The organism is Vibrio sp. MMG023, assembly GCF_021654215.1.
GTDB classification, from domain to species: domain Bacteria; phylum Pseudomonadota; class Gammaproteobacteria; order Enterobacterales; family Vibrionaceae; genus Vibrio; species Vibrio jasicida.
Window position 1 is genome coordinate 346,030 of the sequence record NZ_JAKFZP010000004.1, and the last position, 115,343, is coordinate 461,372.

99 protein-coding genes and 1 pseudogene (2 of these 100 only partly in view) are annotated in these 115,343 nt (G+C 46.1%); 63 read left to right on the forward strand and 37 right to left on the reverse strand.

Going from position 1 to position 115,343, the window contains the following annotated elements; translation table 11 throughout:
• From L1076_RS15040 to L1076_RS15050, 3 genes are all read right to left on the reverse strand, one after another.
• A protein-coding gene (locus tag L1076_RS15040; protein WP_104035242.1) for a hypothetical protein crosses the window boundary here: on the reverse strand, positions 1-526 show its 5' portion. The gene continues 260 nt to the left of window position 1, outside the view; the window shows 526 of its 786 coding nt (coding positions 1-526); it begins with the start codon at positions 524-526; its stop codon lies beyond the left edge, outside the window.
• Between the two features lie 150 nt (positions 527-676).
• Positions 677-1,069 carry a ribosome recycling factor family protein gene (locus tag L1076_RS15045; RefSeq protein WP_237303914.1) on the reverse strand — a complete coding sequence of 131 codons (393 nt, stop codon included), beginning with the start codon at positions 1,067-1,069 and terminating at the stop codon, positions 677-679.
• 4 nt (positions 1,070-1,073) lie between these two features.
• Entirely contained in the window at positions 1,074-1,943 is an 870-nt protein-coding gene (locus L1076_RS15050) for a LysR family transcriptional regulator (protein WP_042602119.1), read from the reverse strand.
• Positions 1,944-2,050: 107 nt separating this feature from the next.
• On the opposite strand from L1076_RS15050, the gene L1076_RS15055 reads away from it, so the two are divergent.
• Positions 2,051-3,307, forward strand: a complete 1,257-nt coding sequence (locus L1076_RS15055; protein WP_005439252.1) for an adenylosuccinate synthase — start codon at positions 2,051-2,053, stop codon at positions 3,305-3,307.
• A 162-nt stretch (positions 3,308-3,469) separates the two neighbouring features.
• Here the strand turns inward: L1076_RS15055 and L1076_RS15060 are convergent, their stop codons facing one another.
• Positions 3,470-3,685, reverse strand: a complete 216-nt coding sequence (locus tag L1076_RS15060) for a hypothetical protein (RefSeq protein WP_080774341.1) — start codon at positions 3,683-3,685, stop codon at positions 3,470-3,472.
• 464 nt (positions 3,686-4,149) lie between these two features.
• Here L1076_RS15060 and L1076_RS15065 point away from each other — a divergent pair, with 464 nt between their 5' ends.
• Both L1076_RS15065 and ansB read left to right on the forward strand, forming a co-directional pair.
• Positions 4,150-5,637 (forward strand): EAL domain-containing protein, encoded by a 1,488-nt coding sequence (locus tag L1076_RS15065; RefSeq protein ID WP_237304063.1) that lies wholly within the window; start codon positions 4,150-4,152, stop codon positions 5,635-5,637.
• Positions 5,638-5,963: 326 nt separating this feature from the next.
• Positions 5,964-7,028 carry an L-asparaginase 2 gene (ansB, locus tag L1076_RS15070; protein WP_038865054.1) on the forward strand — a complete coding sequence of 355 codons (1,065 nt, stop codon included), beginning with the start codon at positions 5,964-5,966 and terminating at the stop codon, positions 7,026-7,028.
• 116 nt (positions 7,029-7,144) lie between these two features.
• Here ansB and L1076_RS15075 read toward each other — a convergent pair whose 3' ends face one another.
• Positions 7,145-7,924 carry a helix-turn-helix transcriptional regulator gene (locus L1076_RS15075; RefSeq protein WP_038865052.1) on the reverse strand — a complete coding sequence of 260 codons (780 nt, stop codon included), beginning with the start codon at positions 7,922-7,924 and terminating at the stop codon, positions 7,145-7,147.
• A 93-nt stretch (positions 7,925-8,017) separates the two neighbouring features.
• Between L1076_RS15075 and L1076_RS15080 the strand changes: the two genes are divergently transcribed.
• Positions 8,018-9,229 carry an MFS transporter gene (locus tag L1076_RS15080; protein ID WP_237303915.1) on the forward strand — a complete coding sequence of 404 codons (1,212 nt, stop codon included), beginning with the start codon at positions 8,018-8,020 and terminating at the stop codon, positions 9,227-9,229.
• A 141-nt stretch (positions 9,230-9,370) separates the two neighbouring features.
• Here L1076_RS15080 and L1076_RS15085 read toward each other — a convergent pair whose 3' ends face one another.
• Positions 9,371-10,204: a pyruvate, water dikinase regulatory protein gene (locus tag L1076_RS15085; RefSeq protein ID WP_237303916.1), complete on the reverse strand. Its 834-nt coding sequence runs from the start codon at positions 10,202-10,204 to the stop codon at positions 9,371-9,373.
• A gap of 180 nt (positions 10,205-10,384) precedes the next feature.
• On the opposite strand from L1076_RS15085, the gene ppsA reads away from it, so the two are divergent.
• The 5 genes from ppsA (at position 10,385) to L1076_RS15110 (ending at position 16,468) form a co-directional block, all read left to right on the forward strand.
• Positions 10,385-12,754, forward strand: coding sequence for a phosphoenolpyruvate synthase (gene ppsA / locus L1076_RS15090; RefSeq protein ID WP_237303917.1), 2,370 nt, complete (start codon positions 10,385-10,387; stop codon positions 12,752-12,754).
• 186 nt (positions 12,755-12,940) lie between these two features.
• Positions 12,941-13,720, forward strand: a complete 780-nt coding sequence (locus L1076_RS15095; RefSeq protein WP_045400341.1) for a lipoprotein — start codon at positions 12,941-12,943, stop codon at positions 13,718-13,720.
• 117 nt (positions 13,721-13,837) lie between these two features.
• Positions 13,838-14,659, forward strand: a complete 822-nt coding sequence (locus L1076_RS15100) for a LuxR family transcriptional regulator (protein WP_237303918.1) — start codon at positions 13,838-13,840, stop codon at positions 14,657-14,659.
• 81 nt (positions 14,660-14,740) lie between these two features.
• Positions 14,741-15,997 (forward strand): tyrosine--tRNA ligase, encoded by a 1,257-nt coding sequence (gene tyrS, locus L1076_RS15105; RefSeq protein WP_237303919.1) that lies wholly within the window; start codon positions 14,741-14,743, stop codon positions 15,995-15,997.
• Positions 15,998-16,171: 174 nt separating this feature from the next.
• A complete protein-coding gene (locus L1076_RS15110; RefSeq protein WP_039975513.1) occupies positions 16,172-16,468 on the forward strand; it encodes a Dabb family protein in 297 nt (98 codons plus the stop codon).
• 69 nt (positions 16,469-16,537) lie between these two features.
• Here L1076_RS15110 and L1076_RS15115 read toward each other — a convergent pair whose 3' ends face one another.
• A complete protein-coding gene (locus tag L1076_RS15115) occupies positions 16,538-18,013 on the reverse strand; it encodes a DUF1214 domain-containing protein (protein WP_237303920.1) in 1,476 nt (491 codons plus the stop codon).
• 132 nt (positions 18,014-18,145) lie between these two features.
• Between L1076_RS15115 and L1076_RS15120 the strand changes: the two genes are divergently transcribed.
• Both L1076_RS15120 and L1076_RS15125 read left to right on the forward strand, forming a co-directional pair.
• Positions 18,146-19,171, forward strand: coding sequence for an AraC family transcriptional regulator ligand-binding domain-containing protein (locus L1076_RS15120; protein WP_237303921.1), 1,026 nt, complete (start codon positions 18,146-18,148; stop codon positions 19,169-19,171).
• A 125-nt stretch (positions 19,172-19,296) separates the two neighbouring features.
• Positions 19,297-20,301 (forward strand): DUF1214 domain-containing protein, encoded by a 1,005-nt coding sequence (locus L1076_RS15125; protein ID WP_009706333.1) that lies wholly within the window; start codon positions 19,297-19,299, stop codon positions 20,299-20,301.
• 76 nt (positions 20,302-20,377) lie between these two features.
• On the opposite strand, the gene L1076_RS15130 is transcribed toward L1076_RS15125, so the two are convergent.
• Together L1076_RS15130 and L1076_RS15135 are read right to left on the reverse strand one after the other, a co-directional pair.
• A complete protein-coding gene (locus L1076_RS15130; RefSeq protein WP_237303922.1) occupies positions 20,378-21,292 on the reverse strand; it encodes a LysR family transcriptional regulator in 915 nt (304 codons plus the stop codon).
• Positions 21,293-21,320: 28 nt separating this feature from the next.
• Positions 21,321-21,680, reverse strand: a complete 360-nt coding sequence (locus L1076_RS15135) for a DUF6559 family protein (protein WP_237303923.1) — start codon at positions 21,678-21,680, stop codon at positions 21,321-21,323.
• 129 nt (positions 21,681-21,809) lie between these two features.
• On the opposite strand from L1076_RS15135, the gene L1076_RS15140 reads away from it, so the two are divergent.
• From L1076_RS15140 to L1076_RS15190, 11 genes are all read left to right on the forward strand, one after another.
• On the forward strand, positions 21,810-22,691 hold the full coding sequence (locus L1076_RS15140) for a LysR family transcriptional regulator (RefSeq protein ID WP_005441424.1): 882 nt from the start codon (positions 21,810-21,812) through the stop codon (positions 22,689-22,691).
• 103 nt (positions 22,692-22,794) lie between these two features.
• Positions 22,795-23,877, forward strand: a complete 1,083-nt coding sequence (locus L1076_RS15145; RefSeq protein ID WP_237303924.1) for an efflux RND transporter periplasmic adaptor subunit — start codon at positions 22,795-22,797, stop codon at positions 23,875-23,877.
• A gap of 9 nt (positions 23,878-23,886) precedes the next feature.
• The gene (locus L1076_RS15150) at positions 23,887-26,943 is read left to right on the forward strand and encodes an efflux RND transporter permease subunit (RefSeq protein WP_237303925.1); all 3,057 of its coding nucleotides are present in this window, start codon (positions 23,887-23,889) and stop codon (positions 26,941-26,943) included.
• 2 nt (positions 26,944-26,945) lie between these two features.
• Positions 26,946-28,430: an efflux transporter outer membrane subunit gene (locus tag L1076_RS15155; protein WP_237303926.1), complete on the forward strand. Its 1,485-nt coding sequence runs from the start codon at positions 26,946-26,948 to the stop codon at positions 28,428-28,430.
• 159 nt (positions 28,431-28,589) lie between these two features.
• Positions 28,590-28,745 carry a DUF5993 family protein gene (locus tag L1076_RS15160; protein ID WP_005429588.1) on the forward strand — a complete coding sequence of 52 codons (156 nt, stop codon included), beginning with the start codon at positions 28,590-28,592 and terminating at the stop codon, positions 28,743-28,745.
• Positions 28,746-28,757: 12 nt separating this feature from the next.
• Complete coding sequence (locus L1076_RS15165) at positions 28,758-29,297, forward strand: disulfide bond formation protein B (RefSeq protein ID WP_054755516.1); 540 nt, start codon at positions 28,758-28,760, stop codon at positions 29,295-29,297.
• Positions 29,298-29,515: 218 nt separating this feature from the next.
• Complete coding sequence (gene gltS / locus L1076_RS15170; RefSeq protein WP_038876636.1) at positions 29,516-30,742, forward strand: sodium/glutamate symporter; 1,227 nt, start codon at positions 29,516-29,518, stop codon at positions 30,740-30,742.
• Between the two features lie 148 nt (positions 30,743-30,890).
• Positions 30,891-31,145 carry a hypothetical protein gene (locus tag L1076_RS15175; RefSeq protein ID WP_038865015.1) on the forward strand — a complete coding sequence of 85 codons (255 nt, stop codon included), beginning with the start codon at positions 30,891-30,893 and terminating at the stop codon, positions 31,143-31,145.
• Between the two features lie 373 nt (positions 31,146-31,518).
• The gene (locus L1076_RS15180) at positions 31,519-32,535 is read left to right on the forward strand and encodes a GGDEF domain-containing protein (RefSeq protein ID WP_038865014.1); all 1,017 of its coding nucleotides are present in this window, start codon (positions 31,519-31,521) and stop codon (positions 32,533-32,535) included.
• A gap of 65 nt (positions 32,536-32,600) precedes the next feature.
• Entirely contained in the window at positions 32,601-33,416 is an 816-nt protein-coding gene (locus L1076_RS15185; RefSeq protein WP_038865011.1) for a helix-turn-helix transcriptional regulator, read from the forward strand.
• Entirely contained in the window at positions 33,416-34,069 is a 654-nt protein-coding gene (locus L1076_RS15190; RefSeq protein ID WP_038865010.1) for a LuxR C-terminal-related transcriptional regulator, read from the forward strand. The genes L1076_RS15185 and L1076_RS15190 overlap by 1 nt, the downstream gene beginning before the upstream one ends.
• A gap of 78 nt (positions 34,070-34,147) precedes the next feature.
• Here L1076_RS15190 and L1076_RS15195 read toward each other — a convergent pair whose 3' ends face one another.
• Positions 34,148-36,556, reverse strand: a complete 2,409-nt coding sequence (locus tag L1076_RS15195) for a glycoside hydrolase family 2 protein (RefSeq protein WP_054755515.1) — start codon at positions 36,554-36,556, stop codon at positions 34,148-34,150.
• Between the two features lie 292 nt (positions 36,557-36,848).
• On the opposite strand from L1076_RS15195, the gene L1076_RS15200 reads away from it, so the two are divergent.
• Positions 36,849-38,432 carry a BCCT family transporter gene (locus L1076_RS15200; RefSeq protein ID WP_038865353.1) on the forward strand — a complete coding sequence of 528 codons (1,584 nt, stop codon included), beginning with the start codon at positions 36,849-36,851 and terminating at the stop codon, positions 38,430-38,432.
• Positions 38,433-38,534: 102 nt separating this feature from the next.
• Here L1076_RS15200 and L1076_RS15205 read toward each other — a convergent pair whose 3' ends face one another.
• Entirely contained in the window at positions 38,535-40,136 is a 1,602-nt protein-coding gene (locus tag L1076_RS15205) for a long-chain fatty acid--CoA ligase (protein WP_237303927.1), read from the reverse strand.
• Positions 40,137-40,479: 343 nt separating this feature from the next.
• Between L1076_RS15205 and L1076_RS15210 the strand changes: the two genes are divergently transcribed.
• The 4 genes from L1076_RS15210 to L1076_RS15225 all read left to right on the forward strand — a co-directional run bounded on the left by L1076_RS15210 (position 40,480) and on the right by L1076_RS15225 (position 46,401).
• Positions 40,480-41,139: an HAD family hydrolase gene (locus tag L1076_RS15210; protein ID WP_045408064.1), complete on the forward strand. Its 660-nt coding sequence runs from the start codon at positions 40,480-40,482 to the stop codon at positions 41,137-41,139.
• A 192-nt stretch (positions 41,140-41,331) separates the two neighbouring features.
• Positions 41,332-41,988, forward strand: a complete 657-nt coding sequence (locus L1076_RS15215) for a TetR/AcrR family transcriptional regulator (RefSeq protein ID WP_039975531.1) — start codon at positions 41,332-41,334, stop codon at positions 41,986-41,988.
• Positions 41,975-43,303: an HlyD family secretion protein gene (locus tag L1076_RS15220; protein ID WP_237303928.1), complete on the forward strand. Its 1,329-nt coding sequence runs from the start codon at positions 41,975-41,977 to the stop codon at positions 43,301-43,303. Before L1076_RS15215 ends, L1076_RS15220 begins: the two co-directional genes overlap by 14 nt.
• Positions 43,300-46,401, forward strand: a complete 3,102-nt coding sequence (locus L1076_RS15225) for an efflux RND transporter permease subunit (protein ID WP_039975534.1) — start codon at positions 43,300-43,302, stop codon at positions 46,399-46,401. Before L1076_RS15220 ends, L1076_RS15225 begins: the two co-directional genes overlap by 4 nt.
• A gap of 687 nt (positions 46,402-47,088) precedes the next feature.
• Here L1076_RS15225 and L1076_RS15230 read toward each other — a convergent pair.
• The 3 genes from L1076_RS15230 to L1076_RS15240 form a co-directional block, all read right to left on the reverse strand.
• On the reverse strand, positions 47,089-47,355 hold the full coding sequence (locus L1076_RS15230) for a hypothetical protein (protein WP_005429553.1): 267 nt from the start codon (positions 47,353-47,355) through the stop codon (positions 47,089-47,091).
• Positions 47,356-47,636: 281 nt separating this feature from the next.
• Positions 47,637-50,795 (reverse strand): efflux RND transporter permease subunit, encoded by a 3,159-nt coding sequence (locus L1076_RS15235; RefSeq protein ID WP_237303929.1) that lies wholly within the window; start codon positions 50,793-50,795, stop codon positions 47,637-47,639.
• Between the two features lie 13 nt (positions 50,796-50,808).
• Positions 50,809-51,966 carry an efflux RND transporter periplasmic adaptor subunit gene (locus tag L1076_RS15240; RefSeq protein WP_039840444.1) on the reverse strand — a complete coding sequence of 386 codons (1,158 nt, stop codon included), beginning with the start codon at positions 51,964-51,966 and terminating at the stop codon, positions 50,809-50,811.
• 589 nt (positions 51,967-52,555) lie between these two features.
• On the opposite strand from L1076_RS15240, the gene L1076_RS15245 reads away from it, so the two are divergent.
• From L1076_RS15245 to L1076_RS15255, 3 genes are all read left to right on the forward strand, one after another.
• The gene (locus L1076_RS15245; RefSeq protein WP_237303930.1) at positions 52,556-54,073 is read left to right on the forward strand and encodes a phospholipase D family protein; all 1,518 of its coding nucleotides are present in this window, start codon (positions 52,556-52,558) and stop codon (positions 54,071-54,073) included.
• A gap of 87 nt (positions 54,074-54,160) precedes the next feature.
• Positions 54,161-54,748 (forward strand): class I SAM-dependent methyltransferase, encoded by a 588-nt coding sequence (locus L1076_RS15250; RefSeq protein ID WP_237303931.1) that lies wholly within the window; start codon positions 54,161-54,163, stop codon positions 54,746-54,748.
• Positions 54,749-54,781: 33 nt separating this feature from the next.
• Positions 54,782-55,345 carry a GNAT family protein gene (locus tag L1076_RS15255; protein WP_237303932.1) on the forward strand — a complete coding sequence of 188 codons (564 nt, stop codon included), beginning with the start codon at positions 54,782-54,784 and terminating at the stop codon, positions 55,343-55,345.
• A gap of 53 nt (positions 55,346-55,398) precedes the next feature.
• Here the strand turns inward: L1076_RS15255 and L1076_RS15260 are convergent, their stop codons facing one another.
• A complete protein-coding gene (locus tag L1076_RS15260) occupies positions 55,399-55,872 on the reverse strand; it encodes an ASCH domain-containing protein (protein WP_237303933.1) in 474 nt (157 codons plus the stop codon).
• A 195-nt stretch (positions 55,873-56,067) separates the two neighbouring features.
• Between L1076_RS15260 and L1076_RS15265 the strand changes: the two genes are divergently transcribed.
• A complete protein-coding gene (locus tag L1076_RS15265; RefSeq protein ID WP_038864988.1) occupies positions 56,068-56,916 on the forward strand; it encodes a hypothetical protein in 849 nt (282 codons plus the stop codon).
• Between the two features lie 40 nt (positions 56,917-56,956).
• Here the strand turns inward: L1076_RS15265 and soxR are convergent, their stop codons facing one another.
• On the reverse strand, positions 56,957-57,394 hold the full coding sequence (soxR, locus tag L1076_RS15270; protein ID WP_038864987.1) for a redox-sensitive transcriptional activator SoxR: 438 nt from the start codon (positions 57,392-57,394) through the stop codon (positions 56,957-56,959).
• 234 nt (positions 57,395-57,628) lie between these two features.
• Here soxR and L1076_RS15275 point away from each other — a divergent pair, with 234 nt between their 5' ends.
• From L1076_RS15275 to fusA, 4 genes are all read left to right on the forward strand, one after another.
• A complete protein-coding gene (locus L1076_RS15275) occupies positions 57,629-58,513 on the forward strand; it encodes a LysR family transcriptional regulator (RefSeq protein ID WP_045408081.1) in 885 nt (294 codons plus the stop codon).
• Between the two features lie 136 nt (positions 58,514-58,649).
• Entirely contained in the window at positions 58,650-59,654 is a 1,005-nt protein-coding gene (gene dgcN, locus L1076_RS15280; protein ID WP_039975545.1) for an N-acetyltransferase DgcN, read from the forward strand.
• Positions 59,655-59,680: 26 nt separating this feature from the next.
• Positions 59,681-60,667, forward strand: coding sequence for an N-acetyl-D-Glu racemase DgcA (dgcA, locus tag L1076_RS15285; protein WP_237303934.1), 987 nt, complete (start codon positions 59,681-59,683; stop codon positions 60,665-60,667).
• Between the two features lie 309 nt (positions 60,668-60,976).
• Positions 60,977-62,995, forward strand: coding sequence for an elongation factor G (gene fusA / locus L1076_RS15290; protein ID WP_105068061.1), 2,019 nt, complete (start codon positions 60,977-60,979; stop codon positions 62,993-62,995).
• A 72-nt stretch (positions 62,996-63,067) separates the two neighbouring features.
• Here the strand turns inward: fusA and L1076_RS15295 are convergent, their stop codons facing one another.
• The 4 genes from L1076_RS15295 to L1076_RS15310 form a co-directional block, all read right to left on the reverse strand.
• Positions 63,068-63,262 carry a hypothetical protein gene (locus L1076_RS15295; protein ID WP_038876598.1) on the reverse strand — a complete coding sequence of 65 codons (195 nt, stop codon included), beginning with the start codon at positions 63,260-63,262 and terminating at the stop codon, positions 63,068-63,070.
• A gap of 226 nt (positions 63,263-63,488) precedes the next feature.
• The gene (gene nqrM / locus L1076_RS15300) at positions 63,489-63,692 is read right to left on the reverse strand and encodes a (Na+)-NQR maturation NqrM (protein WP_038876596.1); all 204 of its coding nucleotides are present in this window, start codon (positions 63,690-63,692) and stop codon (positions 63,489-63,491) included.
• Entirely contained in the window at positions 63,692-64,195 is a 504-nt protein-coding gene (locus L1076_RS15305; protein ID WP_237303935.1) for a NifB/NifX family molybdenum-iron cluster-binding protein, read from the reverse strand. Before L1076_RS15305 ends, nqrM begins: the two co-directional genes overlap by 1 nt.
• Positions 64,192-64,482 (reverse strand): DUF134 domain-containing protein, encoded by a 291-nt coding sequence (locus L1076_RS15310; RefSeq protein ID WP_038876592.1) that lies wholly within the window; start codon positions 64,480-64,482, stop codon positions 64,192-64,194. The genes L1076_RS15305 and L1076_RS15310 overlap by 4 nt, the downstream gene beginning before the upstream one ends.
• 341 nt (positions 64,483-64,823) lie before the next feature.
• On the opposite strand from L1076_RS15310, the gene L1076_RS15315 reads away from it, so the two are divergent.
• The 3 genes from L1076_RS15315 to L1076_RS15325 all read left to right on the forward strand — a co-directional run bounded on the left by L1076_RS15315 (position 64,824) and on the right by L1076_RS15325 (position 68,038).
• On the forward strand, positions 64,824-65,816 hold the full coding sequence (locus tag L1076_RS15315; protein WP_104037737.1) for an ABC transporter substrate-binding protein: 993 nt from the start codon (positions 64,824-64,826) through the stop codon (positions 65,814-65,816).
• A gap of 88 nt (positions 65,817-65,904) precedes the next feature.
• On the forward strand, positions 65,905-66,804 hold the full coding sequence (locus L1076_RS15320; RefSeq protein WP_237303936.1) for a proline/glycine betaine ABC transporter permease: 900 nt from the start codon (positions 65,905-65,907) through the stop codon (positions 66,802-66,804).
• Positions 66,797-68,038: a glycine betaine/L-proline ABC transporter ATP-binding protein gene (locus L1076_RS15325; protein WP_039975555.1), complete on the forward strand. Its 1,242-nt coding sequence runs from the start codon at positions 66,797-66,799 to the stop codon at positions 68,036-68,038. Before L1076_RS15320 ends, L1076_RS15325 begins: the two co-directional genes overlap by 8 nt.
• 76 nt (positions 68,039-68,114) lie before the next feature.
• Here the strand turns inward: L1076_RS15325 and L1076_RS15330 are convergent, their stop codons facing one another.
• On the reverse strand, positions 68,115-68,351 hold the full coding sequence (locus L1076_RS15330; protein ID WP_039975557.1) for a hypothetical protein: 237 nt from the start codon (positions 68,349-68,351) through the stop codon (positions 68,115-68,117).
• Positions 68,352-68,549: 198 nt separating this feature from the next.
• On the opposite strand from L1076_RS15330, the gene L1076_RS15335 reads away from it, so the two are divergent.
• Together L1076_RS15335 and L1076_RS15340 are read left to right on the forward strand one after the other, a co-directional pair.
• Positions 68,550-69,059, forward strand: a complete 510-nt coding sequence (locus tag L1076_RS15335) for a copper resistance protein NlpE N-terminal domain-containing protein (protein WP_042604679.1) — start codon at positions 68,550-68,552, stop codon at positions 69,057-69,059.
• 193 nt (positions 69,060-69,252) lie between these two features.
• The gene (locus tag L1076_RS15340; protein WP_038876582.1) at positions 69,253-70,065 is read left to right on the forward strand and encodes a 5'-methylthioadenosine/S-adenosylhomocysteine nucleosidase; all 813 of its coding nucleotides are present in this window, start codon (positions 69,253-69,255) and stop codon (positions 70,063-70,065) included.
• 47 nt (positions 70,066-70,112) lie between these two features.
• Here L1076_RS15340 and L1076_RS15345 read toward each other — a convergent pair whose 3' ends face one another.
• The gene (locus L1076_RS15345) at positions 70,113-70,997 is read right to left on the reverse strand and encodes a LysR family transcriptional regulator (RefSeq protein WP_038876580.1); all 885 of its coding nucleotides are present in this window, start codon (positions 70,995-70,997) and stop codon (positions 70,113-70,115) included.
• Between the two features lie 94 nt (positions 70,998-71,091).
• Here L1076_RS15345 and L1076_RS15350 point away from each other — a divergent pair, with 94 nt between their 5' ends.
• Positions 71,092-72,000, forward strand: coding sequence for a DMT family transporter (locus L1076_RS15350; protein ID WP_039975560.1), 909 nt, complete (start codon positions 71,092-71,094; stop codon positions 71,998-72,000).
• 85 nt (positions 72,001-72,085) lie between these two features.
• Here the strand turns inward: L1076_RS15350 and L1076_RS15355 are convergent, their stop codons facing one another.
• Positions 72,086-73,768, reverse strand: a complete 1,683-nt coding sequence (locus L1076_RS15355; RefSeq protein ID WP_237303937.1) for a hypothetical protein — start codon at positions 73,766-73,768, stop codon at positions 72,086-72,088.
• 327 nt (positions 73,769-74,095) lie between these two features.
• Between L1076_RS15355 and L1076_RS15360 the strand changes: the two genes are divergently transcribed.
• Positions 74,096-75,187, forward strand: a complete 1,092-nt coding sequence (locus L1076_RS15360; protein ID WP_042604683.1) for a transporter substrate-binding domain-containing protein — start codon at positions 74,096-74,098, stop codon at positions 75,185-75,187.
• Positions 75,188-75,274: 87 nt separating this feature from the next.
• On the opposite strand, the gene L1076_RS15365 is transcribed toward L1076_RS15360, so the two are convergent.
• The 3 genes from L1076_RS15365 to L1076_RS15375 form a co-directional block, all read right to left on the reverse strand.
• Positions 75,275-75,793: a glycine zipper 2TM domain-containing protein gene (locus L1076_RS15365; protein ID WP_038869168.1), complete on the reverse strand. Its 519-nt coding sequence runs from the start codon at positions 75,791-75,793 to the stop codon at positions 75,275-75,277.
• Positions 75,794-76,013: 220 nt separating this feature from the next.
• Positions 76,014-76,361, reverse strand: a complete 348-nt coding sequence (locus tag L1076_RS15370) for a GlpM family protein (RefSeq protein ID WP_038869166.1) — start codon at positions 76,359-76,361, stop codon at positions 76,014-76,016.
• A 19-nt stretch (positions 76,362-76,380) separates the two neighbouring features.
• The gene (locus tag L1076_RS15375) at positions 76,381-76,740 is read right to left on the reverse strand and encodes a hypothetical protein (RefSeq protein WP_038869165.1); all 360 of its coding nucleotides are present in this window, start codon (positions 76,738-76,740) and stop codon (positions 76,381-76,383) included.
• A 231-nt stretch (positions 76,741-76,971) separates the two neighbouring features.
• On the opposite strand from L1076_RS15375, the gene L1076_RS27065 reads away from it, so the two are divergent.
• Positions 76,972-77,154, forward strand: coding sequence for a hypothetical protein (locus L1076_RS27065; protein WP_038869163.1), 183 nt, complete (start codon positions 76,972-76,974; stop codon positions 77,152-77,154).
• A 31-nt stretch (positions 77,155-77,185) separates the two neighbouring features.
• Here the strand turns inward: L1076_RS27065 and pncB are convergent, their stop codons facing one another.
• Entirely contained in the window at positions 77,186-78,496 is a 1,311-nt protein-coding gene (pncB, locus tag L1076_RS15380; protein WP_102386825.1) for a nicotinate phosphoribosyltransferase, read from the reverse strand.
• A 390-nt stretch (positions 78,497-78,886) separates the two neighbouring features.
• On the opposite strand from pncB, the gene L1076_RS15385 reads away from it, so the two are divergent.
• Together L1076_RS15385 and L1076_RS15390 are read left to right on the forward strand one after the other, a co-directional pair.
• On the forward strand, positions 78,887-79,612 hold the full coding sequence (locus tag L1076_RS15385) for an NUDIX domain-containing protein (RefSeq protein ID WP_005436370.1): 726 nt from the start codon (positions 78,887-78,889) through the stop codon (positions 79,610-79,612).
• Positions 79,613-79,644: 32 nt separating this feature from the next.
• Complete coding sequence (locus tag L1076_RS15390) at positions 79,645-80,298, forward strand: nicotinamidase (protein ID WP_042604686.1); 654 nt, start codon at positions 79,645-79,647, stop codon at positions 80,296-80,298.
• 99 nt (positions 80,299-80,397) lie between these two features.
• On the opposite strand, the gene sodC is transcribed toward L1076_RS15390, so the two are convergent.
• From sodC to L1076_RS15405, 3 genes are all read right to left on the reverse strand, one after another.
• A complete protein-coding gene (gene sodC, locus L1076_RS15395) occupies positions 80,398-80,910 on the reverse strand; it encodes a superoxide dismutase [Cu-Zn] SodC (protein ID WP_237303938.1) in 513 nt (170 codons plus the stop codon).
• A gap of 27 nt (positions 80,911-80,937) precedes the next feature.
• Positions 80,938-81,402: an ankyrin repeat domain-containing protein gene (locus L1076_RS15400; protein WP_005436364.1), complete on the reverse strand. Its 465-nt coding sequence runs from the start codon at positions 81,400-81,402 to the stop codon at positions 80,938-80,940.
• Positions 81,403-81,502: 100 nt separating this feature from the next.
• Positions 81,503-83,017 (reverse strand): catalase, encoded by a 1,515-nt coding sequence (locus L1076_RS15405; protein WP_237303939.1) that lies wholly within the window; start codon positions 83,015-83,017, stop codon positions 81,503-81,505.
• 259 nt (positions 83,018-83,276) lie between these two features.
• On the opposite strand from L1076_RS15405, the gene L1076_RS15410 reads away from it, so the two are divergent.
• From L1076_RS15410 to L1076_RS15420, 3 genes are all read left to right on the forward strand, one after another.
• Entirely contained in the window at positions 83,277-83,633 is a 357-nt protein-coding gene (locus L1076_RS15410; RefSeq protein ID WP_237303940.1) for a VOC family protein, read from the forward strand.
• Between the two features lie 187 nt (positions 83,634-83,820).
• Positions 83,821-84,624 (forward strand): alpha/beta hydrolase-fold protein, encoded by an 804-nt coding sequence (locus L1076_RS15415; RefSeq protein WP_237303941.1) that lies wholly within the window; start codon positions 83,821-83,823, stop codon positions 84,622-84,624.
• Positions 84,625-84,758: 134 nt separating this feature from the next.
• Positions 84,759-85,652 (forward strand): DMT family transporter, encoded by an 894-nt coding sequence (locus L1076_RS15420; protein ID WP_237303942.1) that lies wholly within the window; start codon positions 84,759-84,761, stop codon positions 85,650-85,652.
• A gap of 71 nt (positions 85,653-85,723) precedes the next feature.
• On the opposite strand, the gene manA is transcribed toward L1076_RS15420, so the two are convergent.
• The 3 genes from manA to malX all read right to left on the reverse strand — a co-directional run bounded on the left by manA (position 85,724) and on the right by malX (position 89,774).
• Positions 85,724-86,911, reverse strand: a complete 1,188-nt coding sequence (manA, locus tag L1076_RS15425) for a mannose-6-phosphate isomerase, class I (protein ID WP_237303943.1) — start codon at positions 86,909-86,911, stop codon at positions 85,724-85,726.
• Between the two features lie 21 nt (positions 86,912-86,932).
• A complete protein-coding gene (locus L1076_RS15430; RefSeq protein ID WP_237303944.1) occupies positions 86,933-88,111 on the reverse strand; it encodes a MalY/PatB family protein in 1,179 nt (392 codons plus the stop codon).
• Positions 88,112-88,202: 91 nt separating this feature from the next.
• Positions 88,203-89,774, reverse strand: a complete 1,572-nt coding sequence (gene malX, locus L1076_RS15435) for a maltose/glucose-specific PTS transporter subunit IIBC (RefSeq protein WP_237303945.1) — start codon at positions 89,772-89,774, stop codon at positions 88,203-88,205.
• A 237-nt stretch (positions 89,775-90,011) separates the two neighbouring features.
• Here malX and malI point away from each other — a divergent pair, with 237 nt between their 5' ends.
• Positions 90,012-91,034 (forward strand): Mal regulon transcriptional regulator MalI, encoded by a 1,023-nt coding sequence (malI, locus tag L1076_RS15440; RefSeq protein ID WP_005453001.1) that lies wholly within the window; start codon positions 90,012-90,014, stop codon positions 91,032-91,034.
• Here the strand turns inward: malI and L1076_RS15445 are convergent.
• Both L1076_RS15445 and L1076_RS15450 read right to left on the reverse strand, forming a co-directional pair.
• Positions 91,031-91,771, reverse strand: a complete 741-nt coding sequence (locus tag L1076_RS15445) for a DNA-binding transcriptional regulator YciT (protein ID WP_005436345.1) — start codon at positions 91,769-91,771, stop codon at positions 91,031-91,033. The two genes, malI and L1076_RS15445, sit on opposite strands and share 4 nt — an antisense overlap.
• A gap of 91 nt (positions 91,772-91,862) precedes the next feature.
• On the reverse strand, positions 91,863-92,252 hold the full coding sequence (locus tag L1076_RS15450) for a VOC family protein (RefSeq protein ID WP_237303946.1): 390 nt from the start codon (positions 92,250-92,252) through the stop codon (positions 91,863-91,865).
• A gap of 157 nt (positions 92,253-92,409) precedes the next feature.
• Between L1076_RS15450 and L1076_RS15455 the strand changes: the two genes are divergently transcribed.
• From L1076_RS15455 to L1076_RS15510, 12 genes are all read left to right on the forward strand, one after another.
• Positions 92,410-92,889 (forward strand): peptide-methionine (S)-S-oxide reductase, encoded by a 480-nt coding sequence (locus L1076_RS15455; RefSeq protein ID WP_237304064.1) that lies wholly within the window; start codon positions 92,410-92,412, stop codon positions 92,887-92,889.
• A gap of 716 nt (positions 92,890-93,605) precedes the next feature.
• Positions 93,606-94,046 (forward strand): PTS sugar transporter subunit IIA, encoded by a 441-nt coding sequence (locus tag L1076_RS15460; RefSeq protein WP_005436338.1) that lies wholly within the window; start codon positions 93,606-93,608, stop codon positions 94,044-94,046.
• Between the two features lie 11 nt (positions 94,047-94,057).
• Positions 94,058-95,458: a fructose-specific PTS transporter subunit EIIC gene (locus tag L1076_RS15465; protein ID WP_104037748.1), complete on the forward strand. Its 1,401-nt coding sequence runs from the start codon at positions 94,058-94,060 to the stop codon at positions 95,456-95,458.
• A gap of 121 nt (positions 95,459-95,579) precedes the next feature.
• Positions 95,580-98,411 carry a GH92 family glycosyl hydrolase gene (locus L1076_RS15470; protein WP_237303947.1) on the forward strand — a complete coding sequence of 944 codons (2,832 nt, stop codon included), beginning with the start codon at positions 95,580-95,582 and terminating at the stop codon, positions 98,409-98,411.
• Between the two features lie 133 nt (positions 98,412-98,544).
• Positions 98,545-100,965 (forward strand): GH92 family glycosyl hydrolase, encoded by a 2,421-nt coding sequence (locus L1076_RS15475; protein WP_104037750.1) that lies wholly within the window; start codon positions 98,545-98,547, stop codon positions 100,963-100,965.
• A gap of 47 nt (positions 100,966-101,012) precedes the next feature.
• Positions 101,013-103,718, forward strand: a complete 2,706-nt coding sequence (locus L1076_RS15480; RefSeq protein ID WP_237303948.1) for a GH92 family glycosyl hydrolase — start codon at positions 101,013-101,015, stop codon at positions 103,716-103,718.
• 72 nt (positions 103,719-103,790) lie between these two features.
• On the forward strand, positions 103,791-106,247 hold the full coding sequence (locus L1076_RS15485; protein ID WP_237303949.1) for a GH92 family glycosyl hydrolase: 2,457 nt from the start codon (positions 103,791-103,793) through the stop codon (positions 106,245-106,247).
• A gap of 89 nt (positions 106,248-106,336) precedes the next feature.
• The gene (locus tag L1076_RS15490) at positions 106,337-108,817 is read left to right on the forward strand and encodes a GH92 family glycosyl hydrolase (RefSeq protein WP_237303950.1); all 2,481 of its coding nucleotides are present in this window, start codon (positions 106,337-106,339) and stop codon (positions 108,815-108,817) included.
• A gap of 216 nt (positions 108,818-109,033) precedes the next feature.
• On the forward strand, positions 109,034-110,596 hold the full coding sequence (locus L1076_RS15495) for a bifunctional UDP-sugar hydrolase/5'-nucleotidase (protein ID WP_237303951.1): 1,563 nt from the start codon (positions 109,034-109,036) through the stop codon (positions 110,594-110,596).
• Positions 110,597-110,630: 34 nt separating this feature from the next.
• Positions 110,631-112,049: a hypothetical protein gene (locus tag L1076_RS15500; RefSeq protein ID WP_237303952.1), complete on the forward strand. Its 1,419-nt coding sequence runs from the start codon at positions 110,631-110,633 to the stop codon at positions 112,047-112,049.
• 138 nt (positions 112,050-112,187) lie between these two features.
• A complete protein-coding gene (locus L1076_RS15505) occupies positions 112,188-112,367 on the forward strand; it encodes a hypothetical protein (protein ID WP_038869131.1) in 180 nt (59 codons plus the stop codon).
• A gap of 107 nt (positions 112,368-112,474) precedes the next feature.
• Positions 112,475-112,978 carry an ankyrin repeat domain-containing protein gene (locus tag L1076_RS15510; RefSeq protein ID WP_050567178.1) on the forward strand — a complete coding sequence of 168 codons (504 nt, stop codon included), beginning with the start codon at positions 112,475-112,477 and terminating at the stop codon, positions 112,976-112,978.
• Positions 112,979-113,031: 53 nt separating this feature from the next.
• Here L1076_RS15510 and L1076_RS15515 read toward each other — a convergent pair whose 3' ends face one another.
• Complete coding sequence (locus tag L1076_RS15515) at positions 113,032-113,397, reverse strand: VOC family protein (RefSeq protein ID WP_054755499.1); 366 nt, start codon at positions 113,395-113,397, stop codon at positions 113,032-113,034.
• Between the two features lie 81 nt (positions 113,398-113,478).
• On the reverse strand, positions 113,479-114,345 hold the full coding sequence (locus tag L1076_RS15520) for a LysR family transcriptional regulator (RefSeq protein ID WP_237303953.1): 867 nt from the start codon (positions 114,343-114,345) through the stop codon (positions 113,479-113,481).
• Positions 114,346-114,448: 103 nt separating this feature from the next.
• On the opposite strand from L1076_RS15520, the gene L1076_RS15525 reads away from it, so the two are divergent.
• Positions 114,449-115,060 (forward strand): LysE family transporter, encoded by a 612-nt coding sequence (locus tag L1076_RS15525; protein WP_212582796.1) that lies wholly within the window; start codon positions 114,449-114,451, stop codon positions 115,058-115,060.
• 108 nt (positions 115,061-115,168) lie between these two features.
• Positions 115,169-115,343 (forward strand): annotated as a pseudogene (locus L1076_RS15530) (rhodanese-like domain-containing protein); it runs 175 nt beyond the window's last position.

Below are 115,343 nucleotides of genomic sequence, written 5' to 3' on the forward strand. Positions count from 1 at the left end.
TTCCGTCAGGCAGATACACTTGGTACAACACACTGTCCTCCCCCATCAAAGTGGTTGAGGTGTCAACCATCATTCCATAAGCTTCGTAGGAACCCGCCAAGCCCCCATTACAGTCCGATGCACTTTGATCGGCACTAAAGATTTTTTCATTACCATTCGTTCCACAAATACCGGGGCCAATCACGTCGGTATCGCTGGAACAATCTTGTGCCAGTTTGGGAGGGTAGAGGAATACATTACGCTGCTTGATACTGTTACCCACCACTTCGAGGTGGATAAAGCCTTTGTAGTGGTCGTATCGATAAGGCCATCTCGAAGACACGTTTGGATTACCATCACTTCCTAAAAATGTATATTCACCAACCCACCAGCCCTCTTCTCTCTGCCAAGCTTCGAAATCGAGTAAATTAACCGCTTCTAAATCACATGAAGACTCAAGAGCGAAAGTTGTATCTTCTGTCGTATCGCTGTTACACGCTGCAATTAAAGTACACGTAAAAATGGAAACAATTATACGTGGGTGCATAAAACCTCCTTGTCTTGGCTTTCATTTATTAACCAAGACAGTCAATGCAGATTCTATGCCCTTAAACACATAAGATCATAACTTGTGTCTTTAGTAAAACGACTCATCCTTCAGTTGTGAAGTTCAGTATAGTTAATTAAATCAATTACTTTACAGCATTTCAGCTTCGAAACGCGCTGTCCTTGCCTGTATCAAAGTGCAATTTGTTTCCGACATTAGCTCTGCCAAAGTAATGTTTGGGCTCTCCATTACCAATCGAATAAGTTTGGCTTCCAAAGGTTCAAGCTTATCGCTGTGTTTGGTAAGACCAATTTCCAATTTTTTAATCACAAAATGCAAATTTTCGGCGTCTTGGGAACGGATAACGTCGAGAAATGCTTTTAAATTCAAACCCTCCCCAGCAATTTGCCAATTGCGAGAGCGTCGAATGCGCTTCAGTTCGCACTTGTTCTCTGCAGCGATAGCTTTGGCTCGCTTAGCATGGTCACCACCAATTCGGTGAATCAAAGATGGTAGAGGGATGGTGATCGTTGTGTCTTGCATACCGTTAAACCTCTACCACAGATACATTCTCACCCACCCACTTCAATAACTGTTTTGCGGCTTTAGACAGCACTTGGTTTTGGCGAACAATGTAGCCAAAATCGGTGTTGGGGAAGCTGGGTAACGGCGTCACTTTTCTTGATAGTTTCAATCTTGGATCGAGGGAGAAATCAGGCACAATTGCCGTTCCGAAACCGGCTTCAGCCCAGTCAATTTGTGCTTCTACGCTGCCGACTTCCATAACACGATGTTTGGGCAGGTTTAGCTCTGGCAGAGACGCGTCAATCAGTTCGCGCGTTCGGGTATCGTGACCGAGCAAAATCAGCGTTTGGTTTTCTTCGCTATTGTCTCGCCAATCAAAAATATTGTCACCGAAGGCACACCAATGAATTTGGGTCAGCGACGTAAAGTGAAGTGGTTGGCTTTCTTTCTGAGCAATAACAAAACCTATGTCAGCACGGGCACTTTTTACCAAATCCACTGCTTGTGATGAGGTGGTATTGAACAACGCTAAGTCGATACCAGGATATTCGTTTTTGAATTGTTGAAATGGCTTGATAAGTAACAGACGCGAGACAATATCGCTCGCCGCAATCGAGAGTGTCCCTTGTGTTAAGTCGTTAATGGCATTGAGATCAGATTGGCAGATTTGCAGCTCATTCAACATGTGCTCGGCAGTGTCTAATAATCGCTTACCGGCCTGAGTCAGCTGTACTGGGTTGCGTTCTATCAACTTGGTACGAGTGGCTTGTTCTAGTTGCTTGATGTGAAGACTGACATTTGGCTGCGTCATGTGCAGTTCAATCGCTGTTTTTCCGAAATGTTTTACTTCTGCCAAGGTGACAAACGTACGTAACCAGTTCAAATCCAACATAGAAAATTACCCGATATGACTTTCTTATCAAGTTAATGAGTATAATTAATTTCTCTTATTCATGCGAGCATCCTAAGATTTTCCGGTCTGTTTTTGGAGAATGAATTATGTCGTCTATCGTTGTTGTGGGTGCAAACTGGGGTGATGAAGGCAAAGGCCGCATCGTTGACTTTTTGGCAGAGCAAGCTTCTGCAAGCATTCGTTTCCAAGGTGGTAACAACGCGGGTCACACCGTAGTTAACGACCTAGGCACGTTCAAGCTGCACCAGCTACCAAGTGGCGTTTTCAACCCTGACTGTTTGGCAGTTTTAGGTCCGGGTATGGTTATCAGCCCTGCGTCGCTGTCTGAGGAGATTGCGGAAGTCGCGGAAGCGGGCGTTAAAGTGAACATGTGCATCTCTGATCGCGCAACACTGTGCCTACCTCTACACGCACTAGAAGATACGCTAGAAGAACAACGCTTAGGCGACAAAGCATACGGTTCAACTCGTCAAGGTATTGCACCTGCATACGGCGACCGTGTGATGAAGAAAGGCATCCTAGTTGGTTGGTTGAAACAACCAGAAGTTCTAGTAGAACGCATCAAGTTCTGGATGGACTGGAAACTTCCACAACTACGTGCACTTTACCCAACGTTCGAATTCGAGCAAACCGCAGAAGAGATGGCGAACTGGTTGCTAGAAGTATCAGCTCCTTGGCGTGATGCTATCTGCAACGTAACGCTGCCGCTAAAAGAGCTGCAAGCAAAAGACCAAACTCTACTGTTCGAAGCACAGCTAGGTGCGGGCCGTGACCTTGTTTACGGTGAGTACCCATGGACAACATCTTCAAACGTTGTGTCTATGTACGCTGGTATCGGTAGTGGTCTTCCTGCTCTGCGTCCAGAGCGCGTTATTGCAGTAGCAAAAGCGTTCAGCTCATCAGTAGGTACTGGTACGCTAATCACTGCAATGGAAGAGCAAGACGCATTCCGTGAACTAGCAGGTGAATTCGGCGCAACAACAGGTCGTCCACGTGACATGGGTTACTTTGATGCAGTTGCGACTAAGAACGGCGTTGAGCTTCAGGCAGCGACTGAAATCGCTCTGACCAAAGTAGACTGTCTAACGGGTCTTAAAGATCTAAAAATCTGTGTTGGTTACGAAGGTGAGCACAGCGAAAACCCAATTTGGCCTCAAACGGCTGCTCTAGCACCAATCTACGAGAAGATGGAAAGCTGGAGCGAAGACATTACTGGTTGTCGTAAATTCGAAGAGCTACCAGTTGCGGCACAAAAATACGTTCTACGTATTGAAGAACTAATGGGCGTGCCAGTGAAAATGGTTTCTGTTGGTCCTGGTCGCGAGCAAATGATTATGCGTTAAGACGTGGATTAACACGTCTATATCCAAGTCACATTAAGTACTTGGTTATATTAGCAAGCGGCTTTTTATCTTTTCCGGGGTAAAGCCGCTTTTTTTTAACTTATTTATCGTTAGATACATCGAACCAGTGTTGCAGAAAAGAATGCTTGTAGGTTTCTCGTATCAAATACCTAAATCACTCATCGGCCTGACAATCGAACCGTGTTGTTGAGCCAAAAAAGAAAATTCAACTTCCTGCCCACAGCCGCAGTGGAAGTCATATCCCTCCCCAACTAAGAACGGTGTAGTTCGGTCAATAAACCAATCTTTCGATTGTTGAGTATGCAGCTCACCACAGCACGGACAAGTCACTTTAACAGAGTAAATTTTCGCGATCATTTCTCTAACCTCTTGATAGTGGAATATCACACAACGAAAACGTTTGCTGAGACTAAATTAATCGAAGTTATTTGTGTTTTCGTTAGGACATTGTCAGAGCACTCGTGAAAAAATGTGCGTTTCCATCGCATTTTGTGTAAGTCATTTTTTGATGATTATCTACTGAATGAAATGGTAAAAACCGCTCTAAAGCGTTCATGCGTGCACATGCATTAAGCTTTAAAAAAAGGTGAATGAAATCGACATTTTTTATTTTAAAATAGTAACTTAGCTATATTTTATAAGATAGCGATCACAGTTTACGCTGACCAAATCCTAAAACTGAGACGGTTAAGATAGTTTTATGTCATTACCTGCTTGCACGATTTAATTCTGTGACCAATCAATTCTTTAAAACAATGTCTAAGAAGTGGAATAATAATTTTCAGTTGGTCGGTGTTGGCCTACTATCATTTACGATTTCAATGTTGGCTTTTATCCCCCTCGCAAATCAACATCATAAAAAGCTCACAGAACAAGCAGTTTCGGCGATCGAAACTGAGTTGCGCGATAATGTGCAGCAATTGCTCCCTTTGTTAGATGACAAGTACTTCCTTAAATCATGCGATGAACTGATTCATGACTTACGAACAAGCATCTTTAGCTTAGGAATGGCGAAAGATATCTCTACGTTCGATCAGAATGGCAATGCTCTATGTACCAGTAGTGAACGACATCCTTCTTTTCGTATCTATTCCAGCATATTGAATCGCTTGGGAGATAGCGACATACATGCTACGTTATCATTTACTCAAAGGGCACTTACCAACAATCGGGCCTTGATCCTTTTCTTCACTGAACAAAAAGATCGAGGTATCAGCGTCGTCTTTCCAAAACAAGTCTTGCAAATATTGGTTGCCGATATCTTCCGCTTTGGTGACATGCATTATCGTATCGACATCATTGATAGAACGGCGATAAACACCATCACTCAAAATGAACTTAGGCAAGAGCAAGTCACATCCAAACTATTACCATTTACCGTCTACTCAACAATAGGCTTTCCATTTTATTGGCAATACTTGGCAAGCAAACTCTGGATCGGACTATTAGGCATGGCTTGTGCTCTGGTCATACACCTATTTTTCTCATCAAAGAAGTTTGCCAAAAACAGTTTAGAATTTTCGCTAACACAAGCTATAAAAGGCCGTAATTTGAGCGTGCACTACCAACCAATTGTCGATCAGCGAGATAGAACTGTAATTGGTGGAGAATCATTAGTCCGTTGGAACGATCCAGTACAAGGGTTTATCTCTCCGGGTATTTTTATTCCTTTGGCAGAGAAAGTCGGTTTGATAGACCAAATCACTTACTTGGTTTTAGATAATGCAATCACCATGATCAGCGAAAACAAAATCATGTTCAGTGAGCGCTATATCAGTGTAAACGTGAGTCGCTCTTTGATACTTCGAGGAGATTTTATTAATGAAGTCGAGTCTCGATTGAAGTATCACTATCTAGCCAGTGAACGTTTGGTGTTTGAAATTACCGAAGAGGCTATATTCAATGATGACGAATTTTTGACCTTGCGTGCACACTTGGACCGCCTATCAAGGCTCGGTATCCGTATTGCTGTTGATGATTTTGGTACAGGTTACTCAGGCTTAGATTTCATCACTCAGTACCCATTTGATATCATAAAAATCGATCGTGTCTTTGTGAACAACTTGAGTAACGGACATACCATCCAGCCTTTGCTCGAAGCCATTCATACTCTTTCGCAAACCTTAAATATGTCGGTCATAGTCGAAGGTGTGGAAGATCCTTCTCAACTGAGAGTGTTACATGAGCTTGGGTTCTATAACATTCAGGGGTTCTACTTTTCAAAACCTATACCAAAACAAGACTTCCTTGAGTACGTACAATCAAGCCAGTCATCCCAGTTGCAAAAACTTCAACCTGTATTTAACTGAAGCACTGACCATTAGAACTACACGGAACTTTGGTTAGGCGGAACTGCCCTACCACTTCCTGTTCCCGACCAGTGGTACAACGGCGCTTCTTTATTTACTAATAAATCAATTACGATTAATCAATTGTTGACCAGATTACTGGAAAGGCTCACTTGTTAATCAAGCACGTCGATTACGTTAACCATCTGATTTGATATTCTTTAAGTGCTTGGTTGATCACTATTTTTATCTGTAAATTGGTGAGGTTGTGCTCAAAAAATCTACCGTACTGTTTTTAGGATAGATAACGCTTCCCCCAATATCTAACCCAAAAACAGGTGATCCCTATGAAGAAAAATCTTTTCCGCCTCAGTGCGATAACACTTGGTTTGTGCTTCAGCTCTTTATCATTTGCTCAGTCGGATCTTCCGAATATAAAGATTCTTGCGACTGGTGGTACGATTGCTGGCGCTGGACAATCAGCCACTGAATCCAGCTACACAGCTGGTAAGGTCGGAGTAGATTCTCTGATCAACGCGGTGCCTAGCATGACAAAGATTGCAGATATCTCTGGTGAGCAGGTTGTCAGTATCGGTTCTCAAGATATGAATGACGAGGTATGGTTGAAATTAGCGAAGCGCGTCAATGAATTGCTCGCGCAAGATGATGTCGACGGTATCGTCATTACTCATGGTACGGATACATTAGAAGAGACAGCCTACTTTCTTGACCTCACCGTAAAAAGCGACAAACCCGTCGTCATCGTTGGCGCGATGCGACCTTCTACCGCGATGAGCGCAGACGGCCCAGTGAACCTCTACAATGCCGTTGTGACCGCAACAGATGAAGACTCACAAGGCCGCGGAGTTTTAGTCGCAATGAACGACACCATATTTGATGCCCGTGATGTCACTAAGACCAACACCACTTCGGTCAGCACGTTCCAATCACCGAACTTTGGTCCACTTGGCTACATTCATAACAGCGACGCGAAATATCAAAGAAGTCCAGAGCGCAAACACACTACTGAAACCACTTTTGACGTATCTAAACTTGATAAACTGCCTCAAGTGGGCATTGTTTATAACTACGCCAACGCGTCTAATTTGCCAGTCAAAGCGTTAGTTGATGCGAAGTTTGATGGTATTGTCAGTGCTGGTGTGGGCAATGGGAACTTATACCATAGCGTGTTTGATGAGTTAGAAAAGGCGAGTAAAGATGGCATCATGGTTGTTCGCAGCTCTCGCACGCCAACCGGCTCTACTACCCTAGATGCTGAAATTGACGACGATAAATATGGCTTCGTTGCATCTGGTACATTGAACCCTCAGAAAGCTCGTATTTTATTGATGTTGTCTCTGACACAAACTAAAGATTATCAAGCCGTGCAAAAGATGTTTGAGTTTTACTGATCACCTAAGTAAAAGGTCAATAGAAGCATGACATAATCTGCAACCAATGAGGGGGCGAATACTATGCCTCCTCAAGGCTTACTCACTATCTCGTTGATATGAATTGCTCTCTGACATCAACGGAAATCTTTCATATATTGAGCAGGAGGTTTACCTAATAATTTTTTGAAAAAAGTGATGAACGCACTAACCGACTCATAGCCTAAATCTTCGGAAATTCGCTGAACACTTTCTCCTTTCGACAGTTTTTGTATCGCGACAATCGCATGTAATTGCGCTCGCCATTGGCCAAACGTCATACTCAATTCTTGTTGAACCAACCTTGCTAAAGTGCGCTCGCTCATCGCCAATGATTTCGCCCATTGACCAATGTGTATTTGATTGTTCGGATCATCAATCATCCAATACGCTAATTTATTGAGTCTCGGCTCTCTCGGAATTGGAAAATCAAACCGCTCTGTCGGCATGCTAATAAGTTCATCGATTAAAACTTGAGCTAAACGCCCAACTCGTCCTGCTTCATCATAATCTTTCTCTTCGCTGGCAAGCTTTATGACTAACTCTCGCAATAAAGGAGAAACCGATAAGGTGCACGTTTTATTGGGTAAACCTTGAATAACCGGATCGACAAACAGCATGCAAATATCAGTATTTGCCGCAATATCATTATTGTGGGGAATGTGGCTCGGAATCCACACCGCGCAATGATTTGGCACCATCCAAATCGCATCTTCTATCTGACTCTTTACAAATCCGGTCAAAGGCATGATCAATTGCCCCTTGCGATGCTGATGGTAAGGCACTTCATCTTGCTCGATTTCATGCATCCGTAGCGCAACCACTTTTTGGTGATAGTCATCGGAGTCAAAGTAAGAGCTAGGAAGGGGGTTCGCCATATTTGTCTGTTTTTAGCAATAATATGTCAATATCAATAAATTCAGATTCTAATCGAAGACGTACTATGACGCCACTATCTAGGAGGCGACATTATGTCACATAAAAATAAAGTAAAGCTCAATCATCCTCTGCTCCTGATTCTTGGCATTATGCTTATCGCGAGCACGCTAAGAGCACCAATCACCGGGGTTGGTCCCATTCTTGATTTCATCTCTAAAGACTTAGGACTTTCCCCCACTTTCGCTGGCTTTATTACAACCTTGCCTTTGATCGCCTTTGCAGTATTTTCTCCAGTGTCGTCAGGCGTTGCGCGTAAAGTAGGGCTAGAACCAGCATTGATGTTTGCGCTCGTGGTTATCTCTCTCGGGATTATCCTACGCTCACTTGGGGCAGTTACTATGCTTTACCTTGGCACTCTGTTGATTGGCATTGGCATTGCTTTTGGGAATGTACTTTTACCCAGCCTACTGAAAAGAGATTTTCCTCATAAGGTCACGACACTCACCTCTATGTATGTCTTGATGATGGGCGTCGCATCAACATTCAGTGCAAGCGCAGCGTATCCGATCATGGATTGGGCAACCAAATGGCATATTGACCAAATCCCACACTGGGGATTGTCATTGGCTAGCGTCTTGATTTTCCCAGTTCTTGCGATTGTGCTGTGGCTACCGCAAGTACACCAACATACTCGACCAACGGCAGATACCATCACATTGGAAGGCCATCATTACCTTTGGCGCACACTCGCAGCATGGCAGGTCACGGCTTACCTCGCGCTTAATTCTTTTATGATGTACATCTTCGTAAGCTGGTTACCAAGCATATTGCTTGAAAAAGGTTATTCAGAAAATGAAGCCGGCGTCTTGCATGGAGTGCTTCAACTTGCCACTGCTGTTCCTGCTTTGGTTCTTATCCCTCTTATGGCCAGAATGAAAGACAAACGCGGTTTAAGCAGCATGATTTCAGCTTGCGCTGCATTGGGGCTTATCGGGTTAATGCTATTGCCTCAGCTTGCTGTGGTGTGGGTCATTGCGATCGGGTTTAGTCTTGGTGGCGGGTTTATTCTTAGCCTGTCTTTTGTTGGCTTACGCACGCACGACGCACACCAGGCGGCTGCGCTGTCCGGTATGGCGCAATGCGTCGGGTATTTATTTGCCGCCACCGGCCCGATGATTTTCGGCTTTTTGCATGAATCCTTTCATTCTTGGCAAGAGCCTTTGATTTTCCTATTTGCGATTTCCTTGGTATGGACTGGCATCGCTTTCATTGCAGGCAAACCACAAATGATCAAAACCCGTTAAGGCTCCCAGCTTACTTAGTATCAACGCTATGAATTGAGGCAAGATCTCCATAAAAAGACACACCCGTAAGAAAACAAGGTGCCGATATTGGCTATCGGCACCTTGTTAAGTTCTGTACTCAAGTAATATCCGGAAATGTCCTTAAAATAGGCGACGTTTCATTCCTGCTCTTTCTAATATACGCGTGGTGATTTCTTCCACCGACAGCGATGACGTGTTGATGTAAGGGATAGCTTCTCTTCTGAACAGCGCTTCTACCGTATCAAGCTCCAACTTACATTGCTCAGTGCTGGCGTATTCGCTGCCTGACAAGCGGTTCTCGCGGATTTCATTCAACCGTTCAGGGTTGATGGTTAAACCAAACAGTTTATGGCGATGGATTTCAAACTCAGGCAATAAACGCATCATCTTGACGTCTTCGGCGATAAACGGGTAATTCACTACGCGCATACCAAATTGCATCGCCATGTATAGACTGGTGGGCGTTTTACCACTTCTCGACACACCCAGCAAAATAATATCGGCCTCTTCTAAGCCTTTTAAAGTGATGCCATCATCATGAGCAAGCGTGTATTCAATCGCAGCGATTCGGTCGAAATAAGTATCAGAATCTTTACCAACACTGCGTGAACGTTGCAGCTTTGGTTGTGGCTTCATTTGAATGTCGTCTTGCACCTTCTGCACAATGCTCTCTAACACGTCATAACTATTTGCGGGGGCTTTGCGAAGCAATTCACGAAGTTCTGGTACCACAATTGAGAAGAATACCAATGGCTTAACGCCTTCTCGCTGGTAGGAAATTTCAATTTCTTTAATAACATCGGCAACTTTGTCTGGCGTTTCGACAAAAGGAAAGGTTTTTTCATTAGCAATGAAAGGAAACTGACCCAGAACAACATGCCCTAATGTCTCACATGTTATGGCCGTTCCGTCAGAAACATAGAATACATCACGACTTTGGCTATTTATTTGCATTTTTGTTTATTTTTTCAAATTCATTTGAGTAGGATGGTTTACATAATATTAATAAATCAATTTGGCTTGCAATTACGTTCCCCACAGCTTTGAAAATTCCTTGAGAATTTTTTTTAGCCAATACGTAATCGTTTGCCTTTAAGTCCCCCTACAATTGCTGCAATGTTTCTGGAGAAAGACATGCAAAAGAACACCCTCTGGTTCAATGGCCTATCCATGGATGATGTCGACAAAGTCGGCGGTAAGAATGCTTCACTTGGCGAAATGGTTTCTAACCTAGCCAATGTTGGCGTATCAGTACCAAACGGTTTTGCGACCACCTCTTATGCGTTTAATCAATTCCTAGACCACGAAGGTTTGGATGAACGTATTCACCAACTACTTGATGAACTAGACGTTGAGGATGTAGAAGCACTGCGTGAGACAGGTGCAAAAATCCGTCAATGGGTATTAGAAGCGCCATTCCCTGCGGATCTTGAACAAGATATCCGTGATAACTACAAAGAACTGACAGACAATCATCCTGAGATTTCTGTTGCCGTTCGCTCTTCTGCAACTGCAGAGGATCTACCGGACGCGTCATTTGCTGGTCAGCAAGAGACGTTCCTAAACGTAAAAGGCATTGATGCAGTATTAGAAGCGACCAAGCACGTTTACGCTTCTTTGTTCAATGACCGTGCAATTTCATACCGTGTACACCAAGGCTTTAACCACCGTGGCATTTCGCTATCGGCAGGTATTCAACGCATGGTGCGCTCGGACAAAGCCTCTTCTGGCGTTATGTTCACCCTAGATACAGAATCTGGCTTCGACCAAGTCGTATTCATCACCTCTTCTTGGGGCTTGGGTGAAATGGTGGTTCAGGGTGCGGTTAACCCTGATGAATTCTACGTTCACAAGCCAATGCTAGAAGCGGGTCAACACCCTATCGTTAAGAAGACCTTTGGCTCTAAGCAGATCAAAATGATCTACTCAGACCGTCAAGAGATCGGCAAGCAAGTTGAGATCATCGATACTTCAGTAGAAGAGCGCAACGCCTTCTCTCTGAATGATGAAGAGATCAAAGAGCTAGCCAAACAAGCGATGATCATCGAAAAGCACTACAAACGTCCTATGGATATTGAGTGGGCAAAAGATGGCATCGACGGCAAGCTATACATCGTACAGGCACGCCCAGAGACAGTATGTTCTCAAAGCGAGCAAAACGTGATTGAGCGTTACGAGCTAAGCAACAAAGCAGACGTGTTAGTTGACGGTCGTGCAATTGGTCAGCGCATCGGTAAAGGCCCAGTGCGCTTAGTCAACTCTCTAGACCAAATGTCATTGGTGCAAGATGGTGATGTGCTGGTGACAGACATGACTGACCCAGATTGGGAACCAGTGATGAAGAAGGCGTCTGCGATTGTCACTAACCGTGGCGGCCGTACTTGCCACGCAGCGATCATCGCACGTGAGCTTGGTATTCCGGCTATCGTTGGTTGTGGTGATGCCACCAGCAAACTGACGGACGGCGAGACCGTAACAGTGTCTTGTGCTGAAGGTGAAACGGGCTACGTTTACCAAGGCGAGCTGGATTTCGAAATCAAACGCTCTGCGGTCGATGAGCTTCCGCTGCTTCCAACCAAAGTCATGATGAACGTGGGTAACCCAGACCGTGCATTCGACTTCGCTCAGATTCCAAACGAAGGTGTGGGTCTTGCGCGTCTTGAATTCATCATCAACAAGATGATTGGTATTCACCCGAAAGCCTTGCTGAACTTCGATGCGCAAAGCGATGAGCTAAAAGCGGAAATCACTGAGCGTATTCGTGGCTACAAAGATCCAATCGATTTCTACGTTAGCAAGCTAACCGAAGGCATTGCGACTATCGCATCTGCATTCTGGCCAAAACGCGTGATCGTTCGCATGTCTGATTTCAAATCGAACGAGTACAGCAACTTGGTGGGCGGTAAAGGTTACGAACCGCATGAAGAGAACCCTATGCTGGGCTTCCGTGGTGCGTCTCGCTACATTTCTCCAGTGTTTGAAGACTGTTTCGAGCTAGAAACTCAAGCAATCAAACGCGTTCGTAACGAGATGGGTCTGAAGAACGTTGAAATCATGATCCCATTCGTACGTACACCAAGCGAAGCGGCATCGGTTATCGACCTACTAGCTAAGTTCGACCTACGCCGCGGCGACCAAGGTTTGAAAGTCATCATGATGTGTGAGCTACCGTCAAACGCAGTGCTTGCTGAAGAGTTCTTAAAGTACTTTGATGGCTTCTCTATCGGTTCAAACGACATGACTCAGCTTACGCTTGGTCTAGACCGTGACTCTGGCGACGTTGCTCACCTATTCGATGAGCGCAACCCAGCAGTGAAAGCCATGCTGCAAATGGCAATCGATGCGGCAACCAAAGCAGGCAAATACGTCGGTATCTGTGGCCAAGGCCCATCAGACCACGATGACCTAGCGGAATGGTTGATGGAGCAAGGCATCAGCTCTGTGTCATTAAACCCAGATACGGTTATCGATACTTGGTTGAAGCTAGGTAAAGTGAGCAAGTAAAACGAGCCTTCCTAAGTTGTAATACGAAGCCCTCAAGCTCCTGAGTTTGAGGGCTTTTTCTTTACCTAGCATGTCAAAGCGATGTAAGTTCGTGACCGCAATCCCAAGCTATGTCTTCCTTTCATTTTCCCTCCTCCCTTTTTCACCTAAAATTAAAACACACCTATTTCATAGAAGAATGGATATATGAAAAAGCCTCTTGCCCTTATCACTGCCTTAACCTTGCTCGCTTCTCCGGCTTATGCCGACTGGGACGACATTTCTAACAGCCTTTCAGACTTAGGGGATGCAGTTTCTGATACGGCTAAAGAGACATGGGACAGCACCAAAGAATTCTCAAAACAAGCATGGGAAGATTTCACTAATTGGTCAGAAGATGCGATCAACACCGCTGGCGAATGGACGGATGCAAGTATTGAAACCAGTAAAGAGTGGATCGACGAAGCCGACAAGAAAATTGATGAGCTGATGGAAGGTGATACGCCAGAAGAAGCTCGCCAAGCGATTGATTTAATGGCGGATAGCACCCTGCTCAAACTGTTTAATGAGAAGCCCGAAGCTAAAATGCTCTACGACAAGGCTTACGGCTATGCAGTGTTTGATTCACGCAAACTGTCGCTGATGTTCCACACTAACTCAGGCTCTGGTGTTGCGGTCAACAAATCGACCGACAAGCGCACTTACATGAACATGTTTGGTGCTGGCGTCGCCCTTGGTGTTGGCGGTAAGTTCTACCAACAAGTCGTGCTGTTTGAGAAAGAAAAAGACTTCAACACCTTTGTTGAAGAAGGCTGGGAAGCATCGAGCGAAGCCTCTTTAGTTGCTGGTGAGGATGGCGAAGAGATGACAGCGCAATTCAACAGCGGCGTGGCGGTATATCAGCTAAACACCACAGGCTTGTTGGTTGATGCGAACGTTTCTGGCTCAAAATACTGGGTGAATAAAGAGCTGACCGATTCGCAGTAATCTCAAGAACGCATCGATTTATTTAAGGGGAGCACAGGGCTCCCTTTTTTTATCACTTTGGGATCACGGTCTGTTGCGTTATGCTTATCTCAACCTTTATCGCACGCTCGAATTCCCATGCCTAACGACGCATTCAACACTCAACTTGCAGAAACAATATCTGCTCTTAATTCACCAAGCTTTACGCCTAAACTGATGCGCGTTATTGCTTCGTTATTGAGTTTTGATTGTGCGGTAATCTTCGGCTACCGCGAAGGTAAACACCCTATCTATCTGTATGATTCAATTGAAAATGAACGCGAGCTTTTGTTCCAGCGTTATCTCACTACCTCTTTTCAAAACGACCCGTTTTACCAGAAGCTTAACGCCAACAAAGAGCAAGGCATCTTTACGCTCAAAGATGTGGTAAGCAAAGACGTCGCGCGTAACGATCTCGATTACCAAGCCTACTGTCAGCAGTTTTACCATCAAACGGGCTGGAAGGACGAGCTCAGCATGCTGATCGAAATCGAGCCGGCACGTTGGGTGATGCTCTACTTCGGTTTTATGCAAGACGACAAACGCTTCACCAAACCTCAAGTCACCAAGCTCAAATCTTACTTCGCGATTATTCAGTCTTTATGCCAACAACACTGGAAACAAACCGAGTTTACACTCGCCGAACCAGTCTTCAGTTCTAACGCTTATTCAGGACAAATGCGTGCCGCGATTGAATCCGCATTGGCATCGTTTGGCCAAACCGTCCTCACTAATCGAGAACAAGAAATCGCGGCATTGATCGCGCAAGGCTATGACAGCAAAGAGATAGCAACGCAGCTAGATGTGGCAGAAGGCACAGTTAAGAATCACCGTAAACGCATCTACGCACAACTGAATGTGGCGTCTTTAAGCGAGTTCTTTCAGTTGTTTCTCAACCACCTGATCACTCAATCAAGATAACAAACTGTCCCTTTAGGGATATATCTCGATTCCGCATCGCCTTTTAATCTGAATACAACCAAACCAGATAAAGATAAGACGATGACACTGATTGAAGATTTACAAGCTCGCGGTTTAATTGCCCAAGCGAGCGATTTAGACCAAGTTCAACAACTGCTTTCTACGCCACAAACCTTGTACTGCGGTTTCGATCCAACCGCAGGTAGCCTGCACATTGGCCACCTTGTGCCACTGATTATGCTCAAGCGCTTTCAAGATGCAGGGCATCAAGCCATCGCCCTGATCGGTGGAGCTACGGGTATGATCGGCGACCCAAGCTTCAAAGCCACAGAGCGAAGCTTAAACTCAGAAGAGACCGTAACGGGCTGGGTACAAGATCTGTCGAATCAAATTCAACAGTTGATGAATAACCAAGTCAACAAGCCAATGATCATGGTAAACAATTCGGATTGGGTGAAGCAGATTAACGTGATCGACTTCTTCCGTGATGTAGGTAAGCATTTCTCCGTGAATACCATGATCAGCCGAGAGTCGGTGAAGCAACGCTTACAACGTCCAGATCAAGGTATCTCGTTCACCGAGTTTAGTTACGCGCTACTGCAATCTTACGACTTCGCAGAATTAAACCGTCAGTACGGCTGTCGCCTACAAATTGGTGGTAATGACCAATGGGGCAACATTGTTAGCGGTATTGATCTTACTCGCCGCCAAAATGGAGAGCAAGTATTTGGCTTAACCCTACCTTTGATCACCAAATCTGACGGCACTAAGTTTGGTAAAACCGAAGGTGGCGCTGTCTGGTTAGATCCAAGTAAAACTTCACCTTACGCTTTCTACCAATTCTGGTTATCTGCGGAAGATGCCGATGTTTACCACTTCCTGCGCTACTACACCTTCTTGAGTTGCGATGAGATTGCCGCGATTGAAGCACAAGACCAAGAGAGCAAAGGCAAACCGCAAGCACAGCGTATCCTAGCAGAGCAAATGACGCGTTTTGTCCACGGTGAAGAAGGCTTAGCAAGTGCAGAGCGAATCACTCAAGCGCTATTTAGCGGCAATGTGCAGCAGCTAAGTTTGAGCGAGCTAAAACAGTTGGAACTCGATGGCTTACCGAGCATGCAAAGTGCAGAGCAAGATTTGGTAGAACTACTGGTTGAATCGGGATTAGCCAACTCAAAACGCATTGCTCGTGAGCTGATTGGCAACAACGCCATCAGTGTGAACGGCGAGAAAATTGATGCAGAAAACCCAAGCTTGAACTTCCCGCTGTTCGATCAATACTGGTTGCTTCAGCGCGGTAAAAAGCATTTCTACTTGGTGAAACGCATCGAAGGTTAACGATTCCCATCTAACGACCTACGACCTCCGACCTAGCTAGACCAACAAAAACGCGAGCCAAAGTGCTCGCGTTTTTGATTCCCTATTTTGTGAAGCCAAAAGCTAACTTTAGAGTGGATGCCCGTTATAGTGTTGTTCTTCAAACACAACAAAATATAACAACAGCACAAAATCATGATCAGACACATTCTACTCATCAAATTTAAAGCATCTGCCACCAGCGACAAAATCCAACAACTGCGAGAGCTATTCGAAGCCATGCCAACGAAAGTGGAAGGCGTCACCGACGTTGAATGGGGCTTAAACAACAGCCCAGAAGGAAAGAACAAAGACTACACACACGCCGTGATGATGACGTTTGCCGATGAAGCAGGTCGTCAGAACTACCTACCTCATACAGAACACGATGCATTGAAAGAGGTATTTAGACCACTACTTGAAGACATCATCGTGTTTGATTACGAAATCTGAACCTCTCAGATGAATATTCGGACAATTAAAAAGCCACCACGACAATTCTCATCATGGTGGCTTTTAGGGTTACTTCACGTGTTTAAAGTTTGGCAGAATCGTTTCTGGTTTCTGCTCAACAAACGCCTTGCTTGGTGAGTAAGCACGGAAGTACACAAACCAGTTTTCATCTGGTCGAGTTTGTACCCAGTTTGCTTCATTCACACCTTCTGGCTTAGTTGGTGAGAAATGGAACGTGTAGTTCCCGTCTGCATCTTTCACTGTGCCCGGAACGTTAGAGCCGACATCCGCACGTTGAATGTCATTATCGATGATGGCGCGGTTTTCCACGTTGTACACCGTAATGGTCCAGAACAGATCGGCGTAGTTCACATCGCCATCTAATGTCAGCGTGTAGTGATTGCTACCATTTAGACCATAGCCTTCGCCGTCACGATAGTTATCAAGGTATATCTGACCCCAGCCACCGTTTTCAAAACCATGCATCGCAATATCGTTCGTCACCGCTTCATAAAACCATGCCGCGCGACCATCTAGATCCATGCCATAAGCGCGATCTTGATTTGGTGTTGATGCTGTTGCAACCTCCCAACGGTTCCCCTCAGGCCCGTATTCTGATTGATGTAAGCGACCCGTTTTGTTGAAGTCGATATTCTTAGTCATTGCCTCACCAAGCACTACCGCTTCTTTCATGATCTTCACTTGCTCGGCATTTGGTTCGAAAGGTTTACCCTTCTCAATACCCAATGGACGCAACATGTCATGCATCATGCGATCGCGTTCTGCAACAGGTTCTGTTTGAATGGCTTCGTTGAGTACTTGCCAAAACTCCATACCACGTGGGTGTTTCGCATCGAGACCTTTTTTCGGGAAGTTAACACCTCGATCGCTAAGGGGTTTGCCATCCAGATGCGTAATTGACATCGACTCCAAGTCCGTCATGCGTTGTTTCTCGGTTTTCGCCATTAAACGCACACCAAAGAAGACATAGTTGGTATCCGATTCAAGTACCACCGCATCTTTTGGTAGGTTCTTTGGTGTTTCGCTGCCCTTAGCTTTTATGACGTATGTGCCTGGTTTAGTCATCTGTGCAATACCAATCTGCCACATGGTATGCACCGCACCGCGCAGTTCATCGGTCGGGATATTCACCACAACGGGCTCTTTCTCTACGTTAAACCATGTAATCGCATAAGGCGTTGAGGTGTTGTAAGTTAGGCCGCCCAATTTAGACTGATGCGATGCCACATAAGTAATTTGGCCATCTTCTGAGCCCATTTTTTCATACGCCGCCTTCCACGCGTAGTTAGACGTCAGCGGAATAGACCAAATGTAAGCTTGTGTCGCGCGCTGAAAATCCATCAGATTAAACAGTTTCTTTGAGCTTTCCTCTGTTGGAATGCCATTGAGCACGCTGGTTTCAAAAGCAAAATCACCAGAGCGGGTGTGCATGTTATCAATCTTGATGTTGTTGTCTGCGTATGCGCTGCTGGTTAAAGCGGCAAATATCAAACCAGAGATAAGGGTTTTCGTTACTTTTTTCATGTCTATTCTCTACTCGTCGTTTCAGGCGGTATCGGGAGGATGAAGTTGAAATCAGTCATTTCTTGACCAGCTCAATGTGGCGCAGTATAAAAACAAGCCAAGACTGAAAATTGACATTTTGAGAATATTTGAGTGAAAAACGAATATCGATTGAGTGCGTTATACCTCTCTGCTTTTCCTAGATTGTGCAGACGATATGGTGTTGAGCCTCAAACCTTAACCTCAAAGCTCAATATTCAAATCTCAACCTTACACGATGAAAACCAAGAGCTTAGCCACCAGCAATTTGCAGAGCTGCTGAACTTGACCGCCAAAGAGACCCAAGACCCGCTGTTCGCCCTAGAGCTCAGTACCTTGATTGACTACCAGTCTTTGGACATCGCTATGTTGCTGATTGCCAGTCAGGAATCTCTCGCAAACATCTATCCGGTTTTGTTTGGTCTATACAGCTATCAACAGCGCGCTTCTCGCCATCAACTTGATATTCGTGAAGACATTGCTCGCCACTTTACCCAGTTCTTATTCGAACCCAATGTCGATACAAGCCAACACGCTTTGCTTTCCATCGGAGGCATTATTACAACGTTCAAGATGGTATTGGGCGAACGGTTGAAGTTGCATCAAGTGCATTTTAAAGCGCGCTACCAAGGTGAATCAGGAGTACAGCAGCAAACACAGATAGAACGTCTTGAACGTTTCTTTGGATGCAAAGTGATATTGGGTAGTCAGTTCGATGGTTTTGAGTTCCCCAAAGCCCTACTCGCAGAAAAGCCCGATTTGGAGATGACCATCACCAATCAAATGCGACGCAAAGTCTCTCATGGTCTTCAACATCACAACACGCTATTGGAAATCACCACCAACTCGATTCTGTTATTGCTCCCTCTCGGTGATATCAGCAAAACCTTGGTCAGCAAAATGCTAGGCATCCACCCGAGAACGTTGCAGAACTTGTTGAACAAAAATGACCTCACCTACCGAGATATCGTGAATTCAGTTCGCGACACCGAGAGTAAGAAGCTACTCACCAACAGCGAATATCCAATCCGCACCATAGCTGACATGCTTTGCTACGCTTCTGCCGATTCTTTTATCCGCCAGTTCAAACGCACCAATGGCACCACGCCTTTACAATATCGAAAACAGCATCGCGTGTGATAGCTAGCAGTCCAAGCTTGCAATTCGATTTGGTTATTATCTAAATTACATCAATTCATTTCTGTCATCACAATCATATCGATAAAGTGAGGTCATATCTTAATGACGACCTCAAGGTAAGCGACATGAAAAAGACCATCTTAGCGACTCTTATTGCCATCACCTCTATGCAGACCATGGCAGCCGTTAAAGTGACCGACGAAAACTTCGCCCGCGCAGAAACTGATCTGTACTTCACTCAACAACTAGAGCGCCAACCAATCAATGTGTTTGACCACAACCGAGACAGCGTCACCGTTGATAATCAGATGATCATTCGCTCAAACACCGACTTGCTCTACTCGACAGCCGTGGTCGATGTGTCGAAAGGGGCCACTTTCCGTTTAGCGAAAGGTGATGCTTACCAAATCATGCATTTCTTCAACAACAATCACGACAACCATATGGCCATTTACGGTGGTGACGAGATCTATATTGATTCGAAAATTGCAGGCTCGGATTACATTTACATCCTAATGCGTACCGCTACGACAGCAGGCATGGAAGAGGCACATCGCTTACAAGATGCCGCCGTGATTGATGCAAAATCCGCAAAACCATTTAAGCCAGCGCAAGATTGGGACAGCGCCTCTCGCGACGCGGTGCGTGCTAAATGGGAGAAGCAAGTCAACACGATTAAGACAGAAGAAGCCTTCACTACTGGCATTACTGCAACGCCAGATAACAAGCAATTTATGATTGGTACCGCTGTGGGCTGGGCTGGCTTACCAGCAGAGTACGCGGTGTACTCTTCACGAGCTGGTACTGGCAAAGTTGAGTGTGCTGACATCACCTTCGACAAACCGTCACTAAGTTATGAAAAAGGCGGTTACTGGTCTATCACCGCATACTCAGGCAAAGGCTGGTTGATGACGGATAACAACAGCGCAGACTCAACCTCCGCTGTACCAAACAAAGATGGCTCTTACACCATTCACTTCGCACCGAAAGGCGAGACTTGTGGTGCCGCGAATAACGTGATTGAAGTGAACGATGCGGGCTGGAATTTCGCGCTGCGCGCTTATCGTCCAAGTGACAAAGCCAAAGCGATTGAGGAAATGCACAACTTCCCGAACGTGACGGCAAAGTAACGCAGAATAGGCTTAATCTCCTCAGACCAAGCCTCTGCAAACAAACCCCGAAGAATAAGCCTCTCAATGGAGAGGCTTATTGTTTTTCTTGGATGATGGCTTGGGAAGTGGTGATGATTTTTCGTTTGAGCCACTGATGCATCGGATGCATTCGCTTGTTGTGCGATTCCACCAGCACAATATTTTTTAGCTCATCTGGGGTGTGATTAGGGAAAGAAACATACTCAAACTCACCGCGCAGATAATGAGCAAGCTGTCGAGAGCAAGGCAAGATGATCTCACTCTGTTTAATCACATCGAGCAAGGTATGCAAATAGGAGCTTCGCGCTTTTACTTTCAATACTTCACTTGAAAGGTGCTTAGCAATAAAGGGCTGAGTATCATTCCAACCCGGCACCACTAAACTGGCGTATTCTGCTTGATTGATTTCAGCTTGAGACAAGGTCTTTCCTGCCAAAGGGTGGTTGATTTTCACTAACCCAACAAAATCATCTTCACCAATCACTTGGTGGGTAAATTGCTTATTGGTGTCGATTGGCGAGTAGTTGATGGCCGCTTGAATCTCGCCATCGAGCAACTTTTTGAGTGTTTGAGAACCCCAATTCACTATGTTTACTTGTGCGTTTGGTGCCTCTTCAATCACCGCGAGACACAAGCGTGCACCGAGCCAATTGGAGATAAAGCCATTAATCGCAATGGTAATGTTCCCTTGGTAGTTGGTAGGCTCAAACGTTGGCGAGTCAAGAATCACCTCATCCAAACTCTCGATGATCATCGGCAACTTGTCACCCAACTCAAGTGCACGAGGCGTTGGCTTTAAGCCAGAGTGAACACGAGTAAACAACTCATCATCAAAGTAATCACGCAGCCTTCCCAACGCTTTGCTGACTGCAGGTTGGCTCAATGCTAATTGGTCACCCGCAATACGCGTGTTCTTGGTTTCAAGTAACACCAGAAAGATGCGAAGTAAGTTGAGATCCAGTTGCTTCATCGTGATTCGTTCCCTAATACAACCCTGTTTAATATCGGCTATTCATTCCGAATCGGTGCGACATGTCATCGTCCATACGACCGCCTTTCCAACCACCCGAACCAAGTAGATTCAGTACATCTTGTGCGGTGTAATCACAACCATCAAAAAAGTCATTCGAGACATCGGCACGCAAGGAAGTAAGCTCAGCTCTAACGTCTGCGCTCAGTTCTTGAGGATCGGCATACAGAGCCAAAGCGATTTGTTGTTGGCGCTTGCTCAACTCGCTTGTGCTGCTTTGTACTTGTCCGATAGAGAAATACTCGCGACTTCCATAGCCCTTAATCAATCTGGCAGAAAGTAACTTAATAACCTTCTTGATTCGACGACGTTGAATGACTCTCAGCACATTAATTCCCTATTTCTCTTTTCAAAAAAGTATCTGTTATCAAAAGTCACGTTATATTTTGTGCATAACGTTATGATGCTTTAGAGTGTCACGGTTTAGTACAGTGTTCAATAAGCATGGAGCGCCAGTGTGAAAATCGACGATCTTAAACTCTTCATTAAAGTGGTCGAGCTAGGAAGCTTTACTGCCGCAGCAAACGCATTGGATCTGCCGCGCGCGAATGTGAGTCGACGAATTGGCGAATTAGAGCAATCTTTAGGTGCTCAGTTATTCCATCGCACCACACGCAGTTTATCACTCACCAATAATGGCGAAGCCTACTACGAGAACCTGCAAAAAGCGCTGACGATGCTCGACTCAGCGAACGAACAAGTCAGCAACGACACCAATGAAGTTCGCGGCCGCATCAAACTTGGGTTACTGCCAGAAACCGATGAACTGGTTCGCCCAATTCTGTTTAACTTCCACGATAAATACCCACACGTTGAGTTGGATATTCGCAACATCAACAATGGCTTTAGTGACATGTTCCAACAGGGCTTGGACATCGCTTTTCATGGTGGTGCTCTATTTGATTCCGACATCGTTGCCCGTAAGCTTTTGACACTCGACCGTTGTTTAGTCGCTTCTCCCAATTACCTTGAAACACACGGCATGCCAGAGAACTTAGAACAACTGAAGGAACACCAGTGTGTCTGTTTTCGTTGGCCAAATGGCGAGGTAGATAATGTATGGCACTTCCAAGAACAAAGTGTACAACTGCATCCGAAGCTCATTTCTAACAACATTGGCTTTATTAAGAACGCGACGATTTTAGATCGTGGAATCACCTTTATGCCCAAACTACTGGTGAAGCGTGAGTTGGAATCCGGCAGTTTGGTACAGCTATTGTCACAATATTCTGTTACTGAAGAATCGGGTTGGTTGCTTTACCCTCAGCCTAAGACATTGAGTCAGGCAAGCCGCCTACTTATTGACCACCTCATTAAAGAAATTCCAAAACTCGTTTAGCTGAATATATTGTCTCGTTTTTTGAGACAGTGAGTCTCATTGTTGAGTGATTATCTGAACACTGTACAATTGTATGATGGCACCAAAATTATGGAGCCATCGTATGAATCGTCTATTCAAAACTACTGCATTAGGTGCCGCAACATTGGCACTGTTTGGCTGTAATCAAAGCCAAAACACGTTCACCGAACCAGAGTCCCCTCGCCCAATTCAAGTTGTTGAAGTCACGGGTGAAAACACGGCATTGAACAAATCGTTTAGTGGCATTGTTCAAGCAAAAGAGACCGCCTCCCTTTCTTTTCGCGTTCCTGGCACGGTTGACCGCGTTTTGGTGAAGAAAGGCGATCATGTCGAGAAAGGACAGATCATTGCTACGCTTGATCCTCACGATTACCAAGTTTCTTTGGAAGAACTTCAAGCACGTATGCTGGAAGCGAAGTCTGCGCATAAACTGGCAAAGGCTGAGCTAAAACGCGTGAAACAAGCCACCGATGATGACGCGATTGCCAGTGTGAATTTGGATAGAGCCATCAGTGGTTATGAGCGTAGTTTGTCTGCCGTTAAAGTAATAGAGAAGAATATCCAACGCGCGGAAGATGCCTTGGCTTACACCACACTGCGTGCACCATTTTCTGGCAGCATTGGCGAGGTACGAATCGACGCATTCGAGCAGACACTGCCGGGCGTTAGCATCGCTACTCTTCAACAAGACGGTCAGTGGGAAGTGGATATCGATGTGCCTGAGAACATGATTCGTCAGTTTAATCTTGGGCAAACAGCGGCACTGTCTTGGTATGGTTCAGAGCAAACATATCGTGCGAACGTCGCTGAAATCGCGCCTAAAAAGCATCTCATCAAACAAACTTACCCTGTCACTCTAGCTATCGATTCAATTTCTAGCGAACTGTTCAATGGCAAAGCCGTTACGGTCACAACCTCATTTCAGCCCGATCAATCCAGTCATTGCTTCCCCTATTCTGCGATTTTAGGTGAAAAGAAATCGCTACACGTCAATGTCGTTCGTGACGCTATCGTGCACACCGAGCCAGTGAGTTTACAATCCATCGACTCGCATCAAGCTTGTGTCTCCGGCGCTTTCAGTCAAGGCGACTATGTGGTCATTAGCGGCACCCATTATCTGCAAGCTGGCGACAACACGCCGAACTTAACCATCAAAACGCTATAGGTTCGAATCATGATCAATTTAGCTGAATTCGCGATAAGACAGCGCACTTTTGTGTTGTTCTTTATCGCCTTGAGTGTGGTGGCAGGGCTGTATTCTTACTTCGATTTAGGCAAGTTGGAAGACCCAAGCTTCACGGTTAAAACCGCCGTCGTTGTCACCTTGTATCCGGGCGCCTCAGCACAAGAAGTGGAACAACAAGTCACTGATACCATTGAGACCAAGCTGCAAGAAATGGCCGAGTTGAATCGTCTGCGTTCATTGTCTCGTCCTGGGATGTCGATGGTATTTGTCGACTTGAAAGAGAGCCTCAATTCCAAAGCGCTTCCGCAACAATGGGATTTATTGCGCCGCAAAGTCGACGACGTGAAACTGCAACTGCCATCTACAGCGCAGATCAGCATTGTTCAAGATGAGTTCTCTGAAGTGTATGGCATGCTTTTCTCTATCCATAGCCAAGACGCCGCACCAGAAGAGTTGCGCCGTTATGCTGAAGAACTGCAACGCCAAATCAAAGCTGTAAAAGGCATCAAGAAGATTGAGCTACACGGCGTGCAACCACGAGTGGTTTACATTGATATGCCTGACGAACGTCTGGCTCAATATGGTTTGTCTGTCGCGCAGGTTTGGAACCAACTCAGCACACAGAACATGACCTTTGAGGCAGGTAAGTTCGATGCTGGCACCGAGCGCATTCGCATCACTCAAACCAGTGAATTTCAATCATTAGATGATATTAGCAACTTGGTCATCAAAGGCGGCGTGAGTGAACTAGGTACAGGCTTGATTCGCTTAGGTGACATCGCTGACGTATCCATGGGCTACCAAACACCAGCGCTAACAGAAAGTCGATTTAATGGTGAGCCTGCGGTGACGCTAGCGGTCAGCCCTGTTGAAGGCATTAATGTGGTCTCGCTCGGCGACACGATTCGCGACATCATCCAAAACTACCAACAAACACTGCCGCTTGGCGTTGATATTTCTACTGTGGCTTACCAACCTGAAGAAGTGCAAAAAGCGATTGATGACTTCGTCGGTAACCTGCTTGAAAGTGTCGGCATTGTGTTTGTGGTGCTGTTGGTCTTCATGGGCTTTAAGAGCGCGACAATTGTGGGCTCGAGCTTATTGCTGACTATCCTGCTCACACTGATCTACATGAATATTGCAGGTATTGATTTGCATCGAGTCTCGTTAGGTACCTTCATCCTTGCTTTAGGTATGTTGGTAGACAACGCCATCGTGATCACTGACATGATGATCGTAAAACTGGGCAAAGGCATCGAACGCACACGTGCTGCTGTTGATTCAGTTAAGGAAACCGCCGTCCCTCTTCTTGGCGCGACCGTCATTGCCATCATGGGTGCAAGTCCGGTTCTGTTCTCCAAAACCGACTCAGCCGAATTTGCGGGTTCAGTGTTCTACATAGTAGCGTCTTCGCTTCTTTTGTCTTGGTTGGTCGCGATGACCTTCACCGTACTGATGTGCTGGATGTTCATCAAACCAACACCTATCGATGAAGACGCAAAGCCAAGCCGTTACAAGCAGTTGGTGTTTTGGACGGTTGATAACCCAATGAAAGCGCTGACAGCATTGATTCCTCTGCTTTTGGTGACTGCTGTTGCTGTGCCTTACGTGGCGGTGAACTTTATCCCGCAATCGGATCGCCCTATCGTGTTCCTTGATTACTGGCTACCGAATGGCGCCAAGATCGAGCAAACCTCAGCAGACATGCGCAAAGTCGAACAATGGCTACTCAAGCAACCAGAAGTAGAAAGCATCTCTAGCTACATGGGCGCAAGTGCACCGCGCTTCTCGGTGACCGTAGAACCAGAGCCACTTGATCCTGCATACGGGCAGATATTGATTAACACCAAGGATTACGGAAGCATCAGCCAACTTGTTGAACGTGGTGACAAGTGGTTGCAAAACACTTTCCCAGACGCAGAACCTCGCTTTAGAGCGTTAAAACTGGCGACCTCAGACAAGTATGCGGTAGAAGCGCGCTTCTCTGGCCCTAATGAAGCGGTGTTGCACCAACTGGCGGATCAAGCGAAAGCGATTTTTGCCACGCATCCCGATGCCAAATACGTTCGTGATGACTGGCGTCAAGAAAGCAAGGTGCTCAAACCCATCATCAATCAAGACAAGATGCGCCAAGCTGGCATTAACCGTGCGGACATCGCTTTTGCTCTGAAACGCGCTTCTGATGGCATGCCATTAGGTCAGATGAACCTTAATGACGAGTTGATTCCAATTCAGCTGCGTGGCACTTCGCAAAATATGGCCTCACTAGAAACTCTGCCAGTACGTTCGCTGCTTGGCATGCACAGTGTGCCTCTCGGCCAAGTGGTCGATGGCTTTGAGCTAGTACCAGAAGAGAGCATGATCTGGCGCCGCAATCGCGTCAAAACCATCACAGCACAAGCAGGTGTTGAGCGTTCAACCACACCAGCAAGAGTACGCAACGCGGTGAAAGATAAAATCGAAGCGATTCCTCTGCCAGCCGGCTACAGCTTGGAATGGGGCGGCGAATACTACGATGAACACAAAGCGGTTACAGACATCTTTAAACAGCTGCCAAAAGCCATGCTGATCATGGTGATCATTCTGGTTGCAATGTTTAACGGCTTTAAGCAACCGATCATCATTCTAGCCACACTGCCTTTGGCGGCTACCGGTGCCACCTTTGCTCTGCTTGGTTTTGATAAACCATTCGGCTTTATGGCGTTGATTGGTGCCATCACCCTGACGGGCATGATCATTAAAAACGGCATTGTGTTGATGGACCAAATTGAGTTGGAACGTGCGAACGGCCGCCCATTATCGGATGCCATCAAAGAAGCCACCGTTAACCGTACCATGGCGATTTCGATGGGTGCACTAACAACCGCACTCGGCATGATCCCGCTGCTATCGGATCTCTTGTTCGACCAAATGGCAGCCACCATCATCGGCGGTCTGGCAGCGGCGACCGTGTTGTCACTGTTCATCATGCCGGCACTGTACCGCTTGGCATACAAAGAAAAATCACCAACAACGCAAACTGACGCTGAATTGAAGGAGGCGTAATCATGAGAAAGTTCGTTATCGCGCCACTAGTATTGGCAATAAGTTTATCCGGTTGCGCCGTTGGGCCAGACTATAAAACGCCAACCACCAGCATGGCAGAGACTTATTTGTATGCCGACCAAAATGGCGTCAGCCGCAGTGCTGAGAGAGAAGCATTTTGGTGGACAGAGTTTAACGACCCAACGTTGAACGATTTGGTGCTTGATATGCAAAGCCAAAACATCCCGCTTAAGGTCGCGGCAGAGCGCATCAAAATGGCAGACAGCTATAAGACCGTTGTCGAGTCATTCAAGGTGCCAACCATCAATGTTGGTGCTGGATATGTCAATTATCAGCTGAGTAAGAACGACTCGCTGCTTGGCCCTGCGCTGAACCCGATTGGTGATTCCGCCGCAGGCCTGCCACCACAAATTGGCAATACAACCTTGTTGGACAGCCAGCATGATGGTGTATTTGCCGGCGCAAGTATCGCTTGGGAATTGGATTTGTTCGGTCGCATTGATCGTCAATCCAATGCGGCGCAAATACGTGTTGAGCAAGCAGAAATCTATCAAAGCGGGCTGACGACTTTGCTTACTGCAGATTTAATTCATAACTACTTGCAGTATCAAGGGGCAAACGAGCGTCTCGACTTAGCTAAATCAAACCTTGAAGACCAAAGGAAAACCATGGACTTGGTCGAGAAAGTGGTTCGTAGCGGTTATGGCTCGGATCTCGACTTAGCGCAGGCCAAAGCGACGCTTGCTGCGATGGAGTCAATCATTCCTCAATTGGAAATCGCGCAGCAAGTACACAAACATCGTATCGCGGTACTACTTGGTGAGCCTTTATCAAAAGTCGAAGTGCGACTTGCAGAGACTCAAGGTGTACCTGCAATGCAAAATGTCGTGCCAATCGGATTGCCTTCAGACTTACTGCAGCGACGCCCTGATATCCGCTTAGCGGAGCGAGAAATGGCAGCCATCAATGAAGAACTTGCGGCAAGTATCGCCAATCAATATCCGAAGTTCTTCTTAACCGGCGCTCCGGGCGTGTCTGCTTCCAGCTTTGATGATCTGTTTATCAGTGATTCTTTCGGCTGGGTTGGCGCGGCTGGCATCAGTTGGAATGTATTTGATGGTGGTCGTGGCAATGCTTTAGAGGACATCAACCAAGCTCGTTTTGACGCAGCAACACTGACTTACCAACACGCCGTAGATTCGGCTTTTGCTGAAGTGGATTCCACCTTATTTGCCTATGGCAGAAGCCAAGAGAATCAGCGTCGTATTGATGATGCTCTGGTTGCGACAGATAAAGCCGTGGGGAAAGCCAAATCTCTCTACCGTGCTGGGTTGATTGACCACTTGTCGGTGCTGGATGCTCAACGCCAGCAACGCATGATGCAAGACCGACAAATCGCAGCCAAATTGCAAACGGCTCAGGTCACTGTCGCACTCTACAAATCACTGGGTGGCGACTGGGCATTAGAGCAATCTCCACAAAGTTAAACGGAATGAGTTAAGTAACGATTTTGGGGAGTGGGTTAGCTTCAACGGGGACCTCGAATCTAACCCCTCCTCTTTTTTATTGTGCATAAAGTCGCGCATTAGCTCGCATTTCCTATAGTTAAAAGGATTGAAATCAGAGAGTAAGGAAGGAACTCCCTCATGATGACATTAATCTTTTTGCTGTTATTGATTGCGATGCTCAGTGCATTTTTAGGTAAGAAAGCGGTGGGCTATGCCTTCTTTGCTTCCTCGGTGATCATTGGACTGTATTGGTTCAATCATCACGCCACCGACCCTCTTTCCATCTTGTTGTAAGGGGGATTGCACATGAATCGAAACTATCTGGCTTTACTTAATACCCTTGGTTTACTTGGCATGACAGCCGTTTTATTGATTGGCTTTGTTCTGCAATTTGTACTGAATGAGTTGCCTTGTCCTTTGTGTTTATTGCAGCGCATTGGCTTCATCATGATCATGTTCGGCTTCTTGTTGAACGTGGTGTATGGACCGCAGTCGCGACATTATGGTGTGGTCCTTATTGGCGCACTCTATGGCGTCGCTACGTCATTGAGACAAGTCTCTTTGCACGTGATTCCCGGTACGCCTGGATACGGTAGCCCTATCTTCGGGATGCACTATTACACTTGGGCGTTTGTGTTGTTTGTTGCCACCATTTTCGCGGTCGCCGTTATTCTGATGCTCACCATTAAAGAGGAATCTCCAGAACCATACGAAATGAGCAACCTAGGTCGCATCACATGTTTGCTGGCGATTTCTGTTGTGGCACTCAATGTGATTGGGACTTTTGCCGAATGTGGTCCTTATCAATGTCCAGACAATCCAGAAAGCTACTGGCTATTTAACTAACGAACCCTTAATCGAAGCAAGAGGAGTCATGCATAGGTACATGTGACCTTGTTATTACTCCTCTTTTCTATCGGTTCCGAAAATACGATTCTCAGCACAATCCGACTTAGTTCAAATTCGTTGGTATGCAATTGGATGTCATACAAACATGTCAGTATGTTTAGAGATAAACGTACCGATTAATTTTCTCATCATGTTTTAAAAAAACAGGAGTGGTTATGAACTTTGTCGACGGTGTATTACAAGTCGAATCTTTTCTCGCGGTAACCCTCGGGATCATCGTGTTGTTTTTAGGCAGACGCCTAACCCAAGCCAGCAGCTTCTTAAAAGAGTTCAGTATTCCTGAACCCGTTTCCGGCGGCATCTTGGTATCGGTGTTGTTCGCCGTTATCCATTACGTCACTCAAATCGATGTCCAATTTGATCTTGCTACCCGAGACTTGTTGTTGGTGTATTTCTTTACCACTATCGGCATCAACGCCAGCCTTCAAGATCTGTTCAAAGGTGGTAAGCCATTATTGATCCTGCTTTCGGTCACCATCGGTTACATGCTAATTCAGAACCTAACTGGGATTGGAATTGCGACCATGTTAGATCAACCAGAAGCGGTTGGCTTGCTGAGCGGCACGGTGTCTCTGATTGGTGGACACGGCACTGCGATTGCGTGGTCACCTCGAATCGCTGAAATATTCGATCTTGATACCGCGATGGAAATCGGCATCGCGAGCGCAACGTTTGGCTTAATTTTAGCAAGCTTGATGGGCGGACCGATTGCAAAATACCTAATCAACAAACACAACCTAAAGCCTGCAAAAGTAGAAGAAATGGACGTGGGTACTGCGCAAGATGAACCGCAACCGTCTATCAATGCTTATGACTTCTTAGATGCGATGTTAGCGATTCATGTTTGTATCATCTTGGGTGCAATTTTGAACGAAGGCGTGAGCAGCTTAGGGCTTGAGTTACCGTTGTTCGTGACCTGTTTGTTCGCCGGCATCTTGATTTCTAACCTTATTCCCGCCTCTTACCCTCGCCTTACAGGTACTCGTTGGCCAGCAAGAAAACCAGCGGTTGCGTTGATTGCGGATATGGCGTTGGGCGCGTTCTTAGCCATGTCACTGATGAGCATGCAGCTATGGGCTTTGGTCGATTTAGCAGGACCTATTTTTATCATTCTTGGCGCGCAGTTCTTTGTGGCTATTTGCATCGCCATATTCGTCGTTTTTCCTCTAATGGGAAAGAACTACGACGCTGCGGTTGTTTGCTCTGGTTTTGGGGGGATTTCTTTGGGTTCTACCCCAACCGCAATGGCGAACATGTCGGCCGTTGCACAAAAATACGGTAACTCTCACCAAGCCTTTATTATTGTGCCTTTGGTGTGTGCTTTCTTTATCGATTTGGCGAACGCGCTGATCATCCCTTACTTCATCCGGTGGATTGGCTAATTAAGATGCTAACCGGTTAAAAAGGGGTCACTTCGGTGGCCTCTTGATTTAATCGTGCAAATATTGCTACCACCTTGCCCCTCACTCAGTTGTATAATGCTTGTCTTGTAATATTTTGTTACGAACGTCGTAACCCTTGAGAAGACGCATGAACAGCAGCAGATGGGTTGGCTTAACAGTCGGCACACTTTTTTTAATTGGTACATTAATTCTATTTGGATCAACTGTGCATTCCGCGTGGTACAAGATCCCAGTAGAAGCCGTAAATGGTATCGCATTCACTCTATCCTTCGGATTGGGGTTGAATCATCTTGTTGCTTATATATCCGCTTTTTTCACACTCGCTGCGCTATTTTATCTTGGTTACGCGATGGGTTACCGTATCCATCAAAAACTCAAGTAGACACCTCATACTTTAGACTGAATTTAAATTCACTAGTAGGATGTAAGTACTAGTTTTACCTCACTAAATTTGCCGTTTACCCACTTTTTATGCGGACATATTGAGATCGGGGCATTTTCCCGAAAACCGTATAGTTTTATGCAACCCTGCCTCATAGAATAGTTTATAAAAACGGCAGTAGGTATCGAGCAACTTTATGAAATGCAGTGTCGCTTGCAGACGAGAAAAACGCCCAAAAAAGCACATGCGCCTGGCATTTACAGACTCATGCGGGGTAAGTCGTTTCGTCTTTACAAGTCATCCATCCACACTCAATCCATACAGAATCCTCTCCTAGTCTGCCCATTATTTGCTGTTCCTTTGAGACATAACTATGGACAGAACACAGTTCACCAAAATTTTTACGCGCTATTACATGCGCTCTACGAGTTTGGGCATTCTGATTACCCTATTCGCTTGTGCAATTAGAGGGGTAGAATTTGTTGTATACCTTCCTTACCTGTTCGCCGCTGTCGCCTGCCTAACTTATCTTTGGGCTGGGCGCTTTTTCGTTCTTGAACAAAAAAACAAAGCGGTGGTTATTGCTCTTATCCTCGGCTTCACACTCACTTTTTACCTGTATTATTTTTTAGGCGGGCATTTTCTCTTTTCGTCGTTAGTGACGGTCAATCTCCTTTTAGCCTTAATTGAATTTGGCGTATTTTGGTCGCTAATTGCATACGCACTATCAATGGCTGCTTGCTTTAACATAGATTTGATAGTTGCAGGTAGTGACCCGTTTAAACTACAGGGTTTAAGTGAGTTCTCCATTCGGAGTACGTTTCTGTACCTGTTCAACCTTTTTATTTACAAAGGATTGCTTTCTATAGAGCGTTATTGGCAAAACGCTTGGCAAATGCAGTACGAACAGGTCGAAAAACTAGAAAGACTGCTCGAGATAGACGAGCTGACAGGGTGTTATTCCCGCTTTAAAGGCCATCAGTTAATTGAACATCAGATACAACGCGCTCAACCGTTTACTCTGTTGTACATCGACTTAGATAGCTTTAAAGCCGTGAATGATAAGTTCGGCCATGATGCCGGCGACAAGGTTTTGAAAGTCACCGCCCAACGGATCTTACAACTGCTGGGGAACGATCAATTTGCTACACGAATTGGTGGTGATGAATTCATCCTTTGTCTTCCCAACCTAGAAAGTACAAAGGATTTAGAACAATTTCAGTCTTTACTACAACACGCATGTAGTGCACCTATTTTCATCCATTTTCAAAACGTTCACATCGGTTTGAGTATCGGAATGGCGCGCTTCCCTCATGAAGGAAGTAACAGTGACGCGCTTATCCAGCATGCTGACCAAATGATGTACCTCACTAAAAAATCTAGAACATAGAAATTTGGCCCATCTCGGGCTGCTTCAAGCAATCAAAAAATATAATGAGTTCAGGACGTAGATATATGGTTAGCAAGTTAGAATTTTCGCATGCTGTTGCTGCAATTCGAAAGGAAAGGGGTTTGACTCAAGGCCAGTTAGCCGATGAGTTAGCAAGGAGTTACAGCGCTTTCGAAAGCTTAAATCAACCAACATTAAGCCAGTGGGAAAGCGGTAAAGTTACACCGAGTCTATTAAAGCGACTGGCCTTTTCACACTTCATCGGAGAACAATATCAATACACCTCCAGCGAGTATAAAAGAGTCAAAGCTTCTCAAAGTAAAAGTATTTATTTGAGCTTTAAAGACATTGTGTACGAATACCAAGTTACCGATGTAAAAAGTTGCTCCCTCAACCAAATCAGTGTGTCTGAATTCGAGCAAATCAACGCTGTACATAAGCAACTGATAACGCCAGGAGGCGTGGAAGACACACTTAACCAATTCGACCAATCCCCAAGTAAAGCTCGGCTTTATTACTGTAAAGGTATGTTAGTCGGACACATGATTTATCAGGAGCTGAGATCTGAATTCAGGATTCTTAGCCTATGGCATTTAGGCCGCTCAATTTTGAAGTTTTTGGTCTCTGACATTATTCAAGTAATGGGCAACGCGATCATCCACTTTCCTGTTCATGAGCCCGTGATTAAACAACTTTTGTTCGACATTTTTATACGGGATTTCTACCACCATCGGCGAGTCACCTTTTTTAAAGCGCCTGCTGCCAGGATATTTGAAAACCCCATGGTGAAACATTGCTTTGACGGATTACTCGATCTGGTGCTCTACCGCTTTCACCAAGTAGGAAATGAATTTATGCAGTCTCGACAGGAGGCAAACTAATGATGTACGACAATCCAACCAACAACACTATTTTATTGTTCACCTTCAACAATATTCAAGGCAGAGGATTACAAACCGCAATCGAGCAGCGCTTAGGGCAACCCGTTTTATTAGCCAAAGGGGCGGATGTGGAACTACCCGTTCACTATGACGAACACTATGTCGCGATCGTTGACAGCTCTCTACCCGACCTCTGTGATGTTAAAGTCACATTGAGTGAGCTTCACCACGTCGACGCTACGATATTAGTCAATGCCGAACCAAACTTAGGTGTGGAGAGTTTACTCAGCTGGTCTAACCTAAAAGGTTTATTTTATTTTGAAGACGATTTCGACAAAGTAATCAAAGGTCTTAAAGGAATCTTAAATGGGGAGAACTGGTTATCTCGAGATATTCTTAATCGATTGATTGGCTACTTGATGAACTTAAATCACACCGTTACTGAGTTAGACAGTAAGCTCGATATTGAGCTCACGCGGCGAGAAATGCAGGTATTGACCGCACTATGTCAAGGAGGCTCGAACCTGGATATCGCAGACTCTTTGTTTGTGAGCGAGCACACGGTGAAATCTCATCTATATAGCATTTTTCGAAAACTGGAAGTCAAAAATAGAATGCAGGCCATAACTTGGGCTAAGCGTCATTTGTTTTAGCGAACCCAAGAAACAATAAAGGGAGCCCTTAAGCTCCCTTTTGCTGAGTGTATTGTGCTTCGACTCGCTTAAGCTTTCTTATTGCATTAAATGGTAAACACGAAGTGACTCTGCCATCGCCGCCACATCCTTACCAAAAAACGTCACGGTTACCGGTTGTTCAGCAAGTAACGTCAAACTGGATTCGGAGAATCGACCATCCGTGTCCGCTTCTAGATGCACAAAGAATGCTGGCTTATCTGCCACCAGAGTGATTTGGTTGGCTTCTATCGTCACTTTGATGTTCGCCTTCTGCATCGGCAGGGTTTTCAGTTCATGAGTGCTAAACCATGTGTTCGTGATTCGCTCTTCGCCTGCTTGTCCCTCTACGTAGAAGAAGCCTGACTTCAATTCAGACGAATCAAACTGCCCATCCAACTGCCAGACAACCATGTTGCTGTCACTGGAAACGGTGTGCTCTAGCGACCAAGTTTGCTTCACTTCACCTTGCCAGTTCACCCAATGTAATTGCGCACTCACATCAACGGGTTCTTTGGCATCGTTTAGCAAATGGAGGCTCAGCTTACCGGTGTGCTCTGAGAACACCAAATACTGGGGCGCAAAGAAGCGTTTCGCATGGTAATGCAATTGCTTCCAACGGCCACTGTACTCCAAACTAGACCAAGAACTCACTGGCCAGTTGTCATTAAGCTGCCAATACAACATGCCACGACATATTGGAGAGATGGCGCGCCAATGGTCACAAGCAGTTTTGATTGCCATCGCTTGCTGAACTTGGCTGAGGTACAACATTTGCTCAAAGCCGGAAGGGAAACGGAAATAGCGAGTAAACATCTCCGTGATGATGCTGTTACCGCGAGGGTTCTTTTGGTGCTGCTCAAACGTTGGTGAGGTGACGTTCCAGTCTTGCTCTGGCACAAACTTCTTTGCCTCTGCAAAAGACGGCCAAGATTGGAAGCCAAACTCGGAACAAAAACGCGGGTTAATGTTTAGATAAGCATTAAACGATTTGCCTGAGTGCCAAACGTCCCAGAAGTGCATGTCGCCTTTACTGTCATCGTGCCACGCATCGCCAAAATCCAGCTCGCCGTTGCAAGGAGAGCTTGGCCAAAAACGGCGTGAATCATCTTGCTGACCAATCACCTGCTCTACCATTCGATTCAAACGATCATAATTCACCGTGTATTTGACTTTGTTGTGCTTGGATTCGTCATACCAGCCAATCGCACCAATCACTTCATTATCGCCACACCAAAGTGCAATCGAAGGGTGCTCTTTCAAACGTGGGATTTGGAATCGCAACTCTTGTTCCACATCTTTCAAGAAATCGTCATCGGATGGATACAGCGAGCAAGCGAACATCATGTCCTGCCAAACCAACAGGCCTAATTCATCACACAGGTTGTAGAAAGTTTCGCTCTCATATTGGCCTCCACCCCAGACACGAATCATGTTCATATTGGCGTCGACCGCGCTCTGCAGAAGTGCACGATAGCGGCTTTCACACTCTCGCCCCGGCATGGCGTCCACCGGAATCCAGTTTGCACCCTTAGCATTGATTGGTACACCGTTAACGACAAACTCCATCGCCGAGCCATGCTCATCCGTTTGATTGTTCAGCCTTAACTCTCGCAAACCAATCGTGCGTGACAGTGATTGCTCACCACAAGCGACCGTTATCGGATAAAGATGCGCTTCGCCATAACCCGCAGGCCACCAGCGTTTTGGCTTGGAAATATGGAACTGACAGTGATAGTGACCACTTCCTTCGGTTTGAATCGATTGGCGCTGACCATCAAATTCAACAACAATTTCATTATGTTGGGTATCCGCTTCAACTTCGACTAAGACATCGATCTGCACACTGCCGTCAGCTTTCCATTGTTGCTCTGTCGCGAATCCTTTTAGCCACACATCTTCAACGACATCAATTAGAATCGGGTCATAAATACCAGAGACCATCAAGCAAATGCCCCAGTCCCAACCTGAATGACATTGGGTTTTACGAATCAAGTTCATGTGCGGGATCTGGTTGTTCCCCATCGCCGAAGGAATAGGGAATGGCAGTTTCTTTGCACGTTCTAGCCCTTCTAAATCCACACGGACAAACTCAACTCGAATCGCGTTAGTGCCTTGCTTTAAGTAAGGTTTGATATCAATACGTTGCTGGGCAAACATATTGCTGCTAGTTAGTGCTTGCTCACCATTGATATAAAAGGTCGCTAAGGTGTCTACACGGGTTAGCGTCATCCACACTTGTTTGGCAGAGAGCACAGAACCATCGACAGCAAACTCGCGTTCAATATGCCAATCGCATTCCTCAATCCAACGAACCTTGGATTCATTATCTGCCACATATGGGTTAGGAATAAGCTCTGCTTGCAAAAGTGCAGAGACATTATCGCCAGGCAAAGTCATCGGAATATTGATGTCTGGACGCTGTGGCGAGGTAAGCTGCCACTGTCCATTGAGTTCAAAATGAGCCATAGGGTAAGACCTTTAATTTTTATTAGAACAGGTTCGCTCAATGTAATCCTGCGGTGTCCTTACAAGAATAAAGGAAATGTCATTTACATACGAAATGCGGCGCACTTCACGCAAAAAATCTCTACCTAGAAATCAGTAATTTGCCGCTTACGTAGACAATTATTCCGAATCTACGGTTATATTGAGGTGCTCAACGTGCTAGTATCAGCGGCTTTTTGATCATCCTCACACTTTTCGACCTATTTGTGTGAGGGAAATGCACGGCTTCCGAGCCCTAAAAAGCGAAGTAATTATGTCAAATATGACGAATGCCGCCTCTCATGCTCCTATTCAGGAGGCAGACTATTCTGCGATTCATCCTCCTTCCCTTATCAAGCGCCTTGAACTCACTAACCCTGTATTTTGGTTAAGTGGTAGCTTCCTTACTGTCTTTGTTCTGCTCGCTTTAACAAATACAGAATCTCTGACCGCGATGGTCAACGCAGGCTTTGGGTTTGCGACTCAATACTTCGGTGCCTTCTGGCAAGTATTACTCCTTCTGAATTTCCTTATTGGTTTGGCTATTGCACTAGGTCGTACGGGTTACGTACGTTTAGGCGGTTTAGCGAGACCTGATATCGACACCTTCAAGTGGCTGTCGATCGTACTTTGTACCCTACTCGCGGGTGGCGGTGTATTCTGGGCTGCTGCAGAGCCTATCGCCCACTTTGTTTCTGCACCACCTCTGTATGGCGAAGCGTCGCCAAAAGCATCTGCAATCAATGCACTTTCTCAGTCTTTCATGCACTGGGGCTTCCTTGCTTGGGCAATCTTAGGTTGTCTTTCTTCTGTGGTGTTGATGCACCTTCATTACGACAAAGGCTTACCACTAAAACCGCGTACTCTGCTTTACCCTGTGTTTGGCGACAAAGCGATCAACGGTTGGATTGGTGACGTGGCTGACGCCTGCAGCATTATCGCCGTAGCCGCAGGTACTATTGGTCCAATTGGCTTCTTAGGTTTGCAGATCAGTTACGCCCTGAACTCGCTATTTGGCTTACCTGATACCTTTGTTACTCAAAGCTTAGTGATCGTCGCTGCGATTTTGATGTACACCTTGTCAGCGCTAAGCGGCGTGAGCAAAGGCATCCAGCTTGTGAGCCGTTACAACATCGTGTTGTCTGTGGCTTTAATTGGTTACATCCTGTTCTTCGGCCCAACCAGCTTTATTGTGGATGGTTACGTGCAAGGCATTGGCCGCATGGTAGATAACTTCTTCCCAATGGCACTTTACCGTGGTGACACCGAGTGGCTAAGTTGGTGGACAGTCTTCTTCTGGGGCTGGTTCATTGGTTACGGTCCGATGATGGCAATTTTCATCGCGCGAATCTCACGCGGCCGTACAATTCGCCAATTAATCCTTTCTATCAGCATTGCTGCACCATTGATCACGTGTTTCTGGTTCAGCATCGTTGGTGGCAGTGGCTTGGCGTTCGAGCTAGAAAACCCAGGTTTGATTTCATCGGCATTTGAGGGCTTTAACTTGCCTGCCGTTCTGCTTGCGATTACTTCTGAGCTACCATTCCCGATGGTGATTTCAGTATTGTTCTTGATCCTGACCACGACGTTCATCGTGACAACGGGTGACTCAATGACATACACAATCAGTGTGGTAATGACTGGCTCTACAGAACCAAACGCAGTGATCCGCTCGTTCTGGGGCTTAATGATGGGTGTGGTGGCGATCGCGCTTATCTCGATGGGCTCTGGCGGTATCTCGGCATTGCAGTCTTTCATCGTGATTACAGCTGTTCCTGTGTCTTTCATACTGCTTCCAAGCATCTGGAAAGCGCCGAGCATCGCTAACCACATGGCGAAAGAACAAGGTTTGATTTAATACACAACCAAGACTTTCGCGTCACTAGATAAAAATCGGCCCTGATACAAGCTATGTATCGGGGCCGAATATTATGGGTTGGATGCAAACAGCTTCACTACTTTACAGATGAAGTTTACGCAGCTCTTTCTTATCCACTTTACCGACGCTGGTTTTCGCAATATCGTCAACCAGCTTCACTTTCAGTAGTAACGCTTCTCTGGCTAGAATGCCTTTGCTGATGAAGTCTTTGGCAAAACTTAACAACTCTTTCTCCGTTACTTCTGCATCATCTTTTAGCGTCACTAATGCCAACGGCACCTCGCCCCATTTGTTATGAGGCATGCCAATCACGGCGACTTCCGACACGGCCTGATGCTGGTGTAGAATGTCTTCCAGCTCCAAAGAACTGACCCACTCACCAGAAATCTTAATCATGTCTTTTACGCGGTCGGTAATCTTGATAAAGCCTTCATGATCGATATGCGCGACATCGCCAGTGTGTAGGTAACCACCACGCCACAAGGCTTTAGAGTTCTTGTTGTCTTTGTAATAGCTCGGAGTCAACCAAGGAGCGCGAACCACAATCTCACCCGCACTTTCGCCGTCGTGGGGGAGCTTGTTCATTTCATCATCAACAATATGAGCTTCCACCAGCGCGACTTTCTTACCCGTTTTAGAGCGGTACTCCGCTTGCTGATCGAGGTCGAGTTCGAGTTGCTCAGGAGTCAGTTGAACAATAGACAGAATTGGTCCTGTTTCGCTCATGCCGTAACCCGCAAACACATCAATATCGCGCTCAAGGGCTGATTTACACAATGCTTTCGGTAGCGCGGCACCACCAATCACGACTTTCCAACCAGAGAAATCCATCGACTTGGATTTTGGTGAGCTCAACAACAGATGCAGGATGGTTGGCACACAGTGCGAGAACGTCACCTTCTCCTGTTCAATCAAGTTAAGCAGAACATCTGGTACATATTTGCCCGGGTAGACTTGTTTCACGCCAAGCATGGTCGCCATGTACGGAAGCCCCCATGCGTGGACGTGGAACATTGGCGTAATCGGCATGTAGATATCACCTTGATGCAGTCGACCTTGTGACGCATTGGTGCCGATGGTGCTCAATATGCCCATGGTGTGCAGAACCAGTTGGCGGTGAGTAAAGAACACACCTTTAGGGAAGCCCGTCGTACCCGTGGTGTAGAAAGTGGTCGCGATGGTGTTTTCATCGAAATCAGGGAAGTTGTATTCGGTGCTTTCTTGCTCCAGAAGGCGCTCGTATTCACATTCATCGTTATCGCGTAAAACCACGTAACGCGTCACCGTATCAATACGACCTTTGATCTGATCCAGAATTGGCAGAAACTCTTCGTTGATCAGGATAATGTCATCTTCTGCATGGTCAATGGTGTAAAGGATCTGCTCTGGAGACAAGCGTACGTTGATCATATGCAGTTTTGCACCAATCATCGGGATGGCAAAGTAGCATTCAAGATAACGGTGTGAGTCATAATCCATTACCGCTACCGTATCACCTTTCTTTACGCCCATCTTGGTTAGTGCGTTTGCAAACTGTCTCACACGATCATGAAACGTTTTGTAGCTGTAGCGACGGTGGTTCGCGTAGACGATTTCTTGCTCGGGGTTGAAAGCCACTGGGGAAAACAGCAAGTTTTTAATTAACAACTGATAATTGGATGGATCATTTACATACTGGTTCATATCGGGGATTCTTTTTGTATTTTTCTTAACGTTCGCTTTGCGCGAGTGGCGCTATTATCACTCAAAGACAAGACTGTATTCAGTACACAATATTGAGATCAGGTTCGAAAGACGCCATATATCTAAAGTACGCGGTTTCTAAAGTACCTCTGTATTGTAGCCTTCTATCACCAAGTCAGAAATGCTTCATCCCACGACTTAGTCATTAAGTTTTGTCATGGTCAAAAAAAGTGCAACGAAACCGTCACAGTTTGTCGTTAGCATACGTCCCACACTCGTAAACCTCGCTCTATACTGAACGACACGTTACATCGACCTCAATCCAAACTGTGAGAAGCCAACTATGTCCAAGCCTTTATATGTTTTTGATCTGGATGAAACCTTAATCAATGCTGACTGCGCAATGATTTGGAATGAATTTATGGTTGAGAAAGGCATCGCCACTGCGTCTAACTTTATTGAGGAAGATAAGCGTCTAATGGGCTTGTACGCAGAAGGCAAAATGGACATGGAAGATTACCTAACGTTCTCCCTCAAGCCGCTAGAAAACATGCCTATTCAACAGGTCAATGCCTTGGTGGAAGAGTGCGTTGAAAACCATATTCTGGCTAAACAATTCCCGCAAGCCAAAACACTGATTGAACAACTGTCTCGTGATGACATTGATATGGTCATCATCTCTGCCAGTGTCACTTTTTTGGTTGAAGCGGTTGGTCGACGTATCGGTATCCCTAACGCGCTCGGGATTGATTTAGTCGAGCAAAGCAACTGCTACACGTCTGAAATAGAAGGCATCCCAAGTTATCGCGAAGGCAAAGTTACACGCTTAAAACAGTGGCTAGAGGCTCAACTTGAGACCTACTCAGGTATCCATTTCTATACAGATTCGATCAACGACTTACCACTGTGTGAATACGCCGGTTACGCCTATCTGGTTAATCCATGCCCTCGCTTAAAAGAGCACGCCGCTCGGCCGAATTGGACAGTGTTGAGTTGGGGTTGAAACCAGCATCTCAAGCCGGTATCTATTAGACAAACCCATTCTTATTTCAATAAAGGGCAGTTTCTCCTGCTCTTTTTATGATCTCCCTTCACAAATTAATCACTTGATTAAATACTGATTAATTTTTCGCATGTCGCATGAGAAATCATCGCCTTATAATTAATCAAATGTTTAATATCTTGAGAGACGATTGTGACGGAAGCTCATCGAAGGGCGGGAAGACCCACAGATAAAATCGACGCAAGGGAGAAGCTGATTTTCCATGCGCGCGAACTCTTCACCATTATGGCTTACGACAAGGTGTCTACTCGCCTAGTCGCGCAGAAAGCAGGGGTGAATGTGGCGATGATTCGCTACTACTTTGGCAACAAAGAAGGGTTATTTGAGACCATGCTGCGTGAAACGCTGTCACCGATGCAAAAGCAAATGCAGGCCTTATTGTCTGACAGTAATGAAAAGAACTTCCTCGACTTAATGCGTACCTACTATCGTGAGATGATCAAAGTACCGCAATTCCCCCGCTTGATTGCTCAAGTCATGCATATGCCCCCCTCAGAGACTCAACGTAAGTTACTAGAAAAAGTCTTTGCTGACATCAGCAAGCCGATGCAAGGCATTATGTTCGATAAGCTCATCGACAGTGGCGTTCTGCGCAAAGACGCCGACCCACAACTGTGCCGCGTTTCTTATATTAGTCTCATGGTGTTCCCATTTATGGCACCACCGGCCTTACTTGCGATTCATGGCATTGAGCTTTCTGAAGCCTTCTTGAACCGATTATTCGAACACAACATACAACTGATGAAACATGGATTTCTAGACTCGGGCGACCAATATGAAAATCAATAAAAAGCTTCTGTTCTTTCCTGCTCTTGCTGTCGGCGTCATTATCCTCTTTCTTGCGATTAGCCTTAAACCAGACTTACCCGTTAAACCCGCAGGTGATAGAGCAAGGCTGGTCGAGACAATTCCACTAGAGCTTAAGGCGATAGCACCTGTCGCAATTGGCTTTGGTAAAATCGCTCCGAAAGTTGAATGGAAAGCGATAGCCGAAGTGACCGGTAAAGTTGTTTACCGTCATCCGCAACTGGAAAAAGGACAGGTGTTGCAAGCAGGAACGGAAATCTTGCGAATCGATCCTCTCGATTACGAATTGAAATTGGTTCAAGCTCAAGCCGACCTCAAATCTGCCGAAACCTCTTTGGCTAAGCTGACTCAAGAAGAAGCCAACCTCAAAAGTACACTCAAGATCGAAGCAAACCGTTTGGTTATCGCCAACAAAGAGTTAGACCGCAAACAAAACCTGCGTAAGAAAGGCTTAACGTCTCAATCGGATGTTGATCAACAAGAGCAAAGCGCACTCTCTCAACGCAAATTAGTTTTGGACATCGAAAACCAAATCGGATTAATGCCAGATGAAAAGCGGGTTGCGGAAGCGTTAGTCAAAGTCAATACATCAAAAGTTGACGAGGCAAAGCGCTCTCTCGATAAAACCATCATTACCCTACCTTACGATTTGCGAATCTCGGAAGTCGAGATAGAACAGAACCAAGTAGTGAACCTTCAACAAACCATGGTGACGGCGCATGGCATTGACGTGATGGAAGTTGAAGCGCAATTGTCCATTCATGACATGCAGACACTAACTTCCAGTATTGGGGAATTTGGCCGTGATGAATCGGGTATTCCGCGCCCAGACATGTCAGCCATTCATGCCACGATTGAGCTTAACAGCGGCAATTTATCCGCAACTTGGCCAGCTAAAGTTGCTCGAATCAGCGAAACGGTAGACCCAAGCCAAGCCACCGCTGGAGTGATTCTGGAAATCGAACAAGACTACCGCTCACTCAATCCGACTTCTGCGCCGCCACTGGTTAATGGCATGTTTGTACGCTCGCTCATTGAAGGGCAAGAGAATCCGAGCTGGGTTATTCCTGAGCGAGCCTTACATGGCGACAAAATCTACTTGATGGGTGAAGACAATCGCTTAAATATTGTGGCTGTAGAAGTTCTCTATCGCCGTGATAATCACGTGGTGATCGACGGCGATCTTGAGCAAGGTCAAAAGCTTATCATCAACGACCTGCTGCCTGCGATTAACGGTATGTTGTTAAAAGAAGCCGCACCTGAGTCAGAACAGAAAGCCGAGGAGTCTGATTCATGATCCGATTCTTCGCCAAACACCCAACCGCAGCCAACTTGTTGATGCTGACGCTATTAATATTGGGGATATCTTCACTATCTACGATTAAGCGTGAAACCTTTCCGGAGTTTGATCCGCCCTACATCATGGCTGGCGTAGTTTATCCCGGAGCCTCTCCACAAGAAGTAGAAGAGAGCATCTGTGTACGCATGGAAGACGCCGTCGATGGACTCGCGAACATTGAAGAAACGCAATGTGAAGCGATAGAGGGCTCAGCAAGACTGATTTTAAAACTGAATGAAGATGCTGATATTGGCCGCATGCTGGTCGATGTACAAACTCAAATCAACTCTATTAACGACTTCCCTCAAGAGATTGAATCTCCAATGGTGCAAGAGCTTGATTGGAACGAGCCCGTTGTCGACGTTGCCATTACCGCAGACACCACATGGCCAGAGCTAAAAGCCTATGCAGAACAACTTAAGCGCACGTTAAAGCTCGATTACGATGTGTCTTTGGTTGAAGTTGCTGGCTTTTCCGACCACCAATACCGAGTAGAGCTAGACACTCAAGCTATTCGCCAACTTGGCTTGAGTGTTGGCGATATTGCTGAGCAGATTGGTCGTCAAAACGTCAAGTTGCCAAGTGGTAATGTCGAAACGCCAGATAAGAACTTTCTGATCCGCTTTGACGAAAGACGCGTGACGCCAGAAGAGCTTGAGACTATCGTCGTGGGCTCTGGCCCAAATGGATCAATCATCCGTCTAAGAGATATTGCGACGATTACCGACCGATTTGAATTGGACGAACAGAAAGTCCTCTTCGATGGTCACCCGTCAGCGCTACTAAAAGTCAGTAAAAACAAAGAAGACGATGCGCTACGTATCAAGGAACGTGTTGCTCAATTTGTCGAAGAACAACAAGCCATCGCGCCAGACGGTGTGATGCTACAAATGACCAATGACCTTTCATCCGTACTTTGGGATCGCCTGACCATGATGGTCAAAAACGGTTGGCAGGGTATCATTCTGGTCTTCGCCACCATGTGGTTGTTCTTTAGTTTTCGCTATTCCTTTTGGGTCGCAGCTGGTTTACCCGTTGCCTTCTTAGGTGGGTTATTTTTGATGGCGCAACTTGGTCTGTCCATCAACATCATGTCTTTGGTTGGGTTACTCATGGCCATCGGTATCATGATGGATGATGCCATCGTTATTGCCGAATCGATCGCCGCTCACCTCGACCGAGGAGAAGAGATCGATGATGCCGTAATTAAAGGCGTGAAAAAGGTACTGCCGGGGGTAATTTCTTCCTTCCTAACCACAGTGTGCATTTTCGGTAGCTTGTTATTCCTGCAAGGTGAAATGGGTGCGGTACTTAAAGCAGTTCCTCAAGTTCTGATCCTCGTACTGAGTTTAAGTTTGGTGGAAGCCTTCTTGATCCTACCTAACCACCTTTCTCATTCACTGCATAAACAAAAACAAGAGCGAAAAACACCGAAGTTCAAACAAAAGCTGCTGGCTTCTTTTGAAAACTTCCGCAACACCACCTTGGTCAACGCAGTGGATAAAGTGGTCGAGTATCGCTATGCCTTTATGGGTGGCGTGGTCGCCTTGCTTCTTATCTCCGCAGCCACGTTAGTAGGTGGTTTACTCAAGTTTCAACCCTTCCCTGAACTGGATGGCGACATTGCAGAAGCGCGCATTATTCTTCCTCCGGGTTCTTCTCTGTCTCAAACGGAAGCCGTCGTCGATAAGATCGTCGCTTCCGCTCAAAAGCTAGATAAAGAATGGACAGAGAAAGTGGAAGACGGCAATCCATTGGTTCTGCACATCACCAGTCAATTCAATGCTAACGCCGATGCGAATGAATCTGGCCCTCATATTGCCACGGTGCGTCTGGATTTGCTGGGTGCAGAGAGTCGTAACACACTCATCGATGAATTTATCGATGCATGGCGCGAAGACATCGGTGAACTTGCCGATCCTATCTCGCTGGTATTTAAACAACCGACCATGGGGCCGGGTGGACGAGCGATTGAAATTCGAGCGAAGCATGATGATCTGGATGCGCTCAAAGCAGCTTCTATCGACATTCAGCAATACTTGAATGAGTTTGATGGTGTCCATGGCGTCTTGGATGACATGCGTATGGGTAAAGAAGAAGTCTTGGTAAAACTGCGTCCGGGCGCAGAAGCTTACGGGATTAACGGCCAACTCATCGCCAATCAATTGCGTGCAGCTTTCTTTGGCCAAACCGCGGACGAAATCCAAGTTGGGGTAGAAAATATTTCCATCGAAGTTCGCCTCGATAAAGCACAAGCGGGTGACTTACAGCAATTGGCAAACTTCCCAATTATCTTGTCCGATGGCAGTCAAATCCCACTCGCGACCATTGCGACTTTGGATTTCCAACGTAATTACGTAAGAATCCAGCGCATCGATGGCTTACGCACTGTGAGCGTATTCGGCGATATCGACAATACGAAAGCCAACTCAACCGCCATTATTCGTCAGTTCCAACAGGATGAAGCGCCAAAGCTTATGCAAAAGTATCCTGGTCTTCGCTTTGATTTTGAAGGCGAAGCCAAAGATACCGCTGAAACTGGGGCATCAATGGGTAAAGGCTTCTTGCTTGGTTTGTTTGGCGTGTTTGCGATTCTGAGTTACCAATTCCGCAGTTATTTGGAACCATTCGTGGTCATGCTTGCGATTCCACTCGCCTTTATTGGCGTGGTATGGGGACACATCTTACTCGGTCACTCATTAAGTATGCCAAGTATGATGGGCTTCGTCTCACTAGCGGGGATAGTGGTGAATGACTCGATTCTGTTAGTTCAGTACATACGCCATCATGTCGATGAAGGGGATAATGTGCACGACTCGGTAGTCAAAGCCAGTCGAGAGCGCTTTAGAGCAGTATTCCTGACATCAATGACCACTGCAGCAGGTTTGCTTCCGTTACTGACTGAAACCAGTTTACAAGCACAGGTTATCCAACCACTGGTTATCTCCATCGTGTTTGGTATTTTCGCATCCACTCTGCTGGTGTTATTTATGATCCCTGCCGCGTATGCCATTTTAGCTGACTTCGGCCTAGTCCATAAACACGAAGAGATCTAAAACGACTGATAAGTAAATTTATCAAAATGAACAAGAGCGGCTTAGGTCGCTCTTTTTGTTTTCAGTGAAAAGCGTTAAAAACAACACAAACACTTAACAAGTACAGGGTTATTATGTGGCATTAAGTGCAAATATGAACAATTGAGAATGCGGTATGTCGAGTTTTATATAACCAACCCCAATGATCACTATAGGATTTATGATAAGTTTTATTATCAAAAACGACATTTAGCACAGTATAAATACACACAGACAACACATTCACAATTTGAACTAACGATAATGAAATCATTGATTGAAGAATTAACATTTTAACAATGATTACAACAATGTTAACTTTAGCCTCGTTGGTCGCACTGGTGGTAAGCCTCTCACCAAGCCTATTGTCAGTATGATATGGACGTTCGACCATCTCCAAAATGAATAGACACCCAATTTGGTGCCCTTTTTTCGCCCGTGAAGGTATTCTTCGCGGGCTTTTTTCTATCTGCCGTATTTCTCCTACTCAATTCCCAGTTTTAGCGCCCCCTCCTCAATCAACAGGCATAAAAAAGCCAACCCATTAATAGGTTGGCAAATAGAGCAACAAGGTTGACGCTGACTGCTCACCAACGTCGTGCTTGTATCGGATGCACTCTGGTTAATCACTCGTCCTTGTGACTAACACGGAATCTTTGTCGTCAGAGGTTATGACTTGGTTGCCTCTGTCTTCTGGCATTTGATCTTTACCAGTTGAGCTTGTTGTTCTTTGATGTGTTTAACAATGCGTTCATCGCGTTCATCAATAGCGTCCATGTTCATTTGTTGGATGTCCGCAACCGCCTCATGCTTCATTGTTGTAAATTCTTGACGTAAATCCGCACTCCACTCTTCTTTGTCTAGAGTGTTAGCAGCAGCGATTGGTGATGACATTACAGCAATAAGACCTAGAGTAGATAGAAATACGCTTTGCATAATAAGCTCCTTAGGGATTAGCAGTTCATTGGGTTGCACTCTATACATTGCACATAGAATGCCAACTTTTTAAACCTTTAATATCAACAACTTAAACAAAAGTTTATTTTTCTACCATCTGCTCAATGGCGAATTTCACACACACAGTGTTAAATTAACCAACGATATTTATTAATATTTAACCATTCACTCAACTTATAGTATAGATAGTCCATTTCAGTTCGCTTAAGGCACAAAAAAAGCAGCCCGAAGGCTGCTTTAGATTTTCTCTTTAGGTGAAACTAGCTTTGCGTGCTTTCGTTACCGACAGTGTTTGATGACTGTGATTTGAACTTACCTATCAAACGACCAAAGAATCGTTTAACAATGCGGAAGATGTTTTTAATATCCTCTAGCATCAGGTACAAACAAGGCACCAGAATCAAGGTAAGGACAGTTGCAAACAGAACGGCAAAACCAAGCGCGACCGCCATCGGGATAACAAAACGCGCCTGCAAGCTGGTTTCAAACATGATAGGAAGTACACCAGCGAAGGTGGTAATAGACGTCAGCGTGATCGCTCGAAAACGTGCACAGCCAGCTTCAACAACCGCTTGCTTAATGCTCATGCCTTTTTCTCGCACTTGGTTAACATAATCTGTCATCACCAAGGAATCGTTGATAACCACACCCGCTGCCGCAATTAAACCAAATGTCGACATCATGCTGATGTCCATATCCAGCCAGAAGTGTCCCCAAATCGCCCCCGTTAAGCTAAACGGAATCACCGACATGACGATAAGCGGTTGGGTGTAGCTCTTAAGCGGCACGGCGAGCAAGATGTATACGATGATCATGCCTGCAATAAAGAACATGATTTGCTCGTTACGCTGTGCGGCTTGCTCTTCGATGTCACCACCCAATTCCGTTTTCACACTTGGGAAGGCTTGCTTCATGTCCGGTAAGATGTTGTCGTCGATAACTTTCACGACTTCTTGAGGTTCAACCAACTCTTCATCTATAGAGCCATAGACATAAACGGTTTGATAACCGCCTTCACGTCGAATGGTACTCACGCCCGGTTGCTCGTTGATCTTCACCACATCACCAAGCATGACCTTCTTGCCTGCTGGCGTGGTAATCACAGCGTAACGCAGTGATGAGAAGGCTTCACGCGTCAATTGCGGGTAACGCACCATAACCTTAATTTCTTCGCCATCACGAATAATGCGCTGCGCTTCACCACCGTAGAAACTGCCACCGACTTGCTCTGCGATCATGGTGAGATCCAAACCCAAATCATAAGCAACAGGGGCAAGTGATAGCAGTACCTCTTTACTACCGGAATCGATAGACGAAGAAATATCGTACAGACCTTCTTCTTGCTGGAGGCGACCAATCAAGTAGCGACCCGCTTCGTTTAGCTCGTTAATGTCCGAACCAAACAGCAAGTAACCAAACTCGTCGCGGTCACCGCCACCTGCACTTTGCTCACGGATCTTAAAGCTCTTCATGCCCGGAATAACTGGCATTGCCTCACGCCAGCGACGTGCAAGTTCAAAGGTATTGAATGGACGCAGTTCTTCATCCACAAGCGGTACAAGAATACGACCTTCAGTACGACTTCGGTTATAAGAAAGCACATCACGAATCATCCCCTGACCATGCTCATCAATGATCTGGTTCTCGATTTTCTGCATCACGCCTTCAATGGTTTTTAACGCATTGATGGTTTGCTTGCTCGATACCGTGTCATTCATCTCAATCGTAATCGCCGGATAATCCGTTGGTACTTTCGGGCTTGGAATCACACGCACGTAGTTCGAGCTAACTAAAGCAGCACTAATCAACAACAGACCACAGAAAAAGGCAAACACGGTCCAACGCCAATGAGTACAAACCTTAACGAAGCTTCGGTAAGGACCATTAACAAAGCCGAAGAAGCGCTTGTTGAAATTATCACGCCAACCGCCTGCTTTGATTGGTGTAAAGTTAGTGTGTGCTAAGTGAGCTGGAAGGATCAGCTTTGATTCAATCAAGCTAAAGATTAGACACAGGATCACCACACCCGCAATGCCGTAGAAGAAGGCACTATCAATCCCACTTGAGAGTAGGAATGGGGCAAACACCGCTATCGTGGTTAACACACCAAAGGTTGCCGGAGTCGCGACACGCTTAACACCCGTCACAACGTTCTCAACACCACCGCCCTTCTCTTCGATCTCACTGTAGGCACTTTCCCCGGTTACGATGGCGTCATCCACCACGATACCGAGCACCATGATAAAGGCAAACAAAGACACAATGTTCACGGTGATACCCAGCATTGGCATCATCATTACTGCGCCTAAAAAACACACTGGTAGCCCCAACATCACCCACATTGCTAAGCGGAAACGAAGGAATACCGAGAGCATGATGGCAACCAACGCGGCACCTTGAAGAAGGTTTTTCAGCATCATGTCGAGACGACCATTTAGGTAGTAGGTCATATCAACGAGAACTTTCAGTTGAATGTCATCAGGTAAGTTTTTGTTCTTTGCTTCGATGTAGTTACGAACGGATTCAGCAACTGGGATGATGTTTTGATCACGCGTGGCTTGAACCGCCATGTAGATCGCATTTTGCCCCGAGTATTCGAAGTAACGGTCTTCTTCTGTGAAGCCGTCTTTAATCGTTGCGATGTCTTGTAGCAGAACTTTTGCACCGTTTGCGCCAAGCTTAACTGGAATATTGCGGAACTCATCACCACGGTAGTATTGGTTCTCAATACGTACTGCGATCATGCCTGCGTTGGTTTTTACTTCACCTGCAGAAAAGTTCGCTGAGTAACGACGAATCGCGTTGCTCACATCACTTAATGTTAAGTCATATTTACGAAGAATCAGCGGATCAACTTCGATAGCAATCTCTTCTTCTGGTGCATTGAGATCCACCAGCATGACATTTTTCAGTTGCAGTAATTCGTCTTCGACTTGTTTAGCGATAGGTTTGAGCTCTTCCAGTGGTCTATCGCCCACCAAGCCCATTTCTATCACCTCTTGTCGCCATTCCACCTGATAAACGTTGATGGGTTCCATGCCTGCAGGAAGGTTAGATAAGGTATCTACCCGTTGCTTTACATCGTCCAATACGCGTTTGATGTCAGCATTCACATCCACTTCTATCGATACATAAGCGCTGCCTCGAGAAGCTCGTGCCACGGTCTTTTTGATGCCAGTGACGTCTTTGATCGATTCTTCGACTTTAACCAAGATACTCTCTTCAATCTCTTGCGGAGACGCACCAGGATAAGCCGCTCGAATGTTGATGTAGTTAACTTCAACGTTCGGGAACATTTGTCGTTGAATGAACATGAAGCTCACGATACCCATTACGATGATGAACACCATCATTAGGTTCGCGGCGACAGAGTTATTCGCAAAATAGGCAATGATGCCCTTTTGTTGATTCTCTTCCATGATTGACTCCTACTTACTGTACGACGGTTTCGGAGTCGTCACTCTTTTTTGCGACTTGGACAGCCATGCCTTTTTGCGGGTACTCAGGTAACGTCAGAACCAGCTTGTCAGATTGCTCAAGACCTTCCCCAACAAGTAGGAACTCGCCCTCTGCACGAAGTACGTTAACCGTTCTAGGTTGCAGTTCATTTTCGCCATTCACAACCCAAACGGTGCGGTTCTTAACTAGTTCCTGAGGGAGACGATAAATGTGCTTGAGTTCTTTGCCAGTAAAGCTCACTTCAACGTATGAACCAAACTTAATCGGTGGTTGATTGTTGTCTAGACCATATGGGTCACGAACTTGAATCACCATATTGATCATGCGAGTCGCGCTGTCGATCATGCCGAGATCGCGAACGACTTTACCTTCACGTGTGGTCGATAGAATACCTTGCTGCGTTACAGTCGCACGTAGCTCTTTCAAAGATTCAGGAAGGAATGCACTGTCAAAACCAGCGATAGGAACGTGGATCTCCGCCACTTCGATATTGTTTAAGGTTGCAACGCGAGAGCCGGAAGAGACAAACTGCCCCACACCGATATCACGCTCAACAACAAGTGCATCGTATGGCGCAATCACTTTACAGTTTTCTAGGTCACGGTTGGCTCGCTTCAACGCAGCTTGTGCAGACTTGACTTGCGCCTGAGCACTCAAAACATGGGGCTTACGTAAGTAAAGGTCTGTGACTTGTTTGTCGCTTAACTTTTTCGCTTGGCGTTTTGCGACTTCCGCTTTGGCTTGTTCCTCGATCAACGCAGCACGTGCACTTGCCAAGCCCGCTTCTGCTTGTAGAACAGCCGCTTCATAGTTATCACTTTCAATCGTGAATAACACTTCACCACGCTTTACGATTCCACCCGTCACAAAATTTGGGTGCCAACTGATCACTTCGCCGCTAACTTGCGCTGCTAGGTGCGTTTTTTCGAATGGACGCATTTCACCGTGACTGGTGATAACAACTTTATGATCGGTAGGAAAAAGTGAAGAGGTTTGTACTGTGGGTTCAGTAATGGTGTCTTTGATTGACTCTTTTTCGGGCGCAGTAGCGGCAATCGCGGCATAACCCGCATAAGAACCACCAACTACGACGAAGGGTAAAAGCCAACGTAATACTGGTTTTGCTAACATCAAAAATCCTTTTTTATTTTTGTATTCTCCTGTTCATCCCCGTCAGGCCTTAGCCTTAGAGATGAATTAACAAACGAAACGTTCGATAACCCAATCTCCTACTCCCCGCGGACAAACAGTGAGTGTTTGCATCTGAAATAGACAACTTTATAAGAGCGCCGTGCTTCCGCTGTGTTTCGCGATTATCAATCACAAAAGAACTATCCATGGCAAGTTAATAAAATTAACAAAAACTTAACCATCTCCGCAAGTTACGACCTCTCACGCTCACTGTTTATACGCAATCGTCATGCCAAACGTTTACCCTTTAAATATCAATAAGTTAAGCTGAAACGGTAATTTCTCTCAGTGCAGTGTTGGTAATTACCACCAGATATTAGTGATATTGACCATTTCCGAGCAAAACATAAGTAAAAAACATGATATTGTCCGCCCGAATAATATGCTTTCCAAAAACCATATCGAGTCATTCCGATTCGGTTGGTTTATTGAGAAATCTGCGACTTGGCTACAATCACTCGCATTACCCAGATTTAAAGCTTGATATATAATCAAAGAGTTACGTTGTGTATTAACAAGGAAGTGTGCATTGCTACGTTCTCTCTCTAAAGCCTTACTCGGTTCAATGCTTGTACTTGTCTCGGCTTGCTCCTCAATTCAGCCAAGAGATCCAAGTGAGAAATCCACCAGCTTTCAGTTCGGTTATCAAAATGACTCATCTTTGGCAGAATTTTTTGAAAGCTACGACAAAAAACCGAACTCAGACACTGGCTTTTACCCTCTTAATCAGGGAAACGATGCGCTATTAGCTCGAATCGCACTGATTGAATCTGCCGAAAAAAGCCTAGATTTGCAGTACTACATCTACCGCAGTGATGAAACCAGTCAGCTAATGACGTGGCGTTTGTATGAAGCAGCAAAACGTGGTGTACGCGTTCGCCTGCTTCTAGATGACATGCAAAAGCGAAACGATGCAGGAATGGCAGAGCTGAACGCTCACCCAAACATCGAAATCCGACTGTTTAACCCACACCAATATCGAGATGCGCGTGTATTTGCACTGGCAAGTGACTTTGACCGCCTTAATCGTCGCATGCACAACAAGGCTCTGATTTCCGATAGTGTGTCTGCCATTGTCGGCGGCAGAAACATTGGTAATGAATACTTCTCTTTCGAGTCCAATGTCGAGTTTGGTGATTTCGATTTGATGCTTTATGGCGAGTCCGTGACGCAAACGGCGGACCAATTCGATTTGTATTGGAATAGTCTCTATGCCATCCCAATGGAATGGATTGTGCCTGAGTCTGAAAAAGTGGCAGAAGATGCGATTCAAGCGCAAGTGAAAAAGCTAAAATTGGAAGAGAAGTTTTCTACTGGTCCCTATAACTTCAAAGAGTTAGACCTGTATGAGGAGCTCCAACAAGGCAAACTGAACTTATATTGGGGACAAGGCCAAGTGTGGTTCGATTTACCCGATAAAATTGCCACTCAAGAAAGCCAACTGGTCGCGAACTTAGGTGAACTCCTTGAGAGCATTGAAGATTCTTTTGTCCTGATTTCCCCTTACTTTGTGCCAACAGAATCCGGAACAAAAGCTCTGACTGATGCGGCAAAACGAGGGATAGATATCACCATCGTGACGAATAGCTTGGCATCAAACGATGTATTTGCTGTGCACGGTTGGTACGCCAAGTACCGAGAAGATTTGGTTAAAGCGGGCATTAAACTATGGGAAGTAAAAGCCAGCGCGAAAATCAAAAGCAAATGGAGCTTAACCGGTAGCAGCCGAGCGAGTCTGCACGCCAAAGCCATGATGATCGATGGGAAAACCTTGTTTGTAGGTTCGATGAATTGGGATCCGCGTTCGGCTGAGCTCAATACAGAGATGGGCGTAGTTATAGAGCAACCAGAATACGTGCAAAAGCAACAAACCGTTTTGCCAGAACAGTTGAAAGAAAACGCCTATCAACTCATCATCAAAGACGGTGATATCGCATGGATTGATCAAGCAACAGGCGAAGAATTTGATTCAGAGCCAGAAGCCAGCGTGTGGAGAAAAATGGGCGCTTGGTTCTCGGGTATTCTGCCAATCGAGGACCAGCTCTAACTTCCCAGCGAAGATAACGTCAACAAACCTAAATCAAAACGCTATTCAGCACTGAGTAGCGTTTTTACGCATAAGAAAGGAATCTCAATGTCAGTAACATGGAACGATTACTATCAAAAGGTTGCGAGCCAACCTCACCGACCAAACGTAGAACGTGCCGCCAATCTGCTTAAGCTCGACAACAAAATCGCCGTTGATGCAGGATGCGGTACCGGTCGAGATTCCAACTACCTCCTCAATCAAGGCTTTACCGTTTACGCGTTTGACACTCATCAAGATGCGGTGGAAACTTGCTTGACGCGTTTCGAAGGCAATCCTAACTTTTCCATATCGCAGTCTTGCTTTAGTGACTTTGATTACCCGCCATGCAGCTTGTTGATTGCCAGTGCGAGCTTGTTCTTTTGCCCTAGTGAACACTTCGAAAGTGTGTGGCAAAGAATCGATTCAGCCTTAGTCTCCGGTGGTGTTTTTTGTGGGGATTTACTGGGCGTGAAAGACTCTTGGGTCAAAGCCAAAACGCATCCAGACATCAGTGCGTTCACCAGAGAGCAAGTCGAAGCATTGTTTGAAGGATATGACATTCTCCACTTCCATGAGCGGGATGAAGATGGCAGCACTGCTCTCGGCAATGCAAAACATTGGAACATGTTCAGCGTCACTGCGGTCAAACGTTAATTCGTTACTCTTATTCGTACTAAAAGGAGTGTTATGTACCATTTCCAAGGCGTCACATTAAGACGAGCCGTTCCGGAAGAAGCCAAAGCGCTCTATAAGCTCATCACTGAGGATGAACGCTGGGCGCAATTCAACGGTCCTTACTTCCCTTATCAAACACCGACATTAGAAGGCTTTCGTAACCACACCTTTCAACGCCTACTGAAAGGTGAAGACATGTTATTGATTGAGTTCGAAGGTAAGCCCGTTGGTTCAGTGAGTTGGTATTGGGAATGTGAGAGCACTCGCTGGCTTGAAGCTGGCATCGTCATTTACGATTCAAACTCTTGGGACAAAGGGTTGGGGTTTTGTGCGCTAGTACCTTGGATTAGCCATATATTCGAAACCCAAGACATAGCACGAGTTGGTTTAACAACGTGGTCTGGTAACCCAAGAATGATGCGTTGCGCAGAAAAGCTTGGCATGCAACAGGAAGCCCGGATTCGTAAAGTACGTTACTACCAAGGCGAGTACTACGACTCCATCAAATACGGCGTATTAAGAGAAGAATGGCAAGCGCTGCTCCAACAACTCTATAACCAAGAACAATTGGCGTAAATCATCGTATTTAATGAAAAGGCTTGGCAACGCGCCAAACCTTTTTAGTTGGGTTACTTGGATATAGGGTAAACCACTCTAAAACGCTCAAGCACCAATAAACGTTGATCGTGCCACTCGATGCCAAGCTCCTCACATTCCGCTTTAAAGAGTTTAGTGTGCGCTTCTCGCCACCAAGCTATCGAGCGGTCGCCCTCCCCTTCAGCTTGGGCAAATTCTTCACTCACGTCCGAATATCGGCAGGTACTGACGTCTGTAATTTGAATAATACAAACAGGTTCGCCGCCCCAATTGGTCACCACTTGTAAGTGCCCGACTTGAGGCATCACCTCTCCGTGTTCGCTGTACCAGAGCTCCATACTACAAGAGGCCGTTTTCTGGCCAATTCTAACCAGCTCAGCACAGGTATTGGCGTTGTACTCGTCAGCGCAATAATAATCAGCGCTTACTGAGGGAATCGCTGCTTGCTCTTGTTGAGAGAGCGTCTCCATATAATGGGTGAGATAAGCTTGTGCTTTGGCGTCCATACTTCTGTTCCTTGGTTCTGCTTTTCCATCGCTTTACTAGCCGGAAAGAGTATCCATTCATCATCAAAAGAACAAGATACGAGCCCATCAGAACGCTTTATAAAACAAGCATTTTTCATCTGTTTTTTGCTAAACCTTGTCGGTATTTGCTATGGTTTCAGAGATCCATCCATTCTCGACGCAAAAGGACGTTCTATGCGCTTAATCATCGGCATCTTCTTCGCTGCTCTGCTCTCTTTTCCAACTCTTGCATCAGAAGAAAAATACTCAGAGTCCGAGATGCTAGACAGACCATTGATGGAACGCTACATCCTCGATGAACTGAAATCACTGCGTCAGGAACAACAAGATCTGGAGCGACGAATGATCGTCGAAATCACCGATCGTGAACTGACTGTCGCGGACAAATCGTTGAACTACGCCAACGTAACGGTCACTTACTTCTTCTACATCATTGCTGGTGTCGCTTCTTTGATCGCCTTTGTTGGTTGGCAATCTCTTCGCGAATTTAAGAACAACACCACAGAAATGGCGGACAAACGCCTCGAAAAAATTGCTCAAGAATATGAGAAAAAATTCCTAGAATTAGAACGCGATTTAAAACGCAAAACGCGTATCATCAGTGAGAACAACAAAGAGATTGAGAAAATCAACGAAATCCACAACTTATGGTTGCGTGCACAAAGCTCACAAACACCTGAGCAGCGTATCGATATTTACGATGAGATCTTACTAGTTCGACCTGGAGATTTAGAAGCACTTACATACAAAGCAGACGCAGCAATGGAAATCAAAGAGTACCACTGGGCGTTGAGCCTCTGTAACCGCGTACTTGAAGTCGATGACACCAACGGCCCAGCGTTGTATCAACGTGCTTGTGCTTACTCTCGCTTAGGGATAGAAGAACAAGCGATTGAAGATCTTGAACGTGCGATAGACACCAGCCCATCAATTCGAGACCTGCTAGCGGAAGAGCAAGACCTTGAACTTCTTCATGGCCATGAACGATTCGAACGCTTGCTGTACTCAGCCGCAGAACAATAATCCACATTCAAATCTTAAAGTATGCGGGTGGAGAAGGCGTTCACCCTTCTTCATCTAGCGTCAAATTCGACCCTGCATGATCTTTCCCTAATACGTCTTCCGGGTTTCTTAATGCACAAGTTTCTAATGACAAACAACCACAGCCAATACAGCTACCTAAGTCACTTTGCAATGCCTTGAGTTTCTGAATTTTCTGCTCTAACTGCTCATGCCAATGGCTTGCCATGGTTTCCCATTGAACTTTGTTCGGTGCTTGGTGCTTAGGTAATTCTTCAAGTGCTTGCTTTATCTCTTCTAATGACAAGCCCACCTGCTGCGCGGCTTTAATGACCGCTACACGACGTAGCACACTACGATGATAACGGCGTTGATTTCCTTGATTCCGCCAACTTGAAATTAACCCCTTTTGCTCGTAAAAGTGCAATGCAGATACCTTAACGCCAGAACGCTTTGCCACTTCACCAACACTGATTTCCATCTCTTCATCCTTTTTCTAAAAGCGCTTTACCTCAAGTATGCTTGAGGTTCGAAGTTACACCACGTTAACATATTCAAGCAGACAAAAACGAAGAAAATACAATCATTTCAACTATGTTTGGTGCGATATGATTTCCTCTCACAAACCAGAACCGCACATCCATATAGAGATGCAATCCTTAATGAAGTAAATTAGAGATTCTCATCTTGCTCAATAAACGCAAAGGAAAGCGCAGTGAACTTAAGACAACTGGAAGTCTTCTATGCCATCATGCAAACCGGAACAGTCTCTGGCGCTGCACGTTTGTTACATGTCTCTCAACCAAACGTCACTCGGGTGCTTGCGCATACGGAACAGCAACTTAGCTTTACTTTATTCGAACGCGTCAAAGGTCGCTTGGTGCCAACGCAAGAAGCCAAAGCACTGTTACCAGAAGCAGAGAAGGTCTATCAGCAACTCGGCCAATTTCGCTCGCTCACCAATAAGGTGAAACAAGGCACTCAACACTTGAGAGTTGGAGCTCCCCCCGTATTGGCTTCCCAATTGCTTGCTCCAACCGTTGCCACTCTTTCCAAGCAACAAGGTATATCGTTTGAACTACTAACGGCAAACCGTGATGAGCTATGTTCAGGCTTGCTTAAGCACGAATTGGATGTGGCGATTGCCTTTGGTGAAGAAGCCCCTCCCGCGATTTTGAGTGAGGTTTTACTTAAGCAACAACTTGTTCTAATTGCGCCAAAAGAAGCGCTCAATTCGGACGACGAGACCATTTCGTTTGATGATTTGATTCAGCACGACTTGCCAATCATCGGCTTGGACAGTCGTGACCCGCTTGGTTTATTGCTGCACCAAACCTTAACCGCTCGCGACGAACACTACCAACATCCAATTACGGTGCGCAGTTACGCGGCTGCGGCAGAGTTAGTCAAACACCACGCGGGTTTCGCCATTGTTGATCCTTGGACCGCAAAACAATATCAGCATGATGAAGCAGTCAGCGTGCGCTCACTCTCTCCTACATTGTCGTTTTCAGTGTCTATATTATTTGCCGAGCACACCCCACAGTCCATTTCTACCAAGCTATTTATTGATTCCGTAAAGCATCAGGTGAATCAGTAATTTAGTGCTTACCTTTGTCCATAACTTCAAGTTATAGGCGCACAACAAATAGGCATTCGGCTTCCCTCTTCAAACTGGCTACATTGTTTGAAAACGCCATTACTTGAAAACATATTGAATGACAGAGGGAACCATCATGCAAATCGCTCAACCTTACTTACTATTTCTCGGCGACGTCACCGACCCACTCGCCGCAAAAACCGCGCGAGGCATTCATCAATGGCGTCCTGAAATTTGCTTAGGGCAACTTCGCCTTACGTTAGAAACCGTCTCCCTAGGTTTAACAGATATGACGCTGCAACAAGCTCAGCAGCAAGGTGCAAAAACCTTGGTGATTGGCACAGCAAATCCTGGTGGTGTTATTCCTGAATCATGGCAGGCGACATTACTAGAGGCAGCGGAAATGGGGTTTGAAATTGCATCAGGTATGCACCAACGTCTTTCTGAATTTGCGCCTTTGAATGACTTACAGCAACGCGGTTTAACCCAGTTGCACGATGTACGCCATTACGATGAATCGCTGAAAGTGGGCAATGGTAAAGCGCGCTCAGGTAAACGCTTACTAACGGTTGGCACCGACTGCTCGGTTGGAAAAATGTTCTCAGCCCTCGCAATTGAGAAAGCCTTACAGCAATCTGGTTGTAAAGCAGAATTTAAAGCCACAGGTCAAACAGGCATCTTAGTCGCTGGTAGCGGTATTTCGATTGATGCTGTTGTCGCGGACTTTATCTCCGGTGCAGTGGAATCCATTAGCCCAGAGTTTACTGACCATGAATGGGACATCATTGAAGGGCAAGGTTCACTGTTCAATCCCTCTTTTGCTGGTGTGAGTTTAGGCTTGCTTCACGGTGCTCAAGCAGACGCTTTGGTATTGTGTCACGAGATCGGTCGCCCGCACATTCGCAACCTTCCTCATGCTAAGTTGCCAACGATTGAACAAACCATCGAAGCGAATTTACAAGCTGCACGTTTAACAAACTCTGACACACGTCTTGTCGGAATCTGCTTGAATACTTCTGCAATCAGTGAAGATGATGCCGCACAGCTTTGCCAAGATTGGAGTAAGCAATACCAAGTACCAGTGACCGATCCTGTGCGTTTTGGCGTAGAGCAAATTGCTCAACACATTATTGCGATTTAAGTTGCGATTTAAGGATTGTAGACGCGATGAAAATTCATGTAGAGCCCGTCACCATTGCGATGGCGACGCCTTTCCGTATCTCCCGTGGCAGTCGAACCGAATGTCACGTGGTGCGAGTAACCATAGAGCAAAACGGCATCAGCGCCAAAGGTGAGTGTACGCCTTACCCCCGTTACGGCGAGTCGGTGGAATCGGTGATCAAAGCCATTTCTCAAGCCGCTCATGAACTACAAGGTTTATTTGCCAAAGGTGACGCGAACATAGTCTCCCTCAGAGAAAAGCTGCAAACCCTTCTCCCTGGTGGTGCGGCACGTAATGCACTCGACTGCGCGATGTGGAACTTACAAGCTAAGCTAGCGGGCAAGCAACACACTCAAGATTTATTTGAACTGCCAGCATCGATTGTCACTGCGATGACCGTGTCGATTAACACGCCAGAAGCGATGGCAAACCAGACTCGTAACTACATCAAACAAGGCGCAAAACTACTTAAAGTGAAGCTCGATGGCGAACAAGTGATTGAGCGTGTACGCGCTGTTCGTGAAGCGGCAGGCGATGCGATGATCGTGCTGGATGCGAACGAAGCATGGCAAGAACTGGATTTAGACGCCACCTTTGCCGCGCTAGCGCCATTGAATATCGCAATGATTGAGCAACCTTTGCCATCGAATGACGATGACAAGCTAAAAGACATTTCGCACCCTATTCCACTTTGTGCCGATGAAAGTTGCCATACGCGCCAACAATTGCATGAATTGGTAGGCAAATACGAGATGGTCAACATCAAGCTCGACAAGACGGGTGGTCTAACCGAAGCCCTACTGCTTGCAGAAGAAGCGAAACGCCTTGGCTTTACCTTGATGTCTGGTTGCATGCTAGGCACTTCATTGGCGATGCGAGCAGCACTACCTATCGCTGTTCAATCGAAAGTGGTCGACTTAGATGGTCCGGTTTTACTGGGTCAAGATGTTGAGCCTGCTTTGGTATATCGAGAAGGTGAAATCGTCCTGTAAAGGATCAGTGATCACCCCATCACCCATTTCATGACCTAGATTAAAAAACAATCACCGTCAGCATGAAATAAGTCACATAAATTACGGGGTTATTACGGCATGCTAATACCGTAGTAACCTCTAATGCGCTTTTTCAGCAAGGTGGTGGTTGTATGTATAGAGTCATCCGAAAAATGACATGGAAGACGAAAAGGCGGTAAACCCGCCCTACTCCAATGCAGTTCGTGCCTGATATCAGGTTTGCTTTGGAACCGTTGATTGGCCGCTAAAGGCTCACTCGGTTTCGCACGTCATTTGCAAGGAGGCTCTATGCCTATCAATAAGATCCGCAACGTCGCCTTTGTCGGTCAAACGGGTACCGGCAAAACCACACTGATAGAAAAACTGCTCTACACCTGCCAAGCTACCAACCATTTAGGTTGTGTGGAAAAAGGCGATACGGTGACCGATTTCGACCAACAATCCATCCAATATCAACACAGTATCGAAGCCACCCCAGTCGCCCTAAGTTGGAACAAACACCGCCTCAATATCATCGACACTCCCGGACAAAGTGAATTACTCGGACGCACACTCAGCGTGTTCCCTGCCGTTGAAACTTCCGCGTTGATCATCGACCCACAAATGCCCATCAACCAAACGTCTGACCGCTTGTTCGCTTTTGCTAAAGAGCAGCAAAAGTGCCAGATGATCATCATCAACAAGCTCGACAATCACGGTAATCAACTTGAAGCCGTGATGGAAAACATCATCGAACACTTCGGTGACAACTGCTTACCAATCAACTTACCTTCAGCCGATGCCAAATCCGTGGTCGACTGTTATTTTGAGCCAGAATTAGAACGTGACACTTTGCTTTCACGAGTTGAAGATGCTCACGAAACTCTGATTGATCAGGTTATTGAGGTCGATGAAGCCTTAATGGAACTCTATCTCGAACAAGGCTCAGAACTGACAGCAGAACAACTGCACGACCCATTTGAGGAAGCGTTAAGAACAGGTCACGTCATCCCAATTTGTTTTGTTTCTTCTGAAACGGGCGCAGGCGTCGAACTGCTCTTAAGAACGTTGGCAGAAATCATGCCGATGCCAAATGAAGGTAACCCACCACTGCTTGAAAAAAATGGCAAAAAGGTCAAAGTAAATTGTGAAGCACTCGAACGCAGCGTCGCGCATGTATACAAAATCAGCGTCGATCCTTATATGGGTAAGTTAGCCTATTTGCGCGTCTATCAAGGCGAAATAAATGCCGGTTCTCAACTCTACATAGGCGAAAACAACAAAGCATTTAAAGTCGGACACCTATACCAATTACAAGGCAAAGACCGTAGTGAAATCCCTAAAGCGTTGGCGGGTGACTTCTGTGTGTTAGCCAAAGTGGATGAGCTCGAGTTTGATGCCATTGTGCATGACTCCCATGAAGAAGATGGTGTTCAACTTAAAACCCTCAACTTCCCAGATTCCATGTACTCACTGTGTCTCAAACCGATCAAACGAGGCGATGAGCAAAAACTCAGCGATGTGCTTAATAAAATCGCCAGTGAAGACCCATCGCTTAGAATTGAACATCGCGCACGCACCAACGAGACCATCATTAGTGGACAGGGTGAATTCCACCTCAAAGTGGCATTAGAGAAAATGTCTTCTGTTTACAAACTGGAAGTGGAGACCAGCCAACCAAGTGTCGAGTATTTTGAAACCATTACTAAGCCTGCTGAAGGACATTACCGTCATAAGAAACAAAGTGGCGGAGCTGGTCAGTTTGGTGAAGTGCAGTTGAAAGTGCGCCCCCTAGAACGGGGAACTGGCTTTAAGTTCGTGAATAAAGTGGTCGGCGGAACGATTCCAACCTCACTTATCCCTGCTGTAGAAAAAGGCATTGTACAAGCTCTTGAAGAAGGAGCGATTTCTGGCAATCCAATCAAAGATGTCGAGGTAACGGTTTACGATGGTAAATACCACTCGGTTGATTCAAAAGAGATCGCCTTTGTGATCGCCGGTAAAAAAGCCTTTCTAGATGCCATCAATAATGCCGGACCAATTGTATTGGAACCGATTGTTCAAATGGAACTGCATATTCCGACATCGAATGTCGGTGATGTGTCTGGCGATCTTTCAGGGAACCGAGGCTTGATTGAGGGTACTGAGCCTATCGATGCGAACTTCACCATGCTAAGAGCAAAATCTCCAATTAACGAACTGCAAGATTATGCTCGACGATTGCGCTCAATAACTGGGGGTGAAGGCAGTTTCAATATGACGCTCAGCCATTACGAACCAGCGCCGCCAGCCATACAAAAACAAGTGTGCGACGAAGCAACGCAGTAAAGTTAAGTTAAGTTAGCACTGGTTTCAACAAAAACGCCCTCAATCTAGAGGGCGTTCTCATTACTAATCAAATTACTTATCAAGTGACAAACCTATCTGGCTGAGCTTGCTTTCGAACGCTTCCACACTTTCGGCCTGATAAGTTGGAGAACCGTTAAAGTAGCGAGGTTTCTCTGGCAACATCGCGTTTTTCAACTCTTTTTCCTGATCGACATTGTCATGGTAAACCGTCACGCGATTTGGAATATCCTGTTTCATTACAGCCATTTTGGTTCTCCTTTATTAAGACGAACTTAAAGCGTAGATGCGAACAAAAAATGCGCAAAAATCGACCAGCGAAAATTTGATCTTCTAGACAATATTAATCTAATTTCATTTCCATAATTCGCTCAATACTGGTTTGCACGGACAACACACAAGCTAGCAAATACATTGAATGGATTAGACGCTCATAACTAAAATGACGTGAAGCCGTCGAACTTTGAGCCAAGCGCTAGCGTTTCGAGCGTGGTTCTTGGATCTGATATAAACGGCGTTCGCTCTCAGCACATGTAATTTCGCAGTTACAGACCTTATCTACACCCACGTTATTCAAGCCACCGCAACTGCCTTGAATACGTTTGTTGTGAAAGATCACGCCCAATGACATCAACAAAATGATGGTTAGGAAACCTAAAAAAGTGAATAGCCAAACCATTACTTCACCTCTTTCACGTAAGAAGAAACCAATGCTTTAAGCTTAGCCGGACGAAGCGCCATGAGTGCTTTTTTTGATTGAGGTTTGGGATTGAGTAATAACGAAGGCACTTCTTTGCTTTTACTGCTACAACCTCTACAACTGTCTTTTTTGGCGTGATTGGTTGAAGGTCGACCCTGCGTGGCAACCGTGAGAGGTGAACGTGGTACTCCTAAAACATCATCCAGTGAGCTGCGAGTCGATAGCTTAAAGACTTGCTTACCGCTGCTCAAAAGCTTACCTAGCGCCCGTTCACCAATGTTGCGAACCAGCACCGCATCCACTTTGTATTCTTGCAAAGATTGAATAAGTTGTGATTTTGCTTTGCAGCCAGCTTGAGGCATAGAAGCGATGTTTGCTAAGTTCTTTAGTAAACCGTCGGAATCTGAGTAAATCGCAATATACGGTGCTTTGACAAAATGGTTGGCGACGCGTTCGCCGTCGTTTGGAATGGCATAAATCATGAGTTTGACTCCTGGTCAGGAAAAACTAATGCATGACCCTCAACTAGGCTTTTCGCAACTTTAAAACGTGCGCTTTTCACCGTATTTCCGAAGGTTTGGCGAGAGACGCCCATTTGCTCGGCCGCTTGCTGTTGGCTTAACCCTTCGAAATCAGACAAACGCAACGCTTCCAATTCTTCTGGCAAAATATCGACTTTTTCGAGTTCATAAAATGGAACTCCATTGGGTTTAAAACAATGGTGTGCAGCACGTCCACATATGCGTCTTTCTATTTTTGGTCTCGCCATGACAACCTCTCTACATAACGCCTTCACATTACGCCCGTTTATGGCATATGCCAATTACAGTTTTTAGCATATGCCAATATCTTAGTTTGCAAAAATCGACGCCTAAGCGAAATATTCTTTAGACATCTAACAAATTAGCACTCAGCATTACAAACCACCATACGATTCATCGCACTTCACATCAGAAAAACCTTTAATTTATGTGGCTATTTTCATCTAATTCTCACGAACACATTCACACCAATTAACAATTGAAACTATAATTCATCTAATACATTAGTTTGAACACTAATGATTAATTAGTTACCCTAAGTAGGCTATTTAGAGAAAGGAAACTCAATATGACGTACAAAACTCCCTTACTACTAGCGATTGGTGCGCTAGCAGCGACCAACGCAAACGCAAGTGAGTGTGGAACGGTTACCATCGCAGACATGAACTGGAACTCTGCGACACTGATTGCTAACGTGGACCGTTTTATTCTTGAGCACGGCTACGGCTGTGATGCCGAACTCATCCCTGGCGACACCATGCCAACCGGCACCTCAATGATCGAAAAAGGCCAACCAGACGTTGCTCCTGAGCTTTGGAGTAACAGTCTCAAAGATGCGTTAGATAAAGGTGTGGAAGAAAAGCGCCTTCGTTATGCCGGCAAAGCTCTAGTTGATGGCGGTGAAGAAGGATTCTGGATTCCTGCTTATCTGGTTAAACAATACCCTGAAATGAAAACCATCGAAGGTGTGAAGAAGCACGCTAAGCTGTTCTCTCACCCAGAAGATAAAAGTAAGTCTGCTTTCTACAGTTGTCCTGCGGGCTGGAACTGCCAAATCAGTGCGGGTAACTTATACAGAGCGATGGATCTTGCAAGTGCCGGTTTTGACATTATCGACCCAGGTTCAAGCGCTGGCCTATCCGGTTCTATCGCAAAAGCTTACGAACGTGAACAAGCGTGGTTTGGCTACTACTGGGCGCCGACGGCTGTGTTAGGGAAATACGACATGGTGAAAGTCGATTTCGGTAGCGGCATCGATTTAGAAGAGTTTGTGAACTGTACAACTCAACCTGAATGTGATGCACCAAAACCAACCATGTACCCACCTTCACCTGTTCATACCATTACTACAGAAGAGTTCGCTTCACGTTCTCCTGAGGCTTATAACTACTTCTCTAAGCGTGGCTTTACGAATGCGGACATGAACCAGCTATTGGCTTGGATGGAAGACAATCAAGCTGACGGTGAAGAAACCATGTTCCATTTCCTAGAAAACTACCCACAAATTTGGACCGCATGGGTTCCTCAAGACGTAGCTAAAAAAGTGCAAGGCGCACTGTAAGACTTAGACGTTTCGTAAACGGTATAGGAATACCGCATTTGTTGTATGCCGAGGCTCAATAGAGCCTCGGTAAGAAAAGGAAGTAAACATGTCTGACTCGAACTGGCTGAGCGAATTTCCAGAGATGGATCGCTCCGATCTTAGAGCCATCCGTAAAACGCTCGATGGTGCCTACCGTGATTTTTCTCGTGAATATGGCGACCTTATTGAATCCTTCTTCGACCCATTACTCTCATTCCTCGTTTGGTTCGAAAAACTGCTTATCTCTACCCCTTGGGTGATCATTCTCGCCGTCTGCACCGCATTAGTTTATGCAGCAAGTCGATCTTGGAAACTTGGTGTCGCGTGCTTTGGCTCTCTCTTGCTCATTGGCTATTTCGGCATGTGGGAAGACACCATGCGAACACTCAGCATCATTACTGTGTGTACTATCCTCGCCATTGCCCTTGGCATCCCCATTGGTATCGCGATGGCTCGCTCTAACCGAGTGCAATCCGTCGTCACACCACTGCTGGACGTAATGCAAACCATGCCAGCTTTTGTCTATCTGATTCCAGTCGTTATGCTGCTTGGTATCGGTAAAATTCCGGGATTGATTGCGGTGGTCATCTATGCGATACCGCCTGTCATTCGCCTTACCAACCTTGGTATCCGGCTTGTAGACAAAGAAGTGCTTGAAGCCGCCACTGCTTTTGGCGCGAGCAAGAAACAACGCTTGGTTGGAGTTCAACTCCCACTGGCAATGCCAACCATCATGGCGGGCATCAACCAAACTATTATGATGGCGCTTTCTATGGTCGTTATCGCTTCGATGATTGGCGTAAAAGGCTTAGGTCAGCCTGTATTGAAGTCGATTACCAACCAATATTTTACACTTGGTTTGTTAAACGGCTTGGCCATTGTGGCATTAGCAATTTTATTCGACCGTGCATCACAAGCCTACGCGAAACGCACTCAAGCGCATTTAGGAGATCTGAAACATGACTAAGCCTCTTATCGAAATCAGCGGCCTGTATAAGATCTTCGGCCCGAAACCACAAACCGTCATTGATCGTGTGAAACAGGGACAAAGCAAAGACCAAATACTTGCTGATACGGGTCATACGGTCGGATTGAAAGACATCAATCTACAAATCAAGAAAGGCGAAATTTTTGTCATCATGGGTCTATCTGGCTCTGGTAAATCGACAATGATTCGCCACTTCAACCGCTTGATTGACCCAACGATGGGGCAGATTTTGGTTGAAGGTGTCGATGTGATGAAACTTTCACCAAAAGAGTTGGAAGAATTTCGTCGTCACAAGATGTCGATGGTATTTCAACGCTTTGGCCTGCTCCCTCACCGCACTGTCGTAGACAACGTTGCTTATGGCCTTGAAATTCAAGGCTTCAAGAAAGATGAGCGCCTTGCAAAAGCGAACGAGTGGTTAGAAACCGTTGGTTTAAAAGGCTACGAGAACCAATATCCAGCCCAGCTTTCTGGTGGTCAGCAACAACGTGTGGGGCTAGCGCGCGCATTAGCAACCGATGCAGAGATCCTATTGATGGACGAAGCTTTCTCCGCTCTCGATCCTTTGATCCGAAGTGAAATGCAAGATCAGCTTATCGAACTGCAAGAGAAACTGCACAAAACCATCATCTTCATTACTCATGATTTGGACGAAGCACTTCGTTTAGGCGATCGCATTGCGATCTTGAAGGACGGCGAGTTAGTACAGCAAGGTTCTCCAGACGAAATTCTGCTTCATCCTGCTGATGAGTATGTAGAGGCGTTTGTTAAAGACGTGAACCGTGCCCGCGCGCTCACAGTTGAAACCGTAATGCAGCCACCAGCGTACCGCATTGCAGCAACAACTATCGAGGAAGCCCTCATCGAAATGAAGCGTGTGAAGCAAGATTATGCCTACCACGTGACCGACGAAGGCTATCAAGGTGTTGTTACCAAAGAAAGCTTATTGGACGCAGCGAAGACTGACGGTGCGCAAGAGTTGGATGACGAGATTTACGAGGAAGTACCTGTTGTCTCTCCAGACACGGTTATTGAACAAGTTCTGCCTGATACCATGTCATGCGATTACTCACTCCCAGTTGTTGATGACGAAGGTAACCTGCAAGGTGAGCTAGAACGCAGCGCCGTAGCAGAGATCTTCACTGATGCTTCAGAAGAGGAAGCACCATCAAAGGAGGTCAAAACCCCTCCGCCAATGGATAAGGCGTCCTAATAGGTTAAAGGCTCATCATCTGATGAGCCTTTTCTATTTTTCTAGCTATCTCTGTCTTGTTACCTACTGGCTCTCATTAAGAGTGCAACCATATAAGTAAGGCAAAAACCAACAGACACAACACAATACCAAACAGAAGAACTCGCCCTTTCATCTCTGGTGATACCGGTCGATGAGGCCGTTTACCTAGCGTCAGAATATACAATCCCGCATACCCAATACGATAAACAACGCTATTTAAAATGAGTTCAAACATGAGCCAACGAATAAGCGAACCCAATACTCGGGCAGTTCCTATAAGTAATTCTTCCATTTTTACTTCCCTGTCTTTCTATTTGCAAATCACTGACGTTAAAGAGTTTTTCTAACAAAGGCAGATCAATGGTTTGCTTTCTTCTGACGCAGGTGTAGGAAACGAGTCTATTATTAAGACCATATACCCAAGTGACCTTAGCATACATGCTTCGAGATCATTTCGGTATATCAACTTGTTGATTAAAAGAGGAATAAAATGAAAAAGACACTATTAGCACTCACCAGTGCCGTATTTATTTTAGCCGGTTGTCAGGACGAGAAACCAGCAGAGACAACCACAGTTGACGTTCCTCAGGCGACAGAAGTTGAAAGTACGGTTGATGCAACTCCTATTGAAGAAGAGCAAGTGATCACGACTGATACGTTTGTCGATTCTGGCCACAATGCGCAAAATGCACTGGATTGGAACGGTATATACAAAGGCAAGCTTCCATGTGCAGATTGTGCAGGAATCGACACAACGCTAACACTGAATGAAGACGGCACTTACTCATTGGTAGAGCTGTATGAGGGTAAAGAAGGTGAACCAATCAAATCTGAAGGTAAGTTCACTTGGAACGAGTCTGGCAATACCATTACTTTGGTCGACGAGTCAGGTCCAAACCAGTATTTCGTTGGTGAAAACATGCTAATGAAACTGGATATGAATGGCGAAAAAGCAACAGGCGAGCTAGCGTCATTCTACAACCTAAGCAAAATGCCTTAGCGCTAATTCATCATTCAATTTAGTCCTGATAGAACATAAATCCGAGCTTCCCCCGCTCGGATTTTTTATTTCTCGTTATTTAGAATGAAAATCAAAAAAAGTCATCCATTAAGAAAATTAACAAATTCATCAATTGACGCAAACGTTTGCTATTGATAGATTGCGCCATCTTTTCCTTTTGTAAGTATGTCGTATGCAAATTCTTAAACGTTTCGCCGCACTGGTTCCTGCCGTGCTTTCATTCTCTGTTTTCGCTCAAACTCAACCAATCCTAGTTCAAGGTGCAATGGATATTGAAACCAGCACGCTTGTAGAAGCCCTAGATGACGCAAAAGAAACCACCGTTGGTTCTTGGACTTTCTGGCAAGGTGAAATCGACGGCTACCCAGTCGTGGTATCTCGTACCGAAGTTGGCTTGGCCAATGCAGCCGCTTCTACCACGATTGCAATTGAACACTTCAATCCTAAATACATCATCAACCAAGGCACATCTGGCGGTCATGACCCTAAGCTTTACCGTGGTGATATTGTTGTCGGTGAAGCAAGCTTCAACATGGGTTCATACAAGTCTGAATTTACTGAAAAAGGCAAAGGCATCGACCCAACGAAGTGGCAGAACTTCGACGTAACCATGCGTTTACGTGAAGACGGTGAGTTTGTTGAACATAAACAGTTCAAAGCGGATCCGGCATTGGTTGAAACTGCTCTTTCTTTGTCTGAAGGATACAACAAAGGCAAAGTTGTAAAAGGCTTGATTGGTTCAGCGGACGAGTGGAACCGCGAAGTAGACCGCATCAACTGGTTCCATGAAACATACGGTACATCTGTTGAAGAGATGGAAACCTCATCAGCGGCTTTGGTTGCTCAAGCTTACCAAGTGCCATTTGTTGGGATTCGCATCTTGTCGAATACTGACCAGCACAAACAAGACTTTGACCCGCAAACCGCTGTCGATTGTCAGCTATACACGATTGATGTGATTAAAGCGCTGATCAAAAAGCAATAGTCGCTTTTTTGAATCGCAAAGGGAGGCACAACGCCTCCCTTTCCTATTTATAGGCACTGCTGCTTGAGCCAGTTTGTCAGTTTTATAATTTCGGTCTGACGGACTCGGCTCTTTTTGTGCACAAAGTAAAAGCTATCTCCCGTCTCCAAACCGTGCGAAGGGATATAAACCAAATCTTGAGCCTTATCCCGTTCATTCAACATGAAGTCATTGGCAAACGTAATGCCCTGATCGTAACGAGCGGCTTCGATAGCCAGCAACATGTGGCTGAAGTGCTGCATGTCGATGTTCTTTGGAAGCTCATAACCACCCACGCTGCACCATTCTGCCCAATCTTTACCACGCTCACGATAGATGGAGTCAGTAGAAAGAATCGGATAGTTCCAAAGCGCATCCGGCAACGGCTGGTCTTGAATCTCCTTCCAAAGATTCAAACTACAAACTGGGTACAAAGTCTCATCATACAAACGTACCGCCATGTAATTACGCTTCGGTTTTTGAACCGTAATGAAACAGTCTCCGACACTGTCCGTTTGTTCAGGATCACCCGCAACCATATTCAAGGTAAGGTCGATATCGGGGTGTAACCGCTTAAAATCCGCCAGACGTGGTATCAACCATTTCACCGCTAGCGAACTGTATATCGCCAACCTTAAACTGCCCTTATCACCCTCTCTCACTTTCTGACTAGCCATTGCGATCGAACTGATGGCGGGGCTGATGTCTTCAAGATAACGAGCTCCCGTTTCCGAGAGTGACAGTTTGCGTCCTTGACGAATAAACAAAGCTTCACCGAGATAATCTTCGAGCAAACGTATTTGATGGCTTACCGCACTTTGAGTCACGTTGAGCTCCTCTGCAGCGAGTGAAAAGCTTAGATTGCGCGCGACCGATTCAAAACAGTGCACCGCTCTTAAAGGTGGCAGTTTCATTATCTAAAAATCTCATACTTAAACTAATAAATATCATTTCACTTCATCCTATGACATCCCCTACTCTTTGGCAAAGAAACAGGAGAGGAATAACGTGAAAGTCACATCTGTCGGTGCAGCCATGCTGCTATTAATTGTTGGTAACCTAATTGCGGTGCTTTCAGACGCTTTGATCAAAAGTGTCGGTAACGAGGTGCCGGTTTTTCAGTTCGTATTTTACCGACAATTGTCCGCTGTGATGATGTTATTGCCCGTGTACTTATTCACTAAACAAACCCCTCTAATGGAAGGCTTTAAATGGCATGCTGTGCGTGCTCACGTGTGGTTGACGGGTGCTATTTTTATGGTTTTTGCGATCTCTTCAATGCCGCTCGCAACCGCCAATGCGATCTTCTATGCAGCTCCACTTATCATGTTGCCACTTGCCGCGTTCTTTTTTGCTGAGAAGCTCTCTGCTCAGTCTATCGCCGCTGCCGTCATGGGCTTTGCTGGCGTGCTTGTAATTATTCGTCCTGACCAAATTGATTGGGCGGCATTATCAGCATTAGCGGTCGCGATAACACTAGCCATCAACAACTTATTGATCCGTAAGCTGCCAAAGAATCAATCCGTCGTCCACACGCTACTTATGACTAACCTCGCGGGTATTCCAGTATCTCTGCTGCTTGTATTTATCGAAGGGGAAGCATGGGATTGGAGTTCATTCCCAGTCGCGACAGGATCTAGCTTATTCATTATGATTTATGCGGCAACTTGTGTACTGGCTTACCGCTCTATTGATAGCAACAAAATTGCCAGTGCCGAATACAGTGGTTTAATTGGCGCTGTCTTCGTTGGTTTGATCTGGTTTGGTGAAGTACCGGATATCTTTATGGCAATTGGCACAGTAATGATTGTCGTTCCTTTGATTTGGCTATCCAAACGCGAGCGTAGAAAACAAAAACAAGCGCAAGCCGAAAAACAATTGGAAGAACAAAATCACCATCAAGCACCTGCGGCGTAAATGGACTAAAAAGCCGAGCATTCATCGCTCGGCTTTTTTACTTTAGGACGAGACAGACAAATCTTGCCTCTCGCTAGTTATCAACTTACTGGTTTTTGATGGCGTTAATGGTTAACGCTTTTTGCTCTAACGCTTTAAAGTCAGCGCTCTGCTTAATTTGGTTCAATGTGTCAGTAATATCGAACGTTCCAACCGCCTGCTTTGCGGCCTCAAAGGGTGTCACTCCTTTTTCCAATTGAAGGATGTCATAGCCTGCTGCCTTCAACGCATAAATTGCGGCTGCACCACTTGGATAGAAATACCCCCAACCAAACTGAGACTCCACACTTTCACGATTTTGATACTGAGTCGTAAACGCGTAGCTATCAACGAACTTGAGCTCGGAAAAATTCGGTAGCGCATTTCTCAATGCCATCACTTCAACATACCAAGCACTGCCTTCAAACAACTCTTGGCCAAGTCCCATATTCTTCGCATAACGCTTACTGCTGGTATCAATATTGATTTGCTCCTGAGTCAAAGCGATGTATTGCTTGAGCATGGTTTTCGCTTCGTCTTGGGTCATTGTTTTAGGCAAAGATTTAAACAGGTCCAGTGCCGCTAGCTTGTAAGTAATCTGCTCTACATTCACAGGGTAACCGTTGAGCTCGTTGAAGTAATTGGTAGGGTCACTAAAGTGCTCCAGTTGATAATCATGAAACATCTCATGCACAGCTAATGCAATGGTGTTGCGTTGATGCTCACCTTTTACGAAGGTCTCTGAGGGCTTATACACTTGGAGATAGTACTTCGCTCCGTTAAACGTATATTGCCTTTCATACACCCCATTACCTTTGTTTATTACGTCATGAAAGACGTGCATATTGGTTTCGTACTGATAGATATTCAGTGCACCACTTTCATTGACGCCTAACTTTTGTGCTTCTCCTGGGACTTTGGAAGGATTGACCAAATAGGCAGTGACTGGCGTGCTGCTCTTTTCATCCAAACTTAGAAAGTAAGCTGGCGTACCTGATAAGTAGTCCCCATAACCGCCCCAAACGGATTGGAATTTCAGTGCATTCACAGAGGCATTAAGTTGCTCGAAAAGCTTACTATCACCCTCACTGGTCAAAGACGTTTCGCCTTCAGGGGAGACAAGTTTACCTAGGCCGTATTTGGTTATCTCTTGCTCAGACATATTGTGTATGTTTTGTGCCGACGCTGCATTAATCGTGAAGTAGTAGAAACCTTCAGGGTCTGGCAAACCCATCTTCTTGTAGTAATCAATGTAAGGTTGATGATACTTGTGACCGACAGGGAAATCCGTTGCGACTTGGTCTTCGGTTGCCCATGAATGAACGCCAATCGTTGCACCGCTTTCAATTGTTCGATTTACACCAGCCAAAAATAAATCTGTACCGCCAGAGGCAATCTGCCCACTGCTCGTAATATGGGAATCCAGCTGTTTAGCACGAACTTGGTAAGCCAGTTCCAGGTTTGATTCATCATCAACGGAACCATCAATACTAATGAACTTAAGCTGCTTCACGTTACTGTGTTTCGCCATCATTTGCTCGAACGCCTTTGGGGAACCCTGACAAATCACCCCTTGCAATTCTGCGATGTCTCCTTTCACCACAAATGACAAGCCAGATTCTTGAGCTGACAGTTGGTCACCACACTGGGACGTAAATGTGTTAGATTCCGTAGCGCTTCCATCTTTCCCTTCTGAACCACAACCAGACACCACCAAGGCAATGCTCATGGCCAATACTCGTTTTTTCATTCCTTTCCCCAATAAAACACCGTTCAATATTGAGGAGCATGATAAACAAAAAAACTGCACGTTCTGCTAATTCTTACGTTCGCTTACACGCGCTTAAGAAACCTTCAGTAATGGCGTTTTTGTAAGTGAGCAATGTAAGTGCTTGCATGTCAGTCACTGGTGAAAGTCGTTGTTAGCATCAACTGCTATAGTTAAAACAGTAAATAAAAACTAGGGCAGTGCTGAATTCGTCATCGTTTCCATTAACTTCTGATCATGTTTGCATTCTAGGGTGACTCATCGCCGTGGATACAATTCATTCACTGCCTCTCCTTTGAGGGCCTGTGCATGCAAAATGGTTTCCAAACGACACTTCGATACCTAGTCACTTCAACACTTTGTTTCTTTGTTTTATTCAGTACTTTTTCTCATGCAGCTCAATTAAAAGTTGGGACCTATCCATGCCCACCCTTTGTGATCGGCTCAGTCGATACTCAACTGAATGGTTTAAGTGTTGAGCTGTGGGAATTGATTGCGAAGGAGATGAATGTGGAGTTTTCCTTCGAGCATCACCCGTTAGATGATCTTCTTAACTCGATAGAAACGGAACAAATCGACATTGGCGTTTCATGCATTTCAATTACTCCAGAACGTGAGTTATTCGCTGACTTTTCCCACTCTTTCTATGAGACCCACCTAGCGATTGCAGTTAAAAATCAAGGGTACCTACATACCTTACAATCGATCTTCATGAACCCTGCATTGTGGTTAATCGTAGGCGCGATCATTCTGGTTGCAGGTTTGGTTGGGGCGTTTTTCTACGCGATAGAAGAAGGGAAAAATGAAAAGCTGTATTCGATGAAAAGCCGAGTAGGACGTTGGGTTGAGAGCTTTATTCTTGGGTTGCTTTTCATTACGCGAGGCCCCTTTAACTACTTCGAGTTTAAGAGCTTAACAGGACGAATCGTAACGGTGTTTATTGGTGTGTTTAGCATGCTCTTTATAGCCAGTATCACCGCCGTGCTGGCCAGCAAATTGACCCTGAGCCAAGGCTATTCTCAAATCAAAAGCATTAACGACCTCGCCAATGTCAAAGTGGGGACCAAAACCGCAACCACCTCGTCTTTGTTGCTAACAAGCTTCGGTATTCGTCATCAAGATTATCAAGACATGACCGCGCTTTTAAATGCATTGGATACAGGAGAAGTCGAAGCCATCGTTGCCGATGACGTCGTGCTCAAATACATGATTGGTAACGGCAGAATATCAGGGCAATATGAAGATTTAGAGGTGCTACCTTACCAGTTAGAAAAGCAGAACTATGGCTTCATCATTACGGAAAACAACACGTATGAAGAAGAAATTAACCGTGCGCTTCTGCAAATTCGTGAATCACGGAAATGGCGCAAAACGTTAGTCGATTACTTTGCCGATAAGTAATGTCGAGTTGCCATGAATCTTAATTTTCATTGAAATAAGAAAAAGCCCTTTAATCTAAAGGGCTTTTAGGTTCAACTAAGTTGGCAATTATTGCGGTAGTACTACTTTGCCATCTTGAATTGGGAATGTCTTACCTGCTGGCTTGCTTTGCATACGAACGGTTGTTGGCGCGCCAGCAACTTCGTAAGTGACATCGTAACCTACTACTTTCTCAGAAGTGGTGTATTCTGTGTGACATTGCTTTTCAGTTGACGTGACTACATCACCTTTCTGCACATTGTCTTGAATCTTACGACCTGTCATTGCACCTGCAACAGTACCGGCTGCAGTTGCAATCACTTTACCAGAACCACCACCAATTTGGTTACCTAAGGCTGCACCTGCTGCTGCTCCGCCTACAGTACCAAGTATCTTGTTGTTGTCTGTTGGTTCAACTTTGTGAGTTACGACTACATCTTTACATACTTGATGTGGGTTCTTCACCGTTTCCGTCACAGCTTCAACCAGCGTGATGTTTGCTTCTGTTGGTGCTGGTGGTGTCTTGTCTTTACAGCCTGCTAGAACGGCTACAACCGCAGTTGCGATTGCGATAGATTTCATATTCATGGTTTACTTCCCAGTATAGTTATCTTTGCTTGGCGGTATAGTAAATCTAGAAGAAAAATTCACATCAGGTGAAAACAAACGTCCGGTCATTAGCAGGTTAAAATACAGCGTTTTATAAACGCTGTGTTAGAGAAAACTCAGAGAAAGGTCAATTGGAGCGAGATCACATCAGTTTGAGCAATGAATATTGCGTTAAATACAATGCTAAGTTGAGCAAACTTTAGGCAGGCACCATCCAGCGAGTCCAAAATGCTAACAGCATGGTTGCAAAAAGTATCCAGACCAGAGTTGCGGCGGTGAGTGTGCCAATAAGGCTCAAACGATAGCTGAAGTAAAATACCGAAATCAGATAAGCGGCGTAAGGAATCAAAGAATAGATGCCAAATAATGCCGTTTGGCGAAGTGCTTCCATATCTCGATCACTGCCCACAATAAAATGCGCAATCAATGCGAAGGTCGGAAACAAAGGCACCAAACCAGCAATATAGAAGCTTTTTGATTTAGAGAGCATGGCGATGATCAACACAGCGCAAGCTCCGAGTATCGATTTTAAAAATAGACTGGTCATTAATAGGTTAATAAAGTGACTACGCTAAACTCAAGAACAATTCATCATCCGTCAGGTATTTATGACGATGGCTGAGCGTTCGCAAATGCATAAACATAAAATCAGGAAATCCTGGTGCAATCATATTGTTCGGCTCCCAAAAAATGCCGCCAACAAACACGTAACGCCCTTGTTTCTCTTCTTCATGTAGTGGGTTATTGATTGGCGTAGTAAGCTCTGCACGACAGCCTTCAACAACACAAACAATCTGACCTTTGAAGATCCCGATCACTCGTTTCACAAGATTCGCTTTTATTCCACACTTCCAAGCTTGGCGCGTTGCCCACTCATAGCCGTGTTTGTTGATCGCTTTTTTCTGTAGATGCACAACCAAATTCATCGTTCATTCCTGACTTGACCTTTGCTTGTACTATAACCAAATCGCCTGTTAGGTTTGCCGATATTAATTTATCGAAACCATAGAAGGTAAAAATCAAGAAACGAGAGCGTTACAACAATTCGCCTTTTACCTAACGATTTTTAGGATTTTTCTGACATCAGAAACCGCGTTGTGTTGCATAAAATGGCTGCATATTTATAAAAATAATGACAGCGATAGTAAAGGTGACGTATGGCTTTTGATGACTACTGGAAAAAGGTGCGCGAAAAGCACCTGAAAAGTGCCAATCTAGAAGGGCTTATTGTAAAGAGGATACGTGCGAACACAGGAAGTAAGCGTCTTCCCTATCGCATGAAATGTGGCGCACTATGCGAAATAAAATACAACGAAAGTTGCGCCACAGAGAAAGAGTGATGACAAAACATCACCCTTATTCATCGATAGCTTAAGCGTCGATAAGGTAGTTATCGCCTTCGTCTTCGAGGCGATCAATCAAAACACGGCACTCATCAAGATCGAGCGGTTGCTCAAAACGACGCTTCAAATTCATCAGAAAGAAGATATCTTCGCACATCGCTTTCTCTGGCTCATCGCTGATTTTCGCAACAGGTGAGCCGTTGCATGACACCATTTTAATAACGATAGACAGAGGTTTGTACGCAACACTTTGTGCGTTCACGTACTCGCCCATATCGTTTGCCAAAAACGTACCAATACCAAAGCTAATTTGTACTCGACCTTGGAAGTGCTCACAAATGTCCAGTGCTTGATCAAAGTTTAAGCCGTCTGTAAACACCAAGGTTTTCTTCATTGGGTCGATGCCAAGCGATTGGTAATGCTCAATCATCTTCTCGCCCCATGTGTAAGGGCAGCCACTGTCATGACGAACACCAGCGTAAGCATTACTTAGCTCTTCATCGAAGTCTTTTAAGAACGCATCAATACCAATGGTGTCTGTTAAAGCAATGCCTAACGCGCCATTAAACATCTTTTGCCAACGCTGCAATGCTACCTTTTGTGAATCACGAACATTCACCAGCGCTTGATGTCCCATAAACCATTCGTGTGCCACCGTACCGATTGGTGTGAGATCGAGCTCTTTCGCCAAATGGTAGTTACTGGTTCCAGTTAGGCTGTCAGGTAACTCTTCGCTCAGATACTGCAGCATTGAACGCTGGGCTTGGAAGGAGAAACGACGACGGGTCGACATATCCGCAAACTTAAAGTTAGTGATATTGCGGCGTGTTAGTTCGGATTTTAGATGACTAACTTTCTCTTTAAGAACAGATTGGAATTGCTCGACTGGAATGTCTGCCCAACGTGCACGGCTGCGCACTTCGGACACAATACTCATAATAATGGTTTCGTAGAGAATGGTTTCTTTCCAAAGACCATTGATGGTGATGCGTAATTGGCTTGTGCCATCAGCCATGGTTTTAGTATTGAAAGAAACGTCACGTTGAGGGTTAAAACGAAATGCATGCAGAGCGTCAACAAACTCAGAGCTAAGATAAGGCGCGACGCCTTTCATGTACTCGATTTCTTCTGCCGAGAAAGTGATGTCTTGCAGTTTTAGAACTTCCGCTTTCACATCTGGCAGTAGTTCAGACAGGTCTTCTTCACTGCGAACAATGAATTTGTAGGACACCATCGCATCTGGATAAAGCGTTGCAACAGCACTCATCATATTCACTTTGTATACGTCAAAATCTAACGCACTTTGAATGATGCGAGACGAAAATAAATTGGTGGTCATTCGGAGCCCTTCTACACGCCCTTTTTCGTTTATACCCAAATTCCCTCAGCACGGTGCAAACCGCATCTTATTGTTTTCCCAACGAAGTTGGTGGGAAGTTCTCAACAAGGCAAACTTGGGTATATAACTTGTTGTTACTAACTAAATTGCGTAAACAATAAACACCCACTATTAGTTTGTCAACTTTTGTTACTAACCACTCTTTTTTATAAGGTTTTTACGCACAATAATCCAACAGCTATTGTGGATAACCTGAACATATACGCACATTCATGCTTAAACAGTATCACGAGAAAAATGCATGTACGTTTCTAACAATCGGTTACTTACCCATTGATTGACTACTTGTTATGCGCTAGATTACTTACAAATCAATCTCAGGACCCAATCATGATCGTAACTGTCGACATCATTCCATTCAGACTATCTGGCTGTGCCGATAAAGGGTTGGAAGTGTTGCTGATCAAACGCTCAAATCCAGAACGCCCCTACCACGGCGTGTGGGCTTTGCCTGGTGGATTTGTGTTTGATAAAGACATGACGCACGAAGGTGGACGAGCAGCAGACGAAAACTTCGAAGCAGCGCGACGTAGAATCTGCCGTGAAAAAATTCACACTTACCCTCGCCACTTTAGCGAAGCTTTTGTCGATGGCGACCCAAAGCGTGACCCTGAAGATTGGAGCCTGAACATCACCCACTACGCCTTAGTAGACCGCAATAACAAAGAACAAATCGACAACGCTGGTGTTCCAGAATGTCATTTGAAGTGGTTCCCACTGCAAGCAATCCTTGATGGTGAAGAAACTCTCGCTTTTGATCACCAAAAGATGATTGAAAAGGCATGGCAGAAGCTGCGTGCCTCTATCGAATACACCTCGGTCCTGTTGTTCGCACTTGATAAAGAGTTTCTGGTTGCCGACATCATTGCCGCCTATCAAGAGTTCGGTATCGACATCAGTCGCATGACGATCAAACGCCGCTTGATTGATTCTGGTGTTCTAAAGCCAACCAACAAAGTCGCTTCCACCAACAAAGGTAAAGGCGGTAAACCAGCCATGGTGTACACCCTAGCAAGCGACGAAGTGACCTTTTTCCAAAACTGTTTGCGTGGTTAACGCAAGCACAAAAGACAGACAAGGAGTCTGCCATGACCGTTCGAGTTAACTACCAAACTACCGCAGTGATCGACGTGGATCCTGAAAAAGGCTTCACCGAACTTTGCCCTGACGAATTACCCGTCACTGGCGCATTAGAAATCGTTCCAGAGCTATTAAAGAACCATACTAAAGGTCGCTTAAAGCTCGTTAGCCGTGATTTGCACCCACCAAAAGCAGCTTGGGATGCAGAAACGCCAGCAAATATGCTTGAACCTGTCGGCCTACCTAATGTGGACATTAAGTGGAACCGCCATTGCGTGCTTGGTACTACGGGCGTTGAACTGCTGGACGGTCTACCTCCTGTTCTGGAGTACGATTTCCAAGTGAACAAAGGCATGGACCCAGACGCACACCCTTATGGCATCTTTTTCCACGACGTGGCTGATACCAAAACTACAGGTGCGAATGAATTCCTTAAATTCAACCACATCGATACGGTTGTTGTTGGTGGCTTAGCGCTTGATTTTTGTGTGAAGAAGTCCGTGACTCAAGCTCTCGATTTAGGTTTTAAAGTGATTGTGAACCTAGCCTCTAGCCGCGCGGTATTGCCAGATACTATCGATGCAGTGATTGCGGAGATGGAAGAGAAAGGCGCAGTGTTTGTTAGCAATGCAGATGACATCATCGTCGAGAACTTCGCGTAATTTGCGTCGGTTTGAACCTAAGCCCATCAGCTTTTGCTCAAAAAGAAAACGGTCCAGCTTATCTGGACCGTTTTTTGTTTGTGTCATTTAAGAAGGGAATTACTTAATTACACCACACACAATGCGAGCACCGCCGCCGCCAAGTTTCGCCGGATGGTCAGAGTGGTTATCGCCACCCGCATGAACCATCAAAGCACGACCTTTTACGTCATCAAGTTTTACTCGTGGTGCCAATACTGGCTGATCCGCCACACCATGAGCATTCACGTAAAGCGCTGGTAAATCGCCAAGGTGATTGTCGTCCGTCCAAGGGAAGCCATGCTTGCCTGTTTTTTCTGGGTCATAATGCCCTCCGGCAGCACCGCCAAGTATGGTTTTACCTTCTTTGATAATGCTGTCGCACGAGCCGTTAGTGTGTAGATGGAAGCCATGTGTACCAGCAGGTAAACCCTGTAGTTTCGGCGTAAAAACGGTACCGTAATCGCTGTCGCTGATCATCACGGTTCCGGTTGATTGACCAGAGCCAAGGTCAATCATTTCTACGCTTACTGTCTCGGCAAAAGTTGGGGAAGAGAGAAACGCAAGTGCAGCAAGCCATGTTGTTTTATTCATACTGTGGATCCTATTTATTGTTATTTATCAGTGTTGAAGTGATTTCAACACATTGGATTGACCATAGATCTCGGCAAACTCTTTCAAATTTAACCCTGCTTTATTGCGCAGCTCTGGTGAACAATCCGCTTGATAGAGGTCTTTCGCTATGCCTATTTCACGTTTGATGAGTGCCCCCATTAATGCGGTGTTACCACGCTTATCTTGTAGGCAGGCGTTGGCTCCGGAGTCGAGCAGCAAGCGAACGGTTTCTCTATGTCCTTGATATGCGGCCACCATCAATGCGGTATAACTTTGAGTATTGCGTTGGTCGATTGGGAAGCCTTGAGAAACAAATGTATCGACCACCTCGTTATTGCCAATTCGCGCTGCGTCAAAGAACAGTTCAACCAGAGATTGGTATTCTTCTTCCAGTTTGTCTTCGGCAGCTAATAAACTCAGCGAGAAGCTCAAAGAGAATAGAACGGCACTGAGCAAAAATACGGTTTTCATTTACTCACCCTCACTAATAGAATTTGAGAATGACCCACGGGAGCCCTGATTTTCGGGCAGAAAAGAGCAGATAAATCTCCCGCAGGTCAAAACTTAATGCTTACATCATCGCTTTGTTTTTCACTTGCTTGAGATTGGTATCTGTCGCCTCAGCCAGACGCGTACCGTACTCTTTATCTGCGCGATAGAAATAGCTCACCATGGTTTCCTTAACGTCTTTATCCATCACCTTGTTCAGGTCACCCGCTAAGTTAGCAATCAAATCACTCTGGTCTTGCTCGTTCATGCTGCGGAACAACACACCCGCTTGGTAGAAGTTGCGAGGATTGCTGATCGCTCTCTGTTGAACAGTGCCAACCAGCTTGGTTTCAACCGCTTTAAATTGTGTGTCTTCTGCCAGCGCCAGTTTACGGCTTGGTTCGTAGTTCACATCACCATTGCCTTGCTTCGCGTTGTTGCTCAATCCATCTTGGTTATGGTTGTTCACTGATGCTAAAGGACGGTTTACTGGCAGCTGGAACAAGTTCACACCCACGCGGTACAGCTGTGTATCTGCATAAGCGAACAAACGACCTTGTAGCAAACGGTCTTCCGATGGCTCGATACCAGGAATCAAATTCGAAGGCGCAAATGCCGACTGTTCAGTGTCTAAAAAGAAATTTTCTGGTAGGCGGTTCAATGTCATAGTGCCGACTTTTTGATCTGGCACATTCAGCCATACTTTGGTCGCATCCAACCCGTTGTAATCCAGTTTGCTCAGAGCTTCTGGTGACAGCACCTTCACGTAGAGATCCCACTTAGGGTAGTTACCACGCCCAATTTCTTTGTACAGATCATTGGTTAAATGGTTGAAGTCCTTACCCTGCATTGCGGTGACTTCATCAGGACGCAGGCTTTCGATACCTTGTTGGCTCTTCCATTGGAACTTCACATAGTTCACATCGCCTTGCTTATTAATCCACTTATAAGCGTGCACACCAAAGCCGTCCATCGTGCGATAGCTTGCTGGCGTACCTAGGTTGCTATAAACCCAAGTCAGCATGTTGGTCGCGCTCGGCTCATGACTGAAGAAATCAAAGAATCGGTTTGGATCCTGAACGTTGGTAACAGGAGACGGTTTTAGAGAGTGCACCATGTCCGGAAACTTAATTGAATCGCGGATGAAGAACACAGGCAGGTTGTTCCCTACCAGATCCCAGTTACCCTGTTCAGTATAAAATTTAGTGGCGAAACCACGAGGATCGCGAAGTGTCTCAGGTGATCCTTTTGAGTGAATAACGGTCGAAAAACGAACGAAAACAGGGGTTACCTTTCCTTTGTTAGTAAAAGGAGCGGAAACCGTTAAGTCACTAAAATCACCCGATGCAACAAACTCACCATGAGCACCTGTACCACGAGCATGCACAACACGCTCAGGAATACGCTCTCTGGCAAAACGCTGCAATTTTTGGATCAGGTGAACGTCTTGCAGTAATACGCTGCCGTTTTCACCTGCTGTGATTGAATTCTGGTTGTCACCGACTGGTGCACCGTTGTCTCTTGTCAGGGTTTGCGCCTGCAGAGATGTGCTGGCTAAGCCAACTGTAATTAATAAAAAGCTTTTTGACATCTGCATGGTTGCTCTCCAATGCGTGCTAACCATTTGACCAGTCGAGTGGTCAATGGATACTCAAAAGCTCTTTTCTGCCCACGAAGAATATATCTTCAATGATTACATTTGTTTAATGGGAAATAACGATAGATTTAATAGGGATAACCAATGAAATTTTTGAGGTTTCATCAGTTTGATTAATAAAACCTAGACTCGGGCTGAGAAACTCGACGGAAGAGTCAATACACTGACAGAAAAGCACAGCGATGAAAAGGACACCAGAATGCACCAACATGAAAAGTTAAATTACGTTGAGTTTGGCACGCGAGACATCAATGCGACTAAACAGTTTTTCGAGCAAGCCTTTGGATGGAGCTTCGTTGATTATGGTCCTGAGTACAGCGCCTTTTCAGGTCAAGGCTTGGACGGTGGCTTTTATGTAGCAGAGCAAGTAAGCCAAACAACAAATGGGGCAGCACTACTGGTGTTCTATAGCTCGGATATTCACGCCACGTTAGCCAAAATCGAACAGTTCGGGGGGCAAATCATTCGACCGGTCTTCGAGTTCCCGGGAGGTTGTCGTTTCCATTTTACCGAACCAAGTGGCAATGAGTTCGCGGTCTGGTCTGAAAAGCATTAATTAATGACAAGTAAAGCAATAATTAATGACAGGTAAAACAATAACGTACCACCGCATTCGATAATTGACTCGAAGAGTTACAACCCCGCTCGCCCCGCCTTTTCATTTGTTGATAACGCGGGGCTTTTTGATTGCTCAAATCTTATACAGTTGTTTTTGTTCTTTAAATCAAAAGCAAAGGTAAAACATGGAAGTTTTGAAGCGTTGGTTCATCGCCCTTTCTTTGGGGCTTGTGTTATCGGCATGTGGCGGGGGGGACGGCTCCTCTGTAGACAACAACTCCGCGTATGTTCCTGCGGAAAAAGTACAAGACAATATCTTTTCTAATATCACTGGCGTCAGCTATCCCTACGACATCTACTTGCCAGAAAACTATGAAGAGCGCACAACATCTTTGCCCGTTATCTACGTTTCCGACGGTAATGGGACGGGTCAGGGGTTTGGTAACCTTATCGCCAATGCCGAACTCGATGTCATTCTAATCGCCATTCATGAAGGTCCTCCTGGACGCAGAAACATTGATTATGTGCCACCAGGGGTCGATGACTTCTACCTTTTCTTAACCCAAGAACTCATCCCAGTTGTCGAAGCCGAATACGATATCGATCCAAATGAACGCACACTGGCTGGACATTCATTTGGAGGCGCAAAAACTGCACATATCATGGTATCAGAAGATATTGGGAGCCAGTTTTTCAAGAATTTTATTATCGCCGACGGTTCGTTCTGGCGTATTGAAGACACCATCTATCCTTTGGAAGAGGAACGTTATAAGGCTTCGCCATGGTTAGAAGTCACCGCTATATTCAGCTCAACACACATAGGAAATCACCCCTCCGTTGAGGCTTTCTATAAACATATACAAACCAAGAACTACATGGGTTTCAATTTACCGACTCTTATCGAGTATAAAAATTTAGATCATGGAAAAATGTGGTATCACACCTACAGGGACAGCCTCCCAATCTTGTTTCCAAAAGAAGAAATTTAAGATCATCAAAACAAGTCAGCGGTAGCCAGATTCGGAACTGGCGTTGCATTTCTGGTTGATCTCATCCTTGGTTTAATCCACTGTTAGCGCAACAATTAATCAATGGGGCGCTAGACCTCGACCAAGGATGTATTATGACTGCAGCCAGTTTTTTTCGCTTACTTTGTCTCGCTGCTATTTGGGGTGGCTCGTTTCTGTTTATGCGAGTCGCCGCTAATACGTTCGGACCGGCTTACTTAATCGAGTTTCGTGTTGCATTTGCGGCAATAGCATTGCTCTTGATAGCTTTCTATCTCAAAAAGAAACTTGCCTTCACAAAGCACATTAAGCACTTTTTCATTATTGGCTTATTTAATAGCGCCGTGCCCTTTCTGCTTTTTGCTTACGCTGCTCAAACACTTAATGCGTCGACCTTAGCCATTCTCAACTCAACCGCACCGATATGGGGCGCATTAATTGGTTTTGTTTGGTATCGCAGCCCTTTAACGGCAAAAGCCATTCTAGGTATGATGATTGGTATTGGCGGTGTCGCTGTACTTGTCGGTTTGGATTCTTCAATCATCGGCAGAGAGGCTACCCTCCCTATTGGGGCAAGCTTAATGGCTTCTTTCAGCTATGGGATTGCAACCAACTACACTAAAAATGCACCACAAGTCCCAGCTTTTGACAACGCACACGGCAGTATGTGGGCAGCGGTTATTTGGGTACTTCCGCTACTGCCATTTTTACCAATGCGTGCAGAGCCAACCAGCATAGAGTGGAGCTCTGTGGTTGCTCTCGGTGTGGTTTGTACCGGTTTGGCTTATTTGCTTTACTTCCGCCTAGTTTCTGAAATTGGCCCTGCTTCGGCTCTCACCGTCACTTTCCTTGTGCCCGTTTTTGGCATTCTATGGGGCTACCTAGTTTTGGATGAGCCAGTCGGTTTCAACACCATCATAGGGACCATTCTGGTGCTAAGCGGGACAATGTTGGTAACAGGCTTCTCTCCTGCTGCAATGCTGGCGAAACGAAAAGAGAAAGTCGCTTAACCGCTTTTAGGCGTCATAGAATCAATTAAGGCCGCTGTTCAAGCGGCCTTTTAGTATTAACGACGAATTGACTAGTTATACGCCCTCGCCAACGTACCATTCCCTTGATATTGGTAGAACTTACAATCGTTAGTGATAAATGCGGACTCTCCGGCTTTTAAGATCAGGTTTGTCTCTGATGTCATGACCTCAACTTCGCCTTCAACGCAAAAAACAATCTCAGCACCACGCACAAACTGTTGCTTACATTCTTCATCGGAAGAGAGAATATCAAACCCAAAATCGTCCACCGGAATTGGATAGCTCAACTTGCCCTCTTTGTGGATTGGCGGCAGCTTAATCAGTTCCGGTTGTGTGGTGTGAAATGCCGTATTGGCGATAAGCTCATCCACATCAATGTACTTGGGCGTTAACCCAGCTCTAAGTACGTTGTCAGAATTCGCCATGATTTCCAACGCTGTACCTTGCACATACGCATGAGGCGTTTCGGCATGGAGGAACATCGCTTCCCCGGGCGCAAGTTCTATCGTGTTCAACATCAACGGAGACAGCAATCCTATGTCTTGCGGGTAATGCTTTTGAAATTCCGCCACATAACTGAGCACTTCTCTTTCCAATACCGTCTTTGGACCACGCTCTAACGCTGCGTCCAGTTCTGCCAAGGCTTGAATTTTATGAGCTTCGCTCAAGGTCATGATCGCCGTGAAGAAGTCTTTCAACCCGTCTTGATTTGGGTGCTCGGCTAGCGCGGTCACTTCGCTGTCTAAACTGCGAATACCGAATTGGCGGAACAGCGTCAGTATCTGTTCTATCGGACGAAAGCCATTCATCGCCTTGTAGAAAGTCAGTGCGTAGACCAACTCTGGCTTGTGATTGGCGTCTTTGTAATTGCGATTAGGGGCATCAAGCGGAATACCTTGTTCATTCTCTCGTGCAAAACCAAGCTCAGCTTTTCGCTTGCTCGGATGAACTTGAATCGAGAGCGGAGAATCCGCCGCAAGCACTTTGAATAGATACGGAAGTTCACCGAAACGCATCATGGTGTAATCACCAAACATGTTTGCTTTGTCTCTCGCAATCACATCAGACAATAACTCACCGGTTGTTGCGAGGCGCGAGCAGCCATTAGGGTGCGCTCCCATCCAAATTTCAGCTTGAGGTTGATGGTTCGCATTGTCGATGCCAAATAGTTTAGAAATCGACTCTTTACTTCCCCAAGCGTATTTTTGAATCACGTTATCTAGCTTGAACAGTGACATCTCACACTCTCCTGCGATGGTTTAACGCTGCAATTTGATCGCTTGAATCAAGGCTGAAACGCCTTGCTCGACTTTGCTTCTTGGGCAACCCAGATTGAGCCTGAGATAGCCTTTACCAGAATCGCCATAAACATCTCCAGACATGATGGCGACATTGAATCGCTCAATTAACGCATGATTAAGCAGCGTCATATCTAGATTCAAAACAGATAAGTCAATCCATGCTAAATAGGTCGCGTCTGGGACAAGGTAGCTCACCTCAGGAAAGGCGCTTTCCAGTGCTTCTTTCACGTATTGATGGTTAGCCAATACATACTCGTTGAGTGCCTTTAGCCAAGGCTCTCCATGATGATAAGCCGCCATCGTACCAAGCACGCCCATGATAGAGGGCGATGAAAGACCATCCACCTCTTTGAGTTTATGCAGATAACGTTCGCGAGTTGGTGAATCCGCGATCAACGCATACGCGCCATTCAAGGCTGGAATATTGAATGATTTAGACGCCGATGTAACCACAGCCCAATCTTGTGAACGACCAAACCCCACGTAAGGGATGTGACGCTTAAAGCTCACGTCCATGTGGATCTCATCCGAAACCACTTTGACTTGGTGTTGGTTACAAAGCTCCGCCATCTTTTCCAATTCGCTTTGGCTCCACACTCGCCCTGTTGGGTTGTGAGGGCTGCATAACAACAGCACAGTGTTGTTATGGTCAGCGAGTTTGGTTTCCAGATCTTGCCAGTCAATTTCAAATCGACCTTGCTGCTTGATGAGCGGACTGCGAACGCACGCACGACCTTGCCCTTCAATCATTTTGTCGAACGCATCATAAGCTGGTGTATGGAACACCACGCCCTGTCCCAGCTGACTCCATTGCTCAATCAACTTTGACACAATGTAGAGAACCGATGGTCCGTACACCACTTGCTGAGTGTCGATTTCGCAGTCAAAACGAGTTTGATACCAGTAGCAAATCGCGGACTTAAAATCCTCATGGTTCCAGCGGCTATAACCTAATACCGGATGCTCTAAACGTTGTTTAAGTACATCCATCACGGGCTCTGGCGCAGCAAAATCCATATCTGAAATGGTAAACGGCAATAAACCCGGTTTTCCAAATCTATCCTGAACGTAGTCCCACTGCGTGCAGTAAGTGCCGGTGCGATCAATCGGTGTATCAAAGTCGAAATTCTGAGTCATACGAATATTCCAATATTAAGGTCCCTCGTCACAATCTCATTGGGGGGAGGATGGAGATTGTGCCGAGGGGGAGCATCTATCAAGGCAGTGATTAGCTTGCAGACATGATGGCTTGCATTTCGTTCTTCACAAGGTGAACTTGCGTGCCAATAACGACTTGCAGGTTGTGCTCATCAAGCTTCACTACGCCCAGAGCGCCGTTGGCTTTCAACTTAGCGTCGTCGACCAAACTCATGTCGTTAACAGACAAGCGAAGACGAGTGATGCAGTTATCTAGAGCCGTGATGTTCTCTTTGCCACCAAGGGCTGCCAGTACTGCGGCACCTTTGCCGGATTCGTTGCTGAATGCGGCTTCAAGCTCTTTGTCCACTTCCGCCGTATCGACTTCACGACCTGGTGTTTTTAGGTTGAACTTAGTGATCGCAAACTTAAACACTGAGTAATAAACCACGAACCAAACACCCGCCACCAGCGGTACTAAGTACCATTTCGTCGCTGTGCCTTGCAGGATACCGAACACCAAGAAGTCAATCAGATTGCCGTCTGTGTTACCGATGGTGACATCAAGCAAGCCCATCACCATAAAGCCCAAACCAGTCAGAATCGCGTGGACGAAGTAAAGTACTGGCGCAACAAATAGGAACAAGAATTCAAGCGGCTCAGTGATACCACCTACCACACAAGCTACGACGCCAGAGATAAGCAGTGCTTTAATTTTTGAGCGGTTCTCAGGGCGAGCACAGTGGTACATCGCAAGAGCTGCACCCGGTAAACCGCCTAGGAAAGTTGGCATTTTACCTTGAGACAAGAATGCCGTGACTTCCGGTGTAAATGCCGTTGTGTCAGGACAAGACAATTCAGAATAGAAGATGTTTAGTGCGCCAGACACGGTTTGACCACACACGTCCATTGTGCCGCCTGCTTCAGTGAATCGAATTAGCGCAACTAAGATGTGGTGAAGACCGATTGGCAGCAACAAACGTTCGCCCGTACCAAACAGCATTGGACCGAAATCACCCGCGCCTTCAATCACATGACCGATACCATTGATGCCTGCAGCAAAGTAAGGCCATACAAATGGGATAAACACACCGACAACGCCCAGTACCAATGCAGAAATGATTGGAACAAAACGAGCGCCACCAAAGAACGCTAGCGCATCTGGCATTTTGAAGGTGTAAAAACGCTGGTGAAGTTTCGCAACTATCACACCAACGATCACCGCGCCAAGGATACCGGTATCAATCGATTCAATCCCGATGATGCTTTTCACACCGTAGGCGGCACGTTCCGCTTCACTGTCTAGTACACCAGCGACGGTTAGGAAGAAGTTGATCGCAAGGTTGAACGCAGCATAGCCAACGAAACCCGCGAAACCTGCCACGCCTTTTTCTTCACGCGCTAACCCAAGCGGGATAGCAACGGCGAACATCACAGGCAAGTAAATGAATGCGACAAGACCGATTTTGGTCATCCACATAAACAGGTATTGCAGAGGGGTGTTGTCTAAAAATGGGATGGCTTCTTTGATAGCGGCGCTAGAAAACGAGCTGCCGACACCAAGAAGAATACCTGAAAATGCCAGCAGCGCGACTGGCAACATGAAGGTCTTGCCGAGGCTTTGCAAGAACTCCCACATGGTCGATTTATTGCTTTTAGACATAGTTTGTCTCCGGAAATTGAGAACTTGTAGGGCTCATACACATCACATTATGTGCGCATGAAGTGTTGTTTTTATGCACTCAATATACGCTGCTAAAAATTCTGATAAAACGTTTTACCAAAAATTCTGTGATCGAGTTAGATATCTTTTTCCACAAACTGTGTAGGGCTTTTAAAATCAACCTAATAGGGTTACAGTTTGATGATAAAACGTTTTTCTAATCCATAAAGTGAATCTATGTCGTCAAAAAAAGTGACCATTACAGAAGTCGCTAAACATGCTGGCGTGTCAGTTACCACCGTCTCTATGGTGTTGGGGAATAAAGGGCGGATCTCTCCAGACACAATAGAAAAGGTCAACGCTGCGGTTGAAGAGCTCGGCTATATCCGTAACCGTGCCGCTGCCAACCTACGATCCAATTCCAGTGAAATCATTGGACTGATCCTCAAAGACATCAGTGATCCCTATTACGCAGAAGTCGCGGCAGGATTGAGCGAAGAAATCGAGCAGCAAGGTTACATGCTGTTTCTGGCTCAAAGTGGGGATAGCCAAGAAAAGTTTGAGAAGTGTGTATTAACCATGGCACGCCAAGGTGTCGGTGGTATCGCATTTTGCCCAATTGGTGAAAGCCAGCAGTTCAATGTCGAAAACCTCAAGCAGCACAATCTGCCAATGGTTTGCATTTCGCGCGCTTCGGTGGATAAGCAAATCGACTACGTGGGACCAGACAACATGTACGCCGCCAAGTTAGCGACGGAGCATCTGGTTAAACAAGGGCATCGTAGAATCGCTTATGTCGGCGGCGCGAGCAGTTCTTTGTGTCGTGCTGAGCGCATTGGTGGGTATTGTTCAACTCTGATGCAATTTGGTTTGCCTTTCAAACCTGAGTGGGTGGTCGAGTGTGAGAAAAGCCAAGCGTCTGCCGCTCAAACTGTGCAGCAACTGTTGTTGGAACATCCACAGATTACTGCGGTTCTTTGTCACCATTCCTCGACGGCACTAGGCGCGGTCTATGGCATACATCGAGCAGGACGTTCCATCGGTAAAGATCAGTTTATCGGCGAGCAAGTATCGGTGATTGGTTTTGATGACGTTGAAGAAGCAGAGTTAATTGAACCACCGCTCACCTTCGTTAATTCCAATGCACGAGAAATGGGAAGACAAGCAGCAAAACGATTGATCAATCAACTCAAGCAAGAAGACAGCGAGCCTTACAGCTTGATCCTGCCTCCCAAACTCATTGTTCGTGAATCGGCTTAACCCAACACTACTTCCACGCCTTGCTTTCTCAGTTGTTCGAGGTCGCTTTTCGGAGCGGCTTCGTCGGTTAACAGCACCGATATTTCACTCGTTTTACCAATCGAAGATGGGTAGATTTGCCCAAACTTGCTTGAGTCCGTCAGCACGATATTACGGCGCTTTTTCGCAATGATGGTTTCAGCGATTTCTGCACGCATCATGTCTCGGCTAGTAAAGCCAGTATCTTGATGGAAGCCGTCAATACCCAAGAAAGCCGTGCTGAAGTGAATGTTCTCAATACACAGCTTAGTCAGAGGTCCAACCAAGCTCTCGCCTTGATGCTGATACACACCACCAAGCAAGATGATGTTAGCTGAGGTGTTACGGATGAGGTGGGCAATGTACGCCGATGGGGTAATGATGGTGACATCACCACGTTCAGCTAACGTGCGAGCCAAGAGCGCGTTAGCACTGCCGCCTTCGATTAACACGGTTTCGTTTGGTGATACCAAATCTGCCGCTTTGTTGGCTAACGCTTGTTTGATGTCGAAGCGCACTTCAAGTCGCGTATCAATGTCGTCACTTTGTAGCGCCGTCGCAGCGCCGTGTACACGCTTTAAATAGCCTTGTTGCTCAAGGAAGTTCAAATCCTGCCTGATGGTCACGCCCGACACGCCAATGATGTCAGAAAGCTCCGTCACTTGAACGCGTTTGCGGTCATTAACCAATTGCAGGATTTCATTTTGTCTTGAGTTCACAGGCTCGCTCCTTATTGATGAGCTTGCAGTATACGCCCGAACACTTTCATATGAAAGCAGCCTGTGAACGATAGAAGTAAGCTAAGCTGCGTTACACCGTAAGCTCAAGACGGTTGCCATCTGGATCTAACACGCAGCTTTCATAGTAACCGTCACCTGTTTGTCTCGGACCGTCGATCCATTGGTAGCCATCATCCACTAAGGTTTTGGTTAATTGATCCACTGCCTGCTCTGATCCTAGAGAAAAGGCAAAGTGTGCTAATCCTGTTACCTGCATCGCATGAGATTTTTCACAGGCGCCCACACCTTCCATCGACATCAACTCCAATCGAGCACCACTTTCAAACGAAAGAAAGTAAGATGAAAACTGCTTAGTTGGGTTGTGGTATTTGTCGTTAGACACCGCGTTAAAGTATTTCTCATAGAAGGCTTTAAGCTCTTCCAAACGTTCAGTCCAAATCGCGATATGTTCAATTTTCATTAGGATTCCCCTAGCTCTTAACTGCGTTCAATCTAACGAGGAAAAGCAGCGCAAAAAAGAGAGCAAATCACCACCGAGTTGTTCCTGTTTTATGGTTGGAGTTGTGTTTGAATGAAAGTGATGCCCATAATGGCGCAAAGTTTTTCAGGACAGAATGATGGAAGAGATTTACTTCGCAGGCGGCTGCCTTTGGGGCGTTCAAGAATTTATGCGCCACCTTCCCGGCGTAATCAGCACCGAAGCAGGACGAGCAAATGGCTCAACGGATAACACTCAATCCGAATACGATGGCTACGCAGAATGCGTGAAAACCCAGTTCGACCCTGAGCAGGTTTCAGTTGAAACTTTAATGGGGTATCTGTTTGAAATCATCGACCCGCACAGTGTTAACAAGCAAGGTGAAGACGTAGGTGAGAAGTACCGTACTGGTGTCTATAGCCAAAACGAACAACACCTAGCCATCGCTAAAGCGTTTATCGCAGCAAGACCGGATGCTGAGAAGATCGCCGTAGAAGTACTGCCACTTACAAACTATGTGCCAAGTGATGATGAGCACCAAGACAGACTCACGCTCTTTCCAAACGACTACTGCCATATCCCGTTAGATTTGCTGCACAAGTACAAAAATCCGTCTTAATGGATTAGCCAAATTCAGCGTAACACCCCTTCCTAACCTCCCCTTGGCTTCAAATTCGGAGCTTACATTCGCCAATGTGTCTCAAGGGGAGAAACTAGCTAAGTTCACAATCATCTCTCCAAAGCGCTTTATTTCTTTTCTCAAAGAGATAGAAAATTACGTTAATAAAAGGGTTACTATACCCAAGTGACTTCAAGATGCAGGATTCAGAGCGTTGTCATTGATTCGAGGTCAAGGAAAACAACGCAGCGTAATAGCCAGCTCTTTCCAAGTTGTTTGACGCAGAAGTCGAGTCAATGACACGCTCCCAAAGGGCGAGTTGCCTTGGCTTGTATACTTTGTTGCCGATTCTTGATTTAGACCCACTAGACCTATAAATCGCCGCCGCGTCTACAAACCAAGTCATTCTCGCTGAACCTAGCATCTCGAGGTTACTTGGGTATAGATAGCCTTTAGCACAAAGCCTCTTTTTTATAGCAAAATTGAACCATATTTGATTCCCTTCTCGTTTATTTTCAAGCTTCATTATTAATTTCAAAATAAATGGAATATAAGTCACAATACTAATTCCCTTCTAGCTCATTGATATTAATGACTTCTATCACACTTAGCTCTCAGTGATACAAAAATATAGTTATTGGATTTTTTTTACTATTTCAGAAAACCGTAACATTAATTAAATTTGCCTCATTACTTCAGTACCAATGAGTCAAAAAATGATAACAGAACTAACAAACGTCAATTTAATTAAAGGCAACCTTCAAGCAAATAATAAAAAAGAAGTCTTTGAAGAGCTAGCACAGATGCTATTCGAAAATAATCGAATCAGCAGCAAAGAGGCTTTTTTAACCGACATCGAAGCACGTGAAGCATTAAGCGTGACTTCAATGGACGGCATCGCTTACCCACACGCAAAAAGCAAAGCGGTTACAGAGCCCGCGATCGCTGTTGGCGTAAAGCGCGAAGGCATCGAGTATGGCGACGAAGAGGGAGTCAAGCCGACCGTATTCTTCATGATTGCTTCACCAGATAACGGTGCCGACCACCATATTTATGTTCTTCAAGAATTATTCGGTAAATTTAGCGAAGAGTTTATTGAAGATATTCATAACGCAAAAGACGAAAACCAAATACTAAATATTTTAATTAATTCATAAGGCGTGAAATTATGAGTACAATCACAGCTCAAGCTAGTAATAATAGCGATTTCAAAAAAATCCTAAGTACCATGAAAGGTCACCTTTTATTCGGTACTTCTCACATGCTTCCATTTATCGTTGCGGGTGGTGTACTACTGGCGCTGGCGGTAATGGCATCAGGTAAAGGTGCGGTTCCTGCGGACGGTTTATTGGCTGATATTTCTAATATCGGTATTAAAGGTCTAGTGCTGTTCCCAATTATTCTTGGTGGCTTCATCGGTTACTCAATTGCAGACAAACCAGCACTAGCTCCAGCGATGATCTCTTCTGGCATCATGGCTGACATGGGCGGCGGCTTCCTTGGTTGTATCGTAGCGGGCTTCATCGCAGGTGGTGTGGTATTCCAACTTAAGAAGATCCCTCTTTCTGCTAACATGACTGCGTTGGGCGCTTACTTCATCTACCCTCTACTAGGTACGCTTATCTCTGCAGGTATCGTTCTATGGGGTATCGGTGAGCCAATCAAGATCTTCATGGCTTCTATGAACGAATTCCTAGCTTCTATGGCTGGCGCTTCTAAAGTGGTTCTAGGTACGATTCTTGGTGGTATGACTGCATTCGATATGGGCGGTCCAATCAACAAAGTAGCAACGCTATTCGCACAAACTCAAGTTGATACTCAGCCATGGCTAATGGGTGGTGTTGGTATCGCAATCTGTACGCCTCCTCTAGGTATGGCACTAGCAACATTCCTATTCAAGAAGAAGTTCACTAAGCAAGAGCAAGAAGCAGGTAAAGCAGCAGCAATCATGGGTTCTATCGGTATCTCTGAAGGTGCTATCCCATTCGCAGCAAACGACCCTGTACGCGTTCTTCCTTCAATCGTTGCTGGTGGTATCGTTGGCTGTGTGTTCGGCTTCCTAACAGACGTTCTACTACACGCACCATGGGGCGGTCTAATCACAGCACCTGTATCAAGCAACATCCCAATGTACGTTGTGGGTATCGCACTGGGCTCACTAACAACAGCAGTTATCGTTGGCTTCTGGAAACCAGTTGCTGAAGAAGAAGCAGAAGACGAAATCGCAGAAGAAGCACCTGCACAAGCTCAAGCGGCTCCAGCAGCAGGCGAAGGCGAGTACGACATCGTAGCAGTAACATGTTGCCCATCTGGCGTAGCACACACATTCATGGCAGCGAAAGCACTAGAGAAAGCAGGTGCAGCAGCAGGTCTGAAGATCAAAGTAGAAACTCAAGGTCAAAACGGTATCCAGAACCGAATCACTGACCTAGATGTAGCAAACGCGAAGCTAGTTATTCTAGCTCACGATATCCAAGTAAAAGACGCTCACCGCTTTGCAAAAGCAAACGTTGTTGAGTGTTCAACGAAAGAAGCGATGCGTAACGCAGCGACTCTTGTGAAAGCTTAAACCTTAAGCTCCTCCCCCTAAGAGCCCTTTCCCCCAAAGGGCTCTATTTCAAGTTTTTAAGTTTTAGTAATACCCCTGATTTTTTTAATTATATAACCCTACAATTTACAAGGCTTTAAAAATGAAATTCAAACCTTCCCTACTCGCTTGCGCAGTTCTCAGTGGTCTAGTCGGTCTGACTGGCTGTAACGACGACACAACCAACATTTATGAAGGCGGTGACACCAACCCTGCACTGCCGGATATTCCTGACGGCGGCAAGCCAGTATGTCCTCCAGTTGGCGATGGCGACTGTGATGACAAGCCAAACCCAGAAACACCTGAAATCGACATGGGCGTTCATATCCCGGTAGATTTCGCCGATATGGACGTAACACGCTACGTCAACCCATTCATCGGCACAGGTAACCTAGGCAACACCTACCCTGGTGCAACCACACCACACGGCATGGTACAGCTTTCTCCAAACAACGGTTCAAACGGCTGGGAATACATTTCAGGCTACTACTACCACGACGCACGTACTTCCGGTTTCTCTCATACCCACCTTTCCGGAGCAGGTGCTGGCGACTTGAACGACATTCTCGTCATGCCAATCAACTCGCGTTCGGATTACATGATTGATGAAGGTTCGGCAACGCTAAACCTAGAAGCGTCTCGCTTCCAACATCGTGACGAGCAAGCGACAGCAGGTTACTACAAAGTCGATCTATTGGATTACGACATCAAAGCCGAGTTAACGGCGTCGGATCGCGTTGGTGTACACCGTTACACCTTCCCTCGTGATGAGAAGTCAGAAATCATCGTGAACACTGGCTTCAAAATTAACTGGGACTACACCTCAGATTCTTACTTGAAATGGGATAAAGACAATAACCGTCTAGAAGGTCACCGTTTCTCTGACGGCTGGGCACCAAGCCAAAAAGAATTCTTCGTGATGGAATTCGACCAACCAATCAAAAACGTTCGCTTTGCTTACTACGATAAAGAGCAAGGTCGTTACATGGACGTGCCAGAAGGAATCACTGAAATCGGTAACGAGACACGCGGCAAGTACCAATACGCGCGCGCTTACGTTGAATTCGACACATCCAAAGACGGCTTAACGGTTGAAGCGAAATTGGCACTATCAAACGTTGAGATCGGCGAGAACGGCAAGTCTGGTGCTTCTCTTAACATGACAGAAGTTGCGGGCATGAACTTCGATCAAGTACGCGAAGCGGCAACGAAGAAATGGGAAGACGAACTCGGCAAGATCCAAGTCTCTGGCGACGAGGATTACAAACAGACATTCTACACCGCGATGTACCACTCGTACCTAGGTCAAACCATTCACTCTGACTTAGATGGTCGCTACCGCCAAGTTCACCAAGGTCGTAACGCTTACCCAGATGGCAACACACCTTGGGGCGATAAGATTGATACGCTGAAAGAGTCGATCCGCACTGCCGATGCTAACAAAGATGGCAAAGCAGACTTCACGCGCTATGACACTTTCTCGTTATGGGATACCTACCGCGCAGTTCAACCGCTGTCTTCGATTCTTGAACCTGACCGCCTAGCCGACGTGGTTCTATCTATGCTGTCTTACGCTGAAGAAGAATGGGTGGATGACAAAGGCAACGTGCGCAAAGGTCGTCTGCCTGAGTGGACATTCAAAGGCAACGAAACAGGCATGATGATGGGCATGCACTCAACGCCAGTGATTCATGATGTGTTGTCGAAAGGCTCACTAGAAAAACGCATGATCGATCTTGGCTTCACAGAAGCAGAGAGCAAAGACGTCAAAGAACGCTTAGTTGAAGCAATGATCACTGACGCGCGCACCGCAACGAGCCAAGGCGTAGCATGGATCAAAGAGTACGAAGAACAAGGTTACGTGCCAGCGCAATTGCACGATACTCCACCAGATTCTTACGGCGGTCACTCACCATTTAAAGACTCTTGGACAGCATCTTACTCGCTTGAATACTCAATGAACGACTGGGCAATCGCGCAATCGATCAAGGAAGTCTTTGGTGAAGAAGATCCACGCTACACCGAGTTCGCTAACCGTTCTAAAAACTGGCAAGCGCAATTCGACTTCGGTGGTAAGCAATACCAAGGTTGGTTCAAAGCCCGTGACTACGATGGCGAGTTTATCGATGCAGGTTGGGTAGACCCAATCACCGGTCGCGCGGTTGGTAAAGACTGGCGTCCAGACATGTTCAACTGGGCATTCTCTGAGTCGAACGGCTGGCAATACTCGTTCAGTGTTCAGCACGACATTCATGGCTTGATTGACCTGATGACACGCTTCGACAAGACACAAAACCCTGAAGCAGAACGCGGTGACTTGTTCGCAGCTCGCTTGGATGAGTACTGGTCAACCTACCCAGACCGCAACGCAGGCGACAACCAATTCCCGGTGTTCAACACAGGTAACGTTGGTCAGCACGTGCAAGGTAACGAACCAGATATCCACGTGCCGTACTTGTACAACTACGTGGGTCAACCTTGGAAAGGTCAGGCAGCCATCGCCGCAGCAACCAACATTTGCTACAAGAACACCGCTGACGGCATTTGTGGTAACGACGACTTCGGTACGCTCTCTGCGTGGTTCGTGTTCCGTGCACTTGGCTTCTACCCAGTTAACGCTTCTTCTGGCATCTACGAAATCGGTACTCCGCTGTTTGAAAGCGCGTCCATCGATGTCGGCAACAACCAGAAGTTCACGGTTACCGCGAAGAACGTTAGCCGCGAAAACATCTTCATTCAATCGGCTCGCTACAACGGCAAAGACTTCAACCGCACTTACCTGACTCATGACGAAATCATGTACGGCGGTGAGTTGGAGTTCGTGATGGGCGACAAACCAAATCAACGTTGGGGCTCTCTAGAGCAAGATCTTCCACCAGCACAAGGCATCGGTGAGTTCTTGCATGAAGACGAGATGCCAGCAGGTTCTCGTTAATCCCAATAGTGACAACTCAGCCGGGGGAACGCATCTCCCGGCTACCCCTACAAGCAAATTTTATAAGCAGTCCTTTATAAACAGTCTCTTATAAACACTTTTTATATACGAATAACGACAAAACGGTATGCACATGTTTAAACGTAATCTTATCTCTTTGGCTATCCTGGTTGGTCTGACGGGTGGCTTGGCTGGCTGTAACAGCGACAACGATTCTTCCTCTTCACTACCGGGCGATCCAATTGTTGATCTCGCGGTGTTGAAATACGTCGATCCAATGATCGGCACAGCAGCTTCTGGTCATACATTCCCGGGGGCGACGGTACCGGCAGGTATGGTTCAACTGTCTCCAGATACTTTCATCGGCTCTAACACAGACCACGAATCAGGGCTTAACCCTTGGCACTCGGCTTCTGGCTACTGGGATTCATCTAACTACGAAACTGGCGAAGTGGTTAACACTGACGTTCCGCTGTACGGCTTCTCCCATACTCACCTTTCAGGTACAGGCGCAACGGACTTAGGCGACATCTTAGTTCTACCATACGCAGACATGGCGAACACTCAGCTGAACTCTTTCGACAAAGCCAATGAAGAAGCAAGCGCAGGCTACTACAAAACCAAGCTAAACCAAGGTCAAATTGAAGTAGAACTGAGCGCAACCAAACGTGTTGGTTTTCACAAATACACCTTTGCTGATGGCGCAGACCGCAACGTGAAGTTCGATTTGGGTCATACCCTAATGAACAACAACGGCAAGTCTTTGAAGAACAAAGTAGAAGTGGTGGACGAATACACCATTCGCGGTCGTAAAACATCAACAGGCTGGTTCCAAGGGCAAGACCACCAAGGTCAAGACATCTTCTTCTACGCGAAATTCAACCAGCCAATCGCCAAAGCACTGCTGGGTGAACAAGACCAAGAACCAACTCGCGAAATGCGCAATGGCGCAGTTTACTCAGGCGATGATCTGACCGCTTACCTAAACTTCGGCACAGGTGAAGAGCCCATTGAAATCCGCGTCGGTATCTCTCCAGTTAACTGGCAAGGCGCACAGAAAAATTTAGAAGCGGAAGCACCAAGTTTCGATCTAGCAAAAGTAAAAGAAGACGCAGAATACGCGTGGGCTGAGAAGCTAGCAAAAATCAAAGTAGAAGGCGGCACAGACGCAGAGAAAACCAACTTCTACACTGGCATGTACCACATGATGATCGCGCCAATCGAGTTCTACGATGTGGATGGTCAATACGTGGATATGCTTGGCACGGTGCGCACACTGAAAGATGGCGACACACCAAACTACTCGATTTACTCAACGTGGGATACGTTCCGCGCGGTTCACCCAATGTGGACCATCATCGACCCAGACCAAGCAACGCTATACGTGAAAGACTTGATTCGTAAATCAAACGACGAGTTTGGTTTATTGCCGAAATGGGAAGGTCACGGCTCAGAAACCGGCACCATGATCGGCTATCCATCGGCTGCGATTCTGGGCGATGCGGTAACCAAAGGCTTGATTGATGCGGAGCAAGCTTACACCGCATCAGTGAAATCAGCGCGTTACACACCGCATGAGTACCCACAGATTCATGACGACATCCTAAGCTCACTCATGGCAGGTCAGTTGAACTACCACGAGAAAGAACAGTGTGTTCGTTACCCGAACTGGAACTCAGTGTCGTACTCGTTGGAATTCTCATTCTACGATTGGACGATCGCAGAAATGGCAAAAGCCGCTGGCGATATGGACGCGTATGAAGAGTTCAAAGCTCGTTCTTACAACTCTTTGAAACACTGGGATGCAAAAGCAGGTAACGCAGACGGCACGGGCTTCTTCGTACCAACAGAGCTGAAAGAAGGCGACCCATGTGCAATGAAATACGCTTCAACTGACTTCGACCCTTACAAGTCTGACGCGTTCTACTACACAGAAGGTAACGCGTGGCAGTGGCAATGGGCGTTCATGCAAGACTTGGACAAGCTGACTGAAATCATGGGCGGCACGCAAGGTCTGAACGACAAGCTGAACAACCTATTTACTGCCGATCCAAATGGCGGTGAAGCGCACCAAGACATGACAGGCTACATCGGTCAGTACATTCACGGTAATGAGCCTTCGCACCACGTCATCTACTTGTACAACCGTACAGAAGAGTCTTACAAGGCGCAGGAATACCTAGACCAAGTTTACGACCAGTTCTACAAACCGACGCCAGACGGCATCATCGGTAACGAAGACGTGGGTCAAATGTCAGCGTGGTACTTGATGTCAGCACTGGGCTTCTACCAAATCTCGCCAACCGATCCAACCTACAGCATCGGTCGTCCAATCTTCGACAAAGCGACGGTAGACATTGGCTCTGGCACCTTCACGGTAACGGCTGAAAACAACGGTCCAGACAACATGTACATCAAAGAAGTAACCATCAACGGTAAGCCTCTGGATGTGTACAACACCTTCCAGCACAGCGAATTCAAAGCAGGCGGCGAACTGCACTTCGTGATGACAGCTGACAAGTCTGAAGCAATGCAAGCCAACCTAGGCGAATAATGATTTTGAGGGGACCTCGTGTCCCCTTTTCTCGTGGAATAAAAACAATGAAACTAAAAAGAACCCTACTCTCTACCGCAGTGTTAACCGCCATGCTTGGTCTTGCTGGTTGTGGCAGCGACTCTGATCCAGAAACTCCGGTTATCTCTACCCCTACTTTGGAATTCGTTGATACCTTGATCGGCACTAAAGGTCTTGGCAACGTAAACCCATCTCCAGTTATGCCAGAAGGTATGATTCAGCCATCACCAGATAACTTCGATCCAAACGGTTGGAATGGCAAAGGCTCACCTGTCGAATACGATCCTGTGCACAGCCTGCTTTCTGGCTTCTCAATGACCCACATCTCTGGCGCAGGTAAAGGCGACCTAAACGACTTCGCTTTCTTGCCATACACAGGCTTCAATACCGATGCCGTGACCATGGATAAAAGCTCGGAAGTGGCAGAGGTTGGTTACTACTCGGTTGATCTTGTAGAAACCGGCGTAAAAGCTGAGCTGTCGGCGACCGACCGCGTGGCGTTCCAACGTTACACCTTCAAACCGGGTGAAGATCGCAAAGTACGTATCGACCTGCAACACGAACTGTTGGAGCAATACGGCAACCACTCTCGCAGCATCTACTACAAACGCGTTAACGAAACCACCGTCGTAGGCGCGCGTACCTCAAACGAATGGGGTCAATGGCAAACCGTGTTCTTCGCGGCAGAATTCTCTGATCCAATCATTGAAGAGAACTTGTACACCAAGCTGGCTTCTGAAAGCAAACTGACTCCAACTGACGCTACCGAAGTCGGCTTGGAAGATTACCGCGGTTACGCAGAGCACAAACCAATGCCGGGCGAACCAGAACCTGACCCAGAACGCTTGGCAAAACGCGCAAACGATGTCCTGACACATTTGAACTTTGGTAAGAGCGATGAGCCATTGGTGGTCAAAGTAGCGATTTCTGGCACTGGCGTTGACGGCGCACTGAAAAACCTAGAAGCAGACACTAACGGTTGGGACTTCGACAACGTCGTACAACAAAACCGCGTGGCTTGGGAAAACATCCTTGGCGAGTTTGAACTGGAAGGCGGCAACAAAGCCGACAAAACCATGTTCTACACCTCGCTCTACCGTACGTTTGTTGCTCCATTCCTATACCAAGATGTGGATGGCAAATACCGTGGCATGGATGGCAAAGTGCACCAAGCAGAAGATGGCTTAGTCAACTACTCAGTGTACTCAATGTGGGATACGTTCCGCGCCGCACACCCACTGAAAACCATCATCGATAAAGACCGCGCGATTGAACACGCACGCGATCTATTGAACAAATACCAAACGGGTGGCGTGCTGCCAAAATGGGAACTGCACTCGGATTACACCGGTGAAATGGTCGGTCATCCTGCGGTCTCGGTTATTGCCGATATCATGGTCAAACACCCAGAAGCCTTTACCGCGGCTGAGTTTGATTTGGCGTTGAAAGCTGCTGACGAAACAGTCAACTTCAACCTTGATAAAACCGAAAGCTGGGTGCCTTACCAAGATGCTTGGAACGGTGACAAACGCTTCACGGTCATGACACGTCATAACGACTACCAAGAAGACGTCGGCTTTATTCCAGCCAATACCAAATGGGCGCCGGACTCTGGCGACAAACCGGGTTACGTGGAAGGTTTGAAAGTCGATAAATACGACGAGCTTGTGAACGAGTCTGTGTCTTACGGTCTTGAGAATGCTTACTACGACTGGTGTATCGCCCAGATCGCTAAACTTGCAGGCAACGACCAGCAGTACGACCGCTACATGGCGCGCTCAGAATCGTTCAAGAACTACTTCGATTACAACCCAGAGCAATACGGCAAACTGCAAGACACCAAAGGCAACGCATTGGGTGCAACGGGCTTTATGCGTCCGGCTTACATGAACAGCGGCAGCAAGGTTTGGGCAAACAACCTGAAAGCAGAATGTTTGGACGAGAACATGGCGCTGTCTATCCCAGACGGTATGGACTACAACGCCTGTAAAGACCGCAAAGCACTCAACGAAAGTGACGTGTTCTGGCCTTACCGCGCCGAGCACCGTGGTGAAGACTTCACCGAAGGCAATACATGGCAATGGACATGGTTTGCACCGCACAACTTGAACGGTCTGGCTAACGTGATGGGTGGCGAGCACATCGACCGCACCGACTTCTCTCTTCCTGAAGACGTAACCGAACAAGGCAAAGCGGCATTCCTCGCTAACTTGAATGCGCTGTTTAATGCGGACTCCAACGCCGATACGAGCCAATCACACGATATGTCAGGCTACATCGGTCAGTTCGTGATGGGTAACGAGCCTGATCACCACGTGCCTTACCTTTACAACTGGACGGCAGAACCTTGGAAGACACAAGAAATCGTCGACCAAGCGATGAACGAGTTCTACCACCCAACGCATGAAGGTCTGATTGGTAACGAAGACGTCGGTCAGATGTCGGCGTGGTATGTGATGTCTGCATTGGGCTTCTACCAAGTCACACCGGGCGAAGCAAGTTACACCATCGGTCGTCCTCTGTTCGACAAAGCCGTGATTCCAGTCGCCGACGGTAAATTCACCATCACCTCAGAAAATAACAGCCAAGAGAGCATCTACGTGAAGTCGGTGACCATCAACGGCAAACAATTGAGTGACAACTTCAGCTTCGCGCACAGCGATTTGAAAGACGGTGGTGAGCTGCATTTCGTCATGACTTCAGACAAATCTGAAGCGATGAAAGCGCAGTAACCGATACACATCCAAATAACGAAAGGGGGCATCTAGCCCCCTAAAAAACTTCACTTCAGTGGAACCATAAAAATGAAACTAAAAAGAACCCTTATCTCTACCGCTATACTCGCTGCCATGTTTGGTCTTGCTGGTTGTAACAGTGATGACGACAACAGCAAATCTGGTACTCCATCCCTCGACACCACACTAACTCAATACGTCAATCCATTGATTGGTACAGGCGCAGATGGTCACACCTTCCCAGGGGCGGTTGTGCCTTACGGTTTGGTACAACTTTCTCCTGATACCGAAATGGAAGGCTGGGGCTCTGCCGCCGGTTACTTCGACCACGGCAAGCTGACTGAAATCCCAGTGTATGGTTTTTCCCACACTCACCTTTCTGGCACAGGCATTACCGACCTTGGTGACATCTTAGTTCTGCCTTTCACCAAGAAAGAAAACGCCGTTTTCAATACCTTCGATAAAGACAACGAAACCGCAGAAGCGGGTTACTACGCAGTTGAACTGAACAAAGGCGAAATCAAAGCTGAGCTAACCACCACGCAACGTGTTGGCTTCCACCGCTACACCTTCAAAGAAGGCACGACACCACACATCAAGTTCGATTTAGACCACACTCTCAACAAAGGTCACTTCAACAACCGCACCATGAAGGGTGATTTAGAGTTCATCGACGCTTACACCATCCGCGGTTTACGTAGCTCGAACGGCTGGGCGAACAACCAACACGTCTACTTCTACGCCACCTTCAACCAACCTATCGTCAAAGCCATCGCTTTGGTTGACGGCGCAGAAACCGAAATCGATGTAAACAACGACAACATCGACGCAGTGAAAACCATCACTTACCTAGAATTCGCACCATCATCAACACCGCTAGAAATCCAGGTAGGCTTGTCACCAACAGGCACAGAAGGAGCGGAGAAAAACCTAGAAGCAGAAGCGAAAGACGTGTCATTTGATACTGCGCGCGCTCAAGCCAACGATGCATGGCACCAAGAGCTTAGCCGCATGATGGTATCTGGCGGTACGGAAGATCAGAAAGAGATCTTCTACACTGCGCTTTACCACGCCTCTATTGCTCCAATGATTTTCCAAGATGTCGACGGCCAATACCCTGCGATGCGTACTCGCATTCAAAAAGACGCGGGCGACACACCAAACTACTCTGTGTACTCCATGTGGGATACCTTCCGTGCAGCGCATCCACTGAAAACCATTATCGATCCAGAACGTGCCGAAGAGTTTGCCAACGACTTGATTCGTAAATACGAAGACGGTGGCATCTTGCCGAAATGGGAACTGCACAGCCATTACACTGGCACTATGATCGGCTTCCCTGCGGTCTCTATCATTGCTGACGCGATGGCGAAAGGTTTAGACATCGACCCACAACTGGCAAAAGAAGCGGCTGAGTTTACGGTGCGTTACCACGAGGCATCTGAATTCCCAGATTGGACGGAAGACAACAACATCGGCGCAGCAAACGTTGTGCAAGTGAAGGTGTACGAAGAAAACGGCTTTGTTCATCACGGTTACTGGAACAGTGCGTCTTACACGCTTGAGTTTGCATATGGCGACTGGGCAATGGCAGAAATCGCGCGCATGGCTGGCGATGTAAAACTGCAAGAAGAGTTTATGACTCGTGCCGACAACTGGCTTAACCATTGGGATGCAGAGACAGGCTTCTTACGTCCGAAAAACCACCCGCTAAGCTCATCGCCAAACAAACCGCCTTTGGAGTTCAACCAACCAATTGATGAAGAGCGTTTGGATGAGTGTGAAATGGTTGAGTGGCCAGAAGGCTCTGGCGTAATGAAAGAGAAATGCCCACTGCTGCCATTTGACCCTTACTACGTGGACGAGTTTGCCTACACCGAAGGGAACGCGTGGCAATGGAAGTTCCAACCAATGCACGATTTCAACCGTCTGAAACAAGAAATCTACCAAGCAGACTTGGCGCAAGGCAAAGACACCACGCCAGAGAAAGCGTTCCGTGAAGACTTGGACGAGCTATTCAACGCGCGTTCTTCAAACACTGGTGAAGAACTGCCAGACCTAACGGGTTACATCGGTCAGTACATGCACGGTAACGAGCCATCGCACCACATTCCTTACCTATATGCGCTAACCGATGAGCCATGGAAAGCGCAAGAATACCTAGACCGCATCATGTCAGAGATGTACACCAGCGAACCAACTGGTTTGATTGGGAACGAAGACGTGGGTCAGATGAGCTCTTGGTACTTGATGTCGGCAATGGGGTTCTACCAAGTGACGCCTGCGGATCCGGTCTACACCATCGGTCGTCCTATGTTTGATGAAATCACCATTCCAGTGGAAGGCGGCGAATTCACCGTCATCGCAGACAACAACAGCCCACACAACAAGTACGTGAAGTCTGTAACCATCAACGGCAAACCGCTGGATGCCAACTTCACCTTCAAGCACAGCGAAATCAAAGCGGGCGGCGAGCTTCACTTCGTCATGACGGGTGACAAGCAAGAAGCGCTTCAAGCTCAGTAACGTTTTATGTAATTCGTGTTTAAAGAATAAGCAGATAGATTAACTCAATGGCAGGAAGTGACGCGCTTCCTGCCTAAGGAATCAAGATTATGAACTTTACGAAAACCGCTATCGCCACCGCTGTGATTGCAAGTGTTATTGGTTTGGCTGGCTGCAACGATGACGACGATAACACCTCACCAAGCGTCGATACTTCCAACCTAAAATACGTCGACCCATTCATTGGTACCGGCTTTAACGGACACACCTTCCCGGGTCCTGTTGTGCCAGAAGGCATGGTGCAACTTTCTCCAGATACCGAGCTGATCGGCTGGCACTCTTCATCAGGTTACCACTTCGATAAAAAGACTCTATTTGGCTTCTCCCACACTCACCTTTCTGGCACAGGCATGGGCGGTTTAGGTGACATTCTGTTCCTGCCGTTTACCGAAGATAAAGCTAAATACATCGAAGACAGCGACGACTACCGCGAAGCGATTTCGGTCAAGATGGACAAAACCTCAGAAGTGGCAGAAGCGGGTTACTACTCTGTGAAGATTGCTGAGAACGGTATCAAAGCTGAGCTTACAGCTTCTGAACGTGTCGGCTTCCACCGCTACACCTACCCACAAGGTCAACCACAACGTCTGAAGATAGACCTCAACTCCATCCTTAACAGTGATTGGGGTTCGACCTCTCTGCGCAACAAACTGACGGTGAGCGAAGACGGTCATACCATCACGGGCGAGCGCGATGCAGCGCACTTCTCTGGCTGGGCGAAAAACCAAAAAATCTTCTTCTATGCGACTTTCGATAAGAAGATCAAAGACGTCTACATCCTTGCCAATGGTAAGCCTGTTGACGGTCTAACGGCAGAGCACGTTTCTGAATTGATTTACGATGACCAAGGTAATCCAGTTAAGCGTGTCAAAGCGGACGTCACTGCCTACATCGAATTTGAAGATGAAGGCTCACAAGAGTTGAATGCGCAAGTGGCGTTATCTGCGGTTGACCCACAAGGCGCAGAAAACAACTACGATGCCGAAGCGAATGTCTCTTTCGATACTGCGCGCAACAACGCACGTGAGAAATGGGCAAAAGCACTCAACTTCTCAATTGAAGGGGGCACGGAAGATCAGAAAGAGATCTTCTACACCGCGCTTTACCACACCAAAATTGCACCTATGGTGCATCAAGACGTAGATGGTCGATTCCGTGGCATGGGCAAAGGCTCAATTCGTGAAGGCGAAGGGGAATACTCCATCGCTTACGGTCAAGCAACGGAAGAACAGCCAAACTTCTCGGTTTACTCTCTATGGGATACCCAACGTGCATTACACCCACTAAAAACCATCACAGAACCAACCCGCGCGGTGCAATACGCGAAGAACCTAGTTCAGAAGTACACTGAAAGCGGCTTGCTGCCGAAGTGGGAACACTTAGGCGACGAAACAGGCACCATGGTCGGCTACCCAGCGGTAGCAGTGATTGCGGATGCAATGACCAAATTCCCAGAAGAGTTTACTCAGCAAGAGAAAGAGCTGGCGCTGAAAGCAGCGATCGACTCTTCGACTTACGACAACTACCCTGCATTGCAAGCCGATTGGGATCAGGGCGTATTGGATCGCACTTTAACCAAGCACATCGATTACATTGAGAAAAACGGCTTCACACCTGCGATCCAACGTGTCGATGGTGAGCCAGTATTTGAAGACTACACGGTTGAGTCTGTTTCTTACGGTCTAGAAAACGCGTTCTACGATTGGGCTATCGCACAAATCGCCAAAGCAGCCGGTGATACTCAAGCGGAAGAGCAATACCTTGAACGCTCGAAAGGCTACAAGAAGTACTTCGATTACAACCCAACGGAATACGCAGAACATGGCGTGACGGGCTTTATGCGCCCAGTGATGATTGATGAAACCTTCATGACGCCATTCGACCCATACGGTACGGAACACGAGACAGGCAACTACACCGAAGGTAACGCGTGGCAGTGGACTTGGTTTGTACCGCATGACATCGCAGGCTTGAAGACCATTATGGGTGGCGATGCTGAGTTCCAGAAGAACCTAGAAGCAACCTTCACCGCAGAAAGCCAAGGTACAGAAACACCGGATATGTCTGGTTTGATTGGTCAAGTTGCGTTTGGTAACGAACCTTCGCACCACATTCCTTACCTATTCAACTGGACCGCAGAACCTTGGAAGACACAACAAGTCGTCGACCACATTCTGGATGACATGTATTTCGCTGCGCCAGAAGGCGTCATTGGTAACGAAGACGTGGGCGCAATGTCCGCTTGGTATGTGATGTCTGCATTAGGCTTCTACCAAGTGAACGCAGCAGAACCTATTTACACTGTGGGTCGTCCACTATTCGACAAAGCGGTGATTCCGGTGAAAGGCGGCACGTTCACTATCACCACAGAGAACAACACCGATGACAACATGTACGTCAAGTCTGTCACCATCAATGGCAAAGCTTTGGATAACGGTTTCTTCTTCGACCATTCCGAGTTCAAACCGGGTGGTGAGTTGCACTTCGTGATGACAGGCGAGCAATCTGAAGCGATGAAAGCGCCTCAATAAGTCTCTATCACTCTTCCCTCTTCAAAGGTCAGTTCGCGAGAGCTGGCCTTTTGTTTTTAGCCTTTAATCCTCACCAACACAAATAATCACTCCGCGACAATTAATCATAAGCTCAGTAAATTTATGTGATCCAATTCAAGCGAACTAAACGTTTGCTTTTTTAAAGTTGCCCCGTTTCGCGAAACCCAACATTCATTCGACTTAACCGGATCAGCTATGAACACATTTTCTAAAAAGCCGTTACTTTGCGCCTTGGCCGCAATTTCTATCGGTGCTTCATTTTCTTCATTTGCGGAAATTCGCAATGTCACTCTGCTGCACACCAACGACATCGAGAGCGTTTACGAACCTGTTGATGCCTTTTGGAATCCAGACATCTCACACATCGGTGGTATTCCATATCTAGCCACCTTAATCAAACAAACCCGAGCGCAGGAAGAGACCAGTTTCTTGTTTGATGCGGGTGACATTTTCACTGGTTCACTTGCTAAGAAGACTCAAGGCAAACTCTCTTTCGACTTGTACAGCGCAATGGGTTACGACGCGATTACGCTCGGCAACCATGAGTTTGAATACGGTTGGCAAACGCTGAAAGAGAACATGCCAAGAGCGGCTTACCCAGTGTTGAACGCCAACATCAAGTTCGAGCAAAACAATGCGCCATTTGCTTCGCCCTACACCATTATTGAGCGCGATGGCGTTCGTGTAGGCGTGATAGGTGTTATGGGCGTAGATGCGTTTTACAACACCATGTGGAAAGGCAACCGCAAGGGTTTAACCATTGATGACCCTATCGAAGTCACTCAATACTGGGTGGATAAGATTCGTGATGAAGTGGACATGATTATCGTACTGACTCACCAAAACAAAACTGCGCCAATGCAAACCGACAAAGAAGCAGACCCAGAAGTGCAACGCGGTTTTGATGAAGACTACGACATGGCTGGCAAGCTAAAAGGCGTGGATGTGATCTTTGGTGGTCACTCAGACCATGGCTTGTGGAAGCCAGTTGTACACCCGAAAACTGGCACCGTTATTGGTCTTACCTTCGGTCAGGGCAAATACTTGGGTTACACCAAGTTCGCGGTGGATACAGAAAAACACGACGTAAAACTGCTTGATGGCAAACTCATCCCTGTGGAATCAGACAAGCTGGAACGAGACCAGAAAACCAGCGACCTTATCGCCAATGCACGCAGCAAATTCCCTGAGTTAAGCGAGCAACTGGCGACCATCAACGACACTGCTTACCGCCGATACTACCGCGAATCAAACGTCGGCAACTTGGTGGCTGATATGATGCGTGAAGCTGCCAACGCCGATGTGGGTATGATCAGCTCTGGCAGTATTCGGGTCGACTTAAACAAAGGCCCAGTGACGATGGAAAACGTGATGGATCTTTTCCCATTCACGGATAAACTCTCGGTCGTGACATTAAGCGGTGAACATCTGAAAGAGTTGCTGGAATACAGCTACACCTTGCCTTACGGTCTGGCGCAATTCTCTGGTATCGAAGCGCGTTATGACAACGAAAAACCAGAGGGTCAACGCTTGGTGAGCCTAAATGTAAACGGCAAACCAGTGGACAATGCTGACTCATACAAAGTCGCGACTTACTCTTACGCAGCAAGTGGCGGTGACGGCTATCATGTTTTTGAGAAAGGTACGTTTGAATCAGAAGGCGATTCAGTAACACAAGTGTTGATTGACCAGTTCAAAGCGAAGAAACAAGTGACCGTACCGGAACTCGGTCGCCAAGTAGACGTAAGCCAAAACTAAATCCATAACGGACTTAGCTAGGAGAATAGGCACCATGACATTTCGTCAAGAATACAATGGCTGTAAGTCGTTTGGTTGCGCCAATTGCGGCGTACCTGACTTGAGCTTGTATTCACGCTCAAACCGACTCGGTTACGATGCGTGGCATTGTTCTGAGTGTGGTGCTTATCCTCCCGTTTTGGTGAACGAGCCCATTCTCACGTTAGCCAATCAACTGGAACAGCACACTTTTAAACTCGATTTATTACCTCAATGCCATTGTTCAAAAGCGTCTTGGCAACGTTTCGGACGCACGACCTCTGGCACCGAACGTGTGCAATGTCGGCAATGCAAAAAGACCGCAACGCTGATCAACTCAAGTAAAGCATCATCAAACCTGCAACCAATGTTGGATGCTTTGATTTCTGGCGTTCCTCCGCAAGAACTGCAACAGGTTTTGGGGCTCAATCACCGCGCGTTTTCTCTGCGAATGGAGCAATTGGCTGAGCTACTCAATACCTTCAGCCGTTTGTTTGAAGCACAACTTGATTTCTCAATCCTACAAACCCGTTCGTTTCTTCAAGTCGCGCGATCTGGGTTTAGACACGATAGCCGCTCTCAAAGTAGCGCGCATATTTGGACACTATCAACGGCCGATGCCAAGACAGGATATGTACTCTTGATCAGTGATAACGCACTGATGAAGAAAGATTCGTTACCTGAAGAGGTGCGAGAGCAGAGCCGTTATCGACTCACCAAGAAAGAGCTCGCTCCCACAGAAGAAGACGCACTGCTTCAAGCGCAGAAGACGTACGACAAGATCTTAAATCGCAGTCAGTTTGATCAACTCGGTTACTGCGATGCCCAACATGCCCAATCCAAGGAAGTGTTTTTAACGCGCCCTGTATTTGCCGCTCACGCTCACATGCAGAACTTGGCAAAATATCTAAAATCTCAGCCACCAAAAGCTTTATTGCTCGAACATGAAAGCTTTATTCGCGGCGCCGCAATTACCGCATTTACACCAACTGTAATCAGTGGAAGCACACATCTGTACTATTGCCATGTCGCCTCGCGCAACGTGCACGACATTAACAACAGCGGTAAACAAAACATGAGTTGGTGGGATGAAACGTGGCGACGAGTGAATATTGAAAATGCACTGGGCAAGTGGCAAATCGGCTTGGGTTTATTGACCAAAAAAGGCGAGCTAGATGATGCCGCGATTCACTCCCTTTTCCCCACGCATCCAGATTGGAATTCGTACTTCTGGCAACGCTATATCGGATGGCTACAACCTAGCTACGCGTCTCACCTCAGCTTGGCTCGAATACAACAGTGGCAAAGCGTTTATCGCTTTTTGCACAATTTCACACTGTGCCACCATGAAATCAAAATTGGATCTCGATTCATCGAACCAAGCCAAGTTACTGACTTAGTTGACTTCATAAACCATCATTCATCAGCAAAATAACCATCATAAGCATCTGATTAAAAATACTTTTTCATTGATAATAGCATTTTCATTTTTGACTCTTTGTACAATGCCGTATTGCAGGTTAGAGAACTCTGTAATGTATAGTTTTCCGAATGATAAAAAGGACGAACTATCATGAAAGACTATGACGATGGCGGACTTCCACTAGTGGATGAAGTCGTCACGGAAGGACGTAATGCCTACCTTCACAACACGCCTTTCGAGGAGAACCCATACCCGATTGTCTCGCTCGAATTCATGAGTTGGTGGTACGGCTGGTTGCTAGAAGAAGAACGCCAAACCATGGCTGCATAAACCGCGTAATGACACCTTATTTCCACAATTAAACGTTTCCAAGTTTACCTAATGCCAACAAGCGTCAGGTGCGCTTGCGGCTTTTTATTTTTTAAATACAGGTAGATATGGACATCAATACAACAATTAGAACCACAATTTTTACCCTATCGTTTATCACAACTTCATTCGCATTGTTTTTGAAGCATTCCCTGACCGAAGAGCGAATGATGCTGTGCGCATTAGGAAATGATATTCCGGTGTTTGATAGCGAAGATTGCTTATTCTATTTTGAGACGTTTGGCGTTTCGCAAGATTTACTAAGCTTAGTCGAGTATCAATATGGTATTTCGTCGATTCTAAGTGGTGACAGTCATAGCCGCTTTCGTATGGCAAACACCTTAATCGCACATGGGTTTGACGTAAATTGGCTGAACGAAAGTAACAGTCCGCCTCTGCACTCCGCCATCATTCATGATGATTTCGAGGCGTTTAAATGGCTAATGCAGCAAGGGGCAAACAAAGATCTTTATTGCCCTAAGGTAGGAAAGAACGCCACTGAGTTTTTGGATTGGATTTACACCGAGAACCCGACCGCCAATCGCGGCGCTATGTACGCGCTATTGCACTAGAGCAAAAACAAAGGGAGCCGCTCGCTCCCTTTGTTGTTTTTATATAGTTGAAATTAATCGATATTCTGACCAATTCGCCACAGCACGCCACTAGGATCGTGCAAACAGAATTCTCGCATTTTCCAAGGTTGATCAACCAGTTCTGTCACCTTGGCTCCGAATGACGCCAGATCGACATTCGAAACATGTTCATGCCAGCTGGCAACATCTTCCACCAACAAATGCATCATGAAATTATTACAGTGTTTTGGCTCATAAAAATCTTGCAGCAAGAATGAGCAACTACCCTTGAAGAAGTACGCCACACCACCAAAATCCGAAGGCATCTCAAAACCCAACGCCTGATAAAAACGCTTTGATAGCTCGTAATCTTTAGCCGGAACAAAAGATTTAATTTCAACAATATTGAGGTTTTCCATTTCCTAAGTTTCCATTGTGTAGCACGTATTCAACCACTCTAGGTAACTCAACGCGTCCTGACTAGAGTCTCTCTTTGTTTCTTAGGCGCAAGGCACACACTCCGCCATTTGGGTTTGCAGCCAAAGCACAAATTTTTGCTCCAATTCAGAGCGAGCCTTATCTTGAGTCAATAAGACATAATCATGCCCTGACGGCACAAAACCAAATGGTGCAACGAGATTGCCACGCTCGAGGTCGTCCATAACTAGAGGATAAGAGCCCATCGCCGCGCCTAAGCCGTCGACTGCAGCTTGAATGCAGAAATAGAAGTGTGCGAAGGACTGTTCTGCTTTGCTATTCATCGACGCATCACCAGTGCACTGCACCCATTCGTGCCAAGCTTCAGGTCTGGTTTGGCTGTGTAATAACTTCACGGAGTCCAAGTCGCTTTTCACTTGCTGCCAATAGTCAGGTGAAAACACGGGACCCACCCACTCTTCCACTAACTTGGTTTTTGGGTAGTGATACACAGGCTCAAAGTCATCTCGACGAATCGCCATAGCAAGCCCCGTCGAGCCAAGCGTTACAGGCCCTCCCGCAGTCGAGAGACGAACATCTGCGTCACAACCATCATTAAACGCGGAAAGCCTTGGCATCAACCAACGCATGGTTAACGTTGGCTCACAAGAGACTTCAAGGTATTGGTGCTTCTCCTGCACCAGCTTGTTCACGCCAGTTTCCAGCGCTTGAAATGCTTGCTCGGTGTAGCTTTTCAGCATCTCCCCCTCTTTAGTGAGTAACATATTGCGCCCCTGTTTGTAGAACAGAGGTTGAGCCAGATAGGTCTCCAACACTTTGATCTGCTTACTCACTGCGCCATGCGTAATACTGAGCTTATTTGCTGCTTCACTAAAACTCGCAGACGATGCCGCGACATGGAAAACATGGAAGGATTTAATATGCCTCATCTGTGACTTTTTCTCACACTTAGCGGAATTTATTTCGATTATAGTCCCCGAACTCTCGACCTACAATTGCCCCATTCATAACAACGAAGAAACAGGAAACACTATGGAGCTTTTCAGCCTTGCCTTATTAGGCATACTCATCGTTATCAGCCCCGGTGCCGATTTTGTATTGGTTCTTAGAAACAGCCTCAATAATGGCAGACAAGCGGGAATTTGGAGTGCCGTGGGCATTAGTCTTGCGATTTCGGTGCACATTACCTATTCATTGCTTGGTATCAGTTACTTAATCTCACAGAACGAATGGTTGTTCAGTTTGATTCGCTACCTAGGCGCGGCTTATCTGATCTATCTCGGATTGAAAGGGATTTTTGGGGCTGATTCTCAGCAGAAAATAGAGGGGGAAACACAAGAAAGCATCTCCATTTGGCAGTTCTTTTTCCAAGGCTTTTTGTGCAACGTACTTAACCCAAAAACCATGTTGTTCTTCTTGAGTATCTTTAGCCAAGTCATCGACCCGAATACAGAATCTCAGCACCTAGCTTTAGGTTACGGTGTCTACATGATTGCGCTACACGGGATTTGGTTTTCTATGGTTGCCATCTTGTTTACCTCACCGCGATTGCAGAGTTTATTACTGCGCGTGAAACATAAGTTGAATCAAGCTTGTGGCGCTGGCTTACTGGTGTTTGGTGCCATGTTGGGATTGAAGTCATAACCCGCTGAGTTACGACATTTCGACCGATGCCACATCGAAGTTTAATAATCGCACGTATAATCTTCATCAGAACGATTAAGGGCAATTGACCTTGAGGAAAGGAACTCAATGAAAAAACTACTTCTGATTGTATTCACTTGTTTGAGCTTAGCTTTCACCGCACCATCGGCATTTGCTTCTGAACGAGCAGAGCAAGGTTGGCAATGGATTGAGCAAGGCGCAATGATTGTCGATGTACGCACGCCACAAGAGTTTGCCGATGATCACTTGGACAATGCGGTTA

Coding starts and splice junctions, on each gene's coding strand:
- L1076_RS15045 (WP_237303914.1), bottom strand. CDS start 1,069: ATGCAAGACACAACGATCACCATCCCTCTACCATCTTTGATTCACCGA.
- L1076_RS15050 (WP_042602119.1), bottom strand. CDS start 1,943: ATGTTGGATTTGAACTGGTTACGTACGTTTGTCACCTTGGCAGAAGTA.
- L1076_RS15055 (WP_005439252.1), top strand. CDS start 2,051: ATGTCGTCTATCGTTGTTGTGGGTGCAAACTGGGGTGATGAAGGCAAA.
- L1076_RS15060 (WP_080774341.1), bottom strand. CDS start 3,685: ATGATCGCGAAAATTTACTCTGTTAAAGTGACTTGTCCGTGCTGTGGT.
- L1076_RS15065 (WP_237304063.1), top strand. CDS start 4,150: ATGTTGGCTTTTATCCCCCTCGCAAATCAACATCATAAAAAGCTCACA.
- ansB (WP_038865054.1), top strand. CDS start 5,964: ATGAAGAAAAATCTTTTCCGCCTCAGTGCGATAACACTTGGTTTGTGC.
- L1076_RS15075 (WP_038865052.1), bottom strand. CDS start 7,924: ATGGCGAACCCCCTTCCTAGCTCTTACTTTGACTCCGATGACTATCAC.
- L1076_RS15080 (WP_237303915.1), top strand. CDS start 8,018: ATGTCACATAAAAATAAAGTAAAGCTCAATCATCCTCTGCTCCTGATT.
- L1076_RS15085 (WP_237303916.1), bottom strand. CDS start 10,204: ATGCAAATAAATAGCCAAAGTCGTGATGTATTCTATGTTTCTGACGGA.
- ppsA (WP_237303917.1), top strand. CDS start 10,385: ATGCAAAAGAACACCCTCTGGTTCAATGGCCTATCCATGGATGATGTC.
- L1076_RS15095 (WP_045400341.1), top strand. CDS start 12,941: ATGAAAAAGCCTCTTGCCCTTATCACTGCCTTAACCTTGCTCGCTTCT.
- L1076_RS15100 (WP_237303918.1), top strand. CDS start 13,838: ATGCCTAACGACGCATTCAACACTCAACTTGCAGAAACAATATCTGCT.
- tyrS (WP_237303919.1), top strand. CDS start 14,741: ATGACACTGATTGAAGATTTACAAGCTCGCGGTTTAATTGCCCAAGCG.
- L1076_RS15110 (WP_039975513.1), top strand. CDS start 16,172: ATGATCAGACACATTCTACTCATCAAATTTAAAGCATCTGCCACCAGC.
- L1076_RS15115 (WP_237303920.1), bottom strand. CDS start 18,013: ATGAAAAAAGTAACGAAAACCCTTATCTCTGGTTTGATATTTGCCGCT.
- L1076_RS15125 (WP_009706333.1), top strand. CDS start 19,297: ATGAAAAAGACCATCTTAGCGACTCTTATTGCCATCACCTCTATGCAG.
- L1076_RS15130 (WP_237303922.1), bottom strand. CDS start 21,292: ATGAAGCAACTGGATCTCAACTTACTTCGCATCTTTCTGGTGTTACTT.
- L1076_RS15145 (WP_237303924.1), top strand. CDS start 22,795: ATGAATCGTCTATTCAAAACTACTGCATTAGGTGCCGCAACATTGGCA.
- L1076_RS15150 (WP_237303925.1), top strand. CDS start 23,887: ATGATCAATTTAGCTGAATTCGCGATAAGACAGCGCACTTTTGTGTTG.
- L1076_RS15155 (WP_237303926.1), top strand. CDS start 26,946: ATGAGAAAGTTCGTTATCGCGCCACTAGTATTGGCAATAAGTTTATCC.
- L1076_RS15160 (WP_005429588.1), top strand. CDS start 28,590: ATGATGACATTAATCTTTTTGCTGTTATTGATTGCGATGCTCAGTGCA.
- L1076_RS15165 (WP_054755516.1), top strand. CDS start 28,758: ATGAATCGAAACTATCTGGCTTTACTTAATACCCTTGGTTTACTTGGC.
- gltS (WP_038876636.1), top strand. CDS start 29,516: ATGAACTTTGTCGACGGTGTATTACAAGTCGAATCTTTTCTCGCGGTA.
- L1076_RS15175 (WP_038865015.1), top strand. CDS start 30,891: ATGAACAGCAGCAGATGGGTTGGCTTAACAGTCGGCACACTTTTTTTA.
- L1076_RS15180 (WP_038865014.1), top strand. CDS start 31,519: ATGGACAGAACACAGTTCACCAAAATTTTTACGCGCTATTACATGCGC.
- L1076_RS15185 (WP_038865011.1), top strand. CDS start 32,601: ATGGTTAGCAAGTTAGAATTTTCGCATGCTGTTGCTGCAATTCGAAAG.
- L1076_RS15190 (WP_038865010.1), top strand. CDS start 33,416: ATGATGTACGACAATCCAACCAACAACACTATTTTATTGTTCACCTTC.
- L1076_RS15195 (WP_054755515.1), bottom strand. CDS start 36,556: ATGGCTCATTTTGAACTCAATGGACAGTGGCAGCTTACCTCGCCACAG.
- L1076_RS15200 (WP_038865353.1), top strand. CDS start 36,849: ATGTCAAATATGACGAATGCCGCCTCTCATGCTCCTATTCAGGAGGCA.
- L1076_RS15205 (WP_237303927.1), bottom strand. CDS start 40,136: ATGAACCAGTATGTAAATGATCCATCCAATTATCAGTTGTTAATTAAA.
- L1076_RS15210 (WP_045408064.1), top strand. CDS start 40,480: ATGTCCAAGCCTTTATATGTTTTTGATCTGGATGAAACCTTAATCAAT.
- L1076_RS15220 (WP_237303928.1), top strand. CDS start 41,975: ATGAAAATCAATAAAAAGCTTCTGTTCTTTCCTGCTCTTGCTGTCGGC.
- L1076_RS15225 (WP_039975534.1), top strand. CDS start 43,300: ATGATCCGATTCTTCGCCAAACACCCAACCGCAGCCAACTTGTTGATG.
- L1076_RS15230 (WP_005429553.1), bottom strand. CDS start 47,355: ATGCAAAGCGTATTTCTATCTACTCTAGGTCTTATTGCTGTAATGTCA.
- L1076_RS15235 (WP_237303929.1), bottom strand. CDS start 50,795: ATGGAAGAGAATCAACAAAAGGGCATCATTGCCTATTTTGCGAATAAC.
- L1076_RS15240 (WP_039840444.1), bottom strand. CDS start 51,966: ATGTTAGCAAAACCAGTATTACGTTGGCTTTTACCCTTCGTCGTAGTT.
- L1076_RS15250 (WP_237303931.1), top strand. CDS start 54,161: ATGTCAGTAACATGGAACGATTACTATCAAAAGGTTGCGAGCCAACCT.
- L1076_RS15255 (WP_237303932.1), top strand. CDS start 54,782: ATGTACCATTTCCAAGGCGTCACATTAAGACGAGCCGTTCCGGAAGAA.
- L1076_RS15260 (WP_237303933.1), bottom strand. CDS start 55,872: ATGGACGCCAAAGCACAAGCTTATCTCACCCATTATATGGAGACGCTC.
- L1076_RS15265 (WP_038864988.1), top strand. CDS start 56,068: ATGCGCTTAATCATCGGCATCTTCTTCGCTGCTCTGCTCTCTTTTCCA.
- soxR (WP_038864987.1), bottom strand. CDS start 57,394: ATGGAAATCAGTGTTGGTGAAGTGGCAAAGCGTTCTGGCGTTAAGGTA.
- dgcN (WP_039975545.1), top strand. CDS start 58,650: ATGCAAATCGCTCAACCTTACTTACTATTTCTCGGCGACGTCACCGAC.
- dgcA (WP_237303934.1), top strand. CDS start 59,681: ATGAAAATTCATGTAGAGCCCGTCACCATTGCGATGGCGACGCCTTTC.
- fusA (WP_105068061.1), top strand. CDS start 60,977: ATGCCTATCAATAAGATCCGCAACGTCGCCTTTGTCGGTCAAACGGGT.
- L1076_RS15295 (WP_038876598.1), bottom strand. CDS start 63,262: ATGGCTGTAATGAAACAGGATATTCCAAATCGCGTGACGGTTTACCAT.
- nqrM (WP_038876596.1), bottom strand. CDS start 63,692: ATGGTTTGGCTATTCACTTTTTTAGGTTTCCTAACCATCATTTTGTTG.
- L1076_RS15305 (WP_237303935.1), bottom strand. CDS start 64,195: ATGATTTATGCCATTCCAAACGACGGCGAACGCGTCGCCAACCATTTT.
- L1076_RS15310 (WP_038876592.1), bottom strand. CDS start 64,482: ATGGCGAGACCAAAAATAGAAAGACGCATATGTGGACGTGCTGCACAC.
- L1076_RS15315 (WP_104037737.1), top strand. CDS start 64,824: ATGACGTACAAAACTCCCTTACTACTAGCGATTGGTGCGCTAGCAGCG.
- L1076_RS15320 (WP_237303936.1), top strand. CDS start 65,905: ATGTCTGACTCGAACTGGCTGAGCGAATTTCCAGAGATGGATCGCTCC.
- L1076_RS15325 (WP_039975555.1), top strand. CDS start 66,797: ATGACTAAGCCTCTTATCGAAATCAGCGGCCTGTATAAGATCTTCGGC.
- L1076_RS15330 (WP_039975557.1), bottom strand. CDS start 68,351: ATGGAAGAATTACTTATAGGAACTGCCCGAGTATTGGGTTCGCTTATT.
- L1076_RS15335 (WP_042604679.1), top strand. CDS start 68,550: ATGAAAAAGACACTATTAGCACTCACCAGTGCCGTATTTATTTTAGCC.
- L1076_RS15340 (WP_038876582.1), top strand. CDS start 69,253: ATGCAAATTCTTAAACGTTTCGCCGCACTGGTTCCTGCCGTGCTTTCA.
- L1076_RS15345 (WP_038876580.1), bottom strand. CDS start 70,997: ATGAAACTGCCACCTTTAAGAGCGGTGCACTGTTTTGAATCGGTCGCG.
- L1076_RS15355 (WP_237303937.1), bottom strand. CDS start 73,768: ATGAAAAAACGAGTATTGGCCATGAGCATTGCCTTGGTGGTGTCTGGT.
- L1076_RS15360 (WP_042604683.1), top strand. CDS start 74,096: ATGCAAAATGGTTTCCAAACGACACTTCGATACCTAGTCACTTCAACA.
- L1076_RS15365 (WP_038869168.1), bottom strand. CDS start 75,793: ATGAATATGAAATCTATCGCAATCGCAACTGCGGTTGTAGCCGTTCTA.
- L1076_RS15370 (WP_038869166.1), bottom strand. CDS start 76,361: ATGACCAGTCTATTTTTAAAATCGATACTCGGAGCTTGCGCTGTGTTG.
- L1076_RS15375 (WP_038869165.1), bottom strand. CDS start 76,740: ATGAATTTGGTTGTGCATCTACAGAAAAAAGCGATCAACAAACACGGC.
- L1076_RS27065 (WP_038869163.1), top strand. CDS start 76,972: ATGGCTTTTGATGACTACTGGAAAAAGGTGCGCGAAAAGCACCTGAAA.
- pncB (WP_102386825.1), bottom strand. CDS start 78,496: ATGACCACCAATTTATTTTCGTCTCGCATCATTCAAAGTGCGTTAGAT.
- L1076_RS15385 (WP_005436370.1), top strand. CDS start 78,887: ATGATCGTAACTGTCGACATCATTCCATTCAGACTATCTGGCTGTGCC.
- L1076_RS15390 (WP_042604686.1), top strand. CDS start 79,645: ATGACCGTTCGAGTTAACTACCAAACTACCGCAGTGATCGACGTGGAT.
- sodC (WP_237303938.1), bottom strand. CDS start 80,910: ATGAATAAAACAACATGGCTTGCTGCACTTGCGTTTCTCTCTTCCCCA.
- L1076_RS15400 (WP_005436364.1), bottom strand. CDS start 81,402: ATGAAAACCGTATTTTTGCTCAGTGCCGTTCTATTCTCTTTGAGCTTC.
- L1076_RS15405 (WP_237303939.1), bottom strand. CDS start 83,017: ATGCAGATGTCAAAAAGCTTTTTATTAATTACAGTTGGCTTAGCCAGC.
- L1076_RS15410 (WP_237303940.1), top strand. CDS start 83,277: ATGCACCAACATGAAAAGTTAAATTACGTTGAGTTTGGCACGCGAGAC.
- L1076_RS15415 (WP_237303941.1), top strand. CDS start 83,821: ATGGAAGTTTTGAAGCGTTGGTTCATCGCCCTTTCTTTGGGGCTTGTG.
- L1076_RS15420 (WP_237303942.1), top strand. CDS start 84,759: ATGACTGCAGCCAGTTTTTTTCGCTTACTTTGTCTCGCTGCTATTTGG.
- manA (WP_237303943.1), bottom strand. CDS start 86,911: ATGTCACTGTTCAAGCTAGATAACGTGATTCAAAAATACGCTTGGGGA.
- L1076_RS15430 (WP_237303944.1), bottom strand. CDS start 88,111: ATGACTCAGAATTTCGACTTTGATACACCGATTGATCGCACCGGCACT.
- malX (WP_237303945.1), bottom strand. CDS start 89,774: ATGTCTAAAAGCAATAAATCGACCATGTGGGAGTTCTTGCAAAGCCTC.
- malI (WP_005453001.1), top strand. CDS start 90,012: ATGTCGTCAAAAAAAGTGACCATTACAGAAGTCGCTAAACATGCTGGC.
- L1076_RS15450 (WP_237303946.1), bottom strand. CDS start 92,252: ATGAAAATTGAACATATCGCGATTTGGACTGAACGTTTGGAAGAGCTT.
- L1076_RS15455 (WP_237304064.1), top strand. CDS start 92,410: ATGGAAGAGATTTACTTCGCAGGCGGCTGCCTTTGGGGCGTTCAAGAA.
- L1076_RS15460 (WP_005436338.1), top strand. CDS start 93,606: ATGATAACAGAACTAACAAACGTCAATTTAATTAAAGGCAACCTTCAA.
- L1076_RS15465 (WP_104037748.1), top strand. CDS start 94,058: ATGAGTACAATCACAGCTCAAGCTAGTAATAATAGCGATTTCAAAAAA.
- L1076_RS15470 (WP_237303947.1), top strand. CDS start 95,580: ATGAAATTCAAACCTTCCCTACTCGCTTGCGCAGTTCTCAGTGGTCTA.
- L1076_RS15475 (WP_104037750.1), top strand. CDS start 98,545: ATGTTTAAACGTAATCTTATCTCTTTGGCTATCCTGGTTGGTCTGACG.
- L1076_RS15480 (WP_237303948.1), top strand. CDS start 101,013: ATGAAACTAAAAAGAACCCTACTCTCTACCGCAGTGTTAACCGCCATG.
- L1076_RS15485 (WP_237303949.1), top strand. CDS start 103,791: ATGAAACTAAAAAGAACCCTTATCTCTACCGCTATACTCGCTGCCATG.
- L1076_RS15490 (WP_237303950.1), top strand. CDS start 106,337: ATGAACTTTACGAAAACCGCTATCGCCACCGCTGTGATTGCAAGTGTT.
- L1076_RS15495 (WP_237303951.1), top strand. CDS start 109,034: ATGAACACATTTTCTAAAAAGCCGTTACTTTGCGCCTTGGCCGCAATT.
- L1076_RS15500 (WP_237303952.1), top strand. CDS start 110,631: ATGACATTTCGTCAAGAATACAATGGCTGTAAGTCGTTTGGTTGCGCC.
- L1076_RS15505 (WP_038869131.1), top strand. CDS start 112,188: ATGAAAGACTATGACGATGGCGGACTTCCACTAGTGGATGAAGTCGTC.
- L1076_RS15510 (WP_050567178.1), top strand. CDS start 112,475: ATGGACATCAATACAACAATTAGAACCACAATTTTTACCCTATCGTTT.
- L1076_RS15515 (WP_054755499.1), bottom strand. CDS start 113,397: ATGGAAAACCTCAATATTGTTGAAATTAAATCTTTTGTTCCGGCTAAA.
- L1076_RS15520 (WP_237303953.1), bottom strand. CDS start 114,345: ATGAGGCATATTAAATCCTTCCATGTTTTCCATGTCGCGGCATCGTCT.
- L1076_RS15525 (WP_212582796.1), top strand. CDS start 114,449: ATGGAGCTTTTCAGCCTTGCCTTATTAGGCATACTCATCGTTATCAGC.